Below are 115343 nucleotides of genomic sequence, written 5' to 3'. Positions count from 1 at the left end.
GATTCAAAAGAAGAAATGCTTTTCAGCGAAAAAGCGGCCTGCCTTCAATGCGGCATCAGTTTTCCGGAATTATCCCCGGCCAGTTTTTCCTTCAACTCTCCCCAGGGTGCCTGCAGCACCTGTGACGGCCTGGGAAGCACCACAACCTTTGATCCGGAACTGATCATACCCGAGCCCTCCCTTTCTCTGAGAGAGGGGGCTGCGCTCCCATGGGCAGGAAAAAACTCCGTTACATTTTCCGAATTCCTTGAATCCTTCACCGCTCATTTCGGGACCGATATCTATACACCCTTTGAAAAACTGCCAGAAGACTGCCGTAAGGCCATTCTGTACGGAACCGGCAAGGTGGAGTTCCCCTTTTCCTACGAGCGTAACGGGCGCAAAAAAATCTACCGAAAAAGCGTGGAAGGCATCATTCCCAATCTTCAGCGTCGCTACATGGAAACCGATTCGCCTGAGATGCGGGAAGAAATTCAGCAGTACATGACTTTCCAGCCCTGCCCTGACTGCGGGGGGACAAGGCTCAATCCCTTCAGCCGGTCCGTCAGGGTAGCGGGCAAAACCATTGCTGAATTCACAGCCATTTCCGTGGATGAGGCCCTGACTTTCAACAACAGCATCCACCTTGCGGGCAGCAAAGCCCTCATTGCCGCCCCCATTCTAAAAGAAATCAGCGACCGGATCCGCTTTCTTACGGATGTGGGGCTGGGCTATCTGACACTGAACCGCACGGCCACCACCCTTTCCGGTGGTGAAAGCCAGCGCATCAGACTGGCCACTCAGGTAGGCTCGAAGCTCACGGGGGTCCTCTATGTGCTGGACGAACCCAGTATCGGCCTGCACCAAAGGGACAACCTGAAGTTGCTTTCCACTCTCATGCAGATGAGGGATCTGGGAAACAGCGTCCTGGTAGTGGAACACGATGAAGAAACCATCCGGGCTGCTGACTTTGTGGTGGATATGGGGCCTGGTGCGGGTATTCATGGCGGCGAAGTCGTGTTTGCGGGGACTCCTAAGGCCATGATGAACTGTGCACCTTCCCTGACAGGACAGTTCCTCTCAGGAAAACGCAGTATCGCTGTTCCACCCAAAAGAAGAGAGCCCCGGGGCTTTCTCAGGGTAGTGGGGGCTTCTGCCAATAACCTTCAGAATATCACAGCCTCCTTTCCTTTCGGATGTTTCACCTGTGTCACCGGCGTTTCCGGTTCGGGTAAATCCACCCTTGTACTGGAAACCCTTTACAAGGCTCTGGCACGACGTTTCTACCGATCACGGGTGGTACCCGGAAAGCATGATCACATCGAAGGCCTGGATCAGGTGGACAAGGTTATCAATATTGACCAGGCTCCCATCGGACGTACGCCCCGTTCCAATCCCGGAACCTATACAGGTCTGTTCACCCACATCCGCGAGCTTTTTGCCCAGACTCCGGAGGCAAGGGCCAGAGGCTACAAGCCGGGCCGTTTCAGTTTTAACGTAAAAGGCGGCCGTTGCGAAGCCTGCACCGGCGACGGCATTCTCAAAATTGAGATGCATTTTCTACCGGATGTATACGTGGCCTGTGATGTCTGCCAGGGGCAGCGCTATAACAAAGAAACCCTTGAGGTACGCTATAAAGACAGGAATATTGCGGAAGTTCTGAATATGACTGTCAATCAGGCTCTTCAGTTCTTTGAAAATATCCCACCCATCCGAAACAAACTGGTTACCCTTTCCGACGTGGGGCTTGGTTATGTACGCATCGGGCAGTCCGCCACAACCCTTTCCGGCGGTGAAGCTCAGCGTATCAAGCTATCACGGGAATTGAGCAAACGGGGCACAGGAAAAACCATATATATTCTGGATGAACCCACCACAGGCCTCCACCTGGAAGATGTGGCCAGACTGCTCTCCGTCCTGGACCGATTATTGGACAACGGCAATACCGTCATTGTTATAGAGCATAATCTGGACGTCATAAAATATGCGGATTATCTGATCGATATCGGACCGGAAGGCGGAAGCGGCGGCGGATGCATCCTGGCATCAGGCACACCTGAAGAAGTTGCCGGTGTAGACAGTTCCCACACAGGACGGTTCCTGAAACCCCTGCTCGGAATATCCAATTGAGATCATAACAGAAACATCAGGTTTCTGTAGGCATCGGTCAAAGCAGGCAGGTGTCTCGTCCCTCCATAAAAAAGGACCGTCTTTCCTCTCAGGGAAAAACGGTCCTTTCTGATTGTCCAAGCTGCCCTGTAGGGCTTACAGACTACAGCAAGCTGCTACTTACTTAGCGCCCAGCAGAGAAGCAATCACTTCTGCCTGAGGATGAGCATAAATCAGAATCAGTGAAACAACCAGTGCATAAATACACAGGGATTCGATCATAGCCAGACCAATCAGCATGGTAACGGTTACCTTACCGGAAGATTCAGGATTCCGGGCAACGCCTTCAACGGCAGCCTTAAGGCCAATACCCTGGGCCAGACCACAGAGTGATGCAGCAATGGCCAGACCGAAACCAGCGGCGGTAACACAGGCGATAAAAAACTGCAGTGCATTTGCTTCCATTGTAAATCCTCCTTACGACTTCTTTCAGTGAACCCCAGATTAAAAACAGTAAGTAGAAAGTATCGAAAAAACAGGCCCCCAAGTATTGCCTGTTATTCGCAAGAATCAACTATGACCGAAAACAGGCATATGGCTCTCCGGTCATTCCAGCCCTGACTTTTTAATGCGCATGCTCCATAGAGCCTGTGAAGTACATCACAGACAGAAGGAAAAAGACAAAGGCCTGGACCAGGGCCACAAAAATCCCCATGGCCATAATGGGCAGAGGGGCAAAAAACGCACCCGCAAGAACAAAGAGAATGATCAGTACCAGTTCATGCCCCATCATGTTTCCGAAAAGACGGAAAGAGAGTGAAAGAACACGGGCAAGATGGCCAATAATCTCAATGGGGAGTATAATGGGTATCATCCACCAGACAGGGCCTGTAAAATGATGAATATAATGAACCCCGTGATATTTGATACCAATAAAATGGGTCATGAAAAAAACTACCAGCGCACAGGATGCGGTGGTGTTGAGGCTGGCCGTGGGCGGGAAGAAACCCGGAACAAGCCCTACAAGGTTGCTCACGAAGATATAAATGAAAATCGTACCCACAATGGGAAAAAACCAGCGGCCTTCCTCACCGGTATTTTCCACCATGAATTCTTCAATACTGGAAATGAGCAGCTCAAAAAAGTTCTGCAGCTTTCCCGGAATCATGGTGATGGTGCGGGTTGCGAGAAAACCGACACCAATGAGCATGGCCATTACTACCCAGGAGTAGATGACATGGGGATAGGCATGGGCAAAATGTCCCAGCCCGATCTTTTCAAAAATCCAGCCGAAAATAAGAAAGGGATGCTCCACGTTACGCCGCCTCCTTACTGGAGAGAATTTTCATCAATGCCACGATCGCCGCACAAAACAGGGTGACGACAACGACCGAAAGTCCCAGAATCAAACCTAAGGGTGCCACAAAGCGCCCGAGTATCAAAATAAAAATGATAATACCACTGACAATAAACCGAAGGTAATACTTGGCAATAATACTATGCACCGCTGCCGTATGGGGTGGTTTCAACGATTTTCTCAGAGTCCTGCCCAGCATGTGAAAATTGACCGTAACGATAAGACCGCCCAAAAAAACACCTCTGAAAAAGGCTGGGTCTTCCACCCATAATGATGCGGCACAAAAAACCGCCAAGACCACCCAGTTACCCCGGGACACAAACCGTACCAGACCTTGCTGAATATCCATCAGACCTTTCCCATTCTGCGGATCATCCACAGAAGATGCCGGAATGCGGCCGCAATACCCAGGCAGAGCCCGATCAAAACTCCAACTGGCTGGATATCCAGCCATCTGTCGACAAACACACCGGCAAAGACCCCAATGAAAACGGAAAAAGCCACGCTCATGCCCAGACTGCCGTAGGTTGCCAGCTCCCGCATTGTTTTCATTGTTTCTTTTTGCATAATCTTAGGTACCAGTTCCGATCTATTATGCGGCAAAATCCCCCTATAGCGGAATTGGGTTCAGATACCACAAGCTCTGGGACAAGGTCAATGGAATTTACCCTGTTCAGACCTTTTCATCTGAAAAAGACCTCTCCGCACCCCCCTCCCTGCCCCACACGTCCGATGAGGACAGCTGGGACTCCGGAATTGTGCAAAGCATCCAGACAGGCTTCCGCCGACCCTTCGTCCACGGCAGCCAGAAGCCCACCCGAAGTCTGGGGATCAACCGTAAGATCCTGTAACGCACGGGAAAGCCCCTTTGCAAAAACAAGCTGACGGCCACAAAACTCACGATTGCGGTATGCCCCACCCGGAATCAACCCCATGGCTGCATACTCTTCCACCCCTGGCAGAAGGGGAATATGGCCGGCTGTGATTTCCAAATCACAGCTGCTGGCCCTTGCCATCTCCAATGCATGTCCCGCCAGCCCGAAGCCGGTTATATCTGTCATGGCATGGACGGAAAAACCACAGAATATTTCCGCTGCCGTGCCATTCAGGCAGGCCATGGACCGGATCATGAAGGAAACAGTTTCTTCGGGAACGAGTTTTCCCTTCATAGCTGTTGTCAGCACGCCGGTTCCGATCACCTTGGTGAGAATCAGCGCATCTCCGGGTTTTGCCCCGCCATTGATGACCACCTTATCAGGATGCACGAGACCCGTCACGGAAAGCCCGTACTTAAACTCAGGATCCTCCACACTATGTCCTCCGAGAAGAACGGCACCGGCCTCTTCAATCTTTTCCAGCCCTCCGGCCAGCACCTCTTTCAGTACCTCTTCCGGCAGATCCTGTGCAGGAAAACAGACAATATTCATGGCCGTAAGGGGCTTGGCACCCATGGCATAGACATCGCTCAAGGCATTCGCAGCTGCGATACGGCCAAAATTTCTGGGGTCATCCACCATGGGAGTAAGGAAATCAAGGGTCTGGACCAGTGCCATAACCTCAGAAAGCCGATAAACGCCCGCATCTTCACTGTGTTTTATTCCAGCCAGAACATCCGGTGGACAATGGGGATTCAGACCTGCCATCACACGCTCCAGAACCCCTGGAGCCAGCTTGGCCGCTCAGCCTGCGGCCCTGACTTTTTCCGTCAGTGCCGGTCGGAACATTTTTTCATTCATTCCCTTCATCCTTATTGATATAGCCATGGCGCTTTGCATATCCCGGAAAAATCCGTACCGCATCCTTCAGGGGAATAAAGCCCATAAAAGCCCTTGCCCTCATCATACGGATCCGTACGGGAAGGCCCGTTATTTTTTTCAGACCCTTTACCCGGAACAGGGAGTGTTCCGGTGAAAAACTCTGATTATTAACGCCAAAATGGGCAGTGCCCAGTGACAGATGAAGAATCTGACGCCAGTTTTTTCCAAGATAATGCAGACGAAAAAAAAGATCTTCCAGCCTTTTTTTGTATTTTTGTATGCTCATGATGCTGTTCCCTAAAAGTTATCATGCTACATCATTCAACAATTCATGGTTTCTGACTAACGACAAATCAGTTCAGGACAAGACGCCCTGTACGCCATACCTCTTCAGCACATATTCCGGGTCCGATGCAAAGTTTTCTGGCTGTTTGTACAAAGCATTGCAATCCTTTCGGATCGAAGATTGGAAGGCCTGTACAAGAAAGGCGGCAAACGGCTTGATCCGGCACTCAAACCATGAGCCACCATAAAAACCCTTAGCTTTTTCAGACTGGAGGGCCGGAGAGTTTTTGCCAATTCCACAAAGGCCAAAAAGCTCTACGAATAAGATTCGTGGCACAAGCTGGCCGCTATGCATCTTCCTGAGAGGTCCGGCCCTTACCATACGAAAGAGTACGGCATTGATAATACCTGAATACTGTATCCGCCGTTACGGCAGAAGACCAATCACAGCCCCGAGTCTTCCCGTATTTTTTTCCCTGCGATAGGAAAACCATCCATCATTACAGCGGGTACAGACATTCAGACTGGCTATATGATCCGGCTGCAGCCCCGCATCCGTCAACTGTTTTTCCGTAATAGCCCAGAAATCAAAAAGATTGCCATTACTGCGAAAAGGTTCAAAGGCAGGAGGCAGCTCCTTTTTCCAGTTAACAAATTCCGCACAGCAGGGTCCAAGGGAAGGGCCGATACCCGCACGGATATCTTCAGGCCTGCAGCCATAATTCCCAGCCATCGCCTTCACTGTGGCGGCTGCAATATTCTGCACACTACCCCGCCATCCGGCATGGGCGGCGGCGACTACCTTTTTAACCGGGTCAGCAAAAAGAATGGGCTGGCAGTCTGCCGTAAGAATCATGAGGAGTTTGCCCGGAATATCCGAACAAAGAGCATCACCTTCCGGTGTCTGGTGATCGGCAAGCCCATCTCTGCGTCCATCCCTTTTTCCGACAATAAATACACGGTCACCATGCACCTGCCGCAGGGTGACAAGGTCCATGTCACGGCCGAAAAAGGCCAGTACCCGCCGCCGGTTTTCCGCCACACCTTCCTCCTCACCCTCACCATGAGCAAGGTTGAGACTGTCTGCCGGTGGCAGACTGACGCCGCCGTTACGGTCGAAAAAGCCATGCACAACACCGGGAATCGCAAGGTGCTCAAGGGTATCAGGCCTGATCATCTGGCATAAACCTCCGGCCTGCGCTCCTTCAGACAGGGAATGGTATTTCGATAGTCATTCATCAGGGAAAAATCCAATTCTGCTGTAAAAACACCAGCCTTTTCACCGGGATCTGCCAGAATCTGATCCGTGGGAGACACAATGAGAGAACCGCCCGGATAACGGAGTTCCCCATCCTCTCCACATCGGTTAGCGCCCACCACAAACAGCTGATTCTCGATGGCTCTGGCCCGGACGAGGGTCCGCCAATGGGTCCTCCGGGCAGTCGGCCACTGGGCAGGAACGGCCAGAATGCGCGCACCTTTACCCATGAGGGTTCTGGCAAGTTCCGGAAAACGCAGGTCATAGCAGATCATCACCCCAAGGGGTCCCAGTGAGGTTTCACAAACGTCGGCACGGTCTCCGGCTGCAAAACCTTTGCCTTCGCCTCCAGCGGTAAAAAGATGAATTTTTTTGTAACTGCCAGCAACCCTGCCATCCGCATCCACGACATGGGCGACATTATACACCCTACTCCCCTCAAGCACAGGCAGGCTGCCCACAATCACAAGGTTGCGGCGACGGGCCACAGCCGAAAGATCCGCAAGAATTTCTTCCGTTGCAAGGGCATGGGCTGCCAGATTCTTATAATCAAAACCGCAGGCCCACATCTCCGGCAGCACCGCAAGCCCCGGCAGGCACTGCTCCAGCGCATCCATGACAAAGGCCCGGTTTCCGGCTCTGTTGTCCCTCTGTACGTCAAACTGTACAACACTAGCGTTTACACGTTCCATGGTAGTTTCCTTTTATCCCATCTGCACGGCAATGCACTTTGCATCAGCCGTGGGAAACCGTATCGGAAAAAACATTCAGCACCACCACACCGGCCACAATAAGAGATAAACCCAGAATAGCAGCCCCGTCCAGCTTCTGTCCAAAAAAAATCCAGGCCAGAAGAGCAATCAGTGCCACCCCGGCACCCGCCCATACAGCATAGGCAATGCCAACGGGAATGCTTCGCAAAGTGATGGACAGGCAATAAAACGCAAGGGTATAGCTAAACAATACAGAAATGGAAGGATAGAGTTTTGTAAAACCATCACTTGCCTTCAGTGCCATTGTACCACAAACTTCAGCAACAATGGCAATGGACAAAAAAATCCAGGGCATGGGTAATCCTTTTCTTCTGATGATCCGGTATCCTGTTCCATTCTCACACAGGCATTATGAACAGGAAAGGTTTTAGGGTCGGTGACCCGCTGTGAGAACGCTGACGGAAAGCGCACCAGCTCTCACAAGCGCCCGTGAACATGCATCTACTGTAGCACCCGTGGTAAAGACATCATCCACAAGTACAATATTCTCACCCGTCACGGAAGCCCTCAGGCCAAAAGCCCCCCTCACATTGGCCCGCCTTCCGGTTCTTCCAAGCCCTGTCTGGGACAGGCCATCACGCAAACGAACGAGGCTCTTTACATCAAGGACGGGACCGGATCCGGATTGCCAGCCCATGGCATCCATGAAGGCCTTTGCCAGAAGTATGGCCTGATTGAAGCCCCTTTTTCGAAGAGCTTTATCTGTCATCGGAACGGGCAGGACACGATGGGGAATTACTGGAAAATACTGTTCAAAGGTTATGGCCATCATCCGGCCCAGGGGAGCTGCCAGCTCCGTCCGGCCCTGGTACTTCAAACGATGGATGATGTCCATAAGATTGCCCTCAAAATGACAGGCAGCTCTGGCCATTTGAAAGGCCGGAGGATGGGCGAGGCAGTGTCCGCAGACATGCTCTCCTTCACCCGCTTCAAAGGGAAGGCCACAGATACCGCAAAAAGGAGGGACAAGGATGGAAAGATCCTTTGCGCAGACAGGACAGAAAAATCCGGCCAGACAGAATCTTTCCACCCCGGCATCGGGCCAGTCCAGAGGTGCCCGGCAAAGCTGACAGGCATGGGGCAAAAGGCCCCGACCCAGTAAGCCAAGCCATGAAAAGGGATTCATGCTCATGAAAACTTACTCCGGTTTCACCACAACCAGTAGCATTTTGAAAGGCTCTTCCGCATCCAGCGCATGGGGGATACCGGCAGGCATGACCACACTCTCCCCGGCCTTAAGGGTGAGCACCTTTTCATCAATGGTGATCACGGCATGCTCACCATCCAGAATATAGACAAAAGCATCACCCGTGGAAGCATGGGCGCTGATGCCCTCCCCCTTGGCAAAGGCAAAAAGCGTCATGCCGACACCCTTTTTCTGGGCAAGGGTCCGGCTGACCACACGCCCTTCCTCATAGTCCACCAGCGCCGTAAGGGGAAGGGCTTCCGAAAAGGCGATATTTTTGATCAGGGTCTCTTTTTCCATGGTTAACCTCCTTATACTGTTAAAAATTATAATTTACAAAATAACGGCAGATAAATTTCCTTCTGCCTGATACCACCATAGAGCCTGTCCGCAGGCCATGTCATTGATGTAAATCAATAAAATAAGACGCTCAGATAAAAGTGAGCAGAAGACCTCCCAGCGCTGTCAGCAGCACCACCAGCCAGGATGGAAATTTCCATATGGAGAGAAACACAAAGGCTGCAAGGGCCAGTGCAAACTCATGGGGTCCCCCTATGGCACTGGTCCATACGGGATGGTACAGGGCCGCCCCCAGAATACCCACCACGGCAGCATTGGCACCCTGCATCAGGGATCGGGCCGCAGCCATCTGCCGGAAATGGTTCCAGAAGGGCAGAACCGCCAGCAGAAGCAGGAAGCCCGGAACAAAAATACAGACAAGGGCCAGACCTGCCGCCATCAGAGCAGGCAGATCCCCACTGCCCACCATGCCCAGATAGGCGGCAAAGGTAAACAAAGGACCGGGAACCGCCTGAGCAGCTCCGTATCCGGCCAGAAAAGCATCCGGGCTCACCCAGCCGGACTGCACCACTTCCGCCTCCAGAAGAGGGAGCACCACATGTCCCCCACCAAAAACAAGGGCTCCCGCACGGTAAAAAGCATCCACCAAAAGAAGCCCCTGTACGGGCCAAACCTGTGCCGCCAGAGGCAATCCTGCCAGCAGCAGCACAAAGAGCACCAGACAGAACAGTCCTCCACGGCGGGATACGGGTACCTTAAGATCGCCCGGAGAGGCCTCTCCCTCTCCCCGGCACAGCCATAAACCGGCCAGGGCACCGCCTGCTATGGCCATAACCTGACCCATGGCTCCTCCCATGGCAATCACCAGCAGTACGGCTCCAAGGGCAATGGTTGCCCTCTCCCTGTCCGGACAGAGGGTCCGGGCCATACCCCAGACCGCATGGGCCACAATGGCCACGGCCACAATTTTCAATCCCGTAATCAGACCCGTGCCCACAGGGCCTTCCAGAAAAACACCCCCCAGAGCAAACAGAACCAGAAGAAGGGCCGATGGCAGGGTAAAGGCCAGCCATGCGGCAAAGCCTCCCATGAACCCTGCCCGCATCAGCCCGAGACCAAAGCCCACCTGACTGCTGGCAGGACCGGGCAGGAACTGGCAGACGGCCACAAGATCCGCATAGTCCTTATCGCTGAGCCACTTTCTCCGATCCACGAACTCATTACGAAAATAGCCCAGATGGGCAATGGGACCGCCAAAGGAGGTAACGCCCAGCACACCAAAGGCCTTCAGCACTTCTCCCACACCTGCAGCCCAACCCTTTTTTTCTTTCATTTCCCCCTCCATTTTTAAGAATCTTCTCCTGCAGCCTCTCCGGCAAATTCTCGCATCTGAACAATGGCAGTCCCAAGCCCTTCCCGGCCCTGTTCTGTAATCCGGTACAGCCTGCGCCGGGTTTTCCCTTCCTGATCCTGACGGGACACAAGGTATCCTTTTTTTTCCATGGCATGGAGCATGGGATACAGGGTACCCGGGCTCAGCCTGTACCCATGGCGGGCCAGCTCATCCATGATCCACTGGCCGCAAACCTCATGCTGAGCCGCATGGTGCAGCACATGCAGACGGATAAAACCAGACAAAAGATCTTGAAATTTCATCGCTCTTCTCCATTACGAATTTCAATATCGAAATCCGTAATAAAAGTCAAATCAGAACCCGTCAAGTCTCAGCTGCTTTGATGATGGCAGGCAAGGGATGGAATCCCTGCTGGAAATAAACCGTACAGGCCTGCCAGTCTGGCCCAGAACCAGACAACAGTACCCCTGGCTGCTATACAAAAGCCAGGGGTACTGTGTTAATAAGAAACAGCTCTATTTCAGTCTGTAACAGGGGCTACTCTCCGGTTCAGATCCCAGACCAGATCCGCTTCCGGAAGCAGGGGCAGATACCCCAGCCATGGATGGGAATCCAGATGGTCCTGACTCTGCTGCAACTTGCGACTGTGTTCTTCAATGGGAGGAACAATGTCTTTGATATTGCCCTCAAGCTTTGGTGCCGTAGCATAGCCGGTGGCCTGCATGGCATAATTCACAGCATCCTGACTGTACTGCTGGGAACGGGCCAGAGTTTCCAGTGCTTTGCCCGGATTATGGAATCCTGCGCTGTTTTCCGCTGATACCCAGTCCCAGAACATCTGTCCCTTACGGATTCTCTCCTGAGCCGCCATGATCAGAGAATCGTAATTATCCGGTTTTTTCCCCTCAAACTCACGGGCAAGGCGCACGGCTTCATGGGCCTTCACGGAAAGATCCTGAGCCACCATCAGCTGCTCCCAGGTGCGTTGCTGGGTATACAGAACCCGGTCCTTAAGATATTCTGGAGATTTATCACTGTGACACTGCCCACAGGTCCGGCTGATGCTTTCAGCACTTTTCAGGGGCGAAGTCCAGTGGTGGGAAGATATTTTCTTTTTGCCGTCCATGCGGCGATAGGGCATATGACAATCGGAACAGGAGACACCGGCGGCCCCGTGGGGACCATCATACCAGGTTTCAAATTCCGGATGCTGAATTTTGATCATGGGTGTATCGGAAACCGCATGGGTCCAGTCCACAAAATTTCCCTCAAAACCCTCCCGTTCCGTAGAGCCTTTATCTTTGTAATATTCGTAGACATTTTCTGGATTTCTACCCAAATCCCACGGAAAGACGGGCTTGGCAGCAGGTCCAAACTTTTTATCCTGAAAATAGTATTCCACATGACACTGGGCACAGACTAAAGAGCGCATTTCATTTCTGGAAGCCTCCCGCCAGTCCTGGCCCATGCGTTTCAAAGCCTCATCCAGCGGCACACTGGTAATTCTCAAATCCATACCCTGGGGATCATGGCAGGTGGCGCAACCGATGGTATGGTCATCCAGATCCAGCTCTTCCCTGAAGGAATGAAATTCCATGGCCCAGAATTCATCGTCATATGTATCCACCCATTCGATCATCTTGGGCGTTTTGCAGGTATAGCAGGTGGAGGGCAGCCCCGCCTCTTCGCTGTAGCGGTTGATGCGATCAATGTGCAGCACATCATAAAGGGCATAGGTGTGGCCTCTGGCCCGGTTATACTCAAAACTGAAAGGATAACCCATCCAGAGGTTTTTCAGATAGGGCTGGCAGTATTTATAGGCCCTTGGCAGATCACCGCAGAGGTGTTTTTCATGGGGAACGGAGCCCGCATATTCGGTCATCTGTGTGTCATCATTGTTGGCAAGGAAGGTTTCGTAGTGCAGAGGAAACTGTTTTTTAAAGGCAGAATTGCGGATTTCATCCGCCGCCAGTTTCGTTTTGTAAGAGGGTGTTTCAGGATCCGGCACCTGGGTACAGCCCCCCAAAACCAATCCCGCTGTCAGAAGACAGCATACCACAAGCAGCCGGATCTTCCGGCCAGCACTCCTATTCATTGGCTACCCTCCTTTCCGCAATGGGCGACTTGGAAAAATGAGGTACCTGACGGTGGCAGTCCGTACAGGATTCCTTAGCATCCGCCACGTTGATGTTGGTCATGGTGTGGCAGGCCATGCAGTTTTCATTGACCACATCCTTTGTGGCCTGCGTCGTGTGAATCACATCCAGAACATCGCCAAAAGTATTCTGGTACACATCCTTGGCCCCTGCCCTTGCCTTGAACATGATTTTCCGGATACCACCCTGAGGTGCATGGCAGTCATTGCAGGAAAGGGAGGCATGCACCGAATTCTGCTGGGTGCGCACCACCTCATACATGATGTGACAGGATCCGCAAAATGCGGGCTCATCCGTGGCTTTCATGGAAAAATCCGCTGCCGCATACATACCGGCACCCACAATCAGCAGACCAAGGGCCAGAAGCAGGGTTTTCATGCCGCCGGGAGGTGCCTTCATAAAAACCTCCTGTTTCAAACAAGTCCATAAAAGTTGATGCACTCGCAAAAACTCTTGTTTCAGAATTTGTGTGTTAACAATATCAGTATTTTGCAGACATAAAAAAGGCTGTTTTTGACTTTTTGAGAGAGCATCAAAGTCAGGATGCAGAGAAAAACCTCCGCATCCGTTCAGACATTAACGGCCCGCCATCATGGCGGCCACATCTTCTTCCACAGAGGCAATGGGTTTGATGTCAAATTTTTCCACAAGCACCTTAGCCACAGCCGGAGACAAAAACGCCGGCAGTGTGGGACCAAGGCGGATTCCCTTAACCCCGAGGAAAAGGAGGGCCAGAAGAACGGCTACGGCCTTCTGCTCATACCAGGCGATATCATAGGAAATGGGCAACTCATTAATATCTTCTAAACCGAATACTTCTTTCAGTTTCAGGGCAATCACGGCAAGGGAGTAAGAGTCATTGCACTGGCCCGCATCCAGCACCCTTGGAATTCCTCCGATGTCTCCCAGAGCCAGTTTATTGTAACGGTATTTGGCACACCCCGCCGTAAGGATGACCGTATCCGGGGGAAGACTTTTCGCCACCTCCGTATAATAGCTGCGGCTTTTGTGCCTTCCGTCGCAACCAGCCATGACCACAAAACGGCGGATGGCACCGCTCTTTACGGCCTCCACCACCTTATCCGCCAGTGCCAGGACCTGATTGTGCGCAAAGCCCCCCACAATGCTTCCCTCTTCAAGGCTGACCGGTGGTGCACAGCTTCTGGCTTTCTCAATGAGGGGAGAGAAATCCCTGACTCCGCCTTCGGCCCGGTCGGCAATGTGCATAGCCCCTTCATAGCCCACCACACCCGTTGTAAACAGACGGTCCAGATAGGTATTGTCTTTTTTTAAAGGCACAAGACAGTTGGTGGTGAGAAGCACGGGACCGTTAAAGGATTCAAACTCATCATTCTGGTGCCACCATGAACCGCCGTAATTTCCCACAAAGTGCGTATACTTTTTAAAAGCCGGATAGTAATTGGCGGGCAGCATTTCTCCATGGGTATACACGTCTATGCCCGTACCTTCGGTCTGACGGAGAAGCTCTTCCATGTCCTTAAGATCATGGCCGGAGATCAGAATTCCCGGATTGCTGCCCACACCGATATTCACCTCACTCACTTCAGGGTGACCGTAGGTTTTCGTGTTGGCCTCATCCAGAAGGGCCATGGTGCTGACGGCCATTTCTCCGGCCTTCATCACAAGGCCAATCATGGCATCTACGGACAGCTCCTTTGTGGTGGACGCCAGGGCTTCCATCATGAAATCACCAATTGCTTCCTTATGGAATCCCAGAACAGCCGCATGCTCCGCATAAGCCGCAATGCCCTTAAGGCCTATGGTCAGAAGTTCTCTCAGGGAACGGACGTCCTCGTTGTCCGTTAGTAAAACGCCCACCTTTTTTGCCTTTTCCTCAAAAGCAACCGCCGAAGCCGTCCAGACAGCTGCTTCCGGAAGAGAATCCGCACAATCCTTTCCGTTTTTTTCACGGTAAAGATCGCTGAATTTTCTGGCGATCGTTTCTCTGCGCCGCAGGCCTTCCTCTATCATGGAGGTAAAGCGGGCGTTATCCCAGTTGGCATTGGTAATGGTGGCAAACAGACTTTTCAGAATAAAATCATCATGGCTTCGGTCGGCAACACCCATTTTGTTGAGTTTTTCTCCATAAACGGCAATTCCTTTCAGCACAAAAATCAAAAGGTCCTGCAGATTGGCGGTTTTTTCGGGTTTTCCGCAAAAACCTTTTACGGTGCAACCCGTATTTTTCATGGTTTCCTGACACTGAAAACAGAACATGCCATACCTCCATTCCGGATGTTGTTAGGTAGTGCCCTGCAAGCCCTGCGCTATCGTCATGGGAAAACAGGCACGAACAAAAACCGTGTTTAGCCGCGACTCAAAGGAAACTCTCTCCATCAGGAACGACAGAGAACGACAGAGAACGACAGAGAACGACAGAGAACGACAGAGAACGACAGAGAACGACAGAGAACGACAACCCTGCTCTTCTACTGCCTGAAACTCAACAAGAGACTTCACTCCACCTGCCCGTATTGATCGGCAGATGCTTTTGAAACAATGAAAATCTTGATTTTACCCTGTTTACTGTACAGACCAAGCCATAAAAGTTCAACGATTTTTAAAATTTGAAGATCCGCCATCAACATGGCACGACTTACTTGTTATGCCCTGTCTAAAAACGGTTGAGCCAGCTCCTTCTCACCACCCGCAGGATACAGGCCGGAACCTGTTTCCTGTCTCATCCACAGAACTCCCTATCATCCCTGCTCTGTTCTGTCCTTGATCTGGATCAAGGACAGCCTTTCCTCCATCCTGCTACAGTGCAATCCGGTATCAGACCCTGAAAGGAAATCCTATGACTGTCAGACAATCGCCCATCTGCTTCCAACCGGCTCTTTCCGACAGGGACGTTATGGATGCCATGAAAGCCATTGAGGGCTACATCGACATAACCCCCTCTGACTTCAGGGAAATATACAGACTGGCTTTTCGTCACGCCATAGACCGGGTGCTCCATACAGCCTCTGCCCGACAGATCATGACACCCGATCCCCATGTCATTCCCATGGATATGAACCTGATGGAAGCGGCAGGCATCCTTGCCCGTGCCAGGATATCCGGAGCCCCTGTTGTGGATCCCGTATTCCGTGTGACAGGTGTTGTATCCGAAAAAGATTTCCTCACGGCCTTCGGACTTGACCCCTCCGCTTCCTTTATGCAGATCATCCGGCATTGCCTCCTCAGTCAGGAATGTTTCCAGCCGTCTACAGGCAAGGATACCGTATCTGCCATCATCAGCCGACCCGCCATCACCGCTGGTCCGGATGCATCGCTGTCCCTTCTGTCCGGGCTGATGAGCGAAAACCGTATCAACCGGATTCCCATTGTGGATTATGGAGGAAAAGCCATTGGCATAGTCACCCGCGGGGATCTGACCCATGCCATTGCCGCACTCAAACCATAGAGGAAAAAAATGATTTTCTGGCAAAAACTCAAAGGCCGGACCCAGAGTCCTCCAAGGGTAGGTATCCGCGAAATTTTCTGGTCATGGTTCTCCAGCTTCGCCGGGTTGGCTGCCGTAGGGTTCACCCACTATCGTTTTTTAGAACCCCATGGAATGATTCTGATTCTGGGGTCTTTCGGAGCGTCAGCAGTGCTGATTTACGGAGCCATACGAAGCCCCCTGGCTCAACCCAGAAATCTTATGGGCGGGCACATGCTTTCCGCCTTTGTGGGAGTAACGGCTTTCCGAATTGCGGGAACGGAACCCTGGTTCGCAGCAGCCCTTGCGGTTTCCACTTCCATTGCCCTGATGCACCTCACCCGGACCCTGCACCCGCCCGGTGGGGCTACGGCTCTCATTGCTGTTATTGGAGGCGATGGCATTCACAATCTGGGGTATCTGTATGTCCTCATACCAACAGGCCTCGGTGCTCTGATCATGCTGTTGATTGCCCTCATCCTCAACAACCTGCCTTCATACAGGCGCTATCCTGAATTCTGGTGGTGAAGCCGGTGCCGGTACAAGCAGCGGGCTCAAGAAAATCCCGCTGCCGGCCCTCCATCCATGACCACAAGGTTGGAAGACAGCCCGCGGCAAACCCTGAAAAAAATAGCTCCCCTAACCTGACCTGTCCCATATCCCCATGTCCGTTTCATGGACTCAAAAGTCTGCTTTTCCATGAAAAAATACGCTCTCCGAATGGCCTGAAAGACCAAAAGCTCTGGACCTCTTCATAAAAATAGGGAATAATCCGATATTATCTCTTTCCATAATGTCCTCTGGCGACACGGAGGTCTTTTCGGTCTGCGTAACAAGGTAACCTGCGGTCTTTCTCTTTTACCCTGCATGCCCGGCCTTCAAAAAAGTCATCAAACCCATTGGACTTTTTTATGGTAATTCCCTATCCTCCAGAACATACAATCATCTTACCCCAGTAACAAGGAGTCCTGCCCATGGCCGTCAATGTCCGCTCCATTGGTTTCCGGCTGCTCAGCACCAGCCTTCTTTCCGTCCTGATTCCCCTGCTGGCCGTAGGTTTCATTGCCACGACCCGCTCTACCACAGCACTCACCCAGACAGCTGCGGAAAACACTCAGGGTATCGCCCAGGACCTGGCCACCTTAATGGACAATCTTCTCATGGCAGAAGTCCGGCTGGCCGATGCCTTTGCCCACGAAGAAAGTATCCGGGCTCTGGCCCGTGCGGCCAGGGAAAAAGGCGTGGAAGGCTCCCGTACGGAAGCCCTCCGTGTTTTTGACAATCTTGCGGTTCAGTTTCCCAAACTGGGAGGTAATTATCAGGGAGTTTTTGTGGCCAACGCCACAGGCCAGCTTCTTACCGGTATACTGTCCAATGGCTCGGAATATATCGGGCATAACATAGCGGGAAATGATGAATTCAAAAAAGCCCTTGCCTCCAGAAAAACCGTCATCGGCAATGTGCTGTACTCCCAGGCCACAAAAAAACTGGTGCTGCCCATCAACTCTCCCATTCTTTCAGAAAAAGGAGAGTTCCTTGGTGTTTTTGCCACGGTTATCAACGCGGAATACCTGACAAATATCGTATCCACCCGAACCCTGGGGCGTACCGGTTATGGCTACATGCTCAATGAAAAAGGGGTGGTTCTGGCCCATCCCGTGCCAGACACTATTCTGAAAACCGACATCAACAACATCCCTGAAATGAGTCACATTGTCCGGGAAATGTTGGGTGGCCGGGCTGGTGCCGATGAGTATGTGTTCCGGGGAGTACGGAAAATGGCGGGCTTTGCCCCCATCAAGAGTACGGGATGGCTCATGTCCGCCACCCAGGATCATGCTGAATTCCTGGAAAGTTCCAGAGATGTGCGCAACGCCGTTATTTTCGTCATTGTCATTTCCCTGATTCTTGTGGGCATCATTGTGAGCCTTCTAGTCCGTTCCATCGTGAACCCCATCAATGCGGCCGTGGCTGGTCTGCGGGACATTGCCGAAGGCGAAGGGGATCTCACCATGCGCCTGCGGATGAACTCCCGGGATGAGGTGGGTGAACTGGCACGATGGTTCAATGTTTTTGTGGAAAAACTCCAAGGTATTATCCGGGATATCGGCGGGGGCGTCAATACACTGGCCTCCTCCTCTACTCAGCTGTCTTCCATTGCAGAAGACATGCAGCAGGGTGTGCAGGATGTATCCGGACGTGCGGAAACCGTAGCCGCCGCTTCTGAGGAAATATCCACCAACATGACCCAGTCCGCATCCGCTCTGGAACAGTCTTCCAGTAACACCAACCTTCTGGCAACCGCCTCAGAGGAAATGTCAGCCACCATCAGTGAAATTGCCCAGAATGCCGGCCGGGCCAGACAGATCAGCGACGATGCCTCAGGCAAGGCTACCCGGATGTCCAGCCATATGGAAAGGCTCAAAAAAGCAGCTGACGCCATAGGGAAAGTCATTGAAACAATCACAGAAATATCAGAACAGGTCAATCTTTTGGCACTGAACGCCACCATAGAAGCCGCCCGGGCGGGCGAAGCGGGCAAAGGCTTTGCCGTGGTAGCCAATGAGATCAAAGAGCTGGCCCGACAGACCGCTGCAGCCAGCCAGGATATACGGGAAAAAATTGAAGATATTCAAAGCACCACATCCACCACCATTCGGGAGGTCGGTGAAATCACAACCGTGATCAATGATGTCAGTGAAGTGGTCGGCAATATTGCCGCCGCCGTAGAAGAACAGTCCACCGCAGCCAGTGAAATTGCGGGGAACGTGTCTCAGGTTTCCCGCGGCATTGAGCTGGTCCATGAAAATGCCAACCAGAATGCCACGGTGGTTGGCGAAGTGACCAAAGACATTGCCAGTATCAGCCATGCCATGGGCCAGATGACAAACCGCGGCAATCAGGTCAATGAAAGCGCAAGGGATCTTTCCCGTCTTTCCGAATCCCTGAAAACCATGGTAGACCAGTTCAAAATATAAACCCACGCCGCCCTGCCTCCCGGCAGGGCTTTCGCCCCAAAAAAACACAGTTACCCATACAGCCACGCGTTTTTCCTTTTTTTACTCAGCTCGCAAGGAGGGATCAATGACACAGCGCTCATGGACCATTGGTAAAAAACTTATCACAGCCTTTACCGGTGTTGCCCTTATCACCCTTTTTGTGGGTATGGCGGGTTTCTACGGGGCAGACAGGGGCCAGAAAGCCATTACGGACATCGGCACCATCTACCTCCCATCCGTTGACAGCCTGCTGATGATGGAAAGCAATCTTCAGAGGGCACGGGGCAACATCCGTACCCTGGCCATACCGGGACTGCCACAGGATCAGCGCCAGCGCCAGTATGACGGATTTGCAAGAGCCAGAGCGAATTACCAGACCGCATCCCAGGCCTATGCCCCCCTTCCCAAAGCCCCGGAAGAAGAACGCCTCTGGAACGACTTCCGTACGGCCATAACGGCCCTTGCCCGCGAAAACGACCGCACCATGGAAATGTCACGTTCCATTGATGCCAATGGTGTCAGTGACCCCATGGCTCTCTCCAGAAATCTGGAGGCCTTCACAAAGGATCACTACATCGTGGTCCTCCAGATTCGGGAGCTCATGGAGAATCCCCAAGCCCGGTTTGATGGGGGAGACAGCCACACCGCCTGCAATGCCGGTCGTTTTTTTCAGACTTTTCGCACCGAAAATCCAAAACTTCTTGCAGCCATCCGGGATGTGGAAAATCCCCACCGCCGTTTCCACGAGGCCGTGGCACGCATCAAACAGCTTGTGGATGAGGGAAGAACAGAGGCTGCCAGCCAGCTTTTCCACAATGATCTTTCCCCCGCCATGGGAGCCGTTTTTTCCGGTTTTGCAGCCATGCAGTCCATTGCCGATGAGTCCGTTGCCCTGTTCAACCAAATGAAAGATCAAACGCTTACCGTGACAGCACAGAGGGAGAGAGATGCTCTGGGCATTCTTGCCCAGATTCTCGAAATAAACCGTGAACAGGCCCGGACGGAAACCAGCAGCGCTCAAAATGAGGCTGTATTTATTGAGGTTCTTGTTATTGCTGCCTCCCTGATAGGAGTCCTGCTCGCCCTGGTGCTCGGCTTTACCATCACCCGCAGTATCAACGCCAATCTCAGCCGTGTCATCGCCGGTTTGAATGAAGGTGCGGATCAGGTTTCCTCCGCCTCCGGCCAGGTGTCTTCTGCCAGTATTTCCCTTGCCGAAGGAGCCAGTGAGCAGGCCGCTTCCATTGAAGAGACATCTTCCTCCATGGAGGAAATGTCTTCCATGATCAAACAGAATGCGGACAATGCCGGAGAAGCCAACGCCCTCATGGGGCAGACCCGGCAGGTTGTGGAAACGGCCAACCAGTCCATGCAGGAACTGACAGGCTCCATGCATGACATATCCAAAGCCAGTGAAGAAACCTTTAAAATCATAAAAACCATTGACGAGATAGCCTTCCAGACCAATCTTCTGGCCCTGAATGCCGCTGTGGAGGCAGCCCGTGCGGGCGAGGCGGGTGCCGGTTTTGCCGTAGTGGCGGATGAAGTAAGAAACCTTGCCATGCGGGCAGCGGAGGCGGCCAGAAACACAGCCACACTCATTGAAGGCACGGTAAAAAAGGTCAAGGAAGGGTCAGGTCTTGTCACGCGGACCAATGAAGCTTTCAGGGAAGTGGCCAGCCGCAATATTCAGGTGGGACAGCTCGTTGCGGAAATCGCCGCCGCATCCAAGGAACAGGCACAGGGTATTGAACAGATCAATAAAGCCACGGCGGAAATGGATAAGGTCACCCAGCAGAATGCGGCCAATGCCGAAGAATCGGCATCCGCCGCCGAGGAAATGAATGCACAGGCTGAACAGGTCAAGGGGATGGTGCAGGATCTTATGGCCATGGTGGGAGGCTCTTCCCGGAAAAATACAAAGAACCGGTATCAGGACCATGCATCCGACCGGTATAGGGAAATGAACGCTGCTCCGCCCCTGCCCAGGCCCAAAGCCACCTCTCACCAGAGCCAGCCGAAAGGGCTACAGAGGCCGGGCACGCCGAAGGGAAGGGAAATCAATCCCAGACAGGTCATTCCCATGGATGATGATGAGGATTTTACCCGTTTCTGATTCCAAATCTTACCGGAAGCTGCCATCGGTACCCGCCGCCTACGGTACGATTCGGCCATCCTCTTCACACAGCCCTCTGCATACAGGACACAGCGGTTTTTTCCATAATCACAGGAAAAAGCCGCTGCCTCCCTTCCGTCTCCGGGAGACACTGCCATGAAGCCTCATGATGCCAATCCACCCGCCCAGTCCTCACCTTCCCTGTCTCAGGAGGAGGAAATGACAAGGCTTAGCAAAACGCTGGCGGAAAAAGATGCCGACCTGGCTCGCCTGCGTCAGGACAAGGCACATCTTAAGGCCATCATTGAGCACTCTCCTGATATCATCATGCGTTTTGACCAAAACTTCCGCCATCTTTTCATCAGCCGGGCCATTGAAAAAGTATACCCCATGGCGGCAGCAGAGTATATCGGGAAAACCCATGGCGAACTGGGATTCAGCCATGAGGAGTGTCAATTCTGTGAACACATTCTGCAAAAAGCTTTTTTTTCCGGGGAACCCATGGAAGGAGAAATCCCCTTTCGTGGTATCTATGGACAAAGAATTTTTAACTGGCGGCTGATACCGGAATACGGATCTTCCGGCAAGGTGGATACCGTACTATGCCTGGCAAGAGATATCACCGCACAGAGGACTGCGGAAAAAAGCTATGCCGCCCTTTTTGCCACCATGCCCTATGGCTTTGCCCTCCATGAAATCATTCGGAATGAACAAGGAGAGGCTGTGGACTACCGTTTCCTTACGGTCAATCCGGCCTTTGAAAGACTCACAGGGCTGCCCCAAAAGCGTATTACCGGCAAAAGGGTTCTTGAAATCCTTCCGGATACGGAACCGGAATGGATCGAACGTTATGGCAGAGTTCTTGCCGGGGATTCTCCCATGCATTTTGAGTCCTTCAGCGCTGCCATGGCCAAACACTATGAAGTAACCGCCTATGCCCTTTCGTCTGAAACTTTTGTCACCCTCTTCCATGACATAAGCGAACGAAAAAAACTTCTGGCCCAACTGTCCCACTCCCAGAAAATGCAGGCCGTAGGCCGTCTTGCGGGAGGCGTAGCCCATGATTTCAACAACAAGCTGAATATCATTTCCGGCTATGCGGAATTTGCACAGGGTTTGCTGGAACCCTCCCATCCTGCCCATCAGGACCTTGATGAAATTCTGAAGGCTTCCCGTTCCGCCACGGAGCTGACCCGGCAGCTGCTGACGTTTGCCCGCAAGGAAGAAGATGCCTGCCCCGCTATCATTCAGGTCAATGCTGTGATCCAGAACATGCTGAACATGCTGCAGCGCCTGATCGGTGAAAACGTCCGGCTTGTCTGGAGGCCCGGCGAAAATCTGCGCCCCCTCTGCATGGATCCTTCTCACCTGGATCAGGTTCTGGTCAATCTCTGCATCAACGCCAGAGATGCTGTCGGACAGGAAGGCCGCATCATAATCGAAACCCGTAACAGCCATATCAGCCCTGCGGAAAGCTGCGAAATTCCGGACCTGAGTTCGGGAGAATATGTACAGATCAGCATCACCGACGACGGCTGCGGCATGTCGAGGGAGGTAATGGAGCAGGTATTTGAGCCCTTTTTCACCACCAAAAAAAAAGGAGAAGGTACGGGTCTGGGGCTGGCAACGGTTTATGGTATTATCCATCGGTACAAGGGAGTCATCAGAGTATACAGTGAAACAGACGTAGGAACCGTCTTCAGCATCTTTCTGCCAGCGCATCAGGGAAAATACCATGAGCCGGACAGGGAAATCCCTGATCCTGCAACCCGTATCGGCAGAGAGACTCTTATCCTTGTGGAAGATGACCCGGCCCTCCTCGCCCTCAATCAGGCCATGCTGGAACGGCTGGGCTATACGGTGCTCCCCGCCACCCTTCCCGGAGATGCCCTTCGGATGGCCGAGGCCAGTGCAGGTACCCTCACCATGCTCATCACCGATGTGATCATGCCGGAAATGAACGGGCCAACGCTGGCCCGAACCATGACGGAACACTTTCCGGGCCTTCACGTTCTTTTCGTATCAGGATACACAAAAAACATGCTCTGCCAGCAGGGCCTGGTAACAGAAGATATCCATTTTCTCCAGAAACCCTTTTCATTTCAGGAGCTGGCCCGTAAGGTACGAGAAATTCTGGACAGGGAAGGAAACAGCACCCATGCCTGTTTTTGACAAAAAGGCCATGATGGCCCGCTTCATGAATGATGAAGAACTGGCCATCAAAGTGGTACAGGTTTTTCTAGATGACCTTCCCAGGCAACTGGACCTGCTTCAGAAACATCTTGATTCCGGAGATGCCGATACGGCCTGCAGGATTATCCACAGCATCAAAGGGGCCTCCGTTAACGTAGAGGGGAATGAACTGGCAAACATTGCAACCGCAGCGGAAAAAGACGCGCGCAGGGGAATTCTCGGTGCCGTTCAGGCCCACATGCCAGCCATAGATCTTGCTTTCCAAAAACTCAGACAGGCCCTGATTCAGGCCTTTTCCATAAAGGACATTCCATGACAGCCCTGCACCGGCGTATCCTTGTGGCCGAAGACGATCTGACATCATGCACCATTCTGGATCTGACCCTTACAAAATGGGGATATTCTCCTGTTATGGCGGAAAACGGAGAGATCGCATGGCAGATTCTGCAGCAGCCGGACAGTCCGCGTATGCTGATTCTGGACTGGATGATGCCAAGGCTCAACGGCATTGATGTGCTGCACCGCATCCGCAGCATTAAACAGACCATCCCTTTTTATGTACTCATGCTCACCACCCGGGACAGCAAGGCGGATATTATTCAGGGGCTGGATGCAGGAGCCGATGACTATCTTACCAAGCCCTTTGACCCGGGTGAACTGCGGGCAAGGGTCCAGGTAGGTTTTCGCGTACTGGATCTGCAGGAACGGCTGGAAGCAAGAATCAGTGAGCTGAACAACGCCATGGAGCACATCCGTGCCCTTCAGGGCATTCTTCCCATCTGCAGCTTCTGCAAAAAGATCCGTAACGACAAAGGGTACTGGGATCAGGTGGAAGCCTATATCTCCCGGCACTCCGGCACACAGTTCTCCCACGGAATATGTCCGGACTGCCTGAAAGCCCATTATCCCGAATTTCAGGAAGAAGATTTCTGAACCTGAAACCGGCATCCCATCCAACAGGGAACCTCACTAAAGGGCAGGAAACAAAATGAAACCCCTTGCCATTCTCGATATTTACCTTGGCTCAGGCAGAATACACGTAACCATGTCCAAACAAGAAGCCCCCTCCGGCTTAGGAGGAATGGGGCTCAACGCCGCCACCCTCCATCAGGATCTCCATTCCAGTCGCATGGATGCACTCTCCCCTGATAACATTCTTGTGTTTTCACCAGGAGTTCTTACGGGCTCCGGCTTTCCCACCGCAGCCCGGACCGAAGTTTCCGCCCTTTCCCCCCTTACGGGTCTTTTCGGCACTTCCAACTCCGGCCTTTTTTTTGGCGGTGATCTCAAGCGGGCGGGATTTGACAGCCTCATTCTGCGAGAGCGTGCACCCCATCCGGTTTACATCACCATCCTCGACCGGGAGGTCAGTATCCATCCAGCCCATGAACTCTGGGGCAAAGATTCCTGGGAAGCCATTACCTGGCTGGAAGGCCGTTATCCAAAGGCATCCCTTGCTCTTATCGGAACAGCCGGAGAGAATCAGGTTCGCTTTGCCTCCATCCAGAACCATCGTCACGATGCCTGGGGGCGAACGGGGCTGGGTGCCGTCATGGGATCCAAAAATGTCAAAGCTGTTGTGATTAAGGGGTCCGGCAAAGTAAGGGCCCATGACAAAGATTCGTTCCATGAAATCCGACAGGAGGCAACCAGAGCCATACGGGCATCACGGTATTACGATCCTTTCAAAAAATATGGAACTCTGGGGGCTTCACCTGCCTATGGAAAGTTCAACGCCCTGCCCACACGCAATTTTTCCGGTGCCCATATCCCGGACTGGTCAAAAAAATTCGGACAAAACCTTCTCAAAACCCATGTTACAGCCAGAATGGCCTGTGAAAGCTGCTGGATTGCCTGCGGCCACATGGTTCGTATTGCGGAAGGGATTTATGCGGGTCAGGCACTGAAAGCTCTGGAAATCAGCCCGACCATCACTTTCTGCGCCCAGTGCGGCCTCACCGCAACAGACAGCTTCAGGGCCACGGAATTTTGTCAGCGCTTCGGTATGGACATGCTCAGTGCCGGATCCTGTGCAGCCATGGCTTTTCAGCTTTATGAAGAAAAAAAACTCACGGTGAAGGATACAGGATATCCCCTGCCATGGGGTGACGTCCATGCCTTCTGCCGTCTTCTGGAAGATATGGCCCTGCGCAGGGGAATCGGCCGGATTCTGGCCGATGGAACGGCCCGTGCAGCGGCTGCCCTCGGGTATCCGGAATACGCCATGCATGTCAGAAAACTTGAAATGCCCATGATTGACCCCAGAGGACGCTGGTCCAGCTACAGCTTCGGCATGCTTACCAACATCCGCGGCGGAGACCACCTCCGGTGCAGAAATCCTTTTGAAAACCTCAAAGAAAACATCAGAACCGGGGATGGACTGTGGGAGGCCTTCCTGCTCCCGGAAGAAGAATATCACAAAGCCGACATTGTCCCTGAAACCTTACGGGCAGACATGTTCGATCTTGAACAGAGCCGGGTATACCTTCCCCTCATGGTACGGTGGTCAGAAGACCTCATCACCCTTTTCAACACTCTGGGTATCTGCATCCGTCCGCCCATACTGAACTCCCTTGGTCCGACTCTCCTTTCCCGGGCACTGAACAGCTTTACGGGAATATTCCTACCCCCCGAACAACTCATGATGACAGCCGCAACAAGCTGGGATACCATTCGCCGTTTCAACCTCAGCCACGGAGATACTCCGGATGCAGCCCGTTTTCCGCATCGTTTTTTCCTTCCCTGCCATGGTAAAACGCCCCTTGACGAAGAAAATATCCACACCGCCCTGCAAGCCTATTACAGGGTCAGAGGATGGGATTCACTGGGCACCCCACGCCGCCGGGACAGCTGAATGGGGAACAGAACCCACAAGCATCCGGACAGCCCTCCAGACTCCCGGACAAAAGGAACCCACGGAAACACCATACGGCTTTCCCGCAGGCTGGTTGCGGGAATTCTCATTCCATCCATTTTCTGTATGGGTATTCTTTTTACCATGCTCCATACCCGTATCACCGAAGGCAGGCTTTCCCGGGAACTGATGCAGGAAACCCGCATGCTGGCCCGGAACCTGCCCGTTCCAACCATCCGTTCTTTCACCGCAACCGAACAGGATATCAGAAATCCACTGTATATCGGCATCCAAAACCACCTCCGTACCATTCACAACGTTTATCCGTATACGGCCCACGCCTATCTGGTAGGAAAAAACGCAGAGGGGCAGCCCTTTCTCTACATGGACGGCAGGCCTGACAGCGACCCTGTTCCCGGACGTACGCTGGAAAACACCCCACCGGGACTGGAACAGGTATTTCTGGAACAGGAAAGCCTTTTTTCCCTGAGCCCGGACAAAAAACAACTCCATGCCCTGTACCCCATTAAGGACGAACTGGGGCTCATTGCCGTCTTGATACTTGAAAGGCCTCTTAACGGAGAGACAAGACAAACCATCATGGGAAGCCCTCCCATGGTAATTACCCTTCTGGCTATGGCAACCCTTATCTGCTGGCTTCTTCTTTTCCATCCTTTTGCTGAAAAGGTACCTTTTGTTTTTCGCTATGGTCCTTTTTTGGCAACCTTTCTCTGCGGAACCATAGTAACTACGGCCATGGCATGGGTAGCCCACAACATGGAAAGCAGACGTTTTCATGAACGCTTTCTGCAAATTGCGGAAATGCAAACCCTCAAAGTTGCCGACCATTTTAATCAGCTGAAAAACATCAAACTGGAAAGTATCGGGCGTTTTTTGGAAGCTTCTCAGGAAGTAAGTCAGGAAGAGTTCCTTCATTTCACCCAGCCCCTCATGAAAAACACCATCATACGAGGCTGGTATTTTGCCCGACCGGTAGCCAATCATGAAAAAAACGACGTGGAAAGCAGGATGAGCCGGGAAAGCGACTCCCCCTTTTTCTTCTGGGAAAACAGTACGGATGGACACCTCACTCCCGTATCAGAACGAACAGGGTACCTGCCCATCACCCACGGGACCTGCTGCAGGGAAATGTCTTCTGATCTCAGAGGTTTTGATCTGGTATCCATCCCCCTTCTCCATGAAGCCCTCGCAGATGCCGAAACATACCAGATAAGCACGGCATCCCCCCCCCTTACTTTCGGACCTGCTCCTGAGGCCGGAAAAAGTCTTTTCATCTTCCGGCCAGTTTTTTCCAAAGGACAGGAACGCCTGCTGGAAGGCATGGTGACAGGCGTCATAAATCTGGACCAGGCCCTTCCCGATCTGAACTCATTTCAGCAAAAGGAAGGAGGCCCTGCCGTTATCACCGATCTCTTTTATCTGCATACGGATGCAGCCCCCGTTCTTCTGACCTCGACCCTGGCCGGACACGAAGCCACGGCCGATACCCATCTGAAAAATCGCAAGCCCTATCATCACTGGCATATCCGCCCTCTTTTTATTTTCGGACAGAGTTTTATCATTGTGAATCATGAAGGCCCTTTCTTTGACAGTCTCTATCCCGAACGTTCCGGCAGATATACAGCAATGGCAGGGCTTGTCATCACCCTTTTTGCCAGCCTTCGTTTTTTTCTCTCCGTTCGCCACAAAGAAAAGCTGGAACGGCTTGTAGGACAACGAACCGCCGATCTTACGGAAAGTGAAGAACGTTTCAAGACCCTCTTTATCCAGTCCCCAGTTCCCATGCTGATCCATGATAAAGACAAAGGCTCTATTCTTGAAGCCAACCCAGCAGGCTACAAAGCCTATGGCTTTTCCAGTCTGGAAGAACTGCAGGAAGGGGATTTCTGGCTGGATACCCCCTATTCCTTCCAGGATGCCCTGCACCTGATCCACAAGGCTGGCACAGGCCCCTTACCTCCCTTCGAGTGGTGCTGCAGAAACGTTTCAGGGGAAACAATCTGGGCCAATGTCACCCTTACCCCTATCCTTCTTGAGGGCAAAAAACAGATTCTCGTTACCTGGATTGACATCACCTCTCGCCGACAGGCCGAAGAAAAACTTCTCCGTACCAACGTGCTGCTACAAGAAGCCATGGGGCATGCCCGAGCCATGGCCAGGGAAGCCCATACCGCCAACGTGACCAAAAGTCAGTTCCTTGCCAACATGAGCCATGAACTCCGTACCCCCCTCAATGCCATCATGGGAATAACGGAGCTCATCCGAGAAACACCCCTGACACCAGACCAGCAGAAATATGCGGAACTCATTGAAAAAAATAGCGGGCATCTATTTAGTATCATTACGGATATACTTGATTTTTCCCGACTGGAGGCAGGCAATCTTACGCTTTATCTCCGTGAATTCAACCTTCGGGAGCTACTGAAGGACCTTGCACTCTCGTTTGCTCTTGAAACGGCAAAGAAAAAAATTGCCCTTTCATGGTCCCTTGATGAACGAAGTCCGGAAAGGGTCATGGGAGACCGCAACCGTATTCGGCAGGTACTGGAAAATCTTGTGAGCAATGCCATCAAATTCACGGAAAAAGGACAGGTTCGCATTGCGGTGGAAAATAAGGCTGCTGCCCCGGATCAACAGACACTTCTCTTCTCCGTTACGGATACGGGCATAGGTATTGATCAGGAAAAAATCAGTCTCCTGTTCGAAAAATTCAGTCAGGCAGACATCAGCATATCCCGGCGCTATGGCGGAACAGGACTGGGCCTTGCCATCTGTCGCGAACTCATTGTTCTCATGGGAGGCAGCATCGGAGCGGAAAGCCTGAAGGGCCAGGGCTCCCGATTCTGGTTTCAGCTGAACCTTGAACCGGTGAGCCGGACGTCTCAGCCCATTCCGCCAGAGGTGGCCCCGGCATCAGCTCCCGCCGCAGAGGCCGATGCCGTTCCCACCATACTGATTGTGGAAGACAATTTCACCAACCAGATTGTTGCCACGGGCCTCCTTGCCAAGCTTGGAGTACGGTCTGCCGTGGCTTCTGATGCCCTGAGTGCTCTGCAGGCCCTAAAAGAAAAAAACTATGACCTTGTTCTCATGGATATTCAGATGCCGGGTATGGATGGCCTTGAAGCCACCCGCCGCATTCGAAACGGAGAAGCCGGTGAACCAACCATCCCCATTATTGCCATGACTGCCCATGCCCAGGAAATGGACCGCAGAGCCTGCCTTGCGGCCGGCATGAATGGCTATCTTTCCAAACCCGTATCCGGCTCCCATCTCCGAGGCTCACTGATGCAATGGCTGCCTTTTTTCCAAAAAAAATCCGGCCCGGCTCCCTGACAGGACAACCAGACAGACCGGATCAGCCATATCGAAACGGTATGGAAAGCCTTCCTGCCCCATAGAAAAAAACGGACAAAAGGACAGCCCTTCACGGGAGGCCAATGATTCCGGATAAGCCTGAAAGGGCAGGGGAAGCCATCCAGACATCATGGCATGGCTTTGCGGATTCCTGTGGCCAGATCATTAATGGAAAAAGGTTTTTGAATAAAAAGCCCCCTCTCCTCCGGCTCCATCTGCTTTTCTATAGCATGAGCCGTGTAACCGGACATGAAAAGCCTTCCCATGGCCGGATACATGGACATAAGCGTATTCGCCAGTTCATAGCCATTCATTTCCGGCATCACCACATCCGTAAGAAGAAGATCAATACCAGCGCCATATTCCCCGGCCAGACGCACAGCTTCCAACGGTGTATTGGCCGCCAAAACGGTATAACCGAGTTGTGCCAGCATGGACCCGGTCACATTCAGCAACATGGGTTCATCCTCCACCAGAAGAATGGTTTCTGAGTGTTTTGCTCCCGGAGTTACAGCACAGGGCTCTGACCTCTGCTCTGCTTCTGCCCAGTGCCTTGGAAAATAGATTTTCATGCTGGTTCCATGGCCGGGCTCACTGTAAATATTCACAAAACCCTTGTTCTGCTTGATAATACCATAGACGGTGGACAGACCCAGACCCGTACCCCTGCCCACACCCTTTGTGGTGAAAAAGGGTTCAAAAATATGGGAAAGGGTATCCGAATCCATGCCACAACCGTTATCACTCACCGCAAGCAGTACATAGTTTCCTTCCATAAAACCGGCATGGCGGAGGCAGTAGTCCCTGTCAAAGAAAACGTTCGCCGTCTCTATGATGATCCTTCCCGCCCCGTCAATGGCATCTCTGGCATTCACGCAAAGATTGGCCAGTATCTGGTCCACCTGCGTGGAATCAAGCTTCACAGCCCACAAGCTATCGGCCGGCTTCCAGACCAGCTCGATATCCTCACCGATCAGACGGCGAAGCATTTTCAGTATTTCTCCCACAATAGCATTCAGATCAAGAACTGTCGGGGCTATGGTCTGCCTGCGGGCAAACCCCAGAAGCTGACGGGTCAGACCGGCAGACCGCAGGGCCGCTTTCCGGATTTCTTCCAGATCCGCATGCAGGGCATCCTCCGGTTCCATCTGCGACAAGGCCAGATCCGCATGCCCCATAATCACACCCAGCATGTTATTGAAATCATGGGCCACGCCTCCTGCAAGCCTCCCAATGGACTCCATTTTCTGCACCTGAGCCAGCTGGGCATGAAGCTTCTCACGCTCCGATTCCGCCTCCTTACGCTCTGTAATATCCTGAAAATGAGCCAGACTGGCCCAGATCTCTCCCTGTTCATTGCGTATGGGAGCACCAAAAACTTCCAGCCAGACTTCACTTCCATCCGGACGCATCACAATCATGTCATCAATGTGGCTCTTCTCTCCCTTCATCCCCCTTACAATGGGCATTTCTTCCACAGGATAAGGCTCTTGGCTGCCCTGCCTGCGTGCCCGGTATACTTCCGAAAGGCTCAACCGGTCAGCATCCGGCAAAGCACCACAGCCCAACAGTTTCTGTGCCATGGGATTGACAACGAGAGGACTGCCATCCGGAACATTGACCATAAACACCCCACTGGGAAGATTGTTCAGCAGGGCACCGACCATATCATTCTGGCGTTTCAGGGAAGTCTCACTTATCTTGAGGGCCTTCTCCGCCCTTCTGTACTGCCTGAGGCTCAGAATCAGGCCTGCCACCAGACCCGTCAGCATGAGGACACAAACAGCAAGACCCCAAAAAAACCAGCGGGTCCGGGACAGGAGGGAGGCTTCCGCCTCTTTACGGTCTGTAATATCGTGGATAATAGAAAAAAGAAGTTCTCCGGAACCTGCCTGAACACCGCTGCTGAATACGGCCACATCGCGGACGGAACCATCTGCCCTGCGGTGCCGGAATTCAAAATGGTTACGGGCATGGGCCGCTGCCTTCTCCATTTCCTGTTCCACCTCATCGGATGAAAAGGTATTGATGTCCTGAATACGCCTGCGGGTCAGCTCCTTACCGGTCCATCCGTAATAAGCAACAGCAGCAGGGTTGGCTTCAAGAAGACTCCCTGTTTCCGGGTCAATGAGCAGCATAACCGCCGAATTTCCCTCAAAAAGGCTTCTGAAACGTTCTTCACTTTCCGCAAGCCTCTCCTCCGCCCTTTTCCGTTCCGTAATATCCACAACCGTAAAGGTGACACCGGCACCCAGATTCTCACGATCAAGGGGGGTTGAAGAAAGAATGACATGGCGGATTTCTCCGTCCTTACGCAGCCATCGGGTTTCAACGGAACCGGTTCCTCTCTCACTGATCTGCCGGTATTTTTCCCGGCCCACATAATCAAAATCGTTTTGGGAAGGATAGAGTAGGCGGGCATTTTGTCCGATGAGCTCTTCTCTGGCGTAACCTGTCAGATGAAGGATATAGTCATTCACTTCCGTAATCATACGATACTCGACCATACCAATACCCGTGGGAGCACTTTTTAAGATCGTATCCAGTATCTGCCCGGTCCGCGTATCATCCGAACGCTGCCCCCAGCCCTTTTCACCGGCATACAGCGGCATACGCCCGCACAAAAACGGAAGACAAAGCAGCAGTATCCAGAAAAAATACGGTTTGAACAGTATGCTGACATGCGGGAAATGGCTCATCTTTCACCTTCCCTCCGGATTGATCAGATCAACACCCTCTCCACCCTCCTGCTGCTGTCCAACCGGAAACCCGGCGATGCAGCTTCGTTGCCGCCGCTTACCGGAGGGCTGCCTTGGCAGAAGACAGCAACCCGCATAGCAAGCCGGCACCTTCTGAGGCCTGGCACAAAAAAGTTTTTTTATTTTAAAACCAAAGCCTTACATGCTTATCAAATTGTATATCTGATTATCAGCTTCTTATCATAATCTATGGTTCTACAGAAATAGAGGCTTTTTTTGTCCCTGCAGCACGGAGAACACCCCATAGCCACCGGCCAGAAAAAAGAGAACAAGGAAGGGCATGACTACCAGAATAGGAAGAAAAGATAGCGATAAAATGACACATGACACCCCCGCACTCAAGAAAAAAATCAGCCATCAGGACAGTTCCACCATTATGACAAAAAAAGCCCGGAGGGAACAAACCGTACACACGGCCTTTTCTTGTCATCCGGAGATTCTCCATGCTATGATAAACACCGTTCCTATTCTATACTCATACCAGAAGTATCGGACCATAAGCCTCCGGAGACCACCAGAACGGGTTCTTTGTCCCTTGCCCCGCAGAATCACGGAGATCAGCCATGACAGTACAAGCGCCACCTCCCCGGATCATGATCATTGATGACACACCTGCCAATCTCACCCTGATGCAGGAAATTCTTCAAACCCATGGATACCGGACCGTAGCCTTTCCCAATGGCACCATGGCACTCGCTGCTGTCAACGAAAACCCACCCGACCTCATTCTTCTTGACATCCGTATGCCTGAAATGGATGGATTTGAAGTTTGCCGACATCTGAAACAGCATCCTCTATCCCATAATATACCCGTCATTTTTATCAGTGCCCTCAACGAAACAGAAGATAAGCTCAAAGCGTTTGCAGCAGGCGGCGTAGACTATGTAAGCAAACCCTTTCAGCCGGAAGAAATCCATGCGCGTGTAAAAACCCACCTCCGGCTCCAGCGGCTTCTGCGTGAAAGTGAACAAAGACAGGAGGTATTGATTCAGGAACTACCGGATCTTGTCATGCGGTATGACAGGCAGGGCCGCCATCTGTTCATTTCCAGCAACATCAAAGAAATCAACAACATTCAACCATCTGATTACATAGGAAAAACCCATCGCGATCTGAATTTTGACCCGGCTATCTGCCAATTCTGGGAAAACGCTCTGGAAACAGTTTTCAGAACAGCTGCATCGCTGGAAACAGAATATACCTTCAGCGGCAGAGAAAAACCGATGATCCATCATATAAAAATTATTCCGGAATACAGTCTCTCCGGCGGAATCGTTTCTGCTCTGGCTGTAAGCCGAGACATCACTCCCCAGAAAAAAGCGGAAAAAGCCATGCTTCAGGCAAAAGAGGCCGCCGAGGCAGCGAATCTCGTCAAATCCGAATTTCTGGCCAATATGAGCCACGAACTCCGTACGCCGCTGAATGGTATTCTCGGGGTCATGTACCTGCTTCAGAACACATCACCGGATACGGAAAATGCGGAAATTATCCGGCTTGGAATCAACTCGGCCAACAGGCTGGCCCATCTGCTCACAGACATCATTGACTTTGCCAACCTGAAATCCGGAAAGCCCCATGTTGCCATGGAAGACTTTGACCTGCAAAGAGTCTGTGAGTCCATCCATGGACTCTTCGCTTTAACAGCCATGGAAAAAAAAGTAACTTTCACCATAACCAAAGAAGAACCTCTTCCCGGTCCCCTGATGGGAGATGCTGCCCGGCTCCGGCAGATTCTCTTTCATCTGGTAGGAAACGCCTTGAAGTTTACCAAACAGGGAACGGTCCATCTGGAAATCATTCCCCTGATTCCATTACCGGTTGCCCCTCACACGGTACGGATTCTTTTTGTCATAGCCGATACGGGCATAGGCATATCTCAGGATCTGATGGAACAGATATGGGAACCCTTCAGGCAGGCAGAAAATTCATCCACCCGCTGCTATGAGGGCGCCGGCCTTGGACTGGCCCTTATACGGAAACATGTTCTCACCATGGGAGGAACCCTTTCCATAGACAGTATACAGGGAAAAGGAACGGAAGTATTTCTGCTCTTACCTTTTAACCTCTCCCTTTCGTCCCAGCATGAATAAAACACCGCTCCTCCCCTGCCATCCTCACGCCAGCCGGACAAACACTTTGCCAGCAGAATATTCTGCAAGGAAAATCGATATGAGAAAAGTTCCCATAGCTCTTCTTATTTTTATTTTGATTGCGCTGACAAACGCCACATCCATGGCGACAGAATCCGACCCTGTCATCATCGGGATCAGTGCAGACATGAGCGGCCCGTCTGCCATGGCTGGCCGGAGTATTTACCGGGGCGCTCTGCTTGCCGTGTCTGAACTCAACGAAAAAGGTGGGTTACTGGGACGCCCCCTTGTACTTTCCGTCAAAGACCACAGGGCTAACCCCGCACGCGGCAGCACAGATATGGAAAGATTTAAGGAAAAACCCGGCCTCCTCGCCGTCATCGGAGGGGTCCATACTCCGGTAGCCATGGAACAGCTGCCCATTGTGCACAAAGAAAAAATACCCTTCCTTATTCCATGGGCTGCAGGAACCCATCTTGTCGAAAACGGATACAATCCCAATTATGTTTTCAGGGTTTCCGTCCGGGATGATCATGCAGCAAGTTTTCTCATCAACAGACTGCTTCAGGCGGGATATCAAAAACCCGGTCTTCTTCTGGAAAGAACCCTATGGGGACAATCCAACGAAACAGCCCTCTACAAAGCCCTGAACAGCAGACAAGTGGAACCGGCAGGAATCCAGTGGTTTCACTGGGGTGCGACCGACCTGACATCCCATATCCGGCAACTGATCAAAAAAGATGCGGACATTCTCATTCTGGTCAGCCAGATGGAAGAAGGTCGCATTGCCACCCGATCCATGGCGGCACTGCCAACGGAAAAGCGCCTGCCCATGATCTCCCACTGGGGCATATCCTGCGGTGATTTCTTTCAAAACGAAACGGCGGGGGAAACGGACAATCTTTTTTTTCTTCAGACCTTTTCCTTCCTTGCGCCAGCCCTGCCTGAACGGGCTGCCCACCTTTATCACCTGTACAGCAACACCTTTCCTGAAAACCACAGACCCGAGGCCATACCGGCACCCGCAGGCATGGCCCACACCTATGACCTTGTGCACATGCTGGCGTTAGCAGCAACAAGGGCCAATACACTGGAAAGAAGTATCGTACGGGACCATCTGGAAAACATGAATGAATATAAGGGAGTCATGCGGGACTACAAACCTCCTTTCACACCGGAGCGCCATGACGCCCTTAATCCTGAAGACTTCCGCATCGCATGTTTCACGTCCGGAGGTTTCATTACCCCCTGCTCCATACCGGCGGCACCATAAAACCATACGGTAATCACCCTGTCTGTTGAACATACAGACCCCCAAAGGAGCATCTCCATGGCTGCTTCCAGAATACCCAAAGTCCCTCCCCGTTTTGCATCCTATATCCTGTGGAGGGTGGTTCCTCCAACCCTCGTCATTATGCTTCTGGCTGGCCTGGCCGGACTCTGGGTTGCCCACTCCATGATTCTTTCTTCCGTACATGCCCGTCTTCAGGCGGCCGCCGATACCCAGCAGGGGCAGATAGCGGACAGAATGGACACACTGATCAAACAGATTCAGCACCTTGCCCGTAACGACCTGATCATTAACGGGTTGATTCACGCTCTGGACCGGGATTTCTATCTTCCTCTTTTTTTCCAGTCCCTCAGCATAACGGGCATGCCTTCAGAACGCATTGCCCTCGTGGATTTCATGGGCCGTGAAATCGTTGCCACCGGCCCCCAGACCCGGCCTGATCTTCCGGAAACCCTTCTGCACGAACTGAAAATCAAGAAAAAAACCGTCCATATGACATCCCATGGCATAGAGGTAATGATCCCCATTCTGGTGAACGGCTTTCCGGAAGGCGGCCTTGTCTTTTCCCTGCCTGCGGAAACCATTCCCCGGTTGAAAAACATGGACCGTACGGACCTGGACATAGCCTTTATCGATGCCAACCAGAACATAATCATGGCCAACACCAGCTACCGCCAGCGCTTCGGACTTCATGTACCCGAAAACACATCCGACTGGATTTTTATGAGCCGAAGCATTGACACCCTTTCCGGCGTACGCCTTCTTCTGGGGCAGGATCGCCATGCGGCTTTGGAGCCGGTACGAAAACTGGCATTTTATATGTTTCTCATCACATCCTGCGGCATTGCGGCTCTCATCAGCTCCGTCATAGCAGGAACCCGCCTTGCCGTCGGAAGTGTGAACAAACTCAGCCAAGCCATAGGCAGTGTCGTCAACCATAGGGATCTGAACCGCCGCATAAAACTGGATGGCCCTTTTGAACTGCAGGAACTGGCAAGGGCATTCAACCGCACGCTGGAAACACTGCAGCAGACAACCACTTCCACAGAGATTCTGGAACAGAGCAGAGAACAGTTTGCACTGGCAGCGAAAGGTTCCAACGATGGCATATGGGACTGGGATCTCCGAAAAAACACACTCTATCTATCGCCGAAATGGAAAGAACAGCTCGGCTACAAAGACGGAGAACTTTCCAATGATTTTTCGACTTTTACCAGCCGCATTCACCCGGATGACAGGCAGATGGTGCTTGAAAAAGTGAATCTGTACATTAGCTGCAAAATCCATCAATATGAGAATGAATTCCGCATGCTGCACAAAGACGGTTCCTTCCGCTGGATTCTTGCACGGGGAGCGGCCATGAGGGATCAGTCCGGCACACCGTACAGACTGGCCGGATCCCACACGGACATCACCCAGCGCAAAAAAACGGAATTAGCCCTTACGGAAACCAACATCTCTCTTGGAGAAGCTCTTGCCGTTGCAGAAGAAATGGCGGTAAAAGCCCGGCGTGCCAACATCGCCAAAAGTCGTTTTCTCGCCAACATGAGTCATGAAATCCGTACCCCGATGAATGCCATTCTGGGGTTCGCCCATGTTCTTGCAAGGGATACGCTTCTTTCTCCCCAGCAAAAGGATCACATCACCATTATCCTCCGGAGTGGTCATCACCTGCTTCAGCTGATTAACGATATTCTGGATATGTCCAGAATTGAAGCAGGCGAGACCCATCTTGTGTCCCAGGACTTCTCCCTGTCGGATCTTATACGGGATGTAGAAATGATTTTCCGTACCCGCGCTACAGAAAAGGGGCTGCAATTTCTTGTGGAAAAAAGTGATTCCCTGCCCCTTTATCTGCATGCGGACGAAACAAAGTTACGGCAAATTCTGATCAACCTTCTGGGCAATGCCATCAAGTTCACCGAGGAAGGCGGCGTTACCTTACGAATCCGGTCTGATCACCATTTTTCTGAAAAAGAACCGAACACGGCACACATGATTTTCGAGGTGGCTGATTCAGGACCTGGCCTTGATGAAAATGAATCTTCTCTGCTTTTTGAAGCATTTCATCAGACGCTGGAAGGCTTTAAGGCCGGCGGCACAGGCCTTGGCCTGACCATCAGCCGAAATTTTGCGGAAATGATGAACGGAAGCCTCACCTGTTCAAGCCAGCGGGGGCATGGCGCTACCTTTCGTCTCGAAATCCCCCTCCGGGTAGTTGACCGCCTCAGCAGCATAGAGCTCTCTCCCCTTCCGCAGGCTGTGATACCTGATCCGGGCAGAGATCCCATCCGCATTCTTGTGGCCGATGACGTGAAGGAAAACCGTTCCCTGCTCCACGCCCTCCTCAAACCTCTGGGCTTCCAGATCCGAGATGCGGAAAATGGTGCGGAAGCCACCCGGATTACCGACTCATGGCATCCCCACGCGATCCTTATGGATATACGCATGCCCGTCATGGATGGATATGAGGCCACACGTCGGATTAAATCAGACATCACCCAAAAATCTCCGGTTATTATCGCCCTTACGGCCACTGTTTTTGAAGACGAGCGCGGCGCCGTTATGGCCGCAGGGGTAGACGCTTTCCTTCGAAAGCCATTCCAACCTCGGGAACTTTTTGATATTCTGGCTTCAAGTCTTCAGCTACAGTACATCTTTACTCCAACCACCCTGCAGGCAGCAGAAAGCCCCCAATCCGCCCTGGCATCCCTGCCCTCCAGTCCCTCTCTTCTCTCCTGCGAAGAGCGCAGGGACTTCGGCCAGGCAGTGCGGGAAGGAGATACGGTACGCCTTTATGAAATGATCAGGCAAACTGCATCCAGAAACAGCCCGGCAGCCCTTGCACTGGAATCTCTGGCTAAGGACTATGAATATGAAAAACTTCTCGCCTGGCTGGCACCAACCGACAGGAAAGGAAAGGAAGCCCCATGATTGTAAGGCTATGCACAAAGGGTCAACCGGAAACAGCCCGTGAAACGGCAGGACAGATCACAGGAGACCCAAGGGTTAAAGCCCTGCTCATCCTCGCCTGTGATGCCAACGGCTGGACAGGCGAATCGGTGAACCCCTGGCTTCTGGCCTCTCCTGTTCCTGTTTTTGGAGGTATTTTCCCCCAGATTATTGCCGAAGGGAAAAATCTGGAAAAGGGTACCCTCATCATTGGTCTTTTTCACAAGATCACCCCCTTTATCCTCAGGGGAATAAGCCGACCGGGCAACCATTTTGAAGATATCCTCGCGCAGGAATTCCAGCATAGGGAATACAGCGGAAAAACCCTTTTTATTTTTCTGGATGCCATGTCCCACCGCATCGGAGAACTCATCGATGGTCTTTTCAATACCCTTGGACTGGCACCGGCCTATATTGGAGGCGGTGCCGGATCGCTGAGTTTCATCCGCAACCCGTGCATAATTACTCCAGAGGGTTTGATTGCTGACGCAGCCATTCTGGCCCTTACGGATATTCCCAGCGGCATTGGCGTAGCTCACGGTTACCATGCCATTTCCGAAGCCATGAAAGTAACGGAAGTCGCCCTCAACCGCATTCTCTCACTGAACTGGCAGCCTGCTTTCACCCTGTACCGCCAAATCGTGGAACAGCACTCCGGCATGTCCTTTGATCACCACAGTTTTTTTGACATGGCCAAGGCTTATCCTCTGGGAATTGCACGGATGGACGCGGAGATGATTGTGCGGGACCCCATATCCGTTACCCACAATGTGCTGACCTGTGTGGGGCAAATTCCCCGGGGGAGCTATGTCCATGTTCTCCACGGAGACAGACAATCTCTGATTGAAGGCGCGGTTCATGCAAGAAAAATGGCAGAGGCCAATTACAGAGGCAAAGAAAGGAAGCCCGTACTTTTTTTCATAGACTGCATTTCCCGGGTTCTTTTCCTCGGCCATCATTTTGAGGAGGAAATCCGCTCCGTAACACAAGGTTCCTTCACCTTCGGAGCCCTGACCCTTGGAGAAATTGCCAATACGGGGGACGCTTTCCTGGAATTCTACAATAAAACGGCTGTCACCGGCCTCCTTGGAGAGTCCCATGAATCTTGCGATGTATAAAGACGCCCTGCTGGAAATTGCCTTTTCCATCAGCGGGGAGCTTGATCAACAAAAACTCCTTCAGAACTGCCTGCCCACCTTTCTGCGCAAACTGAACTGCACCATGGCAGCCGTGGTTCAAAGAAGCCCAGAGGGCTTTCAAACCGCCCATATACTGCCCAAATCCATGGCAAAACATCCCAACTATCTTGCGCTCATGAACAAACTTCATGAACAAATGAAAGATTCCCCACAAACGGCATGGGCTTCAGGGATTCATGGTTCCTCCCATTATTATGCTTTTCCCCTGGACGACTTTGGTTTTCTGCTTCTTGCCCGCCCCAAGCCTTTCAATCCCTTCTTTCTCAACGAAATGAAGCCCCTCACCCGTATGCTTTCGAGAGTCTGTACGGCACTGGAAAAACAGAAAACCAGCGAACAGGCGCTGCTTGTTCAAAAAGCCCACTTTGAATCCATTTTCACAACCACCCATGATGCCATGATTTATTTTGACAACCATCATCTTGTTTTTAATATCAATGATCGTTTTACAGAAATGTTCGGCTATACCCTTGAAGAAATTCTGGGGAAAAATATCAATCATGTTATCGACCCGCTAAACAGGGAAAAAGAATACGGATCTCCCAGAATTCTTTCCGGAGAGACCATCGAAATGGAAGTCATACGCTATGCCAAAAACGGCAACGGCATTGAGGTGCTGCTAAAAGGAGGGCCGGTTCTGATTAACGGCATCATCCGCGGTGGCTATGCCATCTATGCGGACATTTCCGAAAGAAAAAAAAACGAGCGCCATCTCCTTGAAACCAACACGCTGCTTGAAAAATCCATTGACCGCGCCAACAGACTTGCAAGCAAAGCAGAAATGGCCAATATCGCCAAAAGCACATTCCTTGCCAATATGAGCCATGAGATACGGACTCCCATGAACGCCATCATAGGCTTGACAGACCTCTGTCTCCAAACCGACCTGTCGGAAAAGCAGCAGGATTATCTTATCAAAATTGGCGATGCCAGCCACTCTCTTCTCCAAATCCTTAACAGTATTCTGGATTTTTCTAAAATCGAGGCTGGAAAAACTCAGCTGGAAACCATACCTTTTATACTGGATGAGGTTTTGGCCCAATCCTGGAATATGATAAATGAGAACGCTAAGGTCAAAGGTTTGCACCTGCTCTGTTTCAGGGATCCTGCCATCCCCTCTCAGCTTGAGGGTGATCCTCTGCGGCTGGGCCAGATACTGATCAACCTGTTGAACAATGCCGTAAAGTTTACAGAAACCGGCCAGATCATACTGTCCGTCCAGATCCTCTCCCGGGACCAGAACTCTCTGATCCTTGAATTCACCGTCCGGGACACCGGCATCGGTATGAATGCAAAAGAACAGCACAATCTTTTCCGCCCTTTCCGTCAGGCAGACAGCAAAACCACACGAAAATTCGGTGGCACGGGCCTTGGTCTGAGCATATGCAGGGAACTTGTGGAACTGATGGGTGGTCAGATATGGGCGGAAAGCAACCCCGGGAGAGGAAGTACCTTCGGTTTCACATGCGTCCTGCAACCAGCACCGGATACCGTACTGGACCGGTCTTCCCTGCCTGAAAAATGGCGTACATTTCAAGCGCTGATTGTGGACACCAACACAGAAGCAATTGAAATCATACAAAAATACCTCACATTTTTTTCCATCAAAAATGAATGCGTTTCGTCAGTAAACGAAGCCGCTCGCCGACTGCGCGCACTACCCAATCCCTTTCAGCTGGTTTTTCTGGATAGCAGCCTCTCCCAGACATCCGAAACCAGTCAGATGCAGGATATTCTGGAAGGAAATCAGCTCCAACCGAAGCCCTCCGTTTTTCTGACGGCTCCTGCCGGATATCTGCTGCCGGACACAATAAAAAAAGCAGGCTGCTTTAGTGGAATCATAACCCGACCGGCAACTCCCAGCCTGTTTATCAAAAATCTGCTGGGAAACATGGGAGAAAAAAAGAAACGAAAAATAAAAAAACAAAGAACAGCCCTTGCCGATGGCAGATCCCTTTCCCCCCTTCAGGGAAGACGAATTCTTCTTGTGGAAGACAACGAAATCAACCGCATGGTAGCAGGTGAGCTCCTGAAACAGGTAGGGATAAAAACGGAAATGGCCTTTAATGGTAACGAGGCTCTGAAACAGATCAGAGCCAACCCACCGGACCATTATGACTGTGTACTCATGGACATACAGATGCCCATAATGGATGGTTATGAAGCTACGCGTCAAATCCGGGAGTCTCCCGGATTCCAGCATCTCCCCATACTGGCCATGACGGCAAGTGCCTTTTCAGAAGACAGAAAAAAATCGCTGGACAGCGGTATGCAGGGCCACATCATCAAACCCATCCTGCCAGACCAGCTCTATGGCCGGCTCATGGAACTGTTCTGTCCATCTCCCCATGAGTGCCTGCCGGCCAGAACGGAAACAGAACCACCTGACATAACGGAACTCGCTGATCTTCTGCAGGAACTCCGGGAACTTCTCCGTCGCTATGATGAAAAGGCTGAAAAACATATGGATACTCTTCTGGCAAAACATCTTCCACCGGCCGTTAAAGAAACCCTTGTTTTTGCCAAAAAAAGGCTCTGGGTTTACGATTTTGACGGTGCCACGGCCCTCATCCAGCCACTACACGACAGTCTGAAGGACGGGCTTTAAATCCAAGGCCCCAACACCCGGCATCAAACAAATCCAAGGGATACAAAACGGCGTACACAAAAAAAACTCTTGAAAAGATTCATTTTCATATTGTCTTTTTAAAAAATACAGTATAGCTTCCTGTTGTCACTCGGGAAAAGACTGCGGTCAAAAGAAATTTTCTTCTTCAGGAAATATTCTAAACTGTTATCAGTTTTTTCCTTATCTTCTGTTTTATGTGTGTCCGATTCCGGACATACCACCCCTCGTCGGAATACGTAACCATTGTCATTTCTGTTTTTTGTCCACACCGGACAGACATTGCGGTGTGACATCCGTTTCTGCGATATTTCCGCAGTGTATATTCTACGGATGACATCGTAGCAAAGCAGCCAAAACAATACTTTGGGACACGTTTTCCATTATTTATCAAGATACCGGACAAGAACAAGACATCATGGACAAAGCAAAAAAAGCACGAATTGAAGCTCAACTTTCAAGAATGATCAAAGAAAATTCAAAAAAAAACACATCAACCCACAAAGCCGTCGACAATGCGGCAACCCAGCCTGCATCCTCAGGCATCCACGTCATACGAAGACGCAAGGGCAATCCTGAAGAACGCATTCCCGTTTCCGCCTGACACAGACAATCAAAATGGACGGCTTCTTTCTGTAACATCAGGCTGATCCGTTCATATTGATTATCTGCTCAGCCCACACGGCAAGCCTTCTGTTCCCCTTACACACGGGGAATCAGAACGCAGGTTCAGGAGAGAGAGCGTCCGGCGCATCGCACCATAAAAAGGGGCAATCATGGCTCTGCACATAGGCATGACACGTATCCCGCTGACAACCCGCTTTGGTGAATTGCTCATCGAAAAAGGACTCGCAAGCCCGGGACAGGTTCATCAGGCCCTGTCCAGACAGAAGGAACTGCGGAAGCAGCAGCAATATATCCGCATTGGCAGCCTGCTGCACAAAGAATGCGGCATCAGCCAACAGTCCATGGAAAAAATTTTTCAGGCTGACCTTCTTCAGCAGATACTCGTCCGCCTTCGTAAGCTCATAACCCAAGACCCTGACCTGCCACCGGACCTTTCCTGCCTGCTCAGCACAGCCCGTTTTCTTAATGAAGCACCGGATATGCTACAGGGAGACGCCGAGTTTCAGATTCTTCCCGAAAAACAGGACCAGGCCTTTATGCTCTGTCTTTCCTTTGATTTTCGTTTTTCGGATCATTCCACCACGATTGATCTGCCGAACGCCATGGATCAAATCAAGCAGGGCCTTTACAAAGCCATGGATATCCCCCTTTCCGATCAGCAGCATATGGGGATTCCCATTGAAAACCTGCGCACCGCACAGACAGAAAAAACACCGTAAAAGAAGCCTCCGTCATTTTTTTTAAAGAAAAATAACAATAATCATTGACAGCCCATACACATTTCTTTAGAGTTTTACTATTCAACAGGTGCAATAGCTGTTGGCGGAAAACGAAGGGGCAGCAAACGATCCAAGGGTTGTGTGCGAATCCACAAACTGCCAATTCTGAGCACCACTTTAGATACATACAGACGTTAAGGAGAAAAAATTGGCAGAAGGCACTGTAAAATGGTTTAATGAGACAAAAGGTTTTGGATTCATCGCTACGGATTCCGGTCAGGACGTATTCGTACATTTTTCTGCTATCCAGACCAGCGGTTTCAAAACGCTTCAAGAAGGTCAGCGGGTTCAGTTTGATATTGTTAACGGTCAAAAAGGTCCGGCCGCTGACAAGGTAGTTCCCCTGGGTTAATCCAACATTCTAAAAATTTCTAGCGATCGTCCCTACTGCTTTATCAGGGACGATCGCTTTTTTTGTTTCTACCAACCCACCATCAGGCAGAACGTTTGTTAGCAAGGGAAGCCGCGATAAAATCCCTGAAAAGAGGATGGGCATCCATGGGTCTGGATTTGAATTCAGGATGGAACTGACAACCCACAAACCAGGGATGATCATTGACCTCCACAATTTCAACAAGACCACCATCCGGTGATTTCCCTGAAAACACCATGCCTGCATCGGCGAGCTGCCCCAGATAGGCATTATTGAATTCAAAACGATGACGATGACGCTCAGAAATTTCCGCTGCCCCATAGGCCCGGAAAGCCCTCGTATCATCCTGAACCATGCAGGGATATGCCCCGAGCCGCATGGTTCCACCCTTTTCCGAAGCAATATCCCTGGTTTCGGTTTCACCGGTACGGGGATTATACCATTCCTTGATAAGATGGATCACAGGATCAGGAGTATTCGGAACAAATTCCGTACTATGGGCCTTGGCAATTCCTGCCATATTTCTTGCATATTCAATTACAGCAACCTGCATACCCAAGCAAATGCCAAAATAAGGAATTTTCTGCTCCCTGGCATAACGGGCAGCCAGAATTTTACCTTCCACTCCCCTCTTGCCAAACCCTCCCGGCACAAGAATACCGTCCCCGTTACCCAGAAGATCAGCCACATTTTCCGCAGTCAGTGTTTCGGAATCCACATAATCAAAAAGAATCCGGGCATTGTTGGCAATTCCTGCATGGGTCAGGGACTCGTTCAGGCTTTTGTATGAATCTGCCAGATCCACATATTTACCAACAATTTTAATGCGCACATCATTTTCCGGATGACGGAAACCATGAACAATACGCTCCCATGTTTCAAGTCTGGGTGCCCTGGCCCAAATTCCGAGCAAATCACAGATTTTATCATCCAGCCGCTGCTGGTGATAAACAATGGGCACCTCGTAAATACAGTCAACATCTTTGGCTGTAATGACACAATCACCACTCACATTACAGTAAAGCCCTATCTTCTTTCTTAACTCCTCACTCAAAAGCCTGTCCGTCCGGCACAAAAGAATGTCAGGCTGGATGCCGATGGCTCGCAGATCCTTTACGCTGTGCTGAGTAGGCTTGGTTTTCAGCTCTCCTGCGGTGGCTATATAGGGCACCAGTGTCAAGTGGATATAAAGGACGTTATTTTTTCCTTCATCGGCCCGCATCTGACGGATGGCTTCCAAAAATGGCAGACTTTCAATATCACCTATGGTACCACCGATCTCAATAATAGCCACATCCGCATCCCGTCCGATACGGCGTATGCTCTCTTTGATTTCATCGGTGATGTGGGGAATCACCTGTACTGTACCGCCCAGATACTCGCCCCGGCGCTCCTTCTGGATCACCGCATTATAAATCTTACCCGTCGTAAAGTTATTGAACTGGCCCATTCGCAGGGAAATAAAGCGTTCATAGTGGCCCAGATCCAGATCCGTTTCCGCACCATCATCCGTTACAAAAACCTCCCCATGCTGAAATGGACTCATGGTACCAGGGTCCACATTGATATAAGGATCCAGCTTCTGCATGGTCACCCGCAGTCCCCTGCTTTCCAGAAGCGCCCCTATGGATGCCGATGCCAGTCCCTTTCCCAAAGAAGAAACAACCCCCCCGGTAACAAATATATATTTTGTGGTATGATTGGCCATAATATTTTCAGACTCCAAGGTTAAAAAACAGGCTGCAAGGCAGCCAGAAACTACTCATAACGTCTTCGCAACCGCTCCAGATGCTCTTCTATTTCAAGGAGGAGATCCTCTTCCGATCTGTTGACAGACGGCATATCCTTGGAAGGATACTTCTTTTTGAGGATCTCTGTAGAAAAAAGCGCATCAGAAAGCGTATCTTTCTGCACACTTTTTACCTGCATACCCTGCAGAAGTCTCTCCTCTCCTTCCAGTATTTCCATACGCAAAGGCCAGGCGGCCCCTGACCGGCGCTGCCATTCCAGATAACGGAATGTAATCTCACCCATTTCACCAGAAGCTCTTGTATGCATACGCTTCATGGCAAGAGGATAAAGACTCTCCTTATCGATCAGGATCTGTGACCCAGACGGAGAGCCCAGGCGGTAACAGATCCGTCCGCCATACCGGGTCAACCCGGTTCTGTGCACGTCTACCCCCATGTTTTCCAGAAGGACCAGAAGGGCGGACCTGTCCCTGACAAGGAGAAGGAGATAAAAATCATCTTCCGGACCCGAAACCTCCCTGACAATGATTTCATCCAGCACCAGAACAAAATCACCTTGGGCTGTCCCAACACGCACCCGTCTTCCGTCCTCCGTTTCACTCCGAAAGGCGTCCGGTATACGGAACAACAATTTTTCCTTCACCATGCCCAAGGTCTCTGCCTCTTTATCGCCCGGAATCTCCAGAACAATATCCAGGCGAACTTTTTCTGGAACACCCATAGCCCGTACCATCAGATCCACAAGGTGTGGTCCATCAGGAACGAAGGCAGAGACCGAAAGGGGCATCAAGGCCATGGTAACCCATATGAGAACTCCCCTGTATACCAAGCTCACAAGCTGTCCCCTTCCTGATTTTTTTTGACAAGCCGTCTGGCATTATTTCCCCGAAAAAAGAGAACCCGCGTACACGGCGGCATCTGCCAGTTCCTCTTCAATGCGGATCAGCTGATTATATTTAGCTACCCGGTCACTTCGGGAAAGGGATCCGGTTTTAATCTGCCCGGCATTGACCCCTACGGCCAGATCGGCAATAAAGGTATCTTCTGTCTCACCGGATCGGTGGGAAATCACCGTGGCATAACCTGCCTTTTTGGCCATGGCGATGGCTTCAAGGGTTTCGCTCACCGTACCGATCTGGTTCAACTTGATAAGAATGGCATTGGCGATTCCGTCTTCAATACCTTTTTTCAGAATAGAGGGATTGGTAACAAACACATCATCGCCCACCAGCTGAACCCGGTGTCCCAGCCGTTTTGTCATGACCGCCCAGTTGTCCCAGTCTCCCTCGGCAAGGCCATCTTCTATGGAAACAATGGGATAACGGTCCAGAAGGCCCTCATAATACTCAATCATGTCTGCTGAAGAAAGAACCCTTCCCTCGCCCTCAAGGTGATAGGCCCCATCCCTGTAGAATTCACTGGCCGCCACATCAAGGGCCAGAGACACATCCCTGCCAGGCTTATATCCCGCAGCTTCTATGGCCTCCATGATCAGAGAAATTGCCTGTTCATTGCTTTCAAGGTCCGGTGCAAAACCACCCTCATCCCCCACAGCCGTATTCAGACCCTGTTGTTTCAAAAGGCTTTTCAGGTGATGAAAAATCTCCGCACCCATGCGAACCGCTTCGGCAAGGGAAGAAGCGCCCACGGGAATCACCATGAATTCCTGAATATCCAGACTGTTTGCCGCATGGGCACCACCGTTGATAATATTCATCATGGGGGTGGGCAAGGTGGTAGCTGTTATGCCCCCCAGATAGCGAAAAAGAGACTGTCCGTGGGAATCGGCACCGGCTCTTGCAACAGCCATTGAAAGAGCCAGAATGGCATTGGCACCCATGCGGGATTTATTCTCCGTTCCATCACATTCCAGCATGGCCCGGTCCAGACCCGCCTGATCCGTCGCATCATAGCCCAGAATTTCTGGTGCCAGCTCTTCCATGACATTCCGAACGGCCGTAAGAACTCCCTTCCCCAGATAACGGGAGCTGTCGCCATCCCTCAATTCAAGAGCCTCCCGCACACCTGTTGAGGCACCCGAAGGTACCGCAGCCCGACCTGCAGAACCATCTGCCAGCACTACATCCACTTCCACTGTCGGGTTACCGCGGGAATCGAGCACTTCCCTGGCCCGTACATCAATGATTTCTGTCATTTTAAAGGATCTCCCTCATCCATGGTTATTTTCTTGAAAACCGCCAAGCAGAATATCATAACTATTTGAAATAAAAATATTTTAAAAAAACCCCAAGGGCGCGTTCATTGACAAAATACTCTGAACTGATACTCTTCCTGCAGTTTTGTGTCAAGGTGGCTCTTGGCAGACAAACCCCGTTTCAAAACCCTGATCGAGAAAGAAAAAACCATGCATTCAAAAAGCCCATACGAAAGAGCCCATCTTCTTGCTGCAGCCATCCGCATTGCCTCACACCAAAAAAAAGGAAGCCCACCGGGCCTTGTCGAAATTTGTGAACTTCTTGAAATATCAGGTGAAGAAGCCCTTTTTTTTATCAAAAAACTGGAAAGCTCTGGCATACTGGAAACAGTAAACCAGGCCGGATGCCTTCGTCTTTTCATTCGGGACATGCAGCCCATCGAAACCCTGCCCAGACAGGAACAGGAACCCCAGATGAATGCTGCCATTGAAGCCTTTCAGTCCCGAAGACAGAATCGTAATATGGAGATTGAAAGCTTCCGAAAAAAACAGGAGGAAAAACAGAAAGCCCTCTTCGAGCAGCTGAACCGCAAGATCAGCCGGGACGAATAAACCCAGAACCGCTTCCATGCACCGGCAGGTCAGCAGCTGTGTTCACTCCCGGCTTGACAGACCGGCCGGTACCCGAAGACCATATCCGGTGCCTGCGGATTTGTGCGGACAAGCCCCCTGTCGACCAGGCACCGGCTCCATCAGCAGAGACCAGCCGGTGCAGACCACGGGAAAAACCTTACAGAACGCGGACCTTCACCATGTTTGTCGTACCCCGCTGCCAGATGGGATGCCCTGCGGTCAGGACCACGCACTCCCCTTTTACCGCCAGTCCAGCCTCCACTGCTGCATCTCCCGCCTTTTCAATCATAATGTCCGTGTCTGTTACCTCATGGAATAATCTGGGTATACAACCCCAGTGAAGGCAAAGCCTGTGAACCACGCGGATATCCGGGCTCAGGGCCAGAATGGGACAACGCGGCCGGAAACGGGCAATCTGCATGGCGGTAAAGCCACTGCGGGTCGGTGCCACCACGGCCGCTGCACCCAGCTCATCAGCCAGAGAAACGGAAGCCCTCGCCACAGACTCCGGCACATCGCTATTTGCCGGTTTTGCCCTGTAACGATCATGGGGAAAAATCCCTTCCGCCCGACCCGCTATCTTTGCCATATACTGCACAGCCTCCACAGGAAAGGTACCCATGGCCGTCTCTTCCGAAAGCATAATGGCATCCGCACCGTCCAGAACGGCATTGGCCACATCATTGGCTTCCGCCCTGGTGGGACGCGGACTTTCCACCATGGATTTCAGCATCTGAGTTGCAATGATAACAGGCTTGCCTGCCTCATTGGCCCGGCGGACCAGATCTTTCTGAATATCCGGCACATTTTCCAGAGGGATTTCCACACCAAGATCACCCCTGGCTACCATAATAGCATCTGCTTCCGCCAGAATTTCAGTTATATTGCCCAGTGCCTCATGCTTTTCAATCTTGGCAATAACCGGAGTATCCTTGCCATGGGCCGCCACAATACGCTTCACTTCAGCAATGTCCGCAGCGCTGCGGACGAAGGACAGGGCAATAAAGTCCACACCGCAGTCAAGACCAAAGGCCAGATCCACCTTGTCCTTCTCCGTAAGAGCCGGAATATTCAGACTGCCTGACGGAAAATTGATCCCCTTGCCCGAAGTCAGAAGTCCGCCCGTAACCACCCGGCAACGAATCTGGTCATCCCCTTTTTGCAGCACCAGAAGTTCCATCATACCATCGGCCAGAAGCAGAGTATCTCCCACGGAAACATCCCTTACCAGCCCGCCGTAAGTCACGGGAATGACACCTGGGGTCTCCGTTTCCGGAAAGATGGAAATGATGACCTCGGCCCCCGCCACAAGGCGCACTCCCGACTCCGGCAAATTGCCCACCCGTATTTTCGGGCCACAGAGATCCTGCAGAACAGCCACTGGAACTCCAAGTTTTTCCGAAACGTTACGGATAAGACGCACCATGCCACCGTGGTCTTCGTGTCTGCCATGGGAAAAATTCAAGCGAGCCACACGCATGCCTGCAAGAATCATTTTTTCCAGAATTTTCCGATCGGTACACGCTGGCCCCAGTGTGCAGATTATTTTTGTTTTTTGCATAGCACTCCACCTTTTCGCAGTCGGCAGCCCAGGGGCAACCCTGCCAGAACAGACATCCATACCAACGGAAACGCACTGCAAAACCCCGACACCCTTCCACCGGGAATTCGGTCAGGACACAGCCTTTTCCTTGCCCAGGGCAATACGAATCACCACAGACTCCAGCACCCCCGTCCCATCCAGGCCGGATTTCATGCGCAGATCCGCTTCCGCCAGCATTCCCATGGCTGCAATAAGCTCTTCCTTTTCAAAGCGCTCAGCCCGCAGAAGGATCTGGTAAACAGGATAAGGATTTTTTCCGTTCCCTGCGATGGAAAGATCCGTTGCCTTCCGGCCCTTTTCTTCCGTCCCGATCCATTCAGCCCGCAAACCGCGCAGGGCTTCTTCATGATCCAGCAGAGATGGAAGCACCCTCGAAACAAAGGCATCATAGGCCATACGCCGGGACCAGTCTTTTCCAGAAGATGAGGTCAAAAAATCCATGGCTATCAGAAGTTTACGAAACTGATTCACAAGTGCAGAAAGAATTTGCAGAGGGTGCATGCCGTCTTTCACCAAGTCGATCATGGATAAAAGTGCCTCAGGAACATTTCTGTCTGCTACCGCCCCTGTGAACACAAAAATAGGATCCTGGCGGGTCCGCTGCAATACATCTTCCACATCTTTCAGGGTGATAGAAGGCCGGTCTCCGGCAAAATCCACCAATTTTTCAAGATTGGCCGAAAGCATGCGCAGATCGAACCCCGTGAGCTCAAGAAGCCTGCCAACGCCGCGGGGTTCAATGGTTTTACCGGCCTTCCCCAATACGGAAACCAGGCACTGACGCATCATTTCGTCACGGGCCTCCCTGTCCTGACGCCGGTTACCCGAAGGAACGCTGCCATCCACCACACAAACTGCTGCGGCCAGTTTTTTATAAATAGCCCGACGGCGATCCACCTGATCCACAGAGATCACCAGATAGTGTCCATCGGGAAAACCCTTTTCAAGGGCTTTAACAAGAAGCTCTCCCTCATCTGCGGATGAAGGTACTTTCACTCCCTTTTCAAGACAGATTTCGGCCAGTACACGCATCCACTCCTCTTCTCCAGCCCCCTTCTTTTTCTTCCGGCCTCCACCGGCAAGGGCTTCCAGATCCATCCCTTTAAGGGCTAGATAGCGGAGAAAGGGGGGAATGGCCTGTTTTGTATTTCCTTTTTCTACCGCTTTTTTTGCCTTTTCCGCCAGGGACTCCGCCTCACTCCCCGTATCAAAAAGCCTGGCACCCTGCAGAACCACAACCTTTCCCCTGCTCAACAGGGAAAAGGTATTCACCTCCTCAAGAGCATCCCGCAAACGAACACGGGAACCGTCAAGAACTTCAAGGGAATCGGGCGTACCCAGCACCCCGGCGATACGATCCACAACGGCATCACTGACAAAGGACTCCCCATGAACCAGATAAACGGGAAAAAACCCCTCTTTCTGCTGGCACTGCAGAGCTGCAGAAATTTCCGTATAACGAATTTCCACCATGGAGAACACCTTTCGGTAACGGCTTCACAAGGCCGGGGGGAAGATCAAAAGAGGGCTGCCAGCCAGACAGAAGGAAAGGATTACAAAGCCGCTTATTTCTAAAATCCTTCGGGGAGTTTCCGGAATATCACATGCCAGACAAAGATAGCCATACCCACACAGATGGCAGAATCAGCCACATTAAAAGCCGGCCAATGCCAGCCTTTCCAGTACACGTCCAAAAAATCAATGACATACCCAAAACGAATGCGGTCAGCCATATTGCCGACAGCACCACCAAAAATCAACGCCAGCCCTGTCCTCAGCCAGCCAAAGGCAGGAGGCGTTTTATAATAAAAGAAAAGAATCATCAGAGTGGCAAGACCGGATGCGAAAAGAAAGACCGCTTTTCTGATCCATTCGCTCTGACTGGCAAGAAAACCAAAGGCACCTCCGGGATTATGCACATGGGTCAGGTCAAAAAAACCTGGAATCAGCGGAATGGTGCTGCCATAAGCCATGAATGTATGCACCCAGTACTTTGTCAGCTGATCCAAAAAAACCACAAGGCCTGCTACCGAGAGAAGAAAGAAAAAATTTTGTCGAATCATGGACTTCCTGTTCTAGGTGATTTGGCTTACGCTGAACGGATGAGAGACGCATACAGCCATCTCCCGGCTCGACACCGGGCTCATCCGGGGCAGCCCCGGACAAACCCTGTCTTCTGCCATAACAACAACTGCCCCACTCCTCCATACCGGACTTCAGGCACCCTTACAGCATACCCATGGCCTCCAGAGAGGTTCTGCATCTCGAACAGATTTCCGGATGATCGTCAAAACTGCCCACACTGCTGTTCCGAACCCAGCAGCGCACACATTTTTCTCCTGCTGCTTTTCCAACACCCACGAAAAGACCTTCCATATCCACAGCCTGTGTAAGCCCTTCTCTTGTTTCTTTTATGGTAACCTCACTGACTATGAATACATTCTGCAAAAGATCCCGGTTAAAACCCTCCAGCAGGGCCCGAGGCTCCCCTTCCGCCGAAAGAATCACCTCCGCATCCAGAGGATGCCCGATTATTTTTTCCCTTCTCGCCACCTCAAGAACCCGCAGGACTTCGCTGCGGATACGGGAGAGTCCTTCCCAGCGCCTCACCAGATCCGCATCTGCCACGTTCCGGGTTTTGGGCATGGCAGCCAGATGCACACTCTCCTCCTTCGCGGGCCAAGAAGGCATATGGACCCAGATTTCTTCTGATGTAAATGGAAGGATAGGAGCCATCATCCGCACAAGGCTGTCCACAATACGAAACATGGCTGTCTGGGCACTACGGCGGATTGGCCCTGCTGTTGGCTCCGTATAAAGACGATCTTTCAGGATATCCAGATAAAAAGCGGAAAGATCCAGGGTACAGAAATTATGAAGCCCATGGTAGATGGTATGAAATCCATAGCTTTCATAGGCTTTCTCCACCCTTGCGGTAAGCTGGTCCAGCCGGTGAAGGGCATAGCGGTCCAGCTCTGTCAGAGCATCGTAGGCCAGGGAATCCGTTGCGGGCTGAAAGTCATAGAGGTTGCTGATCAGAAAACGACAGGTATTGCGGATTCTTCTGTAGGCTTCGGACAACTGCCGCAATATGGCATCGGAAATACGCACATCGTCTTTATAATCGGACGATGCCACCCAGAGCCTCAGAATTTCCGCTCCATGCTGTTTGATCACCTTTTCCGGTGCAATGACATTGCCCACGGACTTGGACATCTTCCGTCCTTCGCCATCCACCACAAAACCATGGGTCAGCACGGAACGATAGGGAGCCTTTCCTTTCAGTCCAACGGAGGTCAGAAGGGAGCTATGGAACCAGCCGCGGTGCTGGTCACTGCCTTCGAGGTAAAGATCCGCAGGCCAGGAAAGCGCATCCTTTCGTTCTTCCAGGATAGCCATATGGCTGACCCCGGAGTCAAACCATACATCCAGAATGTCACTTTCCTTAACAAAGCGGGAGCATCCGCACTCCGTGCATTTTGCATCACTGGCAATAAAACAGGAGGCGTCCTCATCAAACCAGGCATCCGCCCCCTTCTCCAGAAAACGTTCATAAACCCTGTCCACGGTTTCCCGATTCATGAAAAGACTGCCACAGTCCTCACAGTAGAACATGGGGATGGGAACCCCCCAGGACCTCTGGCGGGACACGCACCAATCCGGCCGGTTGGCAATCATCCCGTGAATTCTTTCCCTGCCCCACTTGGGGATCCACTGCACTCTGTCAATTTCCTCCAGTGCCTTTTGACGAAGCTCATTGTTCTCCATGGAAATAAACCACTGAGGCGTGGCCCGGAAAATCACTGGTTTTTTGCAACGCCAGCAATGGGGATAACTGTGGCTCATATCAACCCGATGGACAAGATGCCCTGAGGAGGCCAGCTTTTCCATAACCGTTTCATTGGCCTTGAAAACAAACTGGCCCTGAAGATCTTCCCCCACCTCGCTGGTATAGCAGCCATTATCTTCCACCGGAGAGTAGGGCTCCAGACCGTAACGTCCACCAACGATATAGTCGTCCGCCCCATGGCCGGGTGCCGTATGAACACAGCCCGTTCCCGCATCCAGGGTAACATGCTCACCCATAATCAGGGGAGAAAGCCTGTCATAGAAAGGGTGGCGGTACTGCAGGTTCTCCAGGTCCCGGCCCACCCATTCCTTCAGAAGGGTGCTGCTGTCAGAACCAAAGGCCATCATCAGATCTTCTGCCAGATCTTTGGCCATGATACGGATTCGCTCTCCCATATCCACGGCCGCATAGGTGAATTCGGGGTGCAGACATACGGCAAGATTGGCGGGAATGGTCCATGGCGTTGTGGTCCAGATCAATACGTCCACCGGTTTCCCCAGACTGAAATCCCCTTCCATCGGAAAAGCCACATAAATAGATGGTGAACGCTCATCCTTGTGCTCAATTTCTGCTTCCGCCAATGCGGTCTGGCAGCTGCAGCACCAGTGAATGGGCTTTTTCCCCCTGTAAAGGCTGCCATTCAAAGCAAAAAGACCACAGGCTTTTGCAATGGCCGCCTCATAGGCAAAGGCCATGGTCTGATAGGGGTTATCCCACTCCGCCATTACGCCAAGCCGTTTGAACTCTTCCCTCTGCACATCCAGAAAACCTTCGGCATAGGTACGGCACTGCTGACGGATTTCCACCGTTCCCATGTTTTCCTTTTTTTTACCAAGCTTCTTATCCACGTTATGCTCAATGGGAAGTCCGTGACAATCCCATCCCGGAACATAGGGGGCATCAAAACCTGCCATCTGTCGGGACCGCACAATAATATCTTTTAAGATTTTGTTCAGGGCGGTGCCGATATGGATGTTACCGTTGGCATAGGGGGGGCCATCATGAAGGATAAACTTCGGTCGGCCGGCACTGCCTTTACGGATTTTACCATACAGGTTCTGTTTTTCCCATTCAGCGAGCTGTACTGGCTCCCGCTGTGTCAGGCCTGCTTTCATGGGAAAATCCGTTACCGGAAGATTCAGAGTCGTTTTATAGTCCATGGGAAAACCTTCTCCAGTGTACAAAGGGTAAACGGGCTATCTGGGAGAAACAACAACAATGCCTTCAGCCCGAAAAAAGCCATTTTATAAGAAAAAACCTGAGAGAGAACCGCAAAAAACGGACGGCCAAACCACCATAAACACCGGACAAAACAGGTGGTTTTTTCTACACGGCCCTGCAGGCTGAATTATCTATGTCATCTTCCTTCCTGCTGTCAAGGAAGGGCTTGGCTTACACAGGATAAGGAGATCGCCGAAGCCTTACAATCACCCGCTCTCCTCCGCCAAAGGGCAGGTCGTAACAAAAAACATCTTTTTCCAGCCCTTCACAGGAAGGTAGGCTCTCTGTAGTTCCCTCAGGTCCCTTCATGGCAAGAATGGTGCCTGAAGGATGAAGCAAGGGCAAACCCATCTCCACAAAACGACCAAGGGCCGTAAAGGCCCTTGAAACAATACAGGAAAAACCTTGACAACCGTCATTTTTCTGCAAGCTTTCCACCCGGGCATGCAGAGCTTGGGCTCTTTCAAGCCGGAGGCCCCGGATCACCTCTCGCACAAAAACAGTCTTTTTATGAACACTGTCAACCATCACCACATCCAGATCCGGCCTCATCAGGGCCATGGCAATACCGGGAAATCCTCCACCGGTTCCCACATCCAGGACCCGGCCTGCTTTCGGAAGAAAGGGAGTGACAGCCAGTGCATCCAGCACATGCTTTTCCGCCACCTGTAAAGGATCCGTTATGGACGTAAGGTTCACCTTTCCGTTCCATAGCATCAGGCTGTTCGCATGAAAGGCAAGCCCTTTCACAACCCTTTCATCCAGAGCTGCCCCCAGCATCTTCACCGCTCCGGTCTTCACGACATCACACCAGGCATCATCGCCCACCTGCATGGCCATCTTCCTCCTCGAGATTACAACCAGCCCGTTTTCCCCACAAGCCAGAACATACCCATTCCGGCAACCAGTGTCAGGCCAAGGGACCGGGTACGCCAGGCAACAAAAAGGGTGGGAAATGCCACAAACAGTTCCGGTTTTGCAAAACTGACAACCCTTGGTTCTCCGGAAGTAATGAGATAGGGTACCAGCAGAGCCGCAAGAATGGAAACGGGAATCAGATCCAGCCACTCCTCCATCCAGACCGGCAGCTTTCTTCGACTCAGGAAAAAAAGAGGAATCCAGCGGGGAAGAAAACTCACCAAGCCCATGCCCAGCACAAGGAACATATAATCAGGGCTCATGACTTCCTCCGTGCACGGCTACCCGACAACAGGGCCATCCTCTTCAGAACAAGGCCAACACTCGCTCCTGCCACAGCCCCCACCACAATAAAAACATTCCCTGGAATCCATAAAGCCGCCAGGGTCCCTGCCAGCGCGGCCACAAGTCCTGCCACAACATACAGGAGCCCATTCAGCTGAAAAACCAGAAGACAAATGAACATGGCTATCATAGCATAATCTATGCCAAAAGCCGACGGGGCGATAAAGCGCCCGAAAACACCCCCCAGCACCGTACTGCCCACCCAGGCTGCATAGGCCAGAAAACTGGCGGTAATGGCAGCTCCCACCGGCCATGCTCCGGACTTCAGCCTACTGGTGTTCACCGCAAAGGTCTCATCCACAATGAAACATGCCAGCCAGCTTAAACGGCCCCTGGAAACCCCCCTGTACCACACCGCAAGGGAAGAGGACATAAGCAGATGGCGCAGATTCACCATAAATGTTGTCATGATTACAGCAATCGCCGAAGCTCCCGCATCAATCATGGATACGGCAATAAACTGACCGGAACCCGCAAACACAAGGGAGGACATAAAAAAAATATGCACCCCGGAAAGCCCCGCCTTCTCCGCCAGTACGCCAAAGGCAAGCCCCAGGGGAAAATATCCCACACATATGGGCCAGATGGCCCTGGCTCCCGCATAACAGTTATCGCTTATTCGGCCTGTTCTCTGCACAACATCCCCTCGATGGCATCATTGCCTTCCTGCCGGACCACAGACAACAAAAAAACCCGGCCCCATACTGAACGGGATAGATAGAAAAAAGCCCAAGGTCAAGCGAAAGATCTTGATCCGACAAAGTCCCTTTAAAAAAATATTTGACACTTAAAGATATTATCATTAAAATACACCGATTTTGTTTCAAGGTCATCTTTCTCCATAAAGCATTGCTGCAGGGGAATGATGATTTTTTTATGGTTCCGAACCCCCCCTCAACGCCGGCATGAAAAAATCCGGTACGGGCGGTTCTTTCGCCGCCACGTCCAAATAGGTTGTTTTGTTTCATTCCGGATTGTCATGAATGGAATTCAAACAAAATAACTGTATCCTGGCCACAAATTTCGACCGCGGTAGACAGGCAGACCTGTCCGTTGGTCAAACAACCTATTTTTTGTTTCTCAAGGATTCGGTAACATGAAATACGATATCCAGAAAGTCCGGAACATCGGCATCAGTGCCCACATTGACTCCGGGAAAACCACCCTTTCCGAACGCATTCTGTTTTTTACCAAAAGAATTCATGCCATCCATGACGTAAAGGGAAAAGATGGCGTTGGAGCCACCATGGACTCCATGGAGCTGGAACGGGAGCGAGGAATCACCATTGCCTCCGCCGCCACCTTCTGCGAGTGGAAGGGCCACGACATCAACCTTATTGATACGCCCGGCCATGTGGATTTCACTATAGAGGTGGAACGGTCTCTCCGGGTTCTGGATGGTGCCATCCTTGTTCTCTGCTCCGTGGGCGGCGTTCAGTCCCAGTCCATCACCGTGGACCAGCAGATGAAACGCTACAATGTTCCCTGCATAGCCTTTGTCAACAAATGCGACCGTACCGGAGCCAGCCCCGACCGTGTTATTTCCCAACTCAGGGAAAAACTCGGCCACAACGCCTGGGCCATGCAGATTCCCATAGGCCTTGAAACCAGTCATGAGGGTGTTGTTGATCTCATCTCCATGAAGGCCTTTTATTTTGATGGAGAAAGCGGGGAAGACATCCGTGAGGAAGAAATTCCCGCCGCACTCATGGATCTGGCACAGAAAAAGCGTGAGGAGCTGATTGACGCAGCCTCGCTCTTCTCCGATGAGCTGACCGAAGCCATCCTTGAAGAAACGGAGGTTTCCAATGAAATGCTGGTGGAGGCCATCCGGCAGGGAACGCTCATACGCCAAATGACCCCCGTTTTCATGGGCTCCGCCTACAAAAACAAAGGTGTACAGCTCCTTCTGGATGCCGTGACAACCTTTCTGCCCGCTCCTCCTGATGTCCGCAACGAAGCCCTGGACCTGAACAATGCAGAAGAGCCCATTGTACTTGACTCCACCATTGAAAAACCGGTAGTAGCCCTGGCCTTCAAACTGGAAGACGGTGCATACGGCCAGCTGACCTACCTTCGCGTTTATCAGGGGATGCTGGAAAAAGGCTCTTCCGTTGTGAATGTGCGAACGGGCAAAAAGATTAAAGTCGGTCGCCTGGTCCGCATGCATGCAGACCAGATGGAAGAAATTGATAAAATTCCATCGGGTATGATCGGGGCCATCTTTGGTGTGGACTGCGCCTCCGGCGACACCTTTTCCGATCCTTCCCTCAATGTTTCCATGACGTCCATGTTTGTTCCCAAGCCCGTTATCTCCCTGTCCATCATCCCCAAGGATAACAAGGCCCAGATCAACATGTCCAAGGCTCTGAACCGGTTTACCAAAGAAGACCCCACATTCAACACCTTTGTGGATGAAGAAACCGGTGAGACCATTATTGAAGGCATGGGTGAACTGCATCTGGAAGTATACGTGGAGCGTATGAAACGCGAATACAAGGCAGAAGTAGAAACGGGCAAACCCCGTGTTGCCTACCGCGAAACCATTCTCCAGAAAGCCGAATTCAACTACACTCACAGAAAGCAGACTGGCGGTGCCGGTCAGTATGGCCGAGTTGCCGGTTACATGGAACCGCTGGAAGAGGGTGACTTCGAATTTGTTAATAACGTTACGGGCGGCTCCATTCCCACAAACTTCATCCCAGCCTGTGAAAAAGGGTTCAGGGCCTGCATGAATAAAGGTCCCTCGCTGGAGTTTCCCGTTAACGGTGTGCGCGTTGTAATCAACGATGGTGCTTCCCACGCCGTGGACTCCTCCGAAATGGCCTTCCAGGCCGCAGCCAGAGGTGCCTTCCTTGAGGGCTACGCCAAAGCCAAGCCTACGGTTCTTGAGCCTATCATGAAGGTAGTTGTGGAAACACCCACAGAGTTCCAGGGCAATGTAATGGGCACCATCAACCAGCGCAGGGGCATGATTGTGGGCTCCTCAGAAGAAGGCCCCATGTCCATCATTGAAGCACAGGTTCCTCTGGCTGAGATGTTCGGATATTCCACCATACTCCGATCCGGCACCCAGGGTAAGGCTCAGTTTACCATGGAATTTGCCGCTTATCGGCAGGTGCCATCCTCCGTAATGGAAGACATCCGTAAAGAAGTGGAAGAAATGAAGAAAAAAAGAGGCAAGTAAACCACGATGCTCTCCTGAGGGAGATATCTTACACCGCCTCCTTGACAAGCCCGGGATTTTCCCGGGCTTTTTTTTATCATCAAGAGACCGGACTCCGGGCTGTCGGCCGATATACAGCATTGACGGACAGACACTGAAATCAAGTGCCTGTTTGGCAACTCATCAAATCCGACAGTCATTGTTTCCATACTAAGCCGACACCCCTTACACGGTGACAGAAAAGCATTTTCACCTTTTAAAACAACCTAGTAAACGACCTGCTACGAACCTAAGCCGTAGTAACGGATGCAGGCCGGAGGGAGTTCGACCCCACAGAAAAAAGAGCGTTTATCCAAACCCTGCCGGTGAAACATGACCTGAAAATCCGTACCCTAATGCCTTCATTATAGGCCGCATAGCCATAAGGGTTCGAGGCATTCCCAAAAGATTTTTTTACGGTTTTCCCTTGGATTTATCTGCCTTCTTAGGCTATGATTCCAACAGAGTTGCTGGCCCGACAAGGCTTCTCACGCCCGCACCCCCCAGAGGAAAGGAACCTCCCCTTTATGGATACAGCCAAACAGATGTCCACCATTGACCAGATAGCCCTTGTTCTCTGCAAGGCCACCCGCCATCTGCTGGAATCCAGCACCAAGCTGCCCATCAAATATTCCAATACCTTTCAGGCCATCCCCAAAGTCACCATGAAACCGGAAATCGGCTGCTTTGTCCAGTTCACAGGGGATTATAACGGGCTTGTGGTAATGAATTTTTCCGCAGGGGCTGCCATGGACCTGTACGGTCACTACATGACCCGCATGGGCATCCCTCAGGATGAACTCGCCAAGGATTATACATCCAATGAAGTGGCAGACAGCATAGGGGAGATGACCAACCAGATCATGGGGCTTCTCATGCGTACCATAGAAGATAAGTTTCAACTTTCAAGCTTCTGCGGTCAGCCCAAGGCACTGGCCTTAAACTCTGCCATCACCCTTATTCTGGACTGCGACTACAGGGATAACCGGCGCATGGTCTTCCATGTGAACGGCAAGCAGTTCCAAATTGAGCTGGCCCTTGAAAAAACCGAATTCATTCAGGCTCAGTAGCCATTGAACCGGGGGAGCCCCTGCCCCCCCGGCTCGGCTTTCTCATCCTTTTCCGGCATACCGATTCCTCCCGGATCAATCCGCACCACCCCGAAACGTATCTTCTCTCAGACCCGCTCCATGGAACCGGGTGGGGAAAGCCCCTATTATGGGCTTTTCGGCAGCCCTTCCCTCCTCCGCCAGCTCCGATGAGAGCCGCTTGCACCGGCCGGCCTGATACCCGAAACTAGTGGACCCAACGCTCTCCCTGCGCACGTGCGGGGCTTTCGGCTTCACAGCCAGCAAAGTCCTTGCTGCCAGGTGACTTTCGCCTGGAACGGATCTTATCCACCAGCTTTTCAGCGCCTGCCTGTAAAAAACAAAGGGGTACCGACCCATGGCCGACGCCCCCTGTTTTTATCACAACGGAAATTATTTCAGACAGCTTCGTACCAGAACTTATTCCTGAATCAGCTGCAATTTCGTGCGGGTCTGCATCACAACCCTGTCTTTTTCATATGTGGTATAACTGCCTATGGCTTCATACATTTTGAGACCGCTCAGAAGAGGAGAAAGTATTTCACGGACCAGAACCGCCTGGGGCTCTGCCTGCCATGGGTTCATCATCCGTGTTCTTTGCAGTGACCAGTCCGCTATCTCCATGCAGGTAGCCATCAAGGCATCAAAACGAATATAGGACACACCATGGGTTTTCCCGTCCATGCCCTCTGCAACAGCCTGAAAAACGGGGTCTGCTGTCAAGCCGGATCCGGAACGGGCGGCCTGAATGACAGCACGCACACTGTCAGGCTTCAGCCCTACGATGAAATAGCCATCCATGGCTGCCCAGGCAGGTACGATATCATCTCCAAGGGGAGAAATGGCACTGATCAGTGCAATATCCTGAACCATCTCCTGCTCGCGCTCAAAGGGCGTGTGGATGAAACTTTCCACCTGAGTCAGGAGTCCATCCAGAAAGGCAGACAAACGGTCCGGACTGGGGCTGGCTATAATGAGCGCCAGGTCAGGAATGAGAAACATTCCCCGGGTATTCACACCGGTGGTGAGCACAGCGAGGTCCTGCCCGAAGGCCGCAACAAATTCATCAAATGAGAACCCTGCAAACGACTCAAATCCTTCGTAAAATTCTACCAAATCCTCTTTACGCTGAAACTGGGATTCTATGGAGTAACGAATGTCGAAGGTACCATTCCAGAAAAAAAACTGGGTATCTGCCGGAGCCATTCCCAAAGGAAGGGATTTCCGGGCAGGAATATTGATCACTGAACGGAATTCCGGGTCCATGGCTTTCTGATCCATGGAAATCCTGCCCTCGGAGACCTGCATTTCCCTGCTCTCATCAAACCCGATCCAGACCAGCTCCTTAAAGCCCTTCATCTGTCCCCGCAACTGAGACCATACGGCCATGCCGACACCTCCCAGCAGATACTCCATGGGTTCATCCAGGGCTGCGGTCAGAGCGGGCATATCCGCATACACAAAAAAGGAACGATCCGTACTTTCAAACTCCCTTACCATGGCACCAAAGGGCGGGTGGTCACCCAGCGAAGCGACCCTCTGAGCGGAAACATCCAGCATACGCTGCAAGGTCTGCAGGTCAAAGGCCATCAGCAACAGACCTTTCCATGTACCCGTATAAAGATCCACTTCATTATCAAACCGCAGCACACGGATTTCCTGCCCCTGATAGGGAGGCAATGCCTCCGTTTTCAGATCCGGTACCCACTGTGCCATAAAGGATATAAGGGCAGCATCCCCCACGGGTTTTGCCACAAAAGCCACCCCCGGCGCTATCACACCCGGCCCATGGCCTTCCTCCATAGCTTCAGGGAAAATAGCCATTCCTGCCTGCCTGCCGAAAAGGGCATAGAAAAGACGACGGTTAAGCGGAGATGAAATTTTTTCTTCCAGGGTCCGCCATGTTTCCAGCAGAAAAGGGTCATCACCCAATTGGTACAGAGCGGCCTCCATATCCATCTCCCCGACACTCCTGCCGAGCGGGCTGGACAGAAGGGATTCCATCTGCTTCTCCGCATTGGTAATCTCTATAAAAACAAGGGTATCCGCCGGCAACACTTCTGCGATCTGCCATCCGGTAATTTTTCCGGCAGGTTTCATTGCATACCAGGCAACGGCACCTGCCGCCACGATGACAGCCAGAGCGACAAAAATTCCAACTTTTTTCATATATTCTCCTTGATTCCAGACGCACGGGCTTCCCCCTGTACGCCAGCGTATAAAAAAGCACTCCGGCTGAAAAAATCTCAGCCAGATATGCCATACAAACAGAAAGCCCGCCTGCATTCAGAAAACAGGAAGGATCCGGGCAGATAGTATTGCTGTGTCTGACAATGAATGAAAGAGGCTGACCCCAATGGATATGCTGCATATTTTATGACGCCAGAAATCCATGGTCATCAAAGCCTTGCCTAATCACATATTTAGTGGCACAAATACAGACAAGTACTGCCGTGCGCTATCGCATAATCAGACCTCTGCAGGCCATGGGGAAAGCAAACCGCAGTTTTTCCGTTTTCTTCCGGAATCAAAACAGATCTGCCTTTTTTCCATACAGGTACGGCTGTGACAATCAGCACAGCGTGGTAAGGTAAGAACGGTGAGAGACCCTTCCTGCACAGGGAGTACAGAAGCTCCCCTATGCTGCTGCCCCTTTGGGCAGGTAGCTATAGTTGTACTGTTTTCCCATAAAAGCAAGCAAAACTTTTTTGCTTTATAAGACTTTATCATTCATTTTTTTAACCACCGTCACCGGGCTGTCTTCGGCTGACCGGGTATTCTGCATCAAACTGGGCCCTGCCAGAATGCCCCTTTCCCATCCACTTTTTACGCCCCATTGAGGATCTGCGCCATGCGTAAACAAACTCCCTCCCTTCTTTTTCTTTGTCTGCTCTGGCTTCCTTCCATGGCCCTGTCCAGCCCGCTCCTCCGCATTGTACCGCAGGGGGAAAACGTGCCCATGGACCAGCGCATCCGTCTGGAGTTTGACCGCCCCATGGTAGCCCTGGGACAGGCGGAGGCAAAGGAGGTTCCCGTACAGATCTCTCCGCCCGTACAAGGGCAATGGCGCTGGACCGATCCCCAGACCCTGAGCTTCCGGCCAAACCCCGAAGAAAAACTCAAACCCGCCACCCGCTATACGGTGGATGTGGAAAAAGGTCTGACGGCCCTTGACGGAACAGCTGTACCCGCCACAAAAAACAACTCCTTTACCACTACAAGACCAGAAATCACCCATGCCTTTTTTCAGCGATGGGCCAATGCAGCCACACCGGTTTTTCAAATTCATGCCAATCTGCCTCTGACAAGAGAGTCCGTCGAAAAATCCGTTGTCTTCCGGAGCGGTGATTTTTTATGGACGGTACAGGCTCACGCGGCGGGAGACACGCCGAAAGCTTCCGTTGCTACCTCATGGATCATAAAGCCACCCATCCTGCCCGGAAACCAGGAAGCAGAGCTCATGGTAAAAGCAGGCCTGATAAGCCCGGAAGGACCTGAACCCGGTATTGAAAAAAGAGGTATCCGTACCTTTGCCACCTTCCCCCAGCCATCCTTTCTCGGAATCCGCTATACCAGTCTGGACGGAAACAGTATCTTTGTTCCCTCCCACACACCGGATGCATCGGAACCGAAGATCTTCCCCGCCGCAGACCCCCAGAGCCATACAGAACTGGTGTTCAGCACTCCCGTTCGCCTGTCCGATGCCGCAGCCCATGTCCGCTTTACCCCCCCCTTACCGGGAAACCAGAAACCATGGGATGGATTCTATGATTACGACCCGTCGAGAACCCTGCATACTCAAAATGCGGAATATGGAATTTCCCTTCCTGTAAACCCGAACCCCAAAAGCCAGTACACCATTAGTGTGCCGGACAGCCTGCCCGACACCTTCGGCCGTACACTCAAAAAGAACAGCCAGGTAATCTTTCAGACGGACCATCTGAAACCCTCTTTTTCCCTGCCCGGTAATACGGCCGTTCTTGAAAAGGGTCTGCCCTCGGACATCCCCCTCTTCCTGACCAACATAGACAGTTTCCGCATCCGTGGTATGGCCATGGACGGAGTGGGGCTCTATCCCGTGGACACAGGTAAACGGGAAACGGGACTTCTTGCGGATAAACCGGCCCTTCTGGGCGCAGGCATACGGACCATTCTTCCTGAAAGTGGAATTGTATCAGGAGAAATTATCACAGAGCCGGAAGTCCGGACCTGGGAGGGAGCCTCCCGTTTTCTTGCCATCGTCTCTCCCTGGCAGGTAGTGGTCAAGCTCGGCCATTTCAACAGTCTTGTATGGGTGACAGACCTCCGTACGGGAATACCGGTTCCGGGAGTGAGGATTCATATAAGGGAAGGCCGTGAAAAAGATCTGGAAATCCATGAAAAAATGGTAAGCTCGGCCATCACCAACTCCGAGGGAGTGGCCCTTCTTCCCGGCACGGCCGAACTGGACCCCGAGCAGAACATAGCAGGCAGAGGTGACTACAGAGAAGACAAGCCCCTCTGGTTTCTGGAGGCCAGCCTCGAAAAGGACAGAATTCTTTTCCCCCTGGACTGGCGTTTTTCCCTCCATCTCTGGCAGGTCTCCGATCCTCCAGTTTTTTCCAACAGCAGGGCAGCCTATGGTCATCTCAAGGCGTGGGGGCTCACCTCCCAGGGAATCTACCGCACCGGCGAAACCATGGAATATAAAATATATATACGGAATCAGGATATCACCGGGCTGATAGAACCTCCCCTTTCCGGCTGGACACTCCGTATACTGGATCCCAGAGACCAGGAGATACATGCCAGAACCGATCTTGATCTGTCGAAATTCGGTTCTCTTCATGGAGCCTTCCCCATTCCGGAAGACGGGGCCGTTGGACGTTACCGCTTTCAGCTTTCCCATGAAAAAAGCCCTGCAGATCTTTATCCTCTTTCGGTGATGGTCACAGATTTTTCCACTGCGCCTTTCCGAACACAGGCAGACATTTCCGCACTCAGGGCAAAACCCGGTGACACCCTTGACCTCAAGGCCTCAGCCGCTCTCCATGCGGGCGGTGCCTATACCGATGCTCCCGCACGCATACGCAGCCATATCCATGCGCGGCCCTTTACCCCGCCCCATCCTCTACTACGGAATTTTTTCTTTGACAGCAACAACGGCAAACCCAGCATTCCGGAGCATACACTCACAGACATCACCCGAACCCTTGACAGCCATGGCACAGCCTCCATCCGGCAGGAAATCCCGGAAACAGATATGGCCTACGGAGAGCTTTCTCTGGAAACCTCTGTCAGTGATGAGAGAGGAAAATCCGTCAGTGCCACCACCCGTATTCCCTTTGAGGGCCGGGATCTTCTGGTAGGCATCCGCTCCCTTGAGTGGATGCAGCAGAAAGGTAAAACCGCCGAATTCCAGGTGGTAGTGTGCAATCCGGAGGGCAGCATCATACCCGATATTCCCATCTCCTTTCGTGCCGAACGGCAGGAAGTTTCCGTAATCCGTGCAAGGGGTGCAGGAGATGCCTATACCCCACGCTACACCACCCAATGGAAAGAAAGGGCCTCCACCCGGCTTACTTCGGGTCAAACCCCCGTTGATGCCGTTTTTACACCCAACTCTCCCGGCCGCTGGAGGGTCAGTGTTACCATTCATGACAGCCAAGGGCGCAGCCATACCACCCGCATTCCCGTATGGGTTTCGGGTCCCGGATCCGTTACATGGGAAAATCCTGAAGATCAGCGCATTGAAATGATCCCTGAAAAAGACAGTTACCGTGTGGGAGAAACGGCCCGCATCCTTGTGAAAAATCCCTTCCCGGGGGCCATGGCCCTGATCAGTGTCGAACGCTATGGCATCCTGCGCCATGAGGTTCGGCCTCTTAAAAATGCTGCGGAAATCATTGAAATACCCATTGGTCCGGCAGCTCTTCCCGGATGTTATGTGGCAATATCCCTGCTTTCTCCAAGGGTAGCCGGATCCCAGGCTCCTGAGACAGGCCCTGACATGGGCAAACCGGCTTTCCGCAGCGGCTATCTTTATCTCAGCGTTACAGCACCACAAAAGAAAATTCCCGTTTCCGTAACCATGGAAAAGGAACACTATAAGCCCGGAGAAGAAGTACGCGGCAGCCTGCAGATACCTGCCGACCTGGCTATGGATACGGAAATAGCCATGGTCGTTCTGGACAGTGCCATTTTTGACCTACTGCCCGGAGGCCGCAGGAACTTTGATCCCCATACGGGCCTTTATACATCCGTTTCCTCCATTGACGTTGAAACTTATACCCTTCTCACCCGTCTTCTGGGCATGCAGAAACTGGATGCCAAAGGAGCCACACCCGCAGGAGACGGTGGCGGACTGCGACTGAGAGAAAATTTCCGGGGGGTTGCCTACTGGAATCCGGAAATGCTGCCCGATGAAAACGGCAGGGTAACCTTCTCATTTCCCGCACCGGATAACCTCACAGGGTGGGAAGTGCTGGCCATGGCCGTGAGTCCCCGGGAACGCATGGGAACAGGCCAGCAACTTTTCAAAGTAAACCGCCCTACGGAAATACGCCCCATCATGCCCAACTTTCTGCGTAAAGAGGATAGGCTGCAGGCAGGCTTTTCCATACTGAACAGAACCGATGAACAAAGAAATATCCACATCCGGGCTGAACTTCATAATGATGGCAGACTGCTGACGCAGCGCCATTTTGATGCCTCCTTTGCCCCCTGGCAGCGGAGTTCCTTCTTTCTGCCCATGGATGCCGACCACACCGGCACCCTGCGTATGGAAATCATAGCCAAGGACGCACTCGATGGTGACGCACTGGCCCACAGTCTGGACATAAGAGACAGTCTTCTCCTGGAAACTCAGGCCGTTTCCGGCAAAGCTGACAACACCCATACGGGCATCCCGATCCGAATCCCCGGGAATGCCAGAACCGATGTCGGCGGTATTGGCATCCGTCTTTCCCCCAGCCTCTTATCTGCCGTTGAAGCCCCCCTGCTTTTTCTCAAGGATTATCCCTATACCTGCTGGGAACAGCAGCTTTCAAAGGCAATGGGCGCGGCTCTTTATCTTTCCATGATGGATTATCTTCCCGATGAACTGCAATGGGAAGAGGCGGAAACACTGATCTCCGACATCCTCTCCCAGGCAGGCCGGTTTCAATCAGAAAACGGAGCCATGGGCTATTTCCCTTCGGCTGGAGGTGGTGAAAACCCGTTCCTTTCCGCCTTCACGGCCTTGATGTTCAAACGTCTTTCCGAATTCGGATTCACACCGGATCCCGAAGTCAGCCGCAGACTCGAGACTTATCTGGATACCCTTCTGCGGCGAAACGTAAGTGGAACACCTGTCCTCGACCGCAGTTCCCGCATGATGGCCCTGCTGGCCCTTGCACCGGATGCAGATGCAACACTCTTTGACCGTCTTATGCCGCAACCCCAGCAAGACGGACTTTTCGCCACGGCCCTTTTTCTGGAGGCCGGAGCACGGCAGGGTCTTGCCTACCATAAACTGGCTCCTGTGGTTGACGCACTTATGGCAAGAACCCACAGAACCCCAAAGGGTATGGCTGCTCAGGATGATGAGAGCCTTGCCCACCCATGGCTTATGGGGTCTCACAACCGTACCCAGGCCGCCGTTCTCATGGCAATGATCCGTCTTGCCCGGCTTCCGGACGCTCCTCCCGAACTTCATAGCTATGTTTCTCTGCTGGTAAACGAACTTATGGAAGGACAAGGGGATGAAGCCCGGTGGCAAGGCACTCAGGAAAACCTTTTTGCTGCCATGGCAGCTGCGGAATACGCCCTCACCTACGAGTCGGCAACGGTGGATCTGCATGCGGAGGTACAGGATCCTTCAGGACTTTACGGCGGGGTTCACTTCCGGGATATCCGGGATACGGCCGTCCGCATAACCCGCCCCATGCACCCGGATGATCCGGGCCGGGAACAGACCCTGCATATACAAAGACAGGGGAAAGGGCCTCTGTACTATACAGCTGCCCTGACTTTTGCCTCGCATGGCCCACTGCCTCCCGCAGACAGCGGACTGCATGTGAACCTTACGGCAATCAGCATTAACGACACACCAGCCAATACAACAGAATTCAAAAACCTTAGCAGGGGTGACCGGGTAAGACTGGCCTACGACATCACCAGCACACAGAACCTTCATTTTATCATGGCTGAAATTCCCCTGCCCGCAGGTTTCGAAGCCGTAAACCCCCATCTCGCCACCAGCGAAACAGATATGGACCGGTCTGTTCTGCCTGAAGGCATCCGCCATGGCAGCCCGTGGCCCTTCTACCATCAGGAATTCCGCCATGAGGCTGTTCGTTTCTTTGCCGAAGAGATGCCAGCAGGGACCTGGCGCCTCACATTTACGGTTCAGGCCATTGCTGAAGGCCGCTTCCATATGCCCGCCGCCCACGGGGAGGCCCTCTACCGTCCGGAAATATGGGGCCGTGACAAAGAACGCATCATCAAAATAGGCCCACGAATTCCTTGAAAGAAATCCGAAACCGAAACATAACGGGCTTTTCATGCGGAAACCATGAAAAGCCCGGGAACCGACACCTGCCGATGCGGAGATATAAAACAAAGACAGCTCTTCTCTGGATAATACCAGCTCTGACCCTCCTTTTGTTCAGCCTGTGGCTGTACCGTGGCCTGAGCCCCCTGCCTTCCGAACTCCTCCCTGCCGTTCCGGTTGAGCGGGTACGGCTTCTGGACCGCTACGGCACTCCCATCACATTTGCCAGGGAAGACCACCTGAACACGCAGGACATAGCCGAACTCCACACCATTCCTCTGCTGCTACGCCAAGCCATTATCATGGCCGAAGACAAACGTTTTTTCCTTCATAATGGAACGGACTGGAAGGCCGTAGGCCATGCCCTTCTGCAGAATATCCGGGCAGGTGGTAACGTTCGCGGAGCCAGCAGCATCACCGAACAGGTTATCCGTATCCTGAACCCGAGGCCCCGAACCTTTGGCTCGCGCATGCTGGAAAGTATCGATGCCTATCGGCTCGAAAAACATTTCTCCAAGGCGGACATCCTGGCCTTTTATCTGAATCAGGTTCCCTATCCCGACCGATGCAGAGGCGTTGTGCAGGCAGCTGACCGTCTCTTCGACCGGGATCTTTCCACTCTGGATACAACGGAAATCCTTATTCTTGCCGTCCTTCCCAGAGCCCCTCAGGCACTGCATCCTGCCCATCATCCAGAAAGGCTTATGCAGCGGGTAGAAACCCTTGCAAGGCGTATGGTCCAGACTGAAATCCTCCGTCAGGAGGCAGCAGAGCGTACCCGACTGACTCCGGAACTGCGCCGAAAAACACTTCCCGTGCATGCCCCTTTTTTCGTTCGCTATGTCAGAGAAAGCCTTCCCTCCCCTTCCACAACCCTTCCCATCCGCACCAGCCTGGACGGACCTCTCCAAAAAAAAATTCAAGGGCTTCTGGATGCTCGGACAGCCCAGCTTGCCATGCATAACCTTACCAATGGGGCTGTTCTCGTGCTGGAACACCGAACGGGCCGAATACGGGCATGGGCGGTTGCCGGAAATGGCCAGGACAAACGTGACGGTGGCAAAATCAATGCACCCCTTATCCCAAGACAACCGGGATCCGCCCTCAAACCCTTTGCCTATGCCATGGCTCTGGAAAGGGGCTGGACGGCGGCAACTCCCATTGCCGATACGCCCATCAGCACTCCCGTTGGAAGGGGCAGCCACGACTATCAGAATTATTCCCGCAATGCCTATGGGATCATGCCCCTCAGGGATGCTCTGGCCAATTCACTGAACCTCGCCGCTATCCGAACCGTGCGCCATGTAGGTGTCGAATCCTATCTTGCAACCCTGCGGGCCTGCGGCCTGCACTCTCTGACCCGTACCGCCGGATTTTATGGCGACGGCCTTGTACTGGGAAATGGTGAAGTATCACTGCTGGAACTCACGCGTGCTTACGCAATTCTGGCCAGAGATGGTCGAAAACTCCCCCTTCATGTTCTGAATACACCACCCGAATTGATACAGCCCGGAGAAACAATTTTCCAACGGGATACATCCCGTCTCATTGCCCTTATTCTGTCGGATCCGGAAGCGAGGCGTTACGAGTTCGGCCCTCTTATGGCCTTCCCCGTACAGACAGCCATTAAAACAGGCACAAGCTCCGACCACAGGGATGCCTGGGCCTTCGGGTTTGACCATCAGCACACGGTGGGAATCTGGATGGGCAATCTGGATCGAAGCCCCATGCATAACCTTGCCGGCGCTTCCGGGCCCGTGCCCCTGCTGCGCTCAGTTTTCAGGGAGCTTAACCGGAATCAGGACACAAAAGCACTGCCCCTGCCACAGGACCTTGTTCTTCGGGATGTCTGTATCCGCCAAAATCCCCATGGGCTGTGCACGGCGTTCCGAAGCGAGTGGATGCCCCGGGATGCCCAGCCTGCCTCTGAAGGGGAAAATGCTGAAACCAGCATTCACCTGCAAAGCCCCATGGATGGGCTGCTGCTCACCATGGACCCGAGAATTGCGCCTGAAAATCAGAAGCTGCCCCTAAGGGTCAGTGAACCGCAGCAAAAAGCACTGTACCGCTGGTATATAAATGGCGTGCTCTTCAAGGAAGGGAATACGCCGGAAGTACTCTGGCCGCTGCAGGCAGGTACGCATGAAATAAGGGTTCGTATTGATCTTGAAGACGGCCGTACCCTTTCCTGCATGGCAAGCATACAGGTAACACAAGGCCAGCGTACCATGGAATTGACACGACAGATTCCGGATGTAAACGGAGTCGTTGAGCTCACCGGAATGGAGGCTCAACCGTGATTGTTCATCAGCAAGGCATAGGCTTTCTCAATGCGTCTCATTCCAGACTTAACATTGTCAGCCACTGCCTTCTGCAGTTTTTCAGAATCACCTTTTTTCAAAAACTCCAGAATCAGGGCATGCTCTTCTAAAAATATTCTGTAATCATTCTCATCATGCTGAAACAGGTTTAAAAAAGCTTCCACAGACTCAACAAGCTTATGAGCAATCAGGCAGAGATGGGGATAGTCGGATGCTTCATATAAAACATCATGGAAGTGACGGTCGAGACTATAAAATTCCTGTGTCATGCATTGCATCTTTTGGTACGTCTTCTCCAGCTCTTCCATATCCTCATCCCTAAGGTTCTTCATAGCGGCCTTGGCCAGCTCAGCTTCAAGCTTAACTCGAATACTGAAAATATAATCCATTTCATTTTTTTTAGGCAAAGGAGCTACGATGGCTCCTTTATAAGGTACATTCCGTACCAGCCCCGAACGATCAAGCCGCATAAGAGCTTCCCGGATTGGTCCGCGTCCGATTCCAAGCTCCGTCTCGAGTTCCGCTAAAACAAGCCTTGTTCCCGGATATTTTCTTCCTGAAAGTATGAGCTCCTTGATTTTATCATAGGCTATGAGGGATTTCATTGAGCCTTCACCAGTTTTCAAATGCACACTCCTTACCATTTTGATAAGCTCGCACAACGTCCATGGGAAGCTGCCAGCCACCCTCTATCATGAGTTAAGTTGCCCGTACTTCCTTCTCCATGTGCCGTTCTGCTGACCGATGAGCTTTGGATAGTCCATCGCTCGTCTGTTCCAGAAACCCCACCCTTCTGGCCTAAACGCATTTTGGCAGGCTGGCTGCCGCAGAATCCGCAGGATGATTGGAGTCCAGGTACTTAATAAATATTCCCAGCATCACAATCAGCATTCCTGCAACCTGAACGATCAGAATCGGTTCGCTCAGCAACAGATAGGCTGCCAGCACGGTAACAGCAGGTTCTATTGACGAACACAGGGCAGCAAAACCAGAATCCGTCACGCTGATGGCCAGATAAAGAAGGGTAACTCCCAGGGCTGTTGGAATCAGACCCAGCAGAAGCCCCATCAGAAACTGATAGGAATCCAGATAAAACAAGAAGGTTATGTCACCCTTTACAAAATTAAACCCCACGGTGGTGAAAAGCATTACGTAAAATGTAATGGTCAGAGGAGGTATCTTCTCCATGACACGCTGCAGTACAACAAAGCTGAGGGCAAAGGTAAAAGCGGCGGAGAGTACATACAATACGCCCGACAGCGCAACCTTATGGGAAAATGCCTGAACCAGAACAAGACAGCACCCCCCTGCCACCAGCACCATCGACGTAATGGTTTTCCTACTGACCGGGGTTTTATAAATCAGAACGGAAAGTACTGTCGTGATGGCAGGAAATATGTAAAAAATAAGAATCCCGGTTGACGCTGTCAACGTTTCAAAACACCTGGCAAGGTTCAGACTGGTGATCTGGTCCAGTCCGAAGGACAAGACAAATGCAATAAAAAGACCCTTCGGACTTATTTTCAAGGACTCCGGGCTGCAAATGGCAAGATAAAGAAATACCATGGCAACTCCAAAACCATAACGCAACTGCATGATTTCAAGACTGCTCATGCCGCTGGCCAAAGACATGCGCGTAAAAACCGGAAGCATTGCATAGGCCGCTGCTGATCCAACAGAATACACCAAACCCATACGGGCTGAAAAAACAGGAACCGATTTTTTTTCCATCATCCAACACTCCGCATAAAACCAAATCAAAAAAGCTTCTTCTGACCTTGCAACTGACTGCATCAGCCTTGCATCATGATACGATCCATAGCGAACAAAGAAGCCCGGCATGTTCAACGCATCTTTTCAAAAGGAAGGGCTCCCTTTTTCACGACAGAAACAATGTGGGAAGCCAGGACATCTGTTGTATCAACGAATTCTGCTCCCAACTCCTCTCCGATAACTCCCAGTTCCGTACAGGCTATAATCAATATTCCAGCTCCTTCCTTCACAAGACTTGCTGCAATGGCAAGAAAACTGTTCCGTATATCCCATCCCCTATCTCCAGCCTTCACAGAACGAATCACATCCAGAAGTCTTTCCTGATCTGCAGGGCAAGGATATAGCAAAGGAACACCATATGGCATGAAAGCTTTATCATAAAGCCCGGTATTTACAACTGCCGTGGAAGCCATAATACCTGCCTTCATGTGTTCCGGCAGCCTTTCGGCAACAACGGAAGCTGTAAGATCCACAAGATGAACCACTGGCGCAGATACGGCATTTCGGACATCATCATAATAAAAATGCGCCGTATTACAGGGTATGACAAGAAAATCTGCGCCCCATGACGCAAGCCTTCTGGCCATTTCTGCCATGCATGGACCAGGACTCTCTCCCGTACCGTCCAGCAATGCCTTCATTCTGGACGGTACTCCTGGATTATTATCCACAATCATCCGGATATGATCCGCATCATCCACGGCAGGGGTAAGGTCAATCACCCTTTTCATCAGATCAACCGTTGCAGCAGGCCCCATTCCACCCAGAATGCCCACCACTTTTTCTTTTCCGCATTGCATTTCCCGTTACCTTTCCACGGCAGTAAGAAGAGTCTTTTTACTCTGAACACAAAAAAACTGCCCGGGACCCAAAGATCCCGGACAGACAAATGCCATACAGAGCCAGCCCCGATCAGCTATGCCCTGAATGTATCAAGATAGGCATACAGAGCAGGCGAACCTCCGGTATGCAGAAAAAGGACCCGGCTTCCTTTAGGGAAGTATCCTTTACGGACCAGATCGATGAGACCAGCTGCCGCTTTTCCTGAATAAACAGGATCCAGAAGAATGCTTTCCGTACCGGCAAAAAGTTTTACAGCTTCAATCATATCTCCGGTGGGGAGAGAGTAGCCCGGCCCCACATATTCGTCAAAACAGGTAATATGGTCTCGTGGGATCTCTGTTTTAACACCCAGTTTTGTTACCAGCTCTCCGGCCAGTTTATAAACAATCCCTTCCTGAACATCTTTTTTTCTGGACACATTCATACCGAGAACAGGAATATGGGTATTCATGGCAAACATGCCAACTGCCATACCCGCATGGGTTCCGGCGGAACCGGACGGAACAACAATGCTGTCAATCTTCAGCATCATCTCATTCAGCTGCACCATAGTTTCCTGAGCACAGCTGGCATACCCAAGGGCACCAATGGCATTGGAAGCACCTCCGGGAATAATGTAGGGCTGTTTACCAGCATTTCTCAGCTCTGCCGCAGTTTTTTCCATTTCTGCCATCATGTCCGAACCCGCCGGAACCACGCGGACGGATTTCACACCCAGCAGCTCAAACAAAAAATTATTGCCCGATCCTTCAGGCTTGTACGAACCTTTTACCCGTTCTTCCAGAACCAGATGACAGTCCATGTTTTCCTTGACGGCCCATGAAGCAGTGAGGCGGCAGTGATTGGACTGAACAGCACCGCATGTAACGACGGTGTCTGCTTTTTTTTCAAGGGCATCAGCAAAACAGAATTCAAGTTTACGGGTTTTGTTCCCCCCTGCCGACCCAGGCAAAAGGTCATCTCTTTTAACATAAAGATCCACATTCCCCCCAAGGGCTTTGGATAGATTTGCCATGGGCTCGATGGGGGTTGCACCTTGCAGATATTTCCTGCGGGGGAATTGGGTAAAATTCATGAAGTCCTCATTTCTTTAAAATGTTATTCATGCCCAAAAGCATGGTACCTGTAAAAAGGGCCTGCCCTTTTTCACAAATCAGAGTTCAAAAACAGCTTCCACTTCCACAGAGGCACCCAGAGGCAGCTGTGCAACCTGAAAAGCACTCCTGGCGGGAAACGGTTCCGTAAAATATTCAGCATATACTTCATTTACCAATGCAAAATCTTTCATGCTGCTAAGGTATACGGTAGCTTTCACAACAGATGAAAGATCCGTCCCTGCTGCCTCAGCAATTGCCTTCAGATTTTTTAACACCTGATGGGTATGCACTTTGATATCTCCTTCCGGTATATTGCCTGTTACCGGATCTATGGGAAGCTGACCCGAGGTAAAAAGAAAACCACCGGACTTTACAGCCTGAGAATAGGGACCGATTGCTGCAGGTGCCTTTGCCGTACAAACACTTTCTTTTTTCATATTAGCTCCTTAGTAAAAAGCCCGCCTTATTCAGTCACAATATCTGAATCAAAACGGTACATCAGTACCCGAACAGCTCCGGCAACCAGAGAATCAATCCGGGGACATAAGCCATCAAAAAAATGACACCGATGGTGACAAAACAAAAAGGAAGAGCTTTCAGAGAAATCTCTTCAAGGGTTACACCGCCAATACCCGAAGCAATAAACATATTCTCGCCAAGGGGCGGAGTTGAAAAACCCACACCACAGCAGCAGACAAGAACCACCCCAAAATGGATAGGATCCACTCCGATGGCCACCATGATCGGCAAAAGTACCGGTGTGACCAGCATAATTATGGCAAGGGTTTCCATGAACATGCCGAGAAAAAGAAGGAAAAAAATAACCATCGCCCAGATAAGATGGGGATTACTTGTAATTTCAAGAAGCCATTGCGCTATCATATCGGGTATCTGGTACTGAACCAGCAACCTGCCGAAGGCAAAGGCGGTAAACATGATCACCAGAACCCTGCCGGTAAGCCATGAGGTGGTTTCAAGGGATTTCATCAGCCCCTTGAGAGAAATTTCCTTATAAACAAAAATTCCTATGATCAGCGTATAAAAAATGGCAACAATGGCGGCTTCCGTAGGAGTAAAAAAACCCGTATAGATTCCTCCCAGAATAATAACCGGTGCTAGAACGGCCCAGAATCCTTCCCGCAGGGAACAGAGCAACCCGGATGCGGACCATGGTACCATTCCCTGGCTCAAGTTCTTCCCCCGGCAACGCAGAAGATGAACCACAATGAGACCGGCAGAAATCAATAAACCGGGAACAACCCCAGCGACAAACATTTTTGTAATGGATTCCTGGGCGACAACCCCATAGATTACCATGGGAATACTGGGCGGGATAATGATTCCGATACCTCCGGAACTGGCCGTAGCCGCGGAAGCATATCCGGGGTCATAACCTCTTCTGATCATGGCCGGGATCATCAGCATTCCTACGGCAGCGGTTGTAGCCGGACCGGAACCGGATATGGCCCCGAAAAACACACAGGCCAGTGTTGTGGAAATGGCAAGCCCCCCATCAACCGTACCAACCATGGATTCGGCAACCTTCACCAGTCTCCTTGAAATCCCGGCAACCTCCATTAAAGCACCGGCAAGAACAAAAGCAGGCAGTGCCATTATGGGAAATGAGTTCACCGATGAAAAGGCAATCTGCACCATTGTGGACAGATCCTGTCCCACCACCATGAAAGCAGCCATGGCCGCTGCACCCAGGGCCACGGTTATGGGAGCCCCCATAAGCAGAAGAAGGGCGAAGCAACCGAACAATACGCCAGCAGCAGACATACTTCCGCCTCCTTCCCTAATGGGATTCCGGTAAAGGTTCAAGGTCGTCAGGGTCAATTTTATCCACATCCTTTATTTCAATCTTAAGCCAGTATTTCATGATATTAACCTGAATTATCCTTACGCTCATGAGACTGAAACTGATGGGAAAAATCCAGTACACATAGGCCATTGACCAGCCAAGGGAAGGAGAAATATACGGAAACTCCATCAGGTCTGTAATCACTTCCAGGCTTTTCCAGATCATAAGCAGATTGAAGCCGATCCATATAATATCCGATAGGAACATACAGATATTTCCTACAACCGGAGGGAAGAGTTTAAACTGAATTGTCACCCGGTTATGGGCTGCCAGACGGGCTGCATAGGCAGCACCAAAAAAAACAAACCAGACAAAAGAAAAACGGGATATTTCTTCACTCCACGGGATAACGTAGTTAAAACAAATCCTGAGAGCAATCTGCATAAAAAGAACAACAACGAAAAAACCCAACAAAACCTGACAGACATAACTCTCAAACTTATCAATATATTGCAGGGCGCGTTTTGCTTTCATGTCGTAGCCCTTTCTCAGACATACCGGGTGAGAACAGCTCGCCCGGTATGCTTTCTTTGCCAGCTATTTCTTACCAAGACTTTGCATCACCATATCCAGATTCTGCCGCCCGCCGATAAAGTCATAGAATTCAGGCCAAACCTTTTCTCTGGCCAGCTGTTTCCATTGTTCCTCATCTTCCAGATAGCAAATTTCAACTCCCGCATCCTGCATACCTTTTTTGGCTTTTTCCGCCTCCAGAATCTGGTAGGCAATGGCATACTGCTGTGCTTCCATTCCTGCCCGGATCAGAATATCCTGAGTTTCCTTATCCAGGGTTTTCCATTTCCGCTCACCAATCATCAGAGGCTGCAGTGAGTACTGGTAATGAACTTCCGTGAGATAATCCTGAACCTCATGGAATTTGGTTGTATAGTTCACGATGTAGGGATTTTCCTGACCATCTACAACCTTCTGCTGCAAAGCTGTGAATGTTTCAGCCCAATCCATGGGAACGGGATTGGCACCCCATGCCCGAAACGTAGCCAGAATAATATTGTTGTGGGGAACCCGGATCTTCATTCCCTTGATATCCTCAAGTTTTCGCACAGGTCGCCTGGAATTGGTCACAAAGCGAAAGTTGGAATAGGTCCAGCCAAGAATCCGGAAACCACCCTTTGCAATGGATCTCTCATTCCACTGCTGCCCCAGTCCACCCGTTGTCGCCTTAATGGCGTCATAGTGGGACTCCAGAAGATAAGGCATGGTTAACACGCCAAGGTCGGGAACAAAGGGAACAGCATTTCCCACACCAATTGTGGCAAGGTCAAGTGTCCCCCTGCGAGTATTCTGCAGCATCTCCGTTTCCGAGCCAAGGGAGCCATTCGGGAAAAGCTCTATCCGTATTTTACCCCCGGAAAGACTTTCTACGGCTTCCTTAAACCGTATGGAAAAGGCTCCCTGATCCGAGTCAATAGCATCTCCCATACCCATTCTCATGACGGTCTGAGCCAGAGCTGCAGGAACTGCAGTGAATATAACGGCAGAAAGTAAACATAGGGCTACCACCATCCGCTTCATCATTTTTCCCTCCTCGCATATTGTCAGAAAATTCTTCCTGTCCTCCGGATTATCCGAAGCCGAGCACCCAAAACAGAACATCCATCAACAAACAATCGAAAAGAAGGTCAATCCGACTGTAAAATATCTGTTGCAACATCACGAAGAATTTCCGCAATCACCCGACAGTCATCCAGTGTAAAGGTCAGCGGAATGCGCATATCGCACATACGTTTAAGAATACGATTCGTATTAGGCAGGTCCGGAAGATTGCCAAAATATTCCCAGCTCTGATATGCACTTGTAAAACCAGCGGGTTCCGGACTCCCGAACCACTTGAGCTCAACACCACGTTCACGGCATTTTTCCAGAAACAGTCGTATACTCTCACTGTCACCATGACAGACAGAAAACTGGATGGAGCTGCCAACATAATTCTCGCGGGGATCACGGGGTGGACACCAGAGACCTTCTATAGAATGGATGGCCGCTTCCAGCAGGCGATAGCGCTCATTCCAACGCTGACACTGTCTTGTAAGCATCTGTAGCTGAGGTCGGAGAATGGCAGCTCTCAGGTTATCCATACGACAGGAATAGTTCGGAATTCTTTTCTTTATGGGATCAAAGACTTCCAGATCCGGGCGGGCGACATGGCGGTCATACAGCATGTACGAGCCGGAATGGAGGATAGCCCGGGCCATGAGCTCTTCATCATCGGTGACAAGAAAGCCCCCTTCTCCAGAATTCATATGTTTATAGGTCTGGGTCGAAAAACAGCTTACCTGTCCAAAACTACCCGACTTTCTGCCATCCCACTCCGCGCCCATGGTATGGGCACAATCTTCGATCAAAAAAAGCCCGTGCCGCTCACAGACTCTTTGAATTTTATCCATGTCTGCCATATGTCCGCGCATATGAGACAGCAGAAGCCACTTTGCATTGCCCGCCGCTGCCTTACGATCCAGATCACGAATATCAATGGTATAATCTTCGCAAATTTCAACCAGCTCAATATCTGCACCAGCATTTTCTATGGCTCCGGGAACGGGTGCCAGTGTGTAGGCATTGCACAGAACCTTGTCGCCCCTTTGAACCCCGGCGGATTTAAGGGCAAGATACATGGCACTGCCGCATGATGCACAGGCCAGGCAATATCTTTTCCCTATGTAGGAAGCAAATTCTGTTTCCAGTTCGGAAACTTCCCCTGCCTCTCCAACTTCCACGTTATAGCGATGCAATTTCCCCGACCGTAATACCGATATGGCCCGCTCAATGGCATGCTCAGGAATGGGCTCCTGTCTGGTAAAACTTTTGCTAAAGCATTGCTGCGCCATTACCCCTCCATCATAGTCGTATGGCAGTCAATAAGACGGAAGCCTGCTTCAAAGCCAGATACCTATCCGGTATCTGGCCAGCAGGGAATCACACCGAATCAGCAATAACGCTTCTGTTCGTACACCTCAAAATCCCATTTTTCTTCAGGGAAAAACTTTTTCAGCCTCCAGTCACAGGCTCTGGCATGCCCTTCCATTCCCTCCACCCGGGAAAGTCGGGATGCAGCGGCAGAAAACACCCTGTTGGCTTCAACGGATATATTCTGATAGGTATAAATCTTTAAAAACTTGTGAACATTGAGTCCGCCGGAATTATAACCTGCTTTTTTTGTAGGCAAAATATGATTGGTACCGGAACATTTATCGCCATGGGCTACGGTGGCTCCTTCCCCAAGGAACATGGACCCATAGCTTTTCAGATGATCCCTCCACCAATCCAGATCGTCTGCGATAACCTGAATATGCTCCGGAGCATAGCGGTCATTTACCTGGCAAAGTTCTTCCCGGCTTTCGCACAGAATAATTTCTCCGTAATCCCTCCATGCTGCCTCCGCAACCTCCGGTGTTGTGAGATCCGCTATGACTCTTGGCATAATTTCCAGAACTGTCTCTGCAAGCTCCCTTGAATCCGTGAAAAGCCAGACGGGAGAGTCGTAGCCATGTTCGGCCTGGGACACGAGATCCACAGCCACTGTCATGGGGTCTGCGGTCTTATCCGCGATGACTCCGGACTCCGTGGGGCCGGCAAAAACATCTATGGCACAGCGCCCGGATCCGGCCAAAATAGCCTTGGCTTCGGCCACAAAGGCATTACCAGGACCAACAATAATATTGGCAGGCTTTCCCGTAAAAAGTCCGTATGCCATACTGGCGATGGCCTGAACCCCGCCCATTTCAAGAATCATATCCGCCCCGGCTATATCCATGGCATAGCATACGGCAGGATCAATACCGCCACCTCGGGGAGGAGAACAGGCTATGACAGTTTTCACTCCGGCAGCCTTGGCAGTTGCCACACTCATTAAAGCAGAGCAGGCATGGGCAAATCGGCCTCCGGGGATATAGCAACCCGCCACATCCATGGGGATTACCTTCTGCCCGAGAATCACACCGGGAAACGTCTCCAGCTCAAACTCCTTCAGACTTTCACGCTGTGCCACGGCAAAACCCGCCACCTGCTCATAGGCAAAACGGATATCGTCTTTCACCCTTTGCGGTACGGATTCAATCAGTTTTTGTTTTTTTTCATCGGAAAGAACAAAAGGCCCTTCCCAGTTATCAAACTTCCTTGCAAGTTCTGCTACAGCTTCCTCTCCACGCTCTTCGATATCACTTAGGATTTTCTCCACAAGCTTTCGTTTTTCAAGGCTGTTTCCCTCCGCTGACAGACAGGCTTTTTTTATGTATTCCACACCAATCTCCTTTTTTATTTTTGATTCATGTTTCATCAATCAAGCCTTTGCATTTTTTTCTTTCACCTTTGCAGAAAGGAATTACAGGGTCAAGTATTTTATAAAATATTTTATAAAATACTTCATAACAAAATAAACACAGGCAGACAGACTTCCTTCCACGCTGATCACAAAGCAATGAACGGCCTCATGCCGACCAAAACCCCATGGCCACCAGTTCTGTGAATTCCGGAAGTACCGATGATTTATTCTGAATTTTGCTAAGGACGCACTGGAATACAGGGAATATTTTTTGAAAAAACGCTACCGACAAACGTACAGTACAATGCGGAGGGGAAAAATATGCGGACGCCAGATTATTGATAAAAAGCAGACATCAGAAGGAAAATCCATCAAGTTGACGAATACGAATCGTAAGGTAAAGATCACCGGCTGTACCATCAGGCATACGTCGGCCCATCCCCTGAAGGCGCAGCTTCTGACCTTCACGGCTCTGGGGTGGAACGGTGATTTTATAAAGGCGGGAATAAAAGCCCCATGGAATGTTCACCCGCTTGGTGCATCCTGCAAGGGCTTCCGGTGGAGAAAGAATCAGTGTGCCGTAAAAATGGGGGGTATCCTGGGGAGCAATCACACGAATGGTCTGAAGTCCCGGCGTTTTTCTTCTGCGCATGGCCTTGCGTACCTTTGCAGCAAAATGACCTTCCGGAAGCTGTACGAGAAAACGCAGCAGAAAGGCACCCATAACAAAGCCACCGATGTGAGCCCACCAGGCCACCCCTCCACCACCACCCATGGCATTGAATATCTGAAACAGAAACCAGATACCCATGTAAATGAAAGCCGGGATTTCAATGAAAAGGGGAAAAATAAAAATGGGGATGAGGGTCAGGATACGGGATGCCGGATACAGAAGAAAGTAAGCTCCCATAACACCGGCAATGGCTCCACTGGCTCCCACAACGGGAATGGTGGAGGTGGGATAGACCATGGAATGGGCCAATCCGGATGCCAGTCCGCAAGCCAGATAAAACCCCAGATACCGGAGAGGACCAAGGCGATCTTCCACGTTGTCCCCAAAAATCCAGAGAGTCCACATATTAAAAATAATGTGGAGCCAGCCACCATGGAGAAACATAAAAGAAAAAAAGGTGAATACTTTCTGAAACAGGCCCGTATAAACCGAAAGGGCAGGATCCGTGTAGCGGGCTGGAACCAGCCCCCACTCCCACAAAAAACGAGCCATCTCCGGCCCCTGCCCCAGTTGCATAAAAAAGACCAGGGCATTGACAAAGATAAGCAGAAGAGTCACCACCGGCCGGTTACGGGATGGCTGGGTGTCCCGAATGGGAATCATTTCATCTCCCTGATCAGGTGGCCCATTCCGGACGGAGCTTTCCCGGCGGTGCAATGCGCATGCTCAGATCCACGGCCCTTGCCTGATGGGTCAGGGCACCGGCGGAAATGATATGAACGCCCGCAAGACTCAAAGCCTTTATTTTTTCAGCTGTCACCATGCCGGAAACCTCCACCAGGCTTCGCCCATCAATGCGGCGGACAGCTTCTCTGACCATATCGGCATCCATATTATCCAGAAGAATGACATCCGCACCGGCCTCCGCAGCCTGATCCACTTCCTCAAGGGTTTCCGCCTCCACCTCAATTTTCACCAGATGGGAAACCCGCCTGCGCACGGCTTCCACGGCCGATGCCACACCTCCAGCTGCAGCGATGTGATTGTCCTTAATGAGAACGCCATCGTAAAGTCCCATACGGTGATTGGAAGCGCCTCCCACACGCACCGCATATTTTTCCAGAACCCGCCACCCAGGTGTGGTCTTTCTTGTATCCACAAGGGTGATGCCACTGCCTTCCATACCCCGGCCAAAGGCCCGAACATGGGTCGCGATTCCACAAAGACGCTGCATAAAGTTGAGAGCCGTCCGCTCGCCTGTAAGCAGGGCACGCATCCGTCCCTGAAGGTGCAGAATGCGGGTATTGACGGCAAGAGCCTCTCCCTCCTTCACCAGAGGGGAAAAAACCACATCTTTATCAAGCTTTTCAAAAACCCGCTGGGCTACGGAAAAACCGGCCGACACAATGCCCTCTTCCCGGGTGATCACAACACCTTCGCCCATGGCATCTTCGGGAACAATGGCCTCGGTGGTGATATCTCCCGTACCGATATCTTCTTCCATGGCCAGATTAATGAGGCGTTCCACAGCAAACATACAGTTTTTTCCTCTTCTGGGATGTGTTCAACACATTTCAACCTAACATTTCAGCAGCTTGGTTCATACCTGAAAACAGGGGCTTTACGGCAACTTCTGGAAAGACACCAGCGGCTTGTAAATGACATTGCAATCCTTTCGAATCAACGCTTCGTCCGACACTCAAGTGCATAAAACCAAAAACTTACTGTTTGAAGCCCTATCGCCTTATTCAGCTTGAGTACCGGAGTGCTGATACAATCGACAGCTGTCTGAAGTCAGCACAAAAGTGCAGCGAACCAAAACCTCTATGACAATACAAAAGTTCAGCCTGCCTGTGCCAACAAATTTTGCCGATTCTGCACAGGGCAAAAAGCTCAAAAAATACGATTACGCCACAAGAAAATAGCCTGGTGCCTCGGCACCTGCCTGACAGATATTTCCGTTACCCTATTTTGAAAAGCAAGGATCATACCCCCAAAATACAGGTGCCCAGGCCATTGATTTCTACGGCACCCCAAACAACCTGGGCACCCTGTTCCCTTCCCTCCTGCATCTATCCAACGCTACACCATGGCAGCCATGCGATCCCGGTTGGCAACAAGCTGTCTGCGTTTTTCCGAAAGCTCTCCATGCTGTTCTTTCACCTTTTTCACAACCGCCTCAGGTGCCCTGTCAACAAAACCTGGATTATCAAGCTTGGCGGATATGCCACTCAGCTCCTTGTCCACCTTGGCAATGCTTTTGTCCAGACGCTCCACTTCTTTGGAAAAATCAAGAATGCCTTCCAGAAGAACATAGATGGGGGAACCGGAAACAATACTGGTGGCAGAGACTCTGGGACGCTCCCCCACACTCTCTGCCTCAAGGGTACGGAGTCGGGCCAGAAGCTTCATCAGGTCTCCGTGGTTGTGAATCATTTCCTTCTGGAAGGGGTTATCCGTATGAAAAACCGCGTCCAGGGCCTGAGCCGGAGGCAGATTCATCTCACCTCTGATATTGCGGACCCCCGTCACCAGCTCCATGAGAAACTCCATGGCCACTTCCGCTTCAGGGGAATAGGCCAGACGCTGCTGATCCCAGTTTGTTGTGGGATAAACCGCCCGCATGATGGAACCCCTCTCTCCGGGGAGCTTTGCCCAGATTTCCTCCGTAACAAAGGGAATGATGGGGTGCAGAAGAATCAGGGCATCACTGATTACCCGGTACAGAACCCCCTTGGTGGCTTCCATGGCCGCTTCTCCGGACTTACCGAAAAGAACGGGTTTTATGGCCTCAAGGTACCAGTCACAGAATTCATTCCACACAAAGCGATAGAGAATGGAAGCGGCATCGTTAAAACGGTAGCTTTCCAAAGCCTGCTGTACCTGGGCAGCCACCGTGTTCAGACGGGAAAGAATCCACTGATCCGGAAGGGACAGAGCTTTTTCATCAAAATTTTCATAGGCCCGGTCCAGATGCATGAGGGAAAATCGGGCCGCATTCCAAAGCTTGTTGATGAAATGGCGGTAGCCCTCCACCCTTTCTTCGGAAAGCTTGATGTCCCTGCCCATGGCGGCAAAACTCGTCAGGGTGAAACGGAAGGCATCGGTCCCGTACTGGTCAATCACTTCCAGGGGGTCAATCACATTGCCAAGGGATTTGCTCATTTTCTTGCCCTCGGCATCCCGTACCAGTGCATGGATATACACCTCTTTAAAAGGTACCTCATCCATGAAATGGGTTCCCATCATCATCATGCGGGCCACCCAGAAAAAGAGGATGTCAAATCCTGTAACCAGTACAGAGGTCGGATAAAAGGTTTTCAGAAGATCGGTTTTTTCCGGCCATCCCATGGTGGAAAAGGGCCAGAGGGCAGAACTGAACCAGGTATCCAGCACATCACTTTCCTGAATCATGGATCTGGAACCACAGTCCGTGCAGGCCTCGGGATCCGCCTCCAGAACCATGAGAGAACCGCAGTCTTTACAGGTCCATGCCGGAATACGGTGACCCCACCAGATCTGACGTGAAATACACCAGTCCCGGATATTGTGCATCCATTCGTAATAGGTTTTGGTCCAGTTTTCGGGATAAATGCGGGTATGCCCCTCTTCCACCGCCTTTAGGGCTTTTTCCGCCAAAGGGGCCACCTTCACAAACCACTGCAGGGAAAGGTTGGGTTCCACCACGGTCTTACAGCGATAGCAATGCCCCACACTGTGGGTCAGCTCTTCTTTTTTAATCAGCAACCCCTGCTTTTCCAGCTCAGCCACAGCAGCATTCCGTGCCTCAAAACGATCCAGCCCTGCAAAGGCCCCGGCATGGGCATTCATCCGGCCATCATCATCAATGGCCTTAATCTGCTCCAGGCCATGCCTGATGCCCAGTTCAAAGTCATTGGGATCATGGGCTGGTGTTACCTTCAGACAACCCGTACCGAAATCCCTGTCCACATAGCTATCCCGGATGACAGGGATCTCCCTCTCCGTCAGGGGAAGTTTAACAAAAGCGCAGGAAAGGTCTGCATAGCGATCATCTTCGGGATGGAGAGCTACCGCCGTATCCCCGAAAAGGGTTTCCGGGCGGGTGGTGGCCACCACAAGGGAAGCGGAATCATCCGCCAGGGGATAGGCAATGTGATAGAGAAAAGAATCTTTCTCTTCATGCTCCACCTCCAGATCTGCCAGAGCCGTATGGCAGCGGGGACACCAGTTTATCAGATACTGCCCTTTATAAATCAGGCCCTCTTCGTACAGCCGTACAAAAACCTTGCGAACAGCTTTTGAGAGTCCCTCATCCATGGTGAAGCGTTCACGATTCCAGTCACAGGAAGCGCCAAGGCGTTGCAGCTGATTGATGATGGCACCACCATACTCCTGACGCCATTCCCAGACTCTGTCGATGAAAGCATCCCTGCCCAGATCATCCCGGGATTTCCCTTCAAGGGCCAGCTGCTTTTCCACCACATTCTGGGTGGCAATACCCGCATGGTCCGTTCCCGGCATCCACAATACATTTTTTCCGCAAAGCCTGTGGTAACGGCAGAGAATATCCTGCAGGGTATTGTTCAGTGCATGCCCCATGTGCAGCTTACCCGTGACATTGGGCGGCGGAATCACGATGGAAAAAGCTTCTTTTTCCTCATCTTTATCCGCAGCGGCAAAGAGCTGATTTTCCAGCCAGTAGCGGTACCAGCGCGCTTCCACTTCCCGGGGTTCATACCCCTTGTCTAACAGAGCCTCACTCATGTGCACTCCTCATGCTTCGTATAAAATTCCCAAAAAAACCGGCTTACCCAAAACCCGGCTTCCTGTATTCTGGATCAGAAAACAGCCCACAAAAAAGGGGATTATGGAATAATCCCCTTTTTTGTGCAAGTTTTTGATCGGCAATATTCCTGGGCATGCGCCACCATTCACACACAGCACCTTGCCTCCTACAGCACCCGCCACCCATTCCTGCGGATGGCAGAAGAAGGACTCACCTGATTCAGATCATGCCGATTCTTCCGGATCTTCATAAACCGTATGCTTCAGAGCACGCATCTCTTTTTCCACTGCCCGCTCCACAACAGCCACCAGCGCCGCATCCAGCTTCTCTGAAAAAACCTTGCGGACTACCCTCTCCAACATTTCCTCAAAATTGACCTGCCCCAGCCGCATTTCCAAACCATCCGGGGTCATATCGGCATCGGCCTCAGGAGAATCTTCAAAGGAAACAAAATCCGTATCCGGCATCAGGGATTCAGCAGCAAGGTCCTGTTCCTTCTCTTCCACAAAAACAAAGCCGGGTTCTCCAGAGAGCAACAGGGCGGCATCAGAAACCGAAGCCTCTTCCTCAAATTCCAGAAAAGTCTCGATATCCTCGGCAGAGCTGTCGTCATCCAAAAAACTGCTGTCAAAATCCTCCTTCTCTATGGAAGGAAAAGGCCTGTCTGTAACTTCCTCCGTTCCCGGAAAAAAATCCACAGGGTCCAGCTTGAGAGGAATCAAATCTTCATCGGCAACCTCAGCGTCAAAGGGTACACCTTCCTCCCCGACAAAACTCCCAACATCTTCCAGATCCAGGATATCCCCTTCTTCCTCAACCAAACTGGATGCCCCCGAAGGAAGATCCTCCACAAGATCTCCAATATCTCCAAGATCCAGGATTTCTTCAGTAAACTGTACGCCTGGCTCGGGTGATGCGGCAGGGACTTCCCGTTCAAGGGTAAAATCAGGGACATCGCCTGCCCCAAGATCCTGTTCCTCCACCCAATCTTCCGGATCGAGAACCAAATCCTCTTCCCCATTCACCGGCCCACTGTCTCCATCTGTTCCCGGGATGGCACTATCCTCAAAATCAAGGGGAGACCCTAAAAGAATATCATCAAGATCAATAAAGCCATCCTCATCCATGGGAACACCCGCAGACTCAGCGGGTAACGGTACGCCCCGATCTTCAGAAAACATCTCAGGAGCAGCCACGTCCTTTGCCAGACCAAGATCAGAATCTGGAATTTTTTCAGTACTTTCTGACTGAAGAGTTATGGCAAGATCCGACAAATCCAAATCATCGGTCAATCCATCATTTCGCGACGGCGCAGTGCTCCGTTCAGTCGTATCCTTCATAGCGTCTCCGATTGCAGACTGGACAGGTTGGTGTTGTGGACACCGCAACAGGGGGGAGAATCAGCGACATCCGAGGATTCAGAAAGCATTCTGGTTATACAGTCCGATGGGGGTTTCTTCAGAAAAACATTCCGCAGAAAAATTCCTGCCTTTTCCCTAAAGTATTCAGGATGCTGACCCATAGCAGTCCGGGACAGCACAGCTTATTGTTCACTATTAGCATTCGAAGCAGAATAAAACTATCTGATTTCGTAAACGAAACAAAAAACATTGTCCGCGTTACCCAGCCCCTGTGATCCATAGGGCTGCCAATCAATACGGTTAAATATTTCATATCCCAAAAAATCTGTCAAGAAAGCGGCCTTGCCCTTCCCGGTAAAAATTTTATATTCTTCAGAATAAGGCTACAATTTCAGAGCAGCAATACACATACAACACTTCTTACTGAGCGCAGAATTCAGAGACAAGGAAAATTCCCATGCGCCGTATTCCCTTTCCACTGTTAGACAGCTCACCTTCCACACTCACCATCACTGGCCAGAATGCTGAACATATCCGCAAGGTGCTCCGCATGGAAACAGGCGATACCCTCTGCATTTTTGACGGCAAAGGAAATGAGCAGAAAGCCATTATAGAAAGAATCGACAGCAAAGGCGTTCATTGCACGCCCACAGGAGCCATACGGCGGATTCCGCCCCCTCCTGTACACCTGGATATTGCCATCGCCCTTCTCAAAGAAAAAAAAACGGATGAACTGATCCGTCCACTGACAGAGCTTGGCGCAGCCACCATCCGAATTTTTGTCGCCAACCGAAGCATCCCCGTTCTCAAAAAAGACAAAGTAAATCTGCGCATGGAAAAATGGCAGAAACTCGCCTCAGAATCTCTCAAGCAGTGTTGCGGAAGCCACATACCGGAAATTCTTTTTCACGATGGTATGGCTCCCCTGCTGCATGGAGACGGCGGCGAAGAGATGCGCCTCCTTTTCTGGGAAAGTACCCAGACAAGCAAATGGCCGGGAACAGAATCCAGCCCTCATCGCATCCGAGCCGTTTTTGGCCCTGAAGGCGGGCTGGAGCCCGCTGAAGTCCAGGCTTTAACAAACGCAGGCTATCAGGTTCTGGGCCTTGGCCCACGCATCCTGAGGGCTCCCACGGCCATTCTGGCAGGAACGGCCCTGCTGCAACATCGTTACGGAGACCTGTCCCTGCCACCCATGGACGGGAGATGGCAAGCTCCCGCATGATATATGGAACAAGCGGCACGCCAGGAGATTACAACAAGGCTTTTACCTATAAAAACAAAATATTACATACTAAAAATATCAAAATACAGGGCCGGACGGCAAAGAAAAAAAAGACTTTTTACAGAACAGATTAAAAATATCTTGACACTCTTTGCCATTTTCCTTACAAAGGCTTCGTCTTGAGCGCCCAAGTAGCTCAGTCGGTAGAGCAGAGGACTGAAAATCCTCGTGTCGGTGGTTCGATTCCGCCCTTGGGCACCACACAACAAATAAAGCATCGAATTTTTATATTCGGTGCTTTTTTTATTTTCCATGAGCGTTCACCAGCAGGCCCTGCTCCAGAAAATCAATTCAAAACAAAACCTGATGGTGATGGGCTCGTAAAAAGTCCAAACGCCAGGACCGGGCACACCACACATAGAGCTTTTGGACGACAAGCCCAACATATCGTTCAGCCCGCTGGCGCTTTCCAAACCTTAATTTATCAGACTATTACACCGGGTTACTACCCAAGCCATTTCCGGTACAGCGCCCGTGCAAAAACCAAAAAATTACATGCAACGGGACAGAAAAGAAGAAATCCGATCATTTTCCTGACAGGATCCAAAAAAATCTGCAGGCTTACCGCTGTCCACCAACACCCCGTTCTCCATAAAAAGAACCCTGTCGGCAATTTCCCGAGCAAAACCCATCTGATGGGTCACAATAATCATGGTCATACCGTCCTTTGCCAGCGCGCGTATGGTGTCAAACACTTCTCCCACCAATTCAGGATCCAGGGCGGATGTGGGCTCATCAAACAGCATCATCTTGGGCTGCATGGCCAGTGCCCTTGCAATGGCAACCCGCTGTTTCTGCCCTCCGGAAAGGGTTGCGGGAAAAACATCTTTCTTGTCGGAAAGCCCGACCTTTTCCAACATCATACAAGCGAGTTCACAGGCTTCTGCCCTGTCCATCTTTTTTACCGTAACAGGACCTTCCATCACATTACCAAGGACAGTCATATGGGGGAAAAGATGAAAATGCTGAAATACCATACCTATTTCAGAACGCAGCCTGCAGATATTCTTCTGAGCATCCGGCACCCGCTTTCCTTTCCGTGTCACATAGCCCACATCCCGGCCTTCAAACAAAATATGCCCTCCGTCAATACATTCCAGCATATTCACGCTACGTAGCAATGTGGATTTTCCGGAACCGGACGGGCCTATAACCACTACTTTTTCTCCAGCCGCCACTGAAAGACTGACGCCGTCGACAGCCGTCAGGTTGCCATACCGTTTTACAATTTCCTGCAGCTCCAGAACCGCTGTGCTGTCAGCGCTTTTCATAAACCCCCACCCGCCTTTCAAGGGTCTCAAAACAAAACGTAAAGACCGTAGTAAAAAGAAGATACATACAGGCCGCCAGAATCAGTACATTAATATTAAAGTACGCATTAAACATCTGATCGGCTGCCCTCATCAGCTCCACCATGGCGATGGTGGACACCAGTGCTGTGTCCTTGATAAGGGCAATGAACTCATTACCCACAGGAGGTATCAGGCGTTTGTAGGTCTGGGGAATAATGACTCTTCGCATGGCCTGGCCATAGCTCATACCAATGGCCTTGGCAGCTTCCATCTGTCCACCGTCAATGCTTTCAATGCCACCCCGTATAATCTCAGCCAGATAGGCCGAATAGTTAATACCCAGGCCAAAAAGGGCCGCAGCCATAGGAGAAAGGGTTATCCCCAGGCTGGGGAGACCATAGTAAATAAAAAACAGTTGCAGCAAAAGCGGTGTCCCCCGGAAAAACCAGATAACAAACCAGCACAAAACGGAAAGCGGAGGAACACGGCTGATACGGCCCAGTGCAATGAGAAGTCCCCCCAGAGGAGACACAACCATGGTCACCAGAACCAGGGTCAGCGTCATCCCGGCCCCTTTCAGCAGACTCGGGAGAAAAAGGGCCGCATCCTTAAAAAAAAGAATATAAGCGGGCAGGGTTTCCCTTTCCAGAGAACGCAGAAAATTGGCCGCTTCAACATTCTGCGGGTAGGGTACCAACACCTCCCTGCAGGCATCCATAGCCGCCCCATAATCCCCCATGGCATGGTAGATCCGGGCCATCTGCATGCGGCTTCGAACAAAAGGAGCCACTTCGCCGCCCCTGTCAGGAGATGGAACAGAAGCAAGAATACCCGCGGCTCCCGAAAGATCGCCTGAAGCCATAACATTATCCGCCTGACGAAAAAGGGCGGATGTATCCGCATGAACCACACCGGACAGGGCCAAAAAACACAGAGCCAGAAAGGTGGCTTTCATTACTCTTACCATGGGTCTCCTTAGAACACCGACGCCCGCAGTTTTCACCGTGCGGGCGTCGGACTGATCAATCACTGAAATTACAAAATATTACCAGGATGCTTTGTCTACAATATTCTCACCAAACCACTTTTCAGAAATCAGGCCAAGCGTTCCATCAGCCACCATGGCATCCAACTCTGCCTGCACCCGGTTCCGCAGGCTGTGTTCCGCCTTACGGAACGCCACACCAAAGGGTTCCTTGGTTATGAAGCCGGGCAGGACTTTGTATCTTCCGATACGCTTGGAAATCGCATCCCTTCCCACGACATTATCAATGATCACCGCATCCAGACGTCCGCTTTCAAGATCAAGAAGAGCCTTGGGATTATCCGCATATTCTCTCACATCCCTTGGGGCTTCAGGAAGAGCCTGAAGAGCATTCAAAGCACTGGATCCCTTCTGAAGACCAACCACCATGCCTCCCAGATCTTCATAAGAGGCAAAACGGGTTTCATTGAAACGCACCACCACAACCTGCCCGTCCATAATATAAGGTTCCGTGAAATTGACCTGCTCCGCCCGTGTCGGGGTAATGGTCATACCATTCCAGATACAGTCAAACTTGCCGGAATTCAAAGAGTGAATCACACCATCCCATGCCGTGGGATGCCATTCAATGGCAATCCCCATACGCTCTCCAAGGGCTTCGGCAGCATCCACATCAAAGCCCACAAGCGTTCCGTCCTCAAGACGATACCCCATTGGAGCAAAAGCGTCATCCAGGCCGATCATAAGCTTTCCAGCTTTCTGCACCCGCTCCCATGAATTGTCCGCATGGGCCGTTAAGACCATTGCCATTACGCAAAAAACAGCCATCATAATCTTTTTCATCACACACTCCCTGACGTTTTTTATGACCAAAGGGTCAGACCATTTGGCCGGAAAATAAGTATCCTGAATCCATGACAAAAAGCATCTATCGAAATGAGGGTGCTTTGACAAGTTTTTTTCCAAGCCCCCGAAAAAAGTCTTTTTTTAAAACAGCACACAAACCAGAGATCACAATATCCCCAACCAAGAATGGTACAGGAACTCATGTCCTTTTTACAGTCTTCCCGGCCAGAAACGACAAGTCGAACAAGACAAAAGCATGTCACTCCGGCCTTCCAACAAAGAATAGCCTTTTTTTATATCATACTGCTCACAGCACCCAGAAACCATTCTTCCGCCACCTCAGTCTCCTGTTTTCAGAACAGAAAGAAAGGCTGACTGTGGAATTTCCACCTGCCCGACCATCTTCATTCTCTTCTTACCTTTTTTCTGTTTTTCCAAAAGCTTACGCTTTCGACTAATGTCACCGCCATAACATTTAGCCGTGACATCCTTACGGAAAGCAGAAATGGTTTCTCTGGCAACAATCTTGCCCCCTATGGCTGCCTGAATGGGTATTTTAAACTGCTGCCGTGGAATTTCTTCCCGTAAGCGTTCGCAAGCCATGCGGCCTCTGGCCTCAGCCTTATCTTTATGCACCAGCTGAGCAAGGGCATCCACCTTTTCACCATTCACAAGAATATCCAGCTTAACGAGATTGGTTTCTCTATGTTCCAGCATATCATAATCAAAGGAACCATATCCTTGAGTAATACTCTTCAGCTTATCATAAAAATCATACACCACCTCACCGAGGGGAAGCTCAAAAATCATTTCCAAACGGCTGGAAGTCAGATACTGGTAGTTTCGGTTGATCCCCCGACGTTCCATGCAAAGCTTCATCACAGCACCCATATACCGCTCGGGAACAATAATATTAGCTTTGATAAAAGGTTCTTTCACGCTTTGAATCAGGGTAGGATCAGGGTAAAGGGCTGGATTATCCACCACAAGGGATTCCCCATCCATCAGCTCCAGGTGATAACTGACAGATGGAGCCGTTATAATAAGGGAAAGATCAAACTCCCTTTCAAGTCTTTCCTGCACGACCTCAAGATGCAGCATCCCCAGAAAACCGCACCGGAAACCAAACCCCAAGGCTGCGGAACTATCCTTCTCATACATCAGAGCCGCATCATTTAATTTGAGCTTTTCTATGGCCGTTGCCAGCTCTTCATAATCATCCGAAGCCACAGGGTACAGGGAAGAAAAAACCACAGGCTTGGCTTCATGAAATCCTCCGAAAGCCCTGGTACAAGGTTTTTTATGATGGGTAACCGTATCCCCGCACCGGGTATCGCTGACTGTTTTAATTCCGGCAATCATATACCCGACCTGCCCCGCCTTCAGAGTTTTCTGAGGATTACGGATAATCTGAAAAAGCCCTACCTCCTCAACCCTGTATACGGCATTGTTACTCATGAAGCGTATTTCATCACCAGCCTTAATGGCCCCGTCCACAATGCGCATGTGCACGACAGTACCCCGGTACGGATCATAGTGGGAGTCAAAAATTCTGGCCTTTAACGGAGCTTCGGGGTCTCCTGCAGGTGGCGGCAATTTTGTCACTATGACTTCCAGCAGCTCGTCAATACCCATACCTTCTTTGGCTGAGGTCAATACAGCATCAAAGGGATCAAGCCCAAGGTCATCGGCAATCTGCTCTTTTACCCACTCCACGTTCGCACTGGGAAGGTCGATTTTGTTGATTACAGGAATAATGACAAGATTGTGTTCCATGGCCAGATAGAGATTTGCCAAGGTCTGGGCCTCCACACCCTGGGTGGCATCTACCAGCAGCAGCGCCCCTTCACAGGACGCCAAAGCACGGGAAACTTCATAGGTAAAATCCACATGGCCCGGAGTATCGATGAGGTTCAGAGAATATTCTTTACCGTCAGAAGCCCTGTAAGGGAGACAAACAGTCTGACTCTTAATGGTAATGCCTCGCTCCCGTTCAATATCCATGGAGTCCAGAATCTGATCATGAAAATCCCGGTCTGCAATGATCCCCGTAGATTGAATAAGACGATCGGAAAGCGTGGACTTTCCGTGATCAATGTGGGCTATAATGCTGAAATTTCGAATATTCTTCATGGATTACCGGCACCTTATAAAAAACTGTCTTAGCGGTATGCAGCTCGCACATCAAAAAAATATTACCCCATAAAAAAACGGTCAGCCGAAAAACGGCGATCCGCTTTTTTAATTTACCACAGCTTGTACCGAATGCAGGGCCAGCTGTCAATTCACAGACCCTGTACCCGGATATCCATTTCCCGATAGTTATCCCGATAGATGACTTCCTGCTCATCCAGAATATCGTTCAAAATGCCCAGAGTAGTCAGGGGATTCATGAGTACCGCACGCAGCACAACCGTTTCCCCGCCACCGGGCACTCCCTTATCAATGGAAGTCCTTGAAACAAAGCTCCTGCCTGCCTCCCGCTGTACCCTCTGAATGGTAATGTTGATATCGTTTATTTTTTCATTTAGTTCGCTGCGCTCTGAACCGGAAGAGCGCAACAGCGCCTCCTTAAGGTGAGTCGGGCAGAAACGATAGGTCAGAATATTCAACTCCGGGACTGTAACAAGCTGGAAGTTCTCCCTCTTGCGTATTTCTTCCGCAAATTTTCTGGCCAGATCAATGCCATGGTCAATCAGCATGCCATAGCCCTTGCGCCCCATCACTTTGAGAGCAGAATCCAGGACCAGAGAATTGGCTTCCCGGGTACCGGACAGGGTCTTGATACCAAGATCCACGGAACCCCTGCGGATAATATAATTGGCATGGTAACTGATAGTATCCAGATGAAAAGGGTTCCTGAAGTACACCATACCGCAGGTCATGGGCATATAAAACTGCTTATGTCCATCTATGGTGACAGAATCGGCCAGTTCAATACCATCCAGAAGATGACGGTACCGGTCACTCATCAGGGTGGGCCCGCCCCAGGCGGCATCCACATGAAAGTGTATGCCCGCCTCCCTGCAGATCTCTCCCATTTTACGCAAAGGATCCACCGTGCCGGTTTCTGTAGCACCGGCAATCCCCACCACCGCAAGAATGCGGATTTTAGGATCCGCACTGTATTCCGCTATCTTTCTGCGTAAAGCCGGAAGACATATACGGTTTTCTCCGTCAACGTCTATGGTTACAAGACTTTTATTCCCAAGACCCAGTACACCCACGGCTTTCCGAAGGGAATAATGGCCCCTGCGGGATACCAGAATCACGCACCGATCAATATCGTAGGCTCTGTAAGCCGATGCCAGCCCCTCCGCCTCAACACCTTCAAAACCTTCTTTCGGAGCCAGAAGTGTATTTCTGGCCACCCACAGAGCCGTAAGATTGGCAGCCGTCCCCCCTTCCGTGAACGTTCCGAGGGTTGCATCCGTACTCTGGACATGCTTTTCGTAAAAGGAGGCGTCCATCCCATAAACCAGACGATGCAACCTCGCCACCACCTGCCGTTCCACAATGGAAACAACCTTGGAGGTTTCCAGCTTCACCACATTCTGGTTCAGAGCTGCCACAATAGCCTTAAAAAGCACCATAAAAAAAGGAATAGCCGATGTCATGTGACCCACAAAATAGGGAGAAGAGACATTGACAGCCTGAGGTGCTATACGATCTATGATGTCCGATATCACTTCCGGCAGCTTTTTTTCCGGATCAAAACAAATGCTGCTGTCCATGTATCCCAGAGCCAGCTCTTTCAGACCTATTTCCTCGGTAACCCCCACGTGCTTATGCAGAAACTCCTGCAGTCCGAATAAAATCTGCTCCATATAGCCGACCAGCTTCGCCCGGTCAGCCTCGGTGTCCGGCTGAATAAACAGCCTGAGCATCTGCTCCCATTCACCGTTCCTTACGGAAGGTGCTTCAAAGCCCAATCCCTGTCGCATGGTCCCCGCCCCATGGTCTTTTGTGTCCGGCTATGGCCGCCTTTATTATAAGGAGCATTGCCTCCCCGACAATACCGAAACGATGCCCGCCTTATAACACCCAGCTCCTTTTCATCCCCAATTCCTTAGCAGACAAGTGTGGATTACACGAAACTTTTTTCTATTGTTATCCTTATTTTAATAAAAGTGTGGGCATGTAACCATGTTTGAAAAAAAAAGACAACCATCATTCCCTGTTTTTTAGCCCGTTTCACCATTCTTTTTCTAAAAAACCCTGCAGGATATGCCCCCGGAAAAAAACAGACCTCCATCAGACCACACAGTTTCTTTTTTGCCATACAGCGTCCAAAGGTCAAGTGTCTGACCCTATCAATAAAAACAAAAAGGATTTCAGCCTCCGAAGTCCCGATGACAGAGAAAAAGGATCCGCCCTGCCTGTTGACACTCCGCCCACTTCACCGTATCTTTGGATGTTTGACAGAGTGTCACCCGGTACGGAATCCTGCTGACATAACACTATACAGTCCCATATCCATACAGACCTTCCATGGAGAAACCATGAAACTTTCCCCCATCCCTGTCCTTGTCATTGGCATTGTGCTCGTTGCCACTGCCTTCTGGGCCGGGATACGGATTTCAGCCCCCGGGCCGGAACCTTCCGTCACCGGTCATCCGCTGCCTCCGGAAAGCGGCCGGCCCCACAGGGAAAGCATTTATCTTTATTTTGTCAATCCCGCATCGGAGTTCCTTTCTGCAGAAACACGGGAAATTCCACTGGCAGGGAATGCACGGGAAAGGGCCAGGACCATACTGGAAGCACTCATAACAGGCCCATCCGGCAACGGAGTATCCCCCATACCCGATGGGACGAGGCTTCTGGCCCTCTACATGGAAAACGACATGATCATCCTCGATTTCCATCCGGACATCCGGGAAAAGCATCCTGGTGGAAGCCACGGAGAACTGCACACAATTTATGCACTGGTCAATTCACTTGTACTGAACGTACCGGAAATCCGAAAGGTGAAAATTCTCATCGCCGGCCAGGAACAGGACACACTGGCCGGGCATATCGATATCCGGCATCCTCTTACCGCTAATATGATGATTGTACGATGACTCCGATAAAACTTTCCCAGATACGTAACATTGGCATCATGGCCCACATTGATGCAGGTAAAACCACGGTTACCGAACGCATTCTTTACTACACAGGACGCTCCCACAAACTGGGTGAGGTTCACGACGGAGAAGCCGTCATGGACTGGATGCCTGACGAGCAGGAAAGAGGCATCACCATCACCAGTGCCGTCACAACCTGCGACTGGAAAAACAGCCGGATTCAGGTGATTGATACTCCGGGACATGTGGACTTTACCATTGAGGTGGAACGTTCCTTACGGGTGCTTGACGGTGCCATCGGCGTGTTCTGTGCCGTGGGAGGCGTTCAGCCCCAAAGCGAAACGGTATGGCGTCAGGCCGACCGTTACCATGTACCCAAAATTGCCTTTATCAACAAAATGGACCGTATCGGAGCCAATTTTCAGGGAGTTGTTCAGCAGATCCGGGAAAAACTGGGCGCTAACCCCGTGCCCGTTGCCCTTCCCATGGGTTCGGAAGACCGCTTTGTCGGCATGATTGATCTCATCCGCATGAAAGCACTTGTATGGGATGACGAAAGCCCCGGGGCAAACTACAGCGAAGGCGACATTCCTGAGGATATGATGGAAGAGGTCCGCACAGCCAGGGAAAAACTGCTGGAATCCGTGGCTGAAACCGATGATACCCTCATGGAAAAATACCTGTCTGAAGAAACTTTTTCCGAGGAAGAAATTATGGAAAGCCTGCGCAGGGCCACCATCGACCTTACAATGGTTCCCGTTCTCTGCGGATCAGCGCTGAAAAACAAAGGGATTCAGCCGCTTCTGGATGCCATTCAGGCATTCCTGCCCAGCCCGGCGGATGTTCCTCCCGTTGAAGGTGTCATTCCCGGAACAGAAGACAAGGTTCATTTTCCTCCAAAATCCGCTGAACCCCTTTCCGCACTTATCTTCAAGGTAGCCATGCCTGAAGGACGCAAGCTGGTCTACGCAAGAATCTACTCGGGAAAACTCAAAGAGGGAGACGAGGTTTTCAACCCCACCCTCAACCGCAAGGAAAGGGTTTCCCGTATCCTGCTCATGCATGCCAACAAAAAACAACGCATTCCCGATGCGGGACCCGGCAGCCTTGTCGGACTCGTAGGCCTCAAAGACTCCGCCACGGGCGACACTCTCTGCTCCCCTGCCCATCCTGTTATGCTGGAGCGCATCGACATTTATGAACCTGTCATATCCCTTGCCATCGAGCCCAAGACCCATGCCGATCAGGAAAAGCTGGAACAGGTCACGGCCAAGCTGCTGGATGAAGATCCCACCCTTCGCATGAAACAGGATCCGGATACGGGCCAGACCATTCTTTCGGGCATGGGAGAACTTCATCTAGAGGTAATTGTCAGCCGAATGTCCCGGGAATTCAATACCCAGGTCAACGTGGGCCGCCCTCAGGTGGTTCACAGGGAAACCCTCGCCGCAGACTCCAAAGGGGAGGCTGTCTTTGATCGTGAGATTACAGGAATCCGCCACTATGGCCGCATTGTCCTCATGCTGCGCCCCCTCCAAAGGGGAACAGGTATCCGTATCTCCTCCCGCCTTAGCGAAGGTCTGCTGCGCAGGGAACTCATGGCCGCAGCGGAAAAAGGCATACGGGAAGCCTTTGGTGCCGGCCCCATGATGGGATACCCGACCACAGATCTTGAGGCCGTTCTTCTGGAAGCGGAAGTACGGGAAGGATGTGATACGGAACTGGCTTTCACCGTTTCCGCCTCCATGGCCTGTCGCCAGGCTATGGTGCAGGGACAGGGTCTCCTGCTGGAGCCCATCATGAATGTGGAAATTTTTGTTCCTGAAGATCATATGGGCGAAGTAATCGGCGACATCAACAGCAGAGGAGGCAAGATTGAAGGAATCACACCAAAATCCGGCATTCAGGAAATCCAGGCCATTGTACCCCTGAAAAAAATGTTCGGGTACGCAACGGATCTGCGATCAGCCACCCAGGGTCGTGGCAACTATACCATGGTTTTTTCCCATTTTGATGCCCCTTGATACAATAATTTTACCGCTTTTCCTGAGAAGACCTCCGATGCTGTTTGCGCACCGTGTCCCTGCGCTTTAAAGCATCATCGCTTTCGGCAGAGCCTTCCGGAAGGAGGACCAGACTCCGGGAATAATGAAAGTCTGCATTGGTAAAATCCCTTGCGCCCTGGTGATAACGCCCAAGATGATAGTGGGACATTCCGTCCCTGCCCATGCGGCCGTAGGCTTCTCCGAGGCTATAGTGAGCCCCGATGAGAGATGGGGCCATGGACAGCACCCTGTCAAAGGTTTTAACGGCCGCTTCATAATTACCGACAGCCGTATAGGCCCGCCCAAGATCAAAAAAAACCTCCGGGTCATCTGTTTCGGGAGCCACATTTTTCAAAAGAGGAATGGCGGATTCAGGACGGTCTGCATGATATCGGATCCGGCCCAGGTCTGCGATGGTCACCGTATCCATGGGCCTTGACCGGGCAACTTTTTCCATCAGGGCCAGGGCTTCCTCTCTGGCATTCTGGCGAATCAGGGCCAGGGCCAGAGCATGCTGCAGAGACAGATCATCCGGTGTATCCTGCAGTTTACGCCGTAGCTGGGAGGTGGCCGTATCCACTTCCCCGTAACGCCCAAGAAGCCGGTTTCGCACACGTTGGAACGCATCATTATCCGAGGGGTTATCTCTGGAAACGGCTTCACTGTTGCGGGTTTCCAACCAGGACGCCACAAAAGCTATACGTTCTTCTGTTCCGGGGTGGGTTCTCAGGTAGGTTGGCACATCATCTGTGGTGTACCACTCTTTGCTCCTGATTTTACGGAGCATGGTCAAAAGTCCTTCCCCTCCGTAGCCTGCATCTGTAAGATACGTTAGGCCTCGCTCATCCGCCTGACGTTCATTCTCACGGGTATGGGACAGGATGGCCGACTGACCCGCAGCCTGGCTGCCCATGATAAGGCCGATGGCAGCATCCGGACTGGCACCACCCACGGCTGCAAGGATACCTGCAGCCATACCCGCAAGGGTTCCCAAGCCCACTTTTCTGGATCGGCTGACCAGCTCAGCAATATGGCGACATGTCACATGGGCAATTTCATGCCCCATAATACCGGCCAGCTCCTCCTCCCGCTCCATGGCCAGAATCAGGCCCGAATGGACATAAATATGTCCTCCCGGACCGGCAAAGGCATTGTAGCTTGGATCCAGAACCACATTGAAAGTCATGGGAAAAGGAGGGTTATCAATGGTAGCAAGAATACGGTTTCCCACCCCACGGACATACTCCGTTATAACGGGATCCCTGACAAGACGCTGGGTTGCCTGAATGTAACGGACAAACTGTTCAGCAATCTCTTCTTCCTCCTGAAGGGTCAGAGATAAAGCAGGATGAGGGAAAGATAAAAGGAGTACTGTCAGAACAAGGACGGCAAAAACGCAGTTGACAGCCTTCTTTAAAAGGGACATGAATCGTCCTTTCCTTCTTGGCGTGTGGCCTACTGGGAAACGGCAGAACTTAAAACTACCGGCTCTGCAGACAATTTGATGACCGGATCAGCCACGGATTCCGACCTCCCCCTCTTTACCGGAATCCTTTGCTTTGCAATTCACCGGAACTATGGTAGAGGCAAACTTGTTATGACACAGATCATCTGCATCGCCAACCAGAAAGGGGGAGTGGGTAAAACCACCACAGCCATTAACCTTGCTGCGGCTCTGGCCCTCTCTGCCAAAAAAATTCTTCTTGTGGACTGCGATCCCCAGGCTAATGCCACCACAGGCATCGGTCTGGACAAATCCAGCCTCGGACAGACACTTTACCATGCTCTCATTGGTGAGGCCAGAGTTGAAGATCTGATCTGCAACTGTGAAATAGAAGGCCTGCACATCCTTCCCTCAAGGGTTGAGCTCATCGGATTTGAAGTGGAAATGATGGGAGCTCCGGAGAGAGAAAAGCTTCTTTACCGCATACTGGCCCCCCTGCAGAACCGCTATGACTATATTCTGCTGGACTGCCCACCATCTCTGAGCCTGCTTACCCTGAATGCTTTTACAGCAGCGGATTCCGTACTCATCCCCCTGCAGAGCGAATTCTATGCCCTGGAAGGATTGGGGCAACTTCTGCAGACCGTCAAGCGCATTAAAAAAAGCCTTAATACCCATCTTCGTATTGCCGGTATTCTTCTCACCATGTTTGACGGAAGGACCAATCTTTCCACCCAGGTGGCCGAAGATGCCGAACAGTATTTCAAAGATCTGATTTTTAAAACCCGCATCCCTAGAAATGTCCGCCTGGGTGAAGCCCCCAGTTTCGGGCAGTCCATTTTTATTTATGCCCCCGCATCCAAGGGAGCCCAAAGTTATATGGAGCTGGCAGAAGAACTGATGCGCGCTTCCTCCTGAACCCGCCAGCTGTCTTCACTGCGGCAGACGGAAGGAGGGTCGTTTTTCAACCCAATCATCGCACAATCCTTGGAAATTCCTGTACATGACAGATTCTGAAGCACCATCCAAAAAACTCCGGAAAAAAAGCGGGCTGGGCCGTGGCCTCTCCTCTCTTATTCCGGACATAGAAGCCACAGACAATCATGCTGCAACCAGCGACTCCCACCAGCAGGCAACCCTTCCCATAGCCGACCTGCAACCCAATCCCTTCCAGCCCCGGAGGTACTTTGATCCGGCGTCGCTGCAGGAACTGGCAGAATCCATTCGATCCGAAGGTATTCTCCAGCCCGTCCTTGTTCGCCGTGTTAACAGAATCTACCAGATTATTGCCGGAGAACGCAGGGTAAGGGCAGCCGACCTGGCAGGACTGGATGCCGTGCCTGTCATTGTCCGTGAGCTGGATGATCTGCGCATGCTCCAGGTTGCCATTGTGGAAAATATTCAGCGCAATGACCTCAGCCCCATGGAAGAAGCACGGGCCTACCAGCAGCTTGTCACAGAATTTGGTATGACTCAGGAGGCCGTGGCGGCTTCCGTTGGGAAAAGCCGTTCCAGCATCACCAATTTTATCCGTCTGCTACAGCTGCCAGATCCTGTTCAACAGGCAATGGATCAAGGCACGCTATCCATGGGCCACGGTCGCGCCCTTCTCGGACTGGAACGGGAAACACTCCTGCTGCAAGCCTTCCATCAAGTCGTGGAAAAAAAACTTTCCGTTCGGGAATGTGAAGCTCTGGTCAAAAAACTCCTCACCCCTTCACAGGCAACGGAGACCAGCTCCACGCCTTCCCTTCCTGAAGATTACAGGAAGATGGCACAGCACCTGTCTGATACCTTTGGATTTCCAGTTCGTATACGGGGTAATGCCAGCTCAGGCAGGCTGGAGATTCCCTATCAGAGTACGGAAGACTTTGATAATTTAATGCACAGGCTGGAACTCCTTTCAAAACAATCGAAATAGCCTGCCGTTTTTTATGACAAGTGAGGATACGGTATTTTTTCTGAATCCGGACACATCCGCAGCCAACGACCGGCACAAGAGATTTCCATCAGGCCGTGCTATTTTTAAAAGTTCGAAAGATTACTTATGCATATCCAAATTGCAAAAACCGCAGGTTTCTGTATGGGTGTCCGTAGGGCGGTTGACATGGCCATAGATGCCGCCAACAAAAATGAAGGGCCCATCTGCACCTACGGCCCCCTCATCCACAATCCCCAGGTATTGGACATTCTGAAGGAAAAAGGGATACCAACCCTCTCCCACATCCCAGAGAAAGGCGAAGGCACTGTCATCATACGGGCCCACGGGATTCCACCCGCCACCCGGCAGCAACTGACAGAAGCAGGCTTTCATGTCATGGATGCTACCTGCCCCCGTGTCATACGGGTACAGACCATCATCCGGAAGCATGCAGAATCCGGGCATCACGTCATTATTGCAGGAGATGAGGATCACCCTGAAGTCGTGGGACTGCTGGGGTATGGAGGTGACAGGGGCCATGTAATCAACACCGTCCAGCAGCTTGAAGCCCTGCCCATATTTGAAAAAGCCATTCTCGTTGCCCAGACAACCCAGAATACAATGTTTTATGAAACAATTCATCAGTGGGCTCTCCACAATGCCCCCCACTACAAAATGTTCAATACCATCTGCGATTCCACGGAAAAACGACAGACAGAAACCATGGCTCTGGCAAAGGGGGTGGATCTTGTCATTGTTGTAGGCGGAAAAAATTCCGGTAACACACAAAGACTGGCTGAAGTGGCAACAGAAGCGGGAGCAACCAGCCTTCACATAGAATCAGCCAGGGAACTGGATACATCCATTCTCACCGGGAAAAACAGCATCGGTATCACAGCCGGAGCATCCACACCCAACTGGATTCTGCGCCAGGTTGTCAGCACCCTTGAAAAAAAATCCATGGAAAACAGCCGGAACCGTGCCCATGGATGGATCAAAAGAATACAGCTTTTTCTTCTCAGCAGTAATATCTATCTGGCTATGGGAGCAGCGGCTGTCAGCTATGCTGCCAGCATGCTTCAGGGCTTTCCCCATGAAATGCGCTATTCTTTCATAGCCGCAGCCTATATCCTGTCCATGCAAATCTTCAACAACCTCACAGGAATCCCCTCGGATCGTTACAATAATCCGGAAAGAGCCAGCCTTTATGAAAAAGGCCGACTCTTTTTCTTTATTCTTGCAAGTACGGCAGGGCTGGCCGGACTTTATGCCGCATTTCAGTCCGGTCTTCTGCCTTTTTTCCTTCTTTTTTTTATGTCTCTCGCAGGCAGCCTTTACAATACTCCCCTGCTGCCCCCATCCCTCTCGCCCGGAGGTATCCGAAGCCTTAAGGATATACCGGGATCAAAAACTATTTTAATTGCCATTGCATGGGGTGTTCTGTGCGTCATCCTGCCCAGTGTCGGCATACGGGGCGTTCTGGACTTTGCCTCTCTGGGAGCCTTTGTTTTCATAACCATTCTCGTTTTTGTGCGTACGGCCTTCTTTGATATTCTGGCCATTCAGGGAGACCGCATTGTCGGCAAGGAAACCCTGCCCATTCTTCTGGGAGAACAGGCCAGCCACCGTCTGCTTACGCGTATGCTTACGGCCATTTTTGTGGGCATCTTTCTCCTTACTCCCACACCTCTTTTTCCATGCAATGCCTTTATACTGGCACTGCCTCCCTTTGTTCTGATATGGATGCTCCGTGCCGAAGCCAAAGGACGTATCACTGCGGACACACGTCTGGCTTTCCACATAGAAAGCCTTCTGATTTTTACAGGTATTCTTGCAGCCATAGGCCTTCAGCTGGGGTAAAAACAGTACTTTACATCATATAACAATACGGATCTGATTGTTTTTTATACAAGGTATGATATGGGAGATGCAAAATGAAATGCATCATTCCAGAGCAAGGAGCAGCAGCATGATGTGCCATGCCGAACAGAGCAATGCCAGAAACCTTTCAAGGGAAGTCCTTGTGGCCCTTCGCCGTATTACCCAGGCCATTGAACTGCATTCCCGTCAGCTGGTGCGAACCCACGGACTCACCGGTCCTCAGCTGATCATCCTTGAAGAAATTGCCCGGCATGAAGAAATTGCCGTGACTGAACTTGCCCGTGCCATCAGCCTCAGTCAGGCAACAGTGACGGGAATACTGCTCCGCTTGGAACGTCAGGGCCTTGTTTCCAGGCTACGGGGAACCCGTGACAAACGCACCACCCTTCTGTCCATTACTGAAAAAGGACAGGCGATTCTGGAAGAAGCTCCCCCCCTGCTGCAGGAAACCTTTGTACACCAGCTGGCAAGCCTCCCCCAGTGGGAACAGCTCACGATTCTTTCCAGCCTGCACCACATTGTCCACATGATGCACGCCAAAAGTATCGATGCCTCGCCTTTTCTCGTCACAGGCCCTATCCATAAAGACATCGATGATAAAGGATTTTACGAGCCCTGAAAACCATACTCCTTTTTGGGGCATTCTGATACACTGGCAGATCAGATCATAAGACAACAGTGGAATGCGCCCATCGTCCCCATTACTCTGACCCGAAAGTTTGGAGTGCCCATGTCCGCCGCAGACCTTTCATGCACCTGTAGCAACTGCCATACACAGCACACCTTTCCGGCTTCCATGGACGGTATGACAGCAGCATGCAGCCACTGCGGCAATACCATGGCCCTTCCCGTAACGGCCATCCCCATTGTGCTGAAAATGGCCCTTCACTCTGGAGATATCACCTCCGATGCCATAGAAAAAATCATGGCACAATGGAAAGAGCAACGTATCTCCGACCCAAGGTCAGACATTCTGGAAATCCTGAAAAATCATACCGGAATGACAGTCGATAAAATCAAAAAGCTGGATAAAGCCCGTAGCATATGGCTCCAAAGAAACAGGGAAAAACGCCTGGCTGCGGCTATTCTTCATCTTCAGTGGATTCAGCAGCCTACTCTGGATCAGGCACTTGAAATTCAAAAAACCATTTTCCGTACCAAAGGGATAAGTCCTCCCCTTGGGGATATCCTCGTGCAACAGGGGCACCTTCGCGCCCAACAGCTAGAAGCTGTTCTCAATGCGCTTTCAAAATGTGACCAACCTTCTCCCAAACCCTCCGCAGACTCTCTTCCAGACGCCAGCACTTCACCGCCGGCAACGGACCCAGTCTGCGAAGAACCGACCCTTAATCCAGCACCGCAGACAATCATCCATCAAGAAAATCAAACAGAGTCCACTCCTGCCTCCGAACTGGATGCCTTCCTTCGCCTGCAGATCAGCGATAATGCCATGGAAGCCTTTATCCAGGCAGTACACCCTTTACCGGCGGCTACTTCAGCAGAAGATATTTTCCTTTGGGTACAGGCAAAAGGAGTTGTAACCGGGCTGGTTGACATCTCCCTTGTTGATGGTTTTATCCGCTTTGAAAATATCCGCCAGTCACAGTTCAAAATTGCCACAGGAAAAATACCCCGAGAAGGCAAAGATGGCCGTGTCACATTCCACTTCCCATCGGATTTTCTTTCAAGCGGTGCCATGCTTTCCGATGATGGACGCATTGATTTCCGGGAAAGGGGAACCATCCCCCATGTTCCGCAAGGAAGTCTCCTTGCGGAAAAACAACCAGCCGTCAAAGGCAGCAACGGGGTCGATGTGTTTGGTCACCTTATCATGGTACCGGAAGTAAAAGACCCTGTAATCAAAGCCGGAACCGGCGTTTACACCAGCGATGACAAACTGAAAATCTATGCAAAAATCGATGGACAGCCCACCCTCCGGGCTTCCGGCGAAATCTCCGTAATGGATGAAATTCTTGTTAAGGGCGATGTGGGCTATGAGACCGGCCATATTCAGTATCAGGGTAAAGTCCGTATAACCGGTAAAATACCTGCCGGCTTTCGGGTAGAAGCCTTCCATGTAACGGCAGAATCCCTTGACGGAGGCATCATTGCCGCCAAAGGAGATGTGATCATAACAAACGGAATCACGGAAGGAGAAGTTCAAACCGAGGGGGATGTGAGGGCACGTTTCATCAACAAATCCAAAATACGCACCTTGGCCAATGTCACAGTGGCCAGTGAAATTATTGATGCAGACATTGCCTGTTCCGGTGGATGCAATATCCGCAGCGGTAAAATCATCGCCTCCACCATTGCCGCCAGGCAGGGCATAGAGGCCGGCAGTATTGGTACGGAAATATCCGACCCTTCCACCCTCTATATCGGCGTGGATCTGCCACTGCAGGAAGGGCTTGACCAGATAGAAACCGAAATTGAAACGCGGAATGAATCCCTCAGGCAGAAAAAAAAGATCCCTGTCGAGCTGGAGGAGGAAAACAAAAACCTCATGGCCCTTATCACCCAGACGGCCCAGATACAGGACCGGTCGGGCCTGAAGCTGAAACTGATTCAACAGAAAAAATTTGAGGACGCGGAAACAACAGCAACAGAGGCACCTGCCCTTATCAAAACGCTGGAACAGACCATGAAGGCTGCCGAAAAAAGGCTGTCAGAACTTTTCCAGCGTCAGGAATCCATTGACGAGGAACATAAAACAGCCACAGAAGAAATCAGGCTGGCTGAAAAAGGTCTGGAGGAGAAACAGCAGGAAAAAAAGGCCCTGCAAGAATGGGCTGCCCAGCGTACGCCCATTGCCCTCCTGCGTGTCAATCAAACAGCTTATGCCGGAACGCGGATAATAGGCAGAAAGGCTCAAGCCACCCTGAAGGAAGCCTGTTCCCGGGTGATGGTACGTGAAGTTGAACTGCAGGGACCCGATGGAAAAGAATATGTGATTCGCATTATCCGCTAGGAATTGTCAAAGGAATGTCATAAGCCCTATCCACGACTTTTCAAAAAATAATGACTTTGCTATCTTTACCATACTGACTCCGTGCACGTTTATGCTTCCCCCCGCAATGAGCGGAGGGGACCTCTCTGTTCGGAAGTAACCGCTCTCCCTTTACCCTGCTACATGGCATGGTTCATTGTCGAAAGCCTGACCTTTACAACAGGGGACTCACCATGCAGACTCTTTTTCCCTCTTTCTTACGCGGTGTACTTGTAATCACCATCCTCTCACTGTCCACCACAACTCTTTTTATTCCCATCATTCTGCTCACCTTTGTAAAATTGATGGTCCCATGGAAGGGCAGCCGTAAACTGATAACCCGCGTCCTCATCCTCATCAGCACCTTCTGGGTTCACGTCAATAACATCACCTTCTCTTTTTTTCTGCCCACCCAGTGGGATGTACGGGGTGGAGAAAACCTTTCTCCCCATGGCTGGTATCTGGTCCTCTGCAACCACCAGAGCTGGGTGGATATCCTTGCCCTCCAGAAAATCATGAAAGGAAAAATTCCTTTCCTTAAATTTTTTCTCAAACAACAGCTCATCTGGGTACCCATTATGGGTATTGCCTGGTGGGCCCTCGATTTCCCCTTCATGAAACGTTACAGCAGGGAATACATACTGAAACATCCTCACAAAAAGGGAAAAGATCTGGAATCTACCCGCATAGCCTGTGAAAAATTCAGAACCACTCCCGTCTCCATAATGAATTTTGTGGAGGGTACCCGCATCACAGAGGCCAAACACCGCCGCCAGAAAAGCCCTTTTCATGGACTTCTCAAGCCGAAAGCGGCTGGTACGGCTTTTGTGATTGCGGCCATGGGAACACAGATGAATCAGATCGTGGATGTCACCATTGCATACCCCAGAGGCATCCCAACCTTCTGGCAGTTTGTCAGTGGAAAAACACCTCTCATACGCATGCATATCCGCTCTCTGCCCATTCATGAAAAACTAAGGGGAGACTATTTTAATGATCCGGATTTTAGAAACATTTTTCAAAAAGAACTGAACACTCTCTGGCAGGAAAAAGAAAAACGGCTCTCTCAGATGCAGCAGGATGTCTGGCTTGACACCATTACCGCAAAAAAAGAAGCCGCATAATCGATAGGGGGACCATCCGGACACCACAAAGATCTCAGGCTGGAACCCGGCACTCTGACAAAAACGAACTTTCCCACTTCATTCTCTGGCCCTGCTTCCCCTTATGAGCCAGGCGACTCAACCTTACCGGAATTGATGCGGTCCCTCAATACGGCGGAGCACTTAAAGGTAACCACCTTTCTACCATCCAGTAGCATGTCTGTTCCTGTGGCAGGATTGCGCCCCCGCCGGGGTTTTTTTTCCCGAACACAGAACTTACCAAACCCGCTGACCAGCACATCATTATCAGATTCAAGACTGCTTTTGACAATTTCAAGCAATATTTCCACAAGCTCCATGCTGCGTTTACGCGAAACTCCAAGGGCCTGCTGAACCTCATCCGCCACATGATTTTTCGTGAGTGTCATTCCTCGTATCCCTCCCTTTGCATCCTTACGGACAATATGCCGACAAACCAGTCAGATATATATCTTCGCCGCGCTCCCCACAGCGACCAGCTTTACTTCACAGCAGCAAGCAGACTTTTCCAGACTGTATTTCTTTTCTGAAAGATCGTAAAAAATCATCTTTCCCTGCAAAAATGCTACTCCCATACAGGCCGACAGAAAAACACCTGAAAAAAAGTTTGCCCTTATCACGGATAAAAAGCATACGGATGTTTCGAAAAAAATCAAGCAGAAACGGTATATTGCATCTGCATGGCTTCATTATCTGATATATCACACAAATCTTCACCGCAGAACCATGCGAGTCAGTAAAACAAGACCATTCTTTTCTCTGAAAGACTTGTAAAATCAGGAATGGGTAATTGACAAAAAAAGGAAACCCCTTCTATAGTAAAGGTGATACGTTACTTTAAAAAACCCCTTTCCGACTCAGGGACGATCGGCTTACAGCGGATCGCCATTATTATGGAGAATTGAACCATGCAAGGAAAAACCATCAGGGAAAGCCGCGTTATCCTTTCCCATCTCATGCTGCCGGAAGACACCAATCCTGCCGGAAATGTCCATGGCGGTGTTATCATGAAATATATTGATAATGCTGCCGGAGTTGTTGCCGTCCGCCATGCAAGAAAACTCTGCGTAACAGCTTCTGTGGATCGCCTTGATTTTTACAATCCTGTTTTCATTGGCAATCTTCTCATCATTAAAGCCAGCCTGAATCTCGTGGGCCGTACATCTGCTGAAATCGGGGTGCGCGTGGAAGCAGAAGATGTGCTCACCGGCAAAATACGCCATGTGGTTTCCGCCTACCTCACCTTCGTCGCCCTTGACGACCAGATGAAACCGGCATCCATGCCCCCTCTGGTCCTTGAAAATGAGGACGAAAAACGGCGCAATCGGGAAGCGATGGAACGACGCAAAGTACGCCTTGCGGAAAAACAGAAAGAAAAAGCCTGCCAGGAAAACCAGGAACTCTGTCCATAAATTCACGGGATGCAGATCCTGTATCCCGAAACAATCAGAGGGGAACCCTTATGTCCCTACCATCCTTTCGGAAAAAATTTGCCCTCATCAGCCTGACTCTGCTGGCAGCACTTTTTTTTCTGGTACCGGATATATCAGGTTCCCCCGGTATCCACCGCCCTTTTCAGGAGGAAGGACCTCCCTCAGCCCTTGATACACTCAATGATCTCCGCCTCTCCATGGAAGCCATGAAAAGGGATATCAACGCAAAAGAAGAGGAATATGAAACAGCCGTAATCGAAGAACGCAGACAAGCCATCCGATCTGAACTCCGCTATCTTATGACACTCAAGGATGCCTATCAGCGAGAATTTGAATCCATTGCAACGGGTATGGAAGTGGAAAGCACCAGCCATGAGCCCCTGAAGCCCTTTCGGATAGAAGAAGAAATCATGGAGGTGCTGCGTCCCCTCGTTGAAGGGATGAAGCAGATGACATCCAGACCGAGGGAACTGGAACGATTACGAAAGGACATCGCATTTTATGAAACCAACCTGCCCAGAATCCGCCATGCCATAGCAAAAATAGAAAATTTCATGGAGATCAATGATAACCTGGAGCTCCATCACCATCTGGCAGACCTGATGCTGGGCTGGCAGGAAAGGGAAAAAGAAGCCCTCCGGCAGATCCGCAGGTTAAGCTTCCAGCTGGATCAGAAAACGGATCCCAAGGAACCCATACTGATCAGCATGCAGAAAAGCACCGTTAACTTTGTTAAAACCAGGGGCCGCAATCTTTTTCTGGCTTTTTCCGCCTTTATCGGTACTTTTTTACTGCTGCGGCTGGCCTATTGGAAATGGAGCCACCGCCAGAAACAGTCTCCGCCACCTTTCTATCACCGCCTCCTTCAGGTTGTCTTCCACAGCACAACAGCGATTGTATCCATCAGCGCAGCCCTGCTCCTTCTCTATGCCTTCGGAGACTGGATGCTGCTGAGTATTGCTCTCCTGCTGCTCATAGCTCTGGCATGGTCTGCCAGAAACGGCATGGCCCAGTTCTGGGAGCAGGGTAAACTCATTCTGAATATGGGAACACTGCGGGAGGGGGAACGGGTCATCCATAGAGGTCTTCCCTGGAAGGTTCAAAAACTTGGCCTGCAAGGAATTCTCATCAACCCCGAACTGGAAGGCGGGATGCTGCGCATTCCCCTGAAACATCTCGTTGGCATGCAATCAAGGCCTTTTATGGAAACCGAGCCATGGTTTCCCTGTCGCAAGAACGACATCCTGCTTTTTGCGGACGGCACCATTGCCAAAGTTATTCTGCAGACACCCGAACAGGTGGTGGGAGAACTGGAAGGAGGCATACGAAAAACATGGCCCTCGGTGGAGTTCCTCAGCCTGTCTCCCCATAATCTCAGCACAAAGAGCTTCTGCGTTCAGGCCATTCTGCGACTGGATTACCGGCATAAGGCAGATGTGACAGGAGCCATTCCCGATATTCTCCGCCTCCACATGCAGACCGGCGTAGCAAAGGCAGGTTTTGAACCTTGCCTTCAGCGCATCAATGTGGAACTTATGGAAACGGGAGAGTCTTCTCTCAACATCAGAATCTTCACCGTTTTTTCTTCTGAGGCTGCCGAAGACTATCTTGCACTCCAGCGGCTTCTGCATCAACTCAGCATAGAAGCAGGCAACCGTTTTAACTGGACCATCCCCTTCCCTCAGCTTACCATCCACCGGCCTCAGGACAAGATCATAGCAGCCTGCCCAGACTGAAGCCCAGATAAAGGGCCATAAGCCCAAGAATATTCTGGGCCATCACATTCAGCCCGAAGCGTAGCCAGTCTCCATGGTGAATGAGACCCGAGCTTTCAAACACAAAGGTGGAAAAGGTGGTGAGTCCTCCAAGAAATCCCACTAAAATCAGAATACGGTATTCCTCAGGTATCATATTTTTTTCTTCTGCCATAACCCATACCAGACCAAAAAGAAAACAGCCAACCAGATTCACAAAAGCCGTTCCCCATGGAAATTCACGCCCAAGAAGACTATAGACTCCCATGGAAAGGCCATAGCGACAAAGACTTCCAAAAGCGCCTCCCACAGCTACCATCAGTATATGCTGCAGCATTGTATTTCCTGCTTTCTCATCCGGTTTTTCTCGCCGACTTCACGTTGCTATCGCGACAGACCAAAGACGCATACAAAAGTAACCTTAGAGCCATCATTCATTGCTCTGGAGCGATATGCCAGACCCAAGAAACACTTCACAGCATACACAATATTTCAGAAACACCCTGCCTTGCCATCAAAAGACTACCAGGCCGCCTTACACAGCAAGGACGCCACACTCTCAGGGTAGGGGAAACTCTCATCAAACAGCTCCTGTAACACTCGAAGGCTGCTGACGCCATCATGGCGAAGATTCAAAAAAGAAGCCACCATGGTAAAAATCAAGGAAGGGGATGCACCGGACTCACGCATATCATTCAATGCATATGCTCCTCTGGATTTGGAAAGCTTTTCGCCACCGTCTCCCAGAATCAGACCGTGGTGAAGGAAAAAGGTGTCAGGAAACGATTGCAGCCCCAGTCTGTCTGCAAGGAAAAGCTGGGCCGCCGTGGAGTCCATGAGATCGGCACCCCGTACAATACAATTCACCCCCATCCGGCTATCTTCCAAGACGGATGCCAGCTGATAAGCGGCAAAATTTTCTTTGCGCCACAAAACAAAATCTCCAAAACACCGGTCCAGCCAAAAATCCTGATCTGCCACCCTGATTCTCGTCTCTTCGGGTACCCTGAGCCGTACGGACGTTTTTCCAGCTAAAAAACCTATTTCCCTTTCCCTGCAGAGCCCCGGATAACCACGACCAAAAGATATGGCCGCGACACTTTTTCTGGAACAGTCACAGCAGTATGCCTGCCCTCTTGCCATCAGATCATCCAGAGTGCATCTGTATTCATCCATTCGGTGCATAAGGGAAAAATGAGTAAAAAAATCATCAGGCCCAGCAGGTCCTCCATCCCAGTCCAGTCCCAGCCATTCAAGGGAGTAAAAAATATCCTCCACCACATCCCAGCGGGTACGGATGCCATCCATATCGTCAATGCGCAGATTGAGGAGACCTTTCTGTTTGCGTACCAAAAGCCATGTGACAATAAAGTTCAAAGCATTTCCCGCGTGGAGGAATCCGCTGGGGGTAGGAGCCAGCCTTGACACCAGAGGTCCTTTATGGGGCACCATCTCCCACCCCCATGTTCCCAGCACCGGATTCTTTCTCCAAGCTTCGGCTGGCACGCTCCATCAATTCATACAGACTGTCTCCGGGTCTGTATGGAGCCAAACCCCAGCATAGCCTGAAATCAGAGCCCTCCATTTCCGGAGCAAAGACAAGGGCTATTTTCCTGTCAATACGGCTGGAAAGAACCTGACCTTCCTCAGCCCCCCCGTCCACCAGAATAACAAAGCTTTCCCTGCTGACGGGCACCAGATAATCCGTCAGACGGACTTCCTTTTCCGTTACCTGAAGCAACTCTGCCAGCATAACCTTTTTCCTTCTGCCATAGAATCCCATGAGGCCCCGTTCATCCATATGCCAACGACAGAATAAAAGCGAAAAGGGACGTTTCTCACGGCGCTGCCGGTAAACGCACTGGTCAAAAACCTTCTCCATGCTGCAGACGCGGGGCAAAGACAAGTACGCCCCCTCCTCTGATTTCATTTTTCCGAAAACCAGAAAGGCGAGAAGACTGACCGCTGGCAACCCAAGGCTCAGCAGAATATTTTTCAGAAAAAACCAGGGCATGGACTGAGACACCCAAAAAACATGCTGTTCTTCAGCACCGTCAAACGCATCCAGAAAACCCAAAACAAACTGTGCTGTCGAATACTGGGTAAAAAGAAAACAGCATACAAGAATCCAGAAAGCCCATCCCCATGGGCCCAGGCGGGAAAAAAAAGATGCCATACGATGAGCTCTCCTTCTGTTTTCCCTCCACAGGGATACAAGATCCATGCGGCGGTAATTTCTCCAAGATTTTCTTTACTTCATACTTCAGGCAGCCTACGTTATTCCAGATAAAATTCCATAAATTTAACGGAAATCCCTTTTTTACGGAATTCTTTCTCAAAATGACTTTCAATGCCAACTATATCCGGATCATCAATATCCGATGCATGAAGATCTTCCACTGCCCTGCGCAGACGGGCCCCCGCACTGAAAAGATTATCAAGGGTAAAGGAATAAAGCCCCTCATGATCCGTTTTGCACCGGACAATCCCACATGGTTTCAGAAAGTCCCGGTAAATTTCCAGAAAGCGTGGTGATGTCAGACGTTTCCTACCGGAATGATTACCGGGTGCAGGGTCCGGAAAGGGTATCCATATGGCTTCTGCAAAATTTTTCGGGAAATAGGCTGACAGATGGTCAATCCGCGCCCGGACAAACCATACATTCTCCAGACCTTTTTCCATGGCTTTTGTGGCTGCCACCCATAGTCTGTCCGATTTTAGATCAACACCGATAAAGTTTTTTTCAGGATAACGCTCAGCCAGAGCCAGAGTATACTCGCCTTTACCGCATCCCAGCTCCAGCAC

At 51.2% G+C, this 115343-nt stretch carries 88 protein-coding genes and 1 tRNA gene (2 of these 89 cut by a window edge); 35 read left to right on the top strand and 54 right to left on the bottom strand.

Translation table 11 applies throughout. The features are described from left to right. A protein-coding gene (uvrA, locus tag OOT00_RS02900) for an excinuclease ABC subunit UvrA (protein ID WP_265423787.1) crosses the window boundary here: on the top strand, positions 1-2109 show its 3' portion. The gene continues 717 nt to the left of window position 1, outside the view; only the last 2109 of its 2826 coding nucleotides appear in the window; the start codon falls outside the window, past its left edge; the stop codon is at positions 2107-2109. 159 nt (positions 2110-2268) lie between these two features. Here uvrA and atpE read toward each other — a convergent pair whose 3' ends face one another. The 16 genes from atpE to hcp form a co-directional block, all read right to left on the bottom strand. Then, positions 2269-2553 (bottom strand): ATP synthase F0 subunit C, encoded by a 285-nt coding sequence (atpE, locus tag OOT00_RS02895; protein ID WP_265423786.1) that lies wholly within the window; start codon positions 2551-2553, stop codon positions 2269-2271. 160 nt (positions 2554-2713) lie between these two features. Then, positions 2714-3403 carry a F0F1 ATP synthase subunit A gene (atpB, locus tag OOT00_RS02890; RefSeq protein ID WP_265423785.1) on the bottom strand — a complete coding sequence of 230 codons (690 nt, stop codon included), beginning with the start codon at positions 3401-3403 and terminating at the stop codon, positions 2714-2716. A gap of 1 nt (position 3404) precedes the next feature. Beyond that, positions 3405-3794, bottom strand: a complete 390-nt coding sequence (locus OOT00_RS02885) for an ATP synthase subunit I (protein ID WP_265423784.1) — start codon at positions 3792-3794, stop codon at positions 3405-3407. After that, positions 3794-3997, bottom strand: a complete 204-nt coding sequence (locus OOT00_RS02880; RefSeq protein WP_265423783.1) for an AtpZ/AtpI family protein — start codon at positions 3995-3997, stop codon at positions 3794-3796. The genes OOT00_RS02885 and OOT00_RS02880 overlap by 1 nt, the downstream gene beginning before the upstream one ends. Before the next feature lie 131 nt (positions 3998-4128). Then, positions 4129-5169: a selenide, water dikinase SelD gene (gene selD, locus OOT00_RS02875; protein WP_438266392.1), complete on the bottom strand. Its 1041-nt coding sequence runs from the start codon at positions 5167-5169 to the stop codon at positions 4129-4131. A 4-nt stretch (positions 5170-5173) separates the two neighbouring features. Then, complete coding sequence (locus tag OOT00_RS02870) at positions 5174-5488, bottom strand: hypothetical protein (RefSeq protein ID WP_265423782.1); 315 nt, start codon at positions 5486-5488, stop codon at positions 5174-5176. A 426-nt stretch (positions 5489-5914) separates the two neighbouring features. Beyond that, a complete protein-coding gene (pgeF, locus tag OOT00_RS02865) occupies positions 5915-6664 on the bottom strand; it encodes a peptidoglycan editing factor PgeF (protein ID WP_265423781.1) in 750 nt (249 codons plus the stop codon). Further along, positions 6661-7437, bottom strand: coding sequence for a carbon-nitrogen family hydrolase (locus tag OOT00_RS02860; protein ID WP_265423780.1), 777 nt, complete (start codon positions 7435-7437; stop codon positions 6661-6663). The genes pgeF and OOT00_RS02860 overlap by 4 nt, the downstream gene beginning before the upstream one ends. 43 nt (positions 7438-7480) lie before the next feature. Next, positions 7481-7813 (bottom strand): DMT family transporter, encoded by a 333-nt coding sequence (locus OOT00_RS02855; protein WP_265423779.1) that lies wholly within the window; start codon positions 7811-7813, stop codon positions 7481-7483. 72 nt (positions 7814-7885) lie between these two features. Beyond that, positions 7886-8650: a ComFC family protein gene (locus OOT00_RS02850; RefSeq protein WP_265423778.1), complete on the bottom strand. Its 765-nt coding sequence runs from the start codon at positions 8648-8650 to the stop codon at positions 7886-7888. A 6-nt stretch (positions 8651-8656) separates the two neighbouring features. Beyond that, the gene (locus tag OOT00_RS02845) at positions 8657-9004 is read right to left on the bottom strand and encodes a cupin domain-containing protein (RefSeq protein ID WP_265423777.1); all 348 of its coding nucleotides are present in this window, start codon (positions 9002-9004) and stop codon (positions 8657-8659) included. Between the two features lie 130 nt (positions 9005-9134). Further along, positions 9135-10337, bottom strand: a complete 1203-nt coding sequence (gene chrA / locus OOT00_RS02840; RefSeq protein WP_265423776.1) for a chromate efflux transporter — start codon at positions 10335-10337, stop codon at positions 9135-9137. 14 nt (positions 10338-10351) lie between these two features. After that, the gene (locus OOT00_RS02835; protein WP_265423775.1) at positions 10352-10660 is read right to left on the bottom strand and encodes a PadR family transcriptional regulator; all 309 of its coding nucleotides are present in this window, start codon (positions 10658-10660) and stop codon (positions 10352-10354) included. Between the two features lie 218 nt (positions 10661-10878). Continuing rightward, entirely contained in the window at positions 10879-12453 is a 1575-nt protein-coding gene (locus tag OOT00_RS02830) for an ammonia-forming cytochrome c nitrite reductase subunit c552 (protein ID WP_265423774.1), read from the bottom strand. Beyond that, the gene (locus OOT00_RS02825) at positions 12446-12913 is read right to left on the bottom strand and encodes a cytochrome c3 family protein (RefSeq protein WP_265423773.1); all 468 of its coding nucleotides are present in this window, start codon (positions 12911-12913) and stop codon (positions 12446-12448) included. The genes OOT00_RS02830 and OOT00_RS02825 overlap by 8 nt, the downstream gene beginning before the upstream one ends. A 177-nt stretch (positions 12914-13090) precedes the next feature. Next, positions 13091-14752, bottom strand: a complete 1662-nt coding sequence (gene hcp, locus OOT00_RS02820) for a hydroxylamine reductase (RefSeq protein WP_265423772.1) — start codon at positions 14750-14752, stop codon at positions 13091-13093. A 580-nt stretch (positions 14753-15332) separates the two neighbouring features. Here hcp and OOT00_RS02815 point away from each other — a divergent pair. The 9 genes from OOT00_RS02815 to OOT00_RS02775 all read left to right on the top strand — a co-directional run bounded on the left by OOT00_RS02815 (position 15333) and on the right by OOT00_RS02775 (position 29478). Beyond that, a complete protein-coding gene (locus OOT00_RS02815; protein WP_265423771.1) occupies positions 15333-15941 on the top strand; it encodes a CBS domain-containing protein in 609 nt (202 codons plus the stop codon). Positions 15942-15950: 9 nt separating this feature from the next. Next, positions 15951-16487 (top strand): HPP family protein, encoded by a 537-nt coding sequence (locus OOT00_RS02810; protein ID WP_265423770.1) that lies wholly within the window; start codon positions 15951-15953, stop codon positions 16485-16487. Positions 16488-16933: 446 nt separating this feature from the next. Then, positions 16934-18937 (top strand): methyl-accepting chemotaxis protein, encoded by a 2004-nt coding sequence (locus OOT00_RS02805; protein ID WP_265423769.1) that lies wholly within the window; start codon positions 16934-16936, stop codon positions 18935-18937. A gap of 106 nt (positions 18938-19043) precedes the next feature. Next, the gene (locus OOT00_RS02800; protein ID WP_265423768.1) at positions 19044-21074 is read left to right on the top strand and encodes a methyl-accepting chemotaxis protein; all 2031 of its coding nucleotides are present in this window, start codon (positions 19044-19046) and stop codon (positions 21072-21074) included. 156 nt (positions 21075-21230) lie between these two features. Continuing rightward, positions 21231-23246 carry a hybrid sensor histidine kinase/response regulator gene (locus OOT00_RS02795; protein WP_265423767.1) on the top strand — a complete coding sequence of 672 codons (2016 nt, stop codon included), beginning with the start codon at positions 21231-21233 and terminating at the stop codon, positions 23244-23246. Continuing rightward, the gene (locus OOT00_RS02790) at positions 23233-23583 is read left to right on the top strand and encodes an Hpt domain-containing protein (protein WP_265423766.1); all 351 of its coding nucleotides are present in this window, start codon (positions 23233-23235) and stop codon (positions 23581-23583) included. The genes OOT00_RS02795 and OOT00_RS02790 overlap by 14 nt, the downstream gene beginning before the upstream one ends. Next, positions 23580-24200 carry a response regulator transcription factor gene (locus OOT00_RS02785; RefSeq protein WP_265423765.1) on the top strand — a complete coding sequence of 207 codons (621 nt, stop codon included), beginning with the start codon at positions 23580-23582 and terminating at the stop codon, positions 24198-24200. The genes OOT00_RS02790 and OOT00_RS02785 overlap by 4 nt, the downstream gene beginning before the upstream one ends. A 55-nt stretch (positions 24201-24255) precedes the next feature. Further along, complete coding sequence (locus OOT00_RS02780) at positions 24256-26121, top strand: aldehyde ferredoxin oxidoreductase family protein (RefSeq protein ID WP_265423764.1); 1866 nt, start codon at positions 24256-24258, stop codon at positions 26119-26121. Beyond that, the gene (locus OOT00_RS02775) at positions 26122-29478 is read left to right on the top strand and encodes an ATP-binding protein (protein ID WP_265423763.1); all 3357 of its coding nucleotides are present in this window, start codon (positions 26122-26124) and stop codon (positions 29476-29478) included. Between the two features lie 149 nt (positions 29479-29627). Here the strand turns inward: OOT00_RS02775 and OOT00_RS02770 are convergent, their stop codons facing one another. After that, positions 29628-32198, bottom strand: coding sequence for a hybrid sensor histidine kinase/response regulator (locus OOT00_RS02770; RefSeq protein ID WP_265423762.1), 2571 nt, complete (start codon positions 32196-32198; stop codon positions 29628-29630). A gap of 623 nt (positions 32199-32821) precedes the next feature. Here OOT00_RS02770 and OOT00_RS02765 point away from each other — a divergent pair. From OOT00_RS02765 to OOT00_RS02730, 8 genes are all read left to right on the top strand, one after another. Further along, positions 32822-34348 (top strand): response regulator, encoded by a 1527-nt coding sequence (locus tag OOT00_RS02765; protein ID WP_265423761.1) that lies wholly within the window; start codon positions 32822-32824, stop codon positions 34346-34348. 79 nt (positions 34349-34427) lie between these two features. Continuing rightward, complete coding sequence (locus OOT00_RS02760) at positions 34428-35621, top strand: ABC transporter substrate-binding protein (protein WP_265423760.1); 1194 nt, start codon at positions 34428-34430, stop codon at positions 35619-35621. Between the two features lie 57 nt (positions 35622-35678). After that, positions 35679-38573 (top strand): ATP-binding protein, encoded by a 2895-nt coding sequence (locus OOT00_RS02755; protein ID WP_265423759.1) that lies wholly within the window; start codon positions 35679-35681, stop codon positions 38571-38573. Then, positions 38570-39709 carry an FIST signal transduction protein gene (locus OOT00_RS02750; protein ID WP_265423758.1) on the top strand — a complete coding sequence of 380 codons (1140 nt, stop codon included), beginning with the start codon at positions 38570-38572 and terminating at the stop codon, positions 39707-39709. The genes OOT00_RS02755 and OOT00_RS02750 overlap by 4 nt, the downstream gene beginning before the upstream one ends. After that, complete coding sequence (locus tag OOT00_RS02745) at positions 39690-42398, top strand: ATP-binding protein (protein WP_265423757.1); 2709 nt, start codon at positions 39690-39692, stop codon at positions 42396-42398. The genes OOT00_RS02750 and OOT00_RS02745 overlap by 20 nt, the downstream gene beginning before the upstream one ends. A gap of 436 nt (positions 42399-42834) precedes the next feature. Further along, positions 42835-43020 (top strand): hypothetical protein, encoded by a 186-nt coding sequence (locus tag OOT00_RS02740; protein WP_265423756.1) that lies wholly within the window; start codon positions 42835-42837, stop codon positions 43018-43020. A 172-nt stretch (positions 43021-43192) separates the two neighbouring features. Continuing rightward, positions 43193-43762 carry a hypothetical protein gene (locus OOT00_RS02735; protein WP_265423755.1) on the top strand — a complete coding sequence of 190 codons (570 nt, stop codon included), beginning with the start codon at positions 43193-43195 and terminating at the stop codon, positions 43760-43762. A gap of 208 nt (positions 43763-43970) precedes the next feature. After that, a complete protein-coding gene (locus OOT00_RS02730; protein ID WP_144685304.1) occupies positions 43971-44174 on the top strand; it encodes a cold-shock protein in 204 nt (67 codons plus the stop codon). 82 nt (positions 44175-44256) lie between these two features. On the opposite strand, the gene pyrG is transcribed toward OOT00_RS02730, so the two are convergent. The 3 genes from pyrG to eno are packed head-to-tail and all read right to left on the bottom strand — an operon-like array spanning position 44257 to position 48101. After that, positions 44257-45903: a CTP synthase gene (gene pyrG / locus OOT00_RS02725; RefSeq protein ID WP_265423754.1), complete on the bottom strand. Its 1647-nt coding sequence runs from the start codon at positions 45901-45903 to the stop codon at positions 44257-44259. Between the two features lie 50 nt (positions 45904-45953). After that, positions 45954-46781, bottom strand: coding sequence for a hypothetical protein (locus tag OOT00_RS02720; protein ID WP_265423753.1), 828 nt, complete (start codon positions 46779-46781; stop codon positions 45954-45956). Between the two features lie 42 nt (positions 46782-46823). After that, complete coding sequence (gene eno, locus OOT00_RS02715) at positions 46824-48101, bottom strand: phosphopyruvate hydratase (RefSeq protein WP_265423752.1); 1278 nt, start codon at positions 48099-48101, stop codon at positions 46824-46826. Between the two features lie 210 nt (positions 48102-48311). Here eno and OOT00_RS02710 point away from each other — a divergent pair, with 210 nt between their 5' ends. Further along, positions 48312-48713, top strand: a complete 402-nt coding sequence (locus OOT00_RS02710; RefSeq protein WP_265423751.1) for a hypothetical protein — start codon at positions 48312-48314, stop codon at positions 48711-48713. 178 nt (positions 48714-48891) lie between these two features. Here OOT00_RS02710 and pyk read toward each other — a convergent pair whose 3' ends face one another. From pyk to OOT00_RS02675, 7 genes are all read right to left on the bottom strand, one after another. Then, entirely contained in the window at positions 48892-50295 is a 1404-nt protein-coding gene (gene pyk / locus OOT00_RS02705) for a pyruvate kinase (protein WP_265423750.1), read from the bottom strand. Positions 50296-50406: 111 nt separating this feature from the next. Beyond that, the gene (gene holA / locus OOT00_RS02700; RefSeq protein WP_265423749.1) at positions 50407-51810 is read right to left on the bottom strand and encodes a DNA polymerase III subunit delta; all 1404 of its coding nucleotides are present in this window, start codon (positions 51808-51810) and stop codon (positions 50407-50409) included. Positions 51811-51908: 98 nt separating this feature from the next. Beyond that, positions 51909-52400, bottom strand: a complete 492-nt coding sequence (lspA, locus tag OOT00_RS02695) for a signal peptidase II (protein ID WP_265423748.1) — start codon at positions 52398-52400, stop codon at positions 51909-51911. A 163-nt stretch (positions 52401-52563) separates the two neighbouring features. Next, entirely contained in the window at positions 52564-55347 is a 2784-nt protein-coding gene (ileS, locus tag OOT00_RS02690) for an isoleucine--tRNA ligase (RefSeq protein ID WP_265423747.1), read from the bottom strand. Between the two features lie 232 nt (positions 55348-55579). After that, positions 55580-56248: a 16S rRNA (guanine(527)-N(7))-methyltransferase RsmG gene (gene rsmG, locus OOT00_RS02685; protein WP_265423746.1), complete on the bottom strand. Its 669-nt coding sequence runs from the start codon at positions 56246-56248 to the stop codon at positions 55580-55582. 14 nt (positions 56249-56262) lie between these two features. Further along, positions 56263-56589, bottom strand: a complete 327-nt coding sequence (locus tag OOT00_RS02680) for an AzlD domain-containing protein (RefSeq protein ID WP_265423745.1) — start codon at positions 56587-56589, stop codon at positions 56263-56265. Then, positions 56586-57308 carry an AzlC family ABC transporter permease gene (locus tag OOT00_RS02675; RefSeq protein ID WP_265423744.1) on the bottom strand — a complete coding sequence of 241 codons (723 nt, stop codon included), beginning with the start codon at positions 57306-57308 and terminating at the stop codon, positions 56586-56588. Before OOT00_RS02675 ends, OOT00_RS02680 begins: the two co-directional genes overlap by 4 nt. 459 nt (positions 57309-57767) lie before the next feature. Between OOT00_RS02675 and fusA (OOT00_RS02670) the strand changes: the two genes are divergently transcribed. Then, positions 57768-59858 carry an elongation factor G gene (fusA, locus tag OOT00_RS02670; RefSeq protein ID WP_265423743.1) on the top strand — a complete coding sequence of 697 codons (2091 nt, stop codon included), beginning with the start codon at positions 57768-57770 and terminating at the stop codon, positions 59856-59858. 545 nt (positions 59859-60403) lie between these two features. Next, a complete protein-coding gene (locus OOT00_RS02665; protein WP_265423742.1) occupies positions 60404-60946 on the top strand; it encodes a DUF3334 family protein in 543 nt (180 codons plus the stop codon). Positions 60947-61021: 75 nt separating this feature from the next. On the opposite strand, the gene OOT00_RS02660 is transcribed toward OOT00_RS02665, so the two are convergent. Then, on the bottom strand, positions 61022-61324 hold the full coding sequence (locus tag OOT00_RS02660) for a hypothetical protein (protein WP_265423741.1): 303 nt from the start codon (positions 61322-61324) through the stop codon (positions 61022-61024). Between the two features lie 60 nt (positions 61325-61384). Further along, positions 61385-63133 carry a hypothetical protein gene (locus OOT00_RS02655; RefSeq protein ID WP_265423740.1) on the bottom strand — a complete coding sequence of 583 codons (1749 nt, stop codon included), beginning with the start codon at positions 63131-63133 and terminating at the stop codon, positions 61385-61387. A 682-nt stretch (positions 63134-63815) separates the two neighbouring features. On the opposite strand from OOT00_RS02655, the gene OOT00_RS02650 reads away from it, so the two are divergent. Both OOT00_RS02650 and OOT00_RS02645 read left to right on the top strand, forming a co-directional pair. Continuing rightward, positions 63816-69452, top strand: a complete 5637-nt coding sequence (locus tag OOT00_RS02650) for an Ig-like domain-containing alpha-2-macroglobulin family protein (protein ID WP_265423739.1) — start codon at positions 63816-63818, stop codon at positions 69450-69452. Positions 69453-69526: 74 nt separating this feature from the next. Further along, on the top strand, positions 69527-71776 hold the full coding sequence (locus OOT00_RS02645; protein ID WP_265423738.1) for a transglycosylase domain-containing protein: 2250 nt from the start codon (positions 69527-69529) through the stop codon (positions 71774-71776). On the opposite strand, the gene OOT00_RS02640 is transcribed toward OOT00_RS02645, so the two are convergent. The 14 genes from OOT00_RS02640 to OOT00_RS02575 all read right to left on the bottom strand — a co-directional run bounded on the left by OOT00_RS02640 (position 71767) and on the right by OOT00_RS02575 (position 88434). Continuing rightward, positions 71767-72483, bottom strand: coding sequence for a GntR family transcriptional regulator (locus OOT00_RS02640; protein ID WP_265423737.1), 717 nt, complete (start codon positions 72481-72483; stop codon positions 71767-71769). The genes OOT00_RS02645 and OOT00_RS02640 overlap by 10 nt on opposite strands. 112 nt (positions 72484-72595) lie before the next feature. Then, a complete protein-coding gene (locus tag OOT00_RS02635; RefSeq protein WP_265423736.1) occupies positions 72596-73531 on the bottom strand; it encodes a DMT family transporter in 936 nt (311 codons plus the stop codon). Between the two features lie 110 nt (positions 73532-73641). After that, on the bottom strand, positions 73642-74370 hold the full coding sequence (gene cuyB / locus OOT00_RS02630) for a cysteate racemase (RefSeq protein WP_265423735.1): 729 nt from the start codon (positions 74368-74370) through the stop codon (positions 73642-73644). A 116-nt stretch (positions 74371-74486) separates the two neighbouring features. Beyond that, positions 74487-75488, bottom strand: coding sequence for a D-cysteate sulfo-lyase (cuyA, locus tag OOT00_RS02625; protein WP_265423734.1), 1002 nt, complete (start codon positions 75486-75488; stop codon positions 74487-74489). Positions 75489-75566: 78 nt separating this feature from the next. After that, complete coding sequence (locus OOT00_RS02620) at positions 75567-75947, bottom strand: RidA family protein (RefSeq protein ID WP_265423733.1); 381 nt, start codon at positions 75945-75947, stop codon at positions 75567-75569. A 61-nt stretch (positions 75948-76008) separates the two neighbouring features. Beyond that, complete coding sequence (locus tag OOT00_RS02615) at positions 76009-77292, bottom strand: TRAP transporter large permease (protein WP_265423732.1); 1284 nt, start codon at positions 77290-77292, stop codon at positions 76009-76011. Between the two features lie 16 nt (positions 77293-77308). Continuing rightward, complete coding sequence (locus OOT00_RS02610; RefSeq protein ID WP_265423731.1) at positions 77309-77848, bottom strand: TRAP transporter small permease; 540 nt, start codon at positions 77846-77848, stop codon at positions 77309-77311. A 63-nt stretch (positions 77849-77911) separates the two neighbouring features. Next, positions 77912-78910, bottom strand: a complete 999-nt coding sequence (locus OOT00_RS02605) for a TRAP transporter substrate-binding protein (protein WP_265423730.1) — start codon at positions 78908-78910, stop codon at positions 77912-77914. A gap of 104 nt (positions 78911-79014) precedes the next feature. Continuing rightward, positions 79015-80220: a DegT/DnrJ/EryC1/StrS family aminotransferase gene (locus OOT00_RS02600; protein WP_265423729.1), complete on the bottom strand. Its 1206-nt coding sequence runs from the start codon at positions 80218-80220 to the stop codon at positions 79015-79017. A 98-nt stretch (positions 80221-80318) separates the two neighbouring features. Beyond that, on the bottom strand, positions 80319-81632 hold the full coding sequence (hisD, locus tag OOT00_RS02595) for a histidinol dehydrogenase (RefSeq protein WP_368407568.1): 1314 nt from the start codon (positions 81630-81632) through the stop codon (positions 80319-80321). Positions 81633-82008: 376 nt separating this feature from the next. Further along, positions 82009-82989 (bottom strand): rhomboid family intramembrane serine protease, encoded by a 981-nt coding sequence (locus tag OOT00_RS02590; protein WP_265423727.1) that lies wholly within the window; start codon positions 82987-82989, stop codon positions 82009-82011. Between the two features lie 13 nt (positions 82990-83002). Beyond that, positions 83003-83863 (bottom strand): carboxylating nicotinate-nucleotide diphosphorylase, encoded by an 861-nt coding sequence (gene nadC, locus OOT00_RS02585; protein WP_265423726.1) that lies wholly within the window; start codon positions 83861-83863, stop codon positions 83003-83005. 545 nt (positions 83864-84408) lie between these two features. After that, on the bottom strand, positions 84409-87072 hold the full coding sequence (locus OOT00_RS02580; protein ID WP_265423725.1) for a valine--tRNA ligase: 2664 nt from the start codon (positions 87070-87072) through the stop codon (positions 84409-84411). Between the two features lie 246 nt (positions 87073-87318). After that, positions 87319-88434, bottom strand: a complete 1116-nt coding sequence (locus tag OOT00_RS02575; RefSeq protein ID WP_265423724.1) for a hypothetical protein — start codon at positions 88432-88434, stop codon at positions 87319-87321. A gap of 478 nt (positions 88435-88912) precedes the next feature. Between OOT00_RS02575 and OOT00_RS02570 the strand changes: the two genes are divergently transcribed. Together OOT00_RS02570 and OOT00_RS02565 are read left to right on the top strand one after the other, a co-directional pair. Then, entirely contained in the window at positions 88913-89680 is a 768-nt protein-coding gene (locus OOT00_RS02570; protein ID WP_265423723.1) for an RsmE family RNA methyltransferase, read from the top strand. Positions 89681-89865: 185 nt separating this feature from the next. Then, positions 89866-89941, top strand: a tRNA-Phe gene (locus OOT00_RS02565). Positions 89942-90231: 290 nt separating this feature from the next. On the opposite strand, the gene OOT00_RS02560 is transcribed toward OOT00_RS02565, so the two are convergent. The 5 genes from OOT00_RS02560 to panP form a co-directional block, all read right to left on the bottom strand. Continuing rightward, positions 90232-91011: an amino acid ABC transporter ATP-binding protein gene (locus OOT00_RS02560; protein ID WP_265423722.1), complete on the bottom strand. Its 780-nt coding sequence runs from the start codon at positions 91009-91011 to the stop codon at positions 90232-90234. Next, complete coding sequence (locus tag OOT00_RS02555; RefSeq protein WP_265423721.1) at positions 90998-91999, bottom strand: ABC transporter permease subunit; 1002 nt, start codon at positions 91997-91999, stop codon at positions 90998-91000. Before OOT00_RS02555 ends, OOT00_RS02560 begins: the two co-directional genes overlap by 14 nt. A gap of 78 nt (positions 92000-92077) precedes the next feature. Beyond that, complete coding sequence (locus tag OOT00_RS02550; RefSeq protein WP_265423720.1) at positions 92078-92860, bottom strand: amino acid ABC transporter substrate-binding protein; 783 nt, start codon at positions 92858-92860, stop codon at positions 92078-92080. Positions 92861-93202: 342 nt separating this feature from the next. Then, positions 93203-94996, bottom strand: coding sequence for a translation elongation factor 4 (gene lepA, locus OOT00_RS02545; protein WP_265423719.1), 1794 nt, complete (start codon positions 94994-94996; stop codon positions 93203-93205). Between the two features lie 152 nt (positions 94997-95148). Continuing rightward, positions 95149-96807, bottom strand: a complete 1659-nt coding sequence (panP, locus tag OOT00_RS02540; protein ID WP_265423718.1) for a pyridoxal-dependent aspartate 1-decarboxylase PanP — start codon at positions 96805-96807, stop codon at positions 95149-95151. 558 nt (positions 96808-97365) lie between these two features. Here panP and OOT00_RS02535 point away from each other — a divergent pair. Both OOT00_RS02535 and fusA (OOT00_RS02530) read left to right on the top strand, forming a co-directional pair. Then, the gene (locus OOT00_RS02535) at positions 97366-97926 is read left to right on the top strand and encodes a GerMN domain-containing protein (protein WP_265423717.1); all 561 of its coding nucleotides are present in this window, start codon (positions 97366-97368) and stop codon (positions 97924-97926) included. After that, the gene (gene fusA, locus OOT00_RS02530) at positions 97923-99953 is read left to right on the top strand and encodes an elongation factor G (protein ID WP_265423716.1); all 2031 of its coding nucleotides are present in this window, start codon (positions 97923-97925) and stop codon (positions 99951-99953) included. The genes OOT00_RS02535 and fusA (OOT00_RS02530) overlap by 4 nt, the downstream gene beginning before the upstream one ends. A 10-nt stretch (positions 99954-99963) precedes the next feature. On the opposite strand, the gene OOT00_RS02525 is transcribed toward fusA (OOT00_RS02530), so the two are convergent. After that, the gene (locus OOT00_RS02525; RefSeq protein WP_265423715.1) at positions 99964-101400 is read right to left on the bottom strand and encodes a M48 family metallopeptidase; all 1437 of its coding nucleotides are present in this window, start codon (positions 101398-101400) and stop codon (positions 99964-99966) included. 171 nt (positions 101401-101571) lie between these two features. Here OOT00_RS02525 and OOT00_RS02520 point away from each other — a divergent pair, with 171 nt between their 5' ends. From OOT00_RS02520 to yihG, 6 genes are all read left to right on the top strand, one after another. Further along, the gene (locus OOT00_RS02520) at positions 101572-102336 is read left to right on the top strand and encodes a ParA family protein (RefSeq protein ID WP_265423714.1); all 765 of its coding nucleotides are present in this window, start codon (positions 101572-101574) and stop codon (positions 102334-102336) included. 85 nt (positions 102337-102421) lie between these two features. After that, complete coding sequence (locus OOT00_RS02515; RefSeq protein ID WP_265423713.1) at positions 102422-103339, top strand: ParB/RepB/Spo0J family partition protein; 918 nt, start codon at positions 102422-102424, stop codon at positions 103337-103339. A gap of 126 nt (positions 103340-103465) precedes the next feature. Beyond that, the gene (ispH, locus tag OOT00_RS02510) at positions 103466-105199 is read left to right on the top strand and encodes a 4-hydroxy-3-methylbut-2-enyl diphosphate reductase (protein WP_265423712.1); all 1734 of its coding nucleotides are present in this window, start codon (positions 103466-103468) and stop codon (positions 105197-105199) included. 109 nt (positions 105200-105308) lie between these two features. Beyond that, the gene (locus tag OOT00_RS02505) at positions 105309-105839 is read left to right on the top strand and encodes a MarR family winged helix-turn-helix transcriptional regulator (protein ID WP_265423711.1); all 531 of its coding nucleotides are present in this window, start codon (positions 105309-105311) and stop codon (positions 105837-105839) included. A 186-nt stretch (positions 105840-106025) separates the two neighbouring features. Beyond that, complete coding sequence (locus OOT00_RS02500; RefSeq protein ID WP_265423710.1) at positions 106026-108191, top strand: FapA family protein; 2166 nt, start codon at positions 106026-106028, stop codon at positions 108189-108191. A 212-nt stretch (positions 108192-108403) separates the two neighbouring features. Further along, on the top strand, positions 108404-109333 hold the full coding sequence (yihG, locus tag OOT00_RS02495) for a 1-acylglycerol-3-phosphate O-acyltransferase, YihG family (protein ID WP_265423709.1): 930 nt from the start codon (positions 108404-108406) through the stop codon (positions 109331-109333). A 101-nt stretch (positions 109334-109434) separates the two neighbouring features. Here yihG and OOT00_RS02490 read toward each other — a convergent pair whose 3' ends face one another. Continuing rightward, positions 109435-109740 (bottom strand): integration host factor subunit alpha, encoded by a 306-nt coding sequence (locus OOT00_RS02490; protein ID WP_265423708.1) that lies wholly within the window; start codon positions 109738-109740, stop codon positions 109435-109437. Between the two features lie 519 nt (positions 109741-110259). Here OOT00_RS02490 and OOT00_RS02485 point away from each other — a divergent pair. Further along, positions 110260-110763, top strand: coding sequence for an acyl-CoA thioesterase (locus OOT00_RS02485; protein WP_265423707.1), 504 nt, complete (start codon positions 110260-110262; stop codon positions 110761-110763). Between the two features lie 50 nt (positions 110764-110813). Then, positions 110814-112520, top strand: coding sequence for a hypothetical protein (locus OOT00_RS02480; protein ID WP_265423706.1), 1707 nt, complete (start codon positions 110814-110816; stop codon positions 112518-112520). Here the strand turns inward: OOT00_RS02480 and crcB are convergent. The 4 genes from crcB to trmB form a co-directional block, all read right to left on the bottom strand. Next, on the bottom strand, positions 112498-112875 hold the full coding sequence (gene crcB / locus OOT00_RS02475) for a fluoride efflux transporter CrcB (protein ID WP_265423705.1): 378 nt from the start codon (positions 112873-112875) through the stop codon (positions 112498-112500). The genes OOT00_RS02480 and crcB overlap by 23 nt on opposite strands. 185 nt (positions 112876-113060) lie before the next feature. Then, positions 113061-113990 carry a glutamate--tRNA ligase family protein gene (locus OOT00_RS02470; protein WP_265423704.1) on the bottom strand — a complete coding sequence of 310 codons (930 nt, stop codon included), beginning with the start codon at positions 113988-113990 and terminating at the stop codon, positions 113061-113063. Continuing rightward, positions 113977-114714, bottom strand: a complete 738-nt coding sequence (locus OOT00_RS02465) for a nucleotidyl cyclase domain-containing protein (protein ID WP_265423703.1) — start codon at positions 114712-114714, stop codon at positions 113977-113979. The genes OOT00_RS02470 and OOT00_RS02465 overlap by 14 nt, the downstream gene beginning before the upstream one ends. Positions 114715-114815: 101 nt before the next feature. Further along, positions 114816-115343, bottom strand: the 3' portion of a protein-coding gene (gene trmB, locus OOT00_RS02460; RefSeq protein WP_265423702.1) for a tRNA (guanosine(46)-N7)-methyltransferase TrmB. It continues 138 nt past the right edge of the window; the window shows 528 of its 666 coding nt (coding positions 139-666); the start codon falls outside the window, past its right edge — the gene reads right to left on this strand; it ends in the stop codon at positions 114816-114818.

It is taken from the genome of Desulfobotulus pelophilus, assembly GCF_026155325.1.
Lineage (GTDB): Bacteria > Desulfobacterota > Desulfobacteria > Desulfobacterales > ASO4-4 > Desulfobotulus > Desulfobotulus pelophilus.
This window is presented reverse-complemented; position numbering and strand designations above follow the sequence as displayed.

Coding starts and splice junctions, on each gene's coding strand:
- atpE (WP_265423786.1), bottom strand. CDS start 2,553: ATGGAAGCAAATGCACTGCAGTTTTTTATCGCCTGTGTTACCGCCGCT.
- OOT00_RS02885 (WP_265423784.1), bottom strand. CDS start 3,794: ATGGATATTCAGCAAGGTCTGGTACGGTTTGTGTCCCGGGGTAACTGG.
- OOT00_RS02880 (WP_265423783.1), bottom strand. CDS start 3,997: ATGAAAACAATGCGGGAGCTGGCAACCTACGGCAGTCTGGGCATGAGC.
- OOT00_RS02870 (WP_265423782.1), bottom strand. CDS start 5,488: ATGAGCATACAAAAATACAAAAAAAGGCTGGAAGATCTTTTTTTTCGT.
- pgeF (WP_265423781.1), bottom strand. CDS start 6,664: ATGATCAGGCCTGATACCCTTGAGCACCTTGCGATTCCCGGTGTTGTG.
- OOT00_RS02860 (WP_265423780.1), bottom strand. CDS start 7,437: ATGGAACGTGTAAACGCTAGTGTTGTACAGTTTGACGTACAGAGGGAC.
- OOT00_RS02855 (WP_265423779.1), bottom strand. CDS start 7,813: ATGCCCTGGATTTTTTTGTCCATTGCCATTGTTGCTGAAGTTTGTGGT.
- OOT00_RS02850 (WP_265423778.1), bottom strand. CDS start 8,650: ATGAGCATGAATCCCTTTTCATGGCTTGGCTTACTGGGTCGGGGCCTT.
- OOT00_RS02845 (WP_265423777.1), bottom strand. CDS start 9,004: ATGGAAAAAGAGACCCTGATCAAAAATATCGCCTTTTCGGAAGCCCTT.
- chrA (WP_265423776.1), bottom strand. CDS start 10,337: ATGAAAGAAAAAAAGGGTTGGGCTGCAGGTGTGGGAGAAGTGCTGAAG.
- OOT00_RS02835 (WP_265423775.1), bottom strand. CDS start 10,660: ATGAAATTTCAAGATCTTTTGTCTGGTTTTATCCGTCTGCATGTGCTG.
- OOT00_RS02830 (WP_265423774.1), bottom strand. CDS start 12,453: ATGAATAGGAGTGCTGGCCGGAAGATCCGGCTGCTTGTGGTATGCTGT.
- OOT00_RS02825 (WP_265423773.1), bottom strand. CDS start 12,913: ATGAAGGCACCTCCCGGCGGCATGAAAACCCTGCTTCTGGCCCTTGGT.
- hcp (WP_265423772.1), bottom strand. CDS start 14,752: ATGTTCTGTTTTCAGTGTCAGGAAACCATGAAAAATACGGGTTGCACC.
- OOT00_RS02815 (WP_265423771.1), top strand. CDS start 15,333: ATGACTGTCAGACAATCGCCCATCTGCTTCCAACCGGCTCTTTCCGAC.
- OOT00_RS02810 (WP_265423770.1), top strand. CDS start 15,951: ATGATTTTCTGGCAAAAACTCAAAGGCCGGACCCAGAGTCCTCCAAGG.
- OOT00_RS02805 (WP_265423769.1), top strand. CDS start 16,934: ATGGCCGTCAATGTCCGCTCCATTGGTTTCCGGCTGCTCAGCACCAGC.
- OOT00_RS02800 (WP_265423768.1), top strand. CDS start 19,044: ATGACACAGCGCTCATGGACCATTGGTAAAAAACTTATCACAGCCTTT.
- OOT00_RS02795 (WP_265423767.1), top strand. CDS start 21,231: ATGAAGCCTCATGATGCCAATCCACCCGCCCAGTCCTCACCTTCCCTG.
- OOT00_RS02790 (WP_265423766.1), top strand. CDS start 23,233: ATGCCTGTTTTTGACAAAAAGGCCATGATGGCCCGCTTCATGAATGAT.
- OOT00_RS02785 (WP_265423765.1), top strand. CDS start 23,580: ATGACAGCCCTGCACCGGCGTATCCTTGTGGCCGAAGACGATCTGACA.
- OOT00_RS02780 (WP_265423764.1), top strand. CDS start 24,256: ATGAAACCCCTTGCCATTCTCGATATTTACCTTGGCTCAGGCAGAATA.
- OOT00_RS02775 (WP_265423763.1), top strand. CDS start 26,122: ATGGGGAACAGAACCCACAAGCATCCGGACAGCCCTCCAGACTCCCGG.
- OOT00_RS02770 (WP_265423762.1), bottom strand. CDS start 32,198: ATGAGCCATTTCCCGCATGTCAGCATACTGTTCAAACCGTATTTTTTC.
- OOT00_RS02765 (WP_265423761.1), top strand. CDS start 32,822: ATGACAGTACAAGCGCCACCTCCCCGGATCATGATCATTGATGACACA.
- OOT00_RS02760 (WP_265423760.1), top strand. CDS start 34,428: ATGAGAAAAGTTCCCATAGCTCTTCTTATTTTTATTTTGATTGCGCTG.
- OOT00_RS02755 (WP_265423759.1), top strand. CDS start 35,679: ATGGCTGCTTCCAGAATACCCAAAGTCCCTCCCCGTTTTGCATCCTAT.
- OOT00_RS02750 (WP_265423758.1), top strand. CDS start 38,570: ATGATTGTAAGGCTATGCACAAAGGGTCAACCGGAAACAGCCCGTGAA.
- OOT00_RS02745 (WP_265423757.1), top strand. CDS start 39,690: ATGAATCTTGCGATGTATAAAGACGCCCTGCTGGAAATTGCCTTTTCC.
- OOT00_RS02740 (WP_265423756.1), top strand. CDS start 42,835: ATGGACAAAGCAAAAAAAGCACGAATTGAAGCTCAACTTTCAAGAATG.
- OOT00_RS02735 (WP_265423755.1), top strand. CDS start 43,193: ATGGCTCTGCACATAGGCATGACACGTATCCCGCTGACAACCCGCTTT.
- pyrG (WP_265423754.1), bottom strand. CDS start 45,903: ATGGCCAATCATACCACAAAATATATATTTGTTACCGGGGGGGTTGTT.
- eno (WP_265423752.1), bottom strand. CDS start 48,101: ATGACAGAAATCATTGATGTACGGGCCAGGGAAGTGCTCGATTCCCGC.
- OOT00_RS02710 (WP_265423751.1), top strand. CDS start 48,312: ATGCATTCAAAAAGCCCATACGAAAGAGCCCATCTTCTTGCTGCAGCC.
- pyk (WP_265423750.1), bottom strand. CDS start 50,295: ATGCAAAAAACAAAAATAATCTGCACACTGGGGCCAGCGTGTACCGAT.
- holA (WP_265423749.1), bottom strand. CDS start 51,810: ATGGTGGAAATTCGTTATACGGAAATTTCTGCAGCTCTGCAGTGCCAG.
- lspA (WP_265423748.1), bottom strand. CDS start 52,400: ATGATTCGACAAAATTTTTTCTTTCTTCTCTCGGTAGCAGGCCTTGTG.
- ileS (WP_265423747.1), bottom strand. CDS start 55,347: ATGGACTATAAAACGACTCTGAATCTTCCGGTAACGGATTTTCCCATG.
- rsmG (WP_265423746.1), bottom strand. CDS start 56,248: ATGGCCATGCAGGTGGGCGATGATGCCTGGTGTGATGTCGTGAAGACC.
- OOT00_RS02680 (WP_265423745.1), bottom strand. CDS start 56,589: ATGAGCCCTGATTATATGTTCCTTGTGCTGGGCATGGGCTTGGTGAGT.
- fusA (WP_265423743.1), top strand. CDS start 57,768: ATGAAATACGATATCCAGAAAGTCCGGAACATCGGCATCAGTGCCCAC.
- OOT00_RS02665 (WP_265423742.1), top strand. CDS start 60,404: ATGGATACAGCCAAACAGATGTCCACCATTGACCAGATAGCCCTTGTT.
- OOT00_RS02660 (WP_265423741.1), bottom strand. CDS start 61,324: ATGGGTCGGTACCCCTTTGTTTTTTACAGGCAGGCGCTGAAAAGCTGG.
- OOT00_RS02655 (WP_265423740.1), bottom strand. CDS start 63,133: ATGAAAAAAGTTGGAATTTTTGTCGCTCTGGCTGTCATCGTGGCGGCA.
- OOT00_RS02650 (WP_265423739.1), top strand. CDS start 63,816: ATGCGTAAACAAACTCCCTCCCTTCTTTTTCTTTGTCTGCTCTGGCTT.
- OOT00_RS02645 (WP_265423738.1), top strand. CDS start 69,527: ATGCGGAGATATAAAACAAAGACAGCTCTTCTCTGGATAATACCAGCT.
- OOT00_RS02635 (WP_265423736.1), bottom strand. CDS start 73,531: ATGATGGAAAAAAAATCGGTTCCTGTTTTTTCAGCCCGTATGGGTTTG.
- cuyB (WP_265423735.1), bottom strand. CDS start 74,370: ATGCAATGCGGAAAAGAAAAAGTGGTGGGCATTCTGGGTGGAATGGGG.
- cuyA (WP_265423734.1), bottom strand. CDS start 75,488: ATGAATTTTACCCAATTCCCCCGCAGGAAATATCTGCAAGGTGCAACC.
- OOT00_RS02620 (WP_265423733.1), bottom strand. CDS start 75,947: ATGAAAAAAGAAAGTGTTTGTACGGCAAAGGCACCTGCAGCAATCGGT.
- OOT00_RS02615 (WP_265423732.1), bottom strand. CDS start 77,292: ATGTCTGCTGCTGGCGTATTGTTCGGTTGCTTCGCCCTTCTTCTGCTT.
- OOT00_RS02610 (WP_265423731.1), bottom strand. CDS start 77,848: ATGAAAGCAAAACGCGCCCTGCAATATATTGATAAGTTTGAGAGTTAT.
- OOT00_RS02605 (WP_265423730.1), bottom strand. CDS start 78,910: ATGATGAAGCGGATGGTGGTAGCCCTATGTTTACTTTCTGCCGTTATA.
- OOT00_RS02600 (WP_265423729.1), bottom strand. CDS start 80,220: ATGGCGCAGCAATGCTTTAGCAAAAGTTTTACCAGACAGGAGCCCATT.
- OOT00_RS02590 (WP_265423727.1), bottom strand. CDS start 82,989: ATGATTCCCATTCGGGACACCCAGCCATCCCGTAACCGGCCGGTGGTG.
- nadC (WP_265423726.1), bottom strand. CDS start 83,863: ATGTTTGCTGTGGAACGCCTCATTAATCTGGCCATGGAAGAAGATATC.
- OOT00_RS02580 (WP_265423725.1), bottom strand. CDS start 87,072: ATGAGTGAGGCTCTGTTAGACAAGGGGTATGAACCCCGGGAAGTGGAA.
- OOT00_RS02575 (WP_265423724.1), bottom strand. CDS start 88,434: ATGAAGGATACGACTGAACGGAGCACTGCGCCGTCGCGAAATGATGGA.
- OOT00_RS02570 (WP_265423723.1), top strand. CDS start 88,913: ATGCGCCGTATTCCCTTTCCACTGTTAGACAGCTCACCTTCCACACTC.
- OOT00_RS02560 (WP_265423722.1), bottom strand. CDS start 91,011: ATGAAAAGCGCTGACAGCACAGCGGTTCTGGAGCTGCAGGAAATTGTA.
- OOT00_RS02555 (WP_265423721.1), bottom strand. CDS start 91,999: ATGGTAAGAGTAATGAAAGCCACCTTTCTGGCTCTGTGTTTTTTGGCC.
- OOT00_RS02550 (WP_265423720.1), bottom strand. CDS start 92,860: ATGAAAAAGATTATGATGGCTGTTTTTTGCGTAATGGCAATGGTCTTA.
- lepA (WP_265423719.1), bottom strand. CDS start 94,996: ATGAAGAATATTCGAAATTTCAGCATTATAGCCCACATTGATCACGGA.
- panP (WP_265423718.1), bottom strand. CDS start 96,807: ATGCGACAGGGATTGGGCTTTGAAGCACCTTCCGTAAGGAACGGTGAA.
- OOT00_RS02535 (WP_265423717.1), top strand. CDS start 97,366: ATGAAACTTTCCCCCATCCCTGTCCTTGTCATTGGCATTGTGCTCGTT.
- fusA (WP_265423716.1), top strand. CDS start 97,923: ATGACTCCGATAAAACTTTCCCAGATACGTAACATTGGCATCATGGCC.
- OOT00_RS02525 (WP_265423715.1), bottom strand. CDS start 101,400: ATGTCCCTTTTAAAGAAGGCTGTCAACTGCGTTTTTGCCGTCCTTGTT.
- OOT00_RS02520 (WP_265423714.1), top strand. CDS start 101,572: ATGACACAGATCATCTGCATCGCCAACCAGAAAGGGGGAGTGGGTAAA.
- OOT00_RS02515 (WP_265423713.1), top strand. CDS start 102,422: ATGACAGATTCTGAAGCACCATCCAAAAAACTCCGGAAAAAAAGCGGG.
- ispH (WP_265423712.1), top strand. CDS start 103,466: ATGCATATCCAAATTGCAAAAACCGCAGGTTTCTGTATGGGTGTCCGT.
- OOT00_RS02505 (WP_265423711.1), top strand. CDS start 105,309: ATGATGTGCCATGCCGAACAGAGCAATGCCAGAAACCTTTCAAGGGAA.
- OOT00_RS02500 (WP_265423710.1), top strand. CDS start 106,026: ATGACAGCAGCATGCAGCCACTGCGGCAATACCATGGCCCTTCCCGTA.
- yihG (WP_265423709.1), top strand. CDS start 108,404: ATGCAGACTCTTTTTCCCTCTTTCTTACGCGGTGTACTTGTAATCACC.
- OOT00_RS02490 (WP_265423708.1), bottom strand. CDS start 109,740: ATGACACTCACGAAAAATCATGTGGCGGATGAGGTTCAGCAGGCCCTT.
- OOT00_RS02485 (WP_265423707.1), top strand. CDS start 110,260: ATGCAAGGAAAAACCATCAGGGAAAGCCGCGTTATCCTTTCCCATCTC.
- OOT00_RS02480 (WP_265423706.1), top strand. CDS start 110,814: ATGTCCCTACCATCCTTTCGGAAAAAATTTGCCCTCATCAGCCTGACT.
- crcB (WP_265423705.1), bottom strand. CDS start 112,875: ATGCTGCAGCATATACTGATGGTAGCTGTGGGAGGCGCTTTTGGAAGT.
- OOT00_RS02470 (WP_265423704.1), bottom strand. CDS start 113,990: ATGGTGCCCCATAAAGGACCTCTGGTGTCAAGGCTGGCTCCTACCCCC.
- OOT00_RS02465 (WP_265423703.1), bottom strand. CDS start 114,714: ATGGCATCTTTTTTTTCCCGCCTGGGCCCATGGGGATGGGCTTTCTGG.